General features: G+C 49.2%; 86 protein-coding genes, 9 tRNA genes, 1 rRNA gene, 2 other RNA genes, 1 pseudogene and 1 riboswitch. Of the genes and pseudogenes, 79 read left to right on the plus strand and 20 right to left on the minus strand.

Annotation, left to right across the window (positions count from 1 at the left end; genetic code table 11):
- The 17 genes from ACX1DY_RS25905 to ACX1DY_RS25985 form a co-directional block, all read left to right on the plus strand.
- Positions 1-117, plus strand: a 23S ribosomal RNA gene (locus ACX1DY_RS25905); the annotation flags it as partial.
- 80 nt (positions 118-197) lie between these two features.
- A tRNA-Ser gene (locus ACX1DY_RS25910) sits at positions 198-289 on the plus strand.
- A 31-nt stretch (positions 290-320) separates the two neighbouring features.
- A tRNA-Met gene (locus tag ACX1DY_RS25915) sits at positions 321-397 on the plus strand.
- Positions 398-404: 7 nt separating this feature from the next.
- Positions 405-480 (plus strand) — tRNA-Val (locus ACX1DY_RS25920).
- A gap of 33 nt (positions 481-513) precedes the next feature.
- A tRNA-Thr gene (locus ACX1DY_RS25925) sits at positions 514-589 on the plus strand.
- 14 nt (positions 590-603) lie between these two features.
- Positions 604-681, plus strand: a tRNA-Asp gene (locus ACX1DY_RS25930).
- A 20-nt stretch (positions 682-701) separates the two neighbouring features.
- A tRNA-Phe gene (locus ACX1DY_RS25935) sits at positions 702-777 on the plus strand.
- Positions 778-782: 5 nt separating this feature from the next.
- Positions 783-868: transfer RNA gene (locus ACX1DY_RS25940), tRNA-Tyr, on the plus strand.
- Positions 869-875: 7 nt separating this feature from the next.
- Positions 876-948 (plus strand) — tRNA-Lys (locus tag ACX1DY_RS25945).
- A gap of 156 nt (positions 949-1,104) precedes the next feature.
- Complete coding sequence (locus tag ACX1DY_RS25950; RefSeq protein ID WP_458967079.1) at positions 1,105-2,199, plus strand: PucR family transcriptional regulator; 1,095 nt, start codon at positions 1,105-1,107, stop codon at positions 2,197-2,199.
- A 108-nt stretch (positions 2,200-2,307) separates the two neighbouring features.
- Positions 2,308-3,429, plus strand: a complete 1,122-nt coding sequence (locus ACX1DY_RS25955) for an ABC transporter ATP-binding protein (protein WP_458967080.1) — start codon at positions 2,308-2,310, stop codon at positions 3,427-3,429.
- 227 nt (positions 3,430-3,656) lie between these two features.
- Positions 3,657-4,595, plus strand: coding sequence for an HPr(Ser) kinase/phosphatase (gene hprK / locus ACX1DY_RS25960; protein WP_028531056.1), 939 nt, complete (start codon positions 3,657-3,659; stop codon positions 4,593-4,595).
- A 12-nt stretch (positions 4,596-4,607) separates the two neighbouring features.
- Positions 4,608-5,651: a prolipoprotein diacylglyceryl transferase gene (gene lgt / locus ACX1DY_RS25965; protein ID WP_458967081.1), complete on the plus strand. Its 1,044-nt coding sequence runs from the start codon at positions 4,608-4,610 to the stop codon at positions 5,649-5,651.
- A gap of 8 nt (positions 5,652-5,659) precedes the next feature.
- On the plus strand, positions 5,660-6,313 hold the full coding sequence (gene ppaX, locus ACX1DY_RS25970; protein ID WP_458967082.1) for a pyrophosphatase PpaX: 654 nt from the start codon (positions 5,660-5,662) through the stop codon (positions 6,311-6,313).
- Positions 6,310-6,822 carry an acyltransferase gene (locus tag ACX1DY_RS25975; protein ID WP_458967083.1) on the plus strand — a complete coding sequence of 171 codons (513 nt, stop codon included), beginning with the start codon at positions 6,310-6,312 and terminating at the stop codon, positions 6,820-6,822. Before ppaX ends, ACX1DY_RS25975 begins: the two co-directional genes overlap by 4 nt.
- A gap of 310 nt (positions 6,823-7,132) precedes the next feature.
- Positions 7,133-8,362 carry an acyltransferase gene (locus ACX1DY_RS25980; RefSeq protein WP_458967084.1) on the plus strand — a complete coding sequence of 410 codons (1,230 nt, stop codon included), beginning with the start codon at positions 7,133-7,135 and terminating at the stop codon, positions 8,360-8,362.
- Between the two features lie 14 nt (positions 8,363-8,376).
- The gene (locus ACX1DY_RS25985; RefSeq protein ID WP_458967085.1) at positions 8,377-9,528 is read left to right on the plus strand and encodes an acyltransferase; all 1,152 of its coding nucleotides are present in this window, start codon (positions 8,377-8,379) and stop codon (positions 9,526-9,528) included.
- A 107-nt stretch (positions 9,529-9,635) separates the two neighbouring features.
- Here ACX1DY_RS25985 and gntK read toward each other — a convergent pair whose 3' ends face one another.
- Entirely contained in the window at positions 9,636-11,165 is a 1,530-nt protein-coding gene (gntK, locus tag ACX1DY_RS25990) for a gluconokinase (protein ID WP_458967156.1), read from the minus strand.
- A gap of 322 nt (positions 11,166-11,487) precedes the next feature.
- Between gntK and ACX1DY_RS25995 the strand changes: the two genes are divergently transcribed.
- The 26 genes and pseudogenes from ACX1DY_RS25995 to ACX1DY_RS26120 all read left to right on the plus strand — a co-directional run bounded on the left by ACX1DY_RS25995 (position 11,488) and on the right by ACX1DY_RS26120 (position 38,609).
- Positions 11,488-12,705 (plus strand): ATP phosphoribosyltransferase regulatory subunit, encoded by a 1,218-nt coding sequence (locus ACX1DY_RS25995; protein WP_458967086.1) that lies wholly within the window; start codon positions 11,488-11,490, stop codon positions 12,703-12,705.
- Positions 12,706-12,795: 90 nt separating this feature from the next.
- The gene (gene hisG, locus ACX1DY_RS26000) at positions 12,796-13,437 is read left to right on the plus strand and encodes an ATP phosphoribosyltransferase (RefSeq protein WP_458967087.1); all 642 of its coding nucleotides are present in this window, start codon (positions 12,796-12,798) and stop codon (positions 13,435-13,437) included.
- A gap of 2 nt (positions 13,438-13,439) precedes the next feature.
- Entirely contained in the window at positions 13,440-14,768 is a 1,329-nt protein-coding gene (hisD, locus tag ACX1DY_RS26005; protein WP_458967088.1) for a histidinol dehydrogenase, read from the plus strand.
- Entirely contained in the window at positions 14,758-15,369 is a 612-nt protein-coding gene (gene hisB / locus ACX1DY_RS26010) for an imidazoleglycerol-phosphate dehydratase HisB (RefSeq protein WP_458967089.1), read from the plus strand. Before hisD ends, hisB begins: the two co-directional genes overlap by 11 nt.
- 1 nt (position 15,370) lies before the next feature.
- The gene (hisH, locus tag ACX1DY_RS26015) at positions 15,371-15,979 is read left to right on the plus strand and encodes an imidazole glycerol phosphate synthase subunit HisH (RefSeq protein WP_458967090.1); all 609 of its coding nucleotides are present in this window, start codon (positions 15,371-15,373) and stop codon (positions 15,977-15,979) included.
- A 93-nt stretch (positions 15,980-16,072) separates the two neighbouring features.
- The gene (gene hisA, locus ACX1DY_RS26020) at positions 16,073-16,810 is read left to right on the plus strand and encodes a 1-(5-phosphoribosyl)-5-[(5-phosphoribosylamino)methylideneamino]imidazole-4-carboxamide isomerase (protein WP_458967091.1); all 738 of its coding nucleotides are present in this window, start codon (positions 16,073-16,075) and stop codon (positions 16,808-16,810) included.
- Between the two features lie 1,122 nt (positions 16,811-17,932).
- On the plus strand, positions 17,933-18,691 hold the full coding sequence (hisF, locus tag ACX1DY_RS26025; RefSeq protein ID WP_458967092.1) for an imidazole glycerol phosphate synthase subunit HisF: 759 nt from the start codon (positions 17,933-17,935) through the stop codon (positions 18,689-18,691).
- Positions 18,688-19,386 (plus strand): bifunctional phosphoribosyl-AMP cyclohydrolase/phosphoribosyl-ATP diphosphatase HisIE, encoded by a 699-nt coding sequence (hisIE, locus tag ACX1DY_RS26030; RefSeq protein ID WP_458967093.1) that lies wholly within the window; start codon positions 18,688-18,690, stop codon positions 19,384-19,386. The genes hisF and hisIE overlap by 4 nt, the downstream gene beginning before the upstream one ends.
- A gap of 14 nt (positions 19,387-19,400) precedes the next feature.
- Complete coding sequence (gene hisJ / locus ACX1DY_RS26035; protein WP_458967094.1) at positions 19,401-20,228, plus strand: histidinol-phosphatase HisJ; 828 nt, start codon at positions 19,401-19,403, stop codon at positions 20,226-20,228.
- Between the two features lie 24 nt (positions 20,229-20,252).
- Complete coding sequence (locus tag ACX1DY_RS26040) at positions 20,253-21,203, plus strand: ribose-phosphate diphosphokinase (RefSeq protein ID WP_458967095.1); 951 nt, start codon at positions 20,253-20,255, stop codon at positions 21,201-21,203.
- Between the two features lie 227 nt (positions 21,204-21,430).
- Positions 21,431-23,164, plus strand: coding sequence for a tetratricopeptide repeat protein (locus ACX1DY_RS26045; RefSeq protein WP_458967096.1), 1,734 nt, complete (start codon positions 21,431-21,433; stop codon positions 23,162-23,164).
- Positions 23,165-23,263: 99 nt separating this feature from the next.
- Positions 23,264-24,217, plus strand: coding sequence for a thioredoxin-disulfide reductase (gene trxB, locus ACX1DY_RS26050; protein WP_458967097.1), 954 nt, complete (start codon positions 23,264-23,266; stop codon positions 24,215-24,217).
- Between the two features lie 64 nt (positions 24,218-24,281).
- Positions 24,282-24,388: riboswitch (TPP riboswitch) on the plus strand.
- 116 nt (positions 24,389-24,504) lie between these two features.
- Positions 24,505-26,184 carry a phosphomethylpyrimidine synthase ThiC gene (gene thiC / locus ACX1DY_RS26055; RefSeq protein ID WP_458967098.1) on the plus strand — a complete coding sequence of 560 codons (1,680 nt, stop codon included), beginning with the start codon at positions 24,505-24,507 and terminating at the stop codon, positions 26,182-26,184.
- Positions 26,185-26,373: 189 nt separating this feature from the next.
- Positions 26,374-26,601, plus strand: a complete 228-nt coding sequence (locus tag ACX1DY_RS26060; RefSeq protein ID WP_458967099.1) for a DUF1858 domain-containing protein — start codon at positions 26,374-26,376, stop codon at positions 26,599-26,601.
- Between the two features lie 39 nt (positions 26,602-26,640).
- A complete protein-coding gene (locus ACX1DY_RS26065; protein ID WP_458967100.1) occupies positions 26,641-27,900 on the plus strand; it encodes a DUF438 domain-containing protein in 1,260 nt (419 codons plus the stop codon).
- Positions 27,901-28,112: 212 nt separating this feature from the next.
- On the plus strand, positions 28,113-29,063 hold the full coding sequence (locus tag ACX1DY_RS26070) for an ROK family glucokinase (RefSeq protein ID WP_458967101.1): 951 nt from the start codon (positions 28,113-28,115) through the stop codon (positions 29,061-29,063).
- Between the two features lie 46 nt (positions 29,064-29,109).
- Positions 29,110-30,009, plus strand: a complete 900-nt coding sequence (gene rapZ, locus ACX1DY_RS26075; protein ID WP_019914361.1) for an RNase adapter RapZ — start codon at positions 29,110-29,112, stop codon at positions 30,007-30,009.
- Between the two features lie 56 nt (positions 30,010-30,065).
- Positions 30,066-31,001 (plus strand): gluconeogenesis factor YvcK family protein, encoded by a 936-nt coding sequence (locus tag ACX1DY_RS26080; RefSeq protein WP_458967157.1) that lies wholly within the window; start codon positions 30,066-30,068, stop codon positions 30,999-31,001.
- 60 nt (positions 31,002-31,061) lie between these two features.
- A complete protein-coding gene (whiA, locus tag ACX1DY_RS26085) occupies positions 31,062-31,991 on the plus strand; it encodes a DNA-binding protein WhiA (protein ID WP_458967102.1) in 930 nt (309 codons plus the stop codon).
- A gap of 97 nt (positions 31,992-32,088) precedes the next feature.
- A complete protein-coding gene (locus ACX1DY_RS26090; RefSeq protein WP_020425593.1) occupies positions 32,089-32,358 on the plus strand; it encodes an HPr family phosphocarrier protein in 270 nt (89 codons plus the stop codon).
- A gap of 193 nt (positions 32,359-32,551) precedes the next feature.
- Positions 32,552-32,929 (plus strand): MerR family transcriptional regulator, encoded by a 378-nt coding sequence (locus ACX1DY_RS26095; RefSeq protein ID WP_458967103.1) that lies wholly within the window; start codon positions 32,552-32,554, stop codon positions 32,927-32,929.
- 57 nt (positions 32,930-32,986) lie between these two features.
- Positions 32,987-33,943, plus strand: a complete 957-nt coding sequence (locus tag ACX1DY_RS26100; RefSeq protein WP_458967104.1) for an aldo/keto reductase — start codon at positions 32,987-32,989, stop codon at positions 33,941-33,943.
- 133 nt (positions 33,944-34,076) lie between these two features.
- Positions 34,077-34,832 carry an SIMPL domain-containing protein gene (locus tag ACX1DY_RS26105; protein WP_458967105.1) on the plus strand — a complete coding sequence of 252 codons (756 nt, stop codon included), beginning with the start codon at positions 34,077-34,079 and terminating at the stop codon, positions 34,830-34,832.
- 309 nt (positions 34,833-35,141) lie between these two features.
- Positions 35,142-36,363: pseudogene (locus tag ACX1DY_RS26110) on the plus strand (IS110 family RNA-guided transposase).
- Between the two features lie 402 nt (positions 36,364-36,765).
- Positions 36,766-37,866 (plus strand): PdaC/SigV domain-containing protein, encoded by a 1,101-nt coding sequence (locus tag ACX1DY_RS26115; RefSeq protein ID WP_458967106.1) that lies wholly within the window; start codon positions 36,766-36,768, stop codon positions 37,864-37,866.
- A 104-nt stretch (positions 37,867-37,970) separates the two neighbouring features.
- Complete coding sequence (locus ACX1DY_RS26120) at positions 37,971-38,609, plus strand: GDSL-type esterase/lipase family protein (RefSeq protein ID WP_458967107.1); 639 nt, start codon at positions 37,971-37,973, stop codon at positions 38,607-38,609.
- 90 nt (positions 38,610-38,699) lie between these two features.
- On the opposite strand, the gene clpP is transcribed toward ACX1DY_RS26120, so the two are convergent.
- Positions 38,700-39,296: an ATP-dependent Clp endopeptidase proteolytic subunit ClpP gene (clpP, locus tag ACX1DY_RS26125; RefSeq protein ID WP_458967108.1), complete on the minus strand. Its 597-nt coding sequence runs from the start codon at positions 39,294-39,296 to the stop codon at positions 38,700-38,702.
- 160 nt (positions 39,297-39,456) lie between these two features.
- Positions 39,457-39,531: transfer RNA gene (locus ACX1DY_RS26130), tRNA-Arg, on the minus strand.
- Positions 39,532-39,800: 269 nt separating this feature from the next.
- On the opposite strand from ACX1DY_RS26130, the gene ACX1DY_RS26135 reads away from it, so the two are divergent.
- From ACX1DY_RS26135 to ACX1DY_RS26190, 12 genes are all read left to right on the plus strand, one after another.
- Entirely contained in the window at positions 39,801-40,853 is a 1,053-nt protein-coding gene (locus tag ACX1DY_RS26135; RefSeq protein WP_458967109.1) for a sugar-binding transcriptional regulator, read from the plus strand.
- Between the two features lie 116 nt (positions 40,854-40,969).
- A complete protein-coding gene (gap, locus tag ACX1DY_RS26140) occupies positions 40,970-41,980 on the plus strand; it encodes a type I glyceraldehyde-3-phosphate dehydrogenase (protein WP_458967110.1) in 1,011 nt (336 codons plus the stop codon).
- 112 nt (positions 41,981-42,092) lie between these two features.
- Complete coding sequence (locus tag ACX1DY_RS26145; RefSeq protein ID WP_458967111.1) at positions 42,093-43,274, plus strand: phosphoglycerate kinase; 1,182 nt, start codon at positions 42,093-42,095, stop codon at positions 43,272-43,274.
- A 33-nt stretch (positions 43,275-43,307) separates the two neighbouring features.
- Positions 43,308-44,063, plus strand: coding sequence for a triose-phosphate isomerase (gene tpiA / locus ACX1DY_RS26150; RefSeq protein ID WP_458967112.1), 756 nt, complete (start codon positions 43,308-43,310; stop codon positions 44,061-44,063).
- Position 44,064: 1 nt separating this feature from the next.
- Positions 44,065-45,609: a 2,3-bisphosphoglycerate-independent phosphoglycerate mutase gene (gene gpmI / locus ACX1DY_RS26155; protein WP_458967113.1), complete on the plus strand. Its 1,545-nt coding sequence runs from the start codon at positions 44,065-44,067 to the stop codon at positions 45,607-45,609.
- A gap of 58 nt (positions 45,610-45,667) precedes the next feature.
- On the plus strand, positions 45,668-46,954 hold the full coding sequence (eno, locus tag ACX1DY_RS26160; RefSeq protein WP_458967114.1) for a phosphopyruvate hydratase: 1,287 nt from the start codon (positions 45,668-45,670) through the stop codon (positions 46,952-46,954).
- Between the two features lie 207 nt (positions 46,955-47,161).
- Positions 47,162-47,395, plus strand: coding sequence for a preprotein translocase subunit SecG (gene secG, locus ACX1DY_RS26165; RefSeq protein ID WP_019914346.1), 234 nt, complete (start codon positions 47,162-47,164; stop codon positions 47,393-47,395).
- A 230-nt stretch (positions 47,396-47,625) separates the two neighbouring features.
- Positions 47,626-50,436, plus strand: a complete 2,811-nt coding sequence (gene rnr, locus ACX1DY_RS26170; protein ID WP_458967158.1) for a ribonuclease R — start codon at positions 47,626-47,628, stop codon at positions 50,434-50,436.
- Positions 50,437-50,957: 521 nt separating this feature from the next.
- Positions 50,958-51,437, plus strand: coding sequence for an SsrA-binding protein SmpB (smpB, locus tag ACX1DY_RS26175; RefSeq protein WP_458967115.1), 480 nt, complete (start codon positions 50,958-50,960; stop codon positions 51,435-51,437).
- 190 nt (positions 51,438-51,627) lie between these two features.
- Positions 51,628-51,992: a transfer-messenger RNA gene (gene ssrA, locus ACX1DY_RS26180) on the plus strand.
- A gap of 242 nt (positions 51,993-52,234) precedes the next feature.
- Entirely contained in the window at positions 52,235-53,050 is an 816-nt protein-coding gene (locus ACX1DY_RS26185; RefSeq protein WP_458967116.1) for an Rpn family recombination-promoting nuclease/putative transposase, read from the plus strand.
- A 221-nt stretch (positions 53,051-53,271) separates the two neighbouring features.
- Positions 53,272-53,541, plus strand: a complete 270-nt coding sequence (locus ACX1DY_RS26190) for a DUF6809 family protein (protein ID WP_458967117.1) — start codon at positions 53,272-53,274, stop codon at positions 53,539-53,541.
- Between the two features lie 280 nt (positions 53,542-53,821).
- Here ACX1DY_RS26190 and ACX1DY_RS26195 read toward each other — a convergent pair whose 3' ends face one another.
- Positions 53,822-56,266, minus strand: a complete 2,445-nt coding sequence (locus ACX1DY_RS26195) for a TOTE conflict system archaeo-eukaryotic primase domain-containing protein (protein ID WP_458967118.1) — start codon at positions 56,264-56,266, stop codon at positions 53,822-53,824.
- Positions 56,267-56,358: 92 nt separating this feature from the next.
- On the opposite strand from ACX1DY_RS26195, the gene ACX1DY_RS26200 reads away from it, so the two are divergent.
- The 4 genes from ACX1DY_RS26200 (at position 56,359) to ACX1DY_RS26215 (ending at position 58,703) form a co-directional block, all read left to right on the plus strand.
- Positions 56,359-56,901, plus strand: a complete 543-nt coding sequence (locus tag ACX1DY_RS26200; protein WP_458967119.1) for a DUF6155 family protein — start codon at positions 56,359-56,361, stop codon at positions 56,899-56,901.
- 261 nt (positions 56,902-57,162) lie between these two features.
- Positions 57,163-57,525: a hypothetical protein gene (locus ACX1DY_RS26205; protein WP_458967120.1), complete on the plus strand. Its 363-nt coding sequence runs from the start codon at positions 57,163-57,165 to the stop codon at positions 57,523-57,525.
- A gap of 490 nt (positions 57,526-58,015) precedes the next feature.
- On the plus strand, positions 58,016-58,309 hold the full coding sequence (locus tag ACX1DY_RS26210) for an AbrB/MazE/SpoVT family DNA-binding domain-containing protein (RefSeq protein WP_458967121.1): 294 nt from the start codon (positions 58,016-58,018) through the stop codon (positions 58,307-58,309).
- A gap of 1 nt (position 58,310) precedes the next feature.
- Positions 58,311-58,703 carry a type II toxin-antitoxin system death-on-curing family toxin gene (locus ACX1DY_RS26215; RefSeq protein WP_458967122.1) on the plus strand — a complete coding sequence of 131 codons (393 nt, stop codon included), beginning with the start codon at positions 58,311-58,313 and terminating at the stop codon, positions 58,701-58,703.
- A 119-nt stretch (positions 58,704-58,822) separates the two neighbouring features.
- Here the strand turns inward: ACX1DY_RS26215 and ACX1DY_RS26220 are convergent, their stop codons facing one another.
- Both ACX1DY_RS26220 and ACX1DY_RS26225 read right to left on the minus strand, forming a co-directional pair.
- Positions 58,823-61,204: a GH36-type glycosyl hydrolase domain-containing protein gene (locus tag ACX1DY_RS26220; protein WP_458967123.1), complete on the minus strand. Its 2,382-nt coding sequence runs from the start codon at positions 61,202-61,204 to the stop codon at positions 58,823-58,825.
- Positions 61,205-61,870: 666 nt separating this feature from the next.
- Positions 61,871-62,176, minus strand: coding sequence for a hypothetical protein (locus tag ACX1DY_RS26225; RefSeq protein ID WP_458967124.1), 306 nt, complete (start codon positions 62,174-62,176; stop codon positions 61,871-61,873).
- Positions 62,177-62,937: 761 nt separating this feature from the next.
- Between ACX1DY_RS26225 and ACX1DY_RS26230 the strand changes: the two genes are divergently transcribed.
- A complete protein-coding gene (locus ACX1DY_RS26230; protein ID WP_458967125.1) occupies positions 62,938-63,777 on the plus strand; it encodes an Rpn family recombination-promoting nuclease/putative transposase in 840 nt (279 codons plus the stop codon).
- Positions 63,732-64,106, plus strand: a transfer-messenger RNA (tmRNA) gene (gene ssrA / locus ACX1DY_RS26235). The genes ACX1DY_RS26230 and ssrA (ACX1DY_RS26235) overlap by 46 nt, the downstream gene beginning before the upstream one ends.
- 237 nt (positions 64,107-64,343) lie before the next feature.
- Here the strand turns inward: ssrA (ACX1DY_RS26235) and ACX1DY_RS26240 are convergent.
- The 4 genes from ACX1DY_RS26240 to ACX1DY_RS26255 form a co-directional block, all read right to left on the minus strand.
- Entirely contained in the window at positions 64,344-65,009 is a 666-nt protein-coding gene (locus ACX1DY_RS26240) for an MBL fold metallo-hydrolase (protein ID WP_458967126.1), read from the minus strand.
- A 60-nt stretch (positions 65,010-65,069) separates the two neighbouring features.
- Complete coding sequence (locus ACX1DY_RS26245; RefSeq protein ID WP_458967127.1) at positions 65,070-66,905, minus strand: alpha/beta fold hydrolase; 1,836 nt, start codon at positions 66,903-66,905, stop codon at positions 65,070-65,072.
- Positions 66,906-66,966: 61 nt separating this feature from the next.
- Positions 66,967-67,533, minus strand: coding sequence for a TetR/AcrR family transcriptional regulator (locus tag ACX1DY_RS26250; protein WP_458967128.1), 567 nt, complete (start codon positions 67,531-67,533; stop codon positions 66,967-66,969).
- Between the two features lie 231 nt (positions 67,534-67,764).
- Positions 67,765-68,160, minus strand: a complete 396-nt coding sequence (locus tag ACX1DY_RS26255; RefSeq protein WP_458967129.1) for a VOC family protein — start codon at positions 68,158-68,160, stop codon at positions 67,765-67,767.
- A 353-nt stretch (positions 68,161-68,513) separates the two neighbouring features.
- On the opposite strand from ACX1DY_RS26255, the gene ACX1DY_RS26260 reads away from it, so the two are divergent.
- Positions 68,514-69,161 (plus strand): FusB/FusC family EF-G-binding protein, encoded by a 648-nt coding sequence (locus ACX1DY_RS26260; protein WP_458967130.1) that lies wholly within the window; start codon positions 68,514-68,516, stop codon positions 69,159-69,161.
- Between the two features lie 90 nt (positions 69,162-69,251).
- Here ACX1DY_RS26260 and adhE read toward each other — a convergent pair whose 3' ends face one another.
- The gene (gene adhE / locus ACX1DY_RS26265) at positions 69,252-71,879 is read right to left on the minus strand and encodes a bifunctional acetaldehyde-CoA/alcohol dehydrogenase (protein ID WP_458967131.1); all 2,628 of its coding nucleotides are present in this window, start codon (positions 71,877-71,879) and stop codon (positions 69,252-69,254) included.
- 226 nt (positions 71,880-72,105) lie between these two features.
- On the opposite strand from adhE, the gene pflB reads away from it, so the two are divergent.
- Together pflB and pflA are read left to right on the plus strand one after the other, a co-directional pair.
- The gene (gene pflB, locus ACX1DY_RS26270) at positions 72,106-74,334 is read left to right on the plus strand and encodes a formate C-acetyltransferase (protein WP_458967132.1); all 2,229 of its coding nucleotides are present in this window, start codon (positions 72,106-72,108) and stop codon (positions 74,332-74,334) included.
- Positions 74,335-74,348: 14 nt separating this feature from the next.
- On the plus strand, positions 74,349-75,089 hold the full coding sequence (pflA, locus tag ACX1DY_RS26275) for a pyruvate formate-lyase-activating protein (protein WP_458967133.1): 741 nt from the start codon (positions 74,349-74,351) through the stop codon (positions 75,087-75,089).
- Positions 75,090-75,150: 61 nt separating this feature from the next.
- On the opposite strand, the gene ACX1DY_RS26280 is transcribed toward pflA, so the two are convergent.
- The 3 genes from ACX1DY_RS26280 to ACX1DY_RS26290 are packed head-to-tail and all read right to left on the minus strand — an operon-like array spanning position 75,151 to position 77,827.
- Entirely contained in the window at positions 75,151-75,783 is a 633-nt protein-coding gene (locus ACX1DY_RS26280) for an acetyltransferase (RefSeq protein WP_458967134.1), read from the minus strand.
- A complete protein-coding gene (locus ACX1DY_RS26285; RefSeq protein ID WP_458967135.1) occupies positions 75,780-76,919 on the minus strand; it encodes a DegT/DnrJ/EryC1/StrS family aminotransferase in 1,140 nt (379 codons plus the stop codon). The genes ACX1DY_RS26280 and ACX1DY_RS26285 overlap by 4 nt, the downstream gene beginning before the upstream one ends.
- 44 nt (positions 76,920-76,963) lie before the next feature.
- On the minus strand, positions 76,964-77,827 hold the full coding sequence (locus ACX1DY_RS26290; RefSeq protein ID WP_458967136.1) for a glycosyltransferase family 2 protein: 864 nt from the start codon (positions 77,825-77,827) through the stop codon (positions 76,964-76,966).
- Positions 77,828-77,949: 122 nt separating this feature from the next.
- On the opposite strand from ACX1DY_RS26290, the gene ACX1DY_RS26295 reads away from it, so the two are divergent.
- Entirely contained in the window at positions 77,950-79,479 is a 1,530-nt protein-coding gene (locus tag ACX1DY_RS26295) for a glycosyltransferase (protein ID WP_458967137.1), read from the plus strand.
- On the opposite strand, the gene ACX1DY_RS26300 is transcribed toward ACX1DY_RS26295, so the two are convergent.
- The 4 genes from ACX1DY_RS26300 to ACX1DY_RS26315 all read right to left on the minus strand — a co-directional run bounded on the left by ACX1DY_RS26300 (position 79,439) and on the right by ACX1DY_RS26315 (position 83,506).
- Entirely contained in the window at positions 79,439-80,728 is a 1,290-nt protein-coding gene (locus ACX1DY_RS26300; protein ID WP_458967138.1) for a hypothetical protein, read from the minus strand. The genes ACX1DY_RS26295 and ACX1DY_RS26300 overlap by 41 nt on opposite strands.
- A 99-nt stretch (positions 80,729-80,827) precedes the next feature.
- Complete coding sequence (locus ACX1DY_RS26305) at positions 80,828-81,025, minus strand: hypothetical protein (protein ID WP_458967139.1); 198 nt, start codon at positions 81,023-81,025, stop codon at positions 80,828-80,830.
- A gap of 454 nt (positions 81,026-81,479) precedes the next feature.
- Positions 81,480-81,833, minus strand: coding sequence for a hypothetical protein (locus tag ACX1DY_RS26310; RefSeq protein ID WP_458967140.1), 354 nt, complete (start codon positions 81,831-81,833; stop codon positions 81,480-81,482).
- 530 nt (positions 81,834-82,363) lie between these two features.
- Positions 82,364-83,506, minus strand: coding sequence for a Fic family protein (locus ACX1DY_RS26315; protein WP_458967141.1), 1,143 nt, complete (start codon positions 83,504-83,506; stop codon positions 82,364-82,366).
- 356 nt (positions 83,507-83,862) lie between these two features.
- Between ACX1DY_RS26315 and ACX1DY_RS26320 the strand changes: the two genes are divergently transcribed.
- From ACX1DY_RS26320 to ACX1DY_RS26350, 7 genes are all read left to right on the plus strand, one after another.
- A complete protein-coding gene (locus tag ACX1DY_RS26320; protein ID WP_458967142.1) occupies positions 83,863-84,354 on the plus strand; it encodes an RNA polymerase sigma factor in 492 nt (163 codons plus the stop codon).
- Entirely contained in the window at positions 84,354-85,025 is a 672-nt protein-coding gene (locus ACX1DY_RS26325; RefSeq protein ID WP_458967143.1) for a zf-HC2 domain-containing protein, read from the plus strand. The genes ACX1DY_RS26320 and ACX1DY_RS26325 overlap by 1 nt, the downstream gene beginning before the upstream one ends.
- Before the next feature lie 692 nt (positions 85,026-85,717).
- The gene (locus ACX1DY_RS26330; RefSeq protein ID WP_458967144.1) at positions 85,718-88,510 is read left to right on the plus strand and encodes an AAA domain-containing protein; all 2,793 of its coding nucleotides are present in this window, start codon (positions 85,718-85,720) and stop codon (positions 88,508-88,510) included.
- A gap of 160 nt (positions 88,511-88,670) precedes the next feature.
- Complete coding sequence (locus ACX1DY_RS26335) at positions 88,671-92,759, plus strand: S-layer homology domain-containing protein (RefSeq protein WP_458967145.1); 4,089 nt, start codon at positions 88,671-88,673, stop codon at positions 92,757-92,759.
- A gap of 315 nt (positions 92,760-93,074) precedes the next feature.
- Positions 93,075-93,797, plus strand: coding sequence for a GntR family transcriptional regulator (locus ACX1DY_RS26340; protein WP_458967146.1), 723 nt, complete (start codon positions 93,075-93,077; stop codon positions 93,795-93,797).
- 268 nt (positions 93,798-94,065) lie between these two features.
- On the plus strand, positions 94,066-96,450 hold the full coding sequence (locus tag ACX1DY_RS26345) for a phosphoketolase family protein (RefSeq protein ID WP_458967147.1): 2,385 nt from the start codon (positions 94,066-94,068) through the stop codon (positions 96,448-96,450).
- A 364-nt stretch (positions 96,451-96,814) separates the two neighbouring features.
- Complete coding sequence (locus ACX1DY_RS26350; RefSeq protein ID WP_229521449.1) at positions 96,815-96,865, plus strand: hypothetical protein; 51 nt, start codon at positions 96,815-96,817, stop codon at positions 96,863-96,865.
- Positions 96,866-97,149: 284 nt separating this feature from the next.
- On the opposite strand, the gene ACX1DY_RS26355 is transcribed toward ACX1DY_RS26350, so the two are convergent.
- Entirely contained in the window at positions 97,150-97,989 is an 840-nt protein-coding gene (locus ACX1DY_RS26355; RefSeq protein ID WP_458967148.1) for a TIGR03915 family putative DNA repair protein, read from the minus strand.
- A complete protein-coding gene (locus ACX1DY_RS26360; RefSeq protein ID WP_458967159.1) occupies positions 97,989-99,299 on the minus strand; it encodes a putative DNA modification/repair radical SAM protein in 1,311 nt (436 codons plus the stop codon). Before ACX1DY_RS26360 ends, ACX1DY_RS26355 begins: the two co-directional genes overlap by 1 nt.
- Positions 99,300-99,480: 181 nt before the next feature.
- On the opposite strand from ACX1DY_RS26360, the gene ACX1DY_RS26365 reads away from it, so the two are divergent.
- The 7 genes from ACX1DY_RS26365 to ACX1DY_RS26395 all read left to right on the plus strand — a co-directional run bounded on the left by ACX1DY_RS26365 (position 99,481) and on the right by ACX1DY_RS26395 (position 113,376).
- Positions 99,481-99,666: a hypothetical protein gene (locus ACX1DY_RS26365; protein WP_458967149.1), complete on the plus strand. Its 186-nt coding sequence runs from the start codon at positions 99,481-99,483 to the stop codon at positions 99,664-99,666.
- A 289-nt stretch (positions 99,667-99,955) separates the two neighbouring features.
- A complete protein-coding gene (locus ACX1DY_RS26370; RefSeq protein ID WP_458967150.1) occupies positions 99,956-101,014 on the plus strand; it encodes a LacI family DNA-binding transcriptional regulator in 1,059 nt (352 codons plus the stop codon).
- 75 nt (positions 101,015-101,089) lie between these two features.
- Positions 101,090-103,522, plus strand: a complete 2,433-nt coding sequence (locus ACX1DY_RS26375; RefSeq protein WP_458967151.1) for a hypothetical protein — start codon at positions 101,090-101,092, stop codon at positions 103,520-103,522.
- A gap of 141 nt (positions 103,523-103,663) precedes the next feature.
- The gene (locus tag ACX1DY_RS26380) at positions 103,664-105,085 is read left to right on the plus strand and encodes an ABC transporter substrate-binding protein (protein ID WP_458967152.1); all 1,422 of its coding nucleotides are present in this window, start codon (positions 103,664-103,666) and stop codon (positions 105,083-105,085) included.
- 57 nt (positions 105,086-105,142) lie between these two features.
- Positions 105,143-106,123: a carbohydrate ABC transporter permease gene (locus ACX1DY_RS26385; RefSeq protein WP_458967153.1), complete on the plus strand. Its 981-nt coding sequence runs from the start codon at positions 105,143-105,145 to the stop codon at positions 106,121-106,123.
- Positions 106,120-106,998: a carbohydrate ABC transporter permease gene (locus tag ACX1DY_RS26390; protein WP_458967154.1), complete on the plus strand. Its 879-nt coding sequence runs from the start codon at positions 106,120-106,122 to the stop codon at positions 106,996-106,998. The genes ACX1DY_RS26385 and ACX1DY_RS26390 overlap by 4 nt, the downstream gene beginning before the upstream one ends.
- Before the next feature lie 18 nt (positions 106,999-107,016).
- On the plus strand, positions 107,017-113,376 hold the full coding sequence (locus ACX1DY_RS26395) for an S-layer homology domain-containing protein (RefSeq protein WP_458967155.1): 6,360 nt from the start codon (positions 107,017-107,019) through the stop codon (positions 113,374-113,376).
- The last annotated feature ends 444 nt before the right edge of the window (positions 113,377-113,820 follow it).

A 113,820-nucleotide genomic window follows, 5' to 3' on the forward strand; every position in this document is an offset into this window, starting at 1 on the left:
AAGATGAGATTTCCCAGTATGTAAGACCCCTTGAAGACGACGAGGTAGATAGGTTGGAGGTGGAAGCACGGTAACGTGTGGAGCTGACCAATACTAATCGGTCGAGGGCTTATCCAAAATACTATTACGCAGATTTCGTTTCGGATTCAGTTTTCAGGAATTAAGTTCCTGTGTGGATTTACATGGCTAGATCTATTGGAGAGATACCCAAGTGGCTATAAGGGGACCCTCTGCTAAGGGGTTAGACTGCGTAAGCGGTGCGAGGGTTCGAATCCCTCTCTCTCCGCCATTCCAAATCCAATGTATTTCCTTATTAATGTGGCGGCGTAGCTCAGCTGGCTAGAGCGTACGGTTCATACCCGTGAGGTCGGGGGTTCGATCCCCTCTGCCGCTACCATACATACGGAGGCTTAGCTCAGCTGGGAGAGCATCTGCCTTACAAGCAGAGGGTCGGGGGTTCGAACCCCTCAGCCTCCACCATATGTATTTTCTAAGATTGTTTTTTTACACTGTGCCGGTGTAGCTCAATTGGTAGAGCAACTGACTTGTAATCAGTAGGTTGGGGGTTCAAGTCCTCTCGCCGGCACCATTTTTACAAAATGCGGAACCGTGGTGTAGTTGGCCTAACATGCCTGCCTGTCACGCAGGAGATCGCGGGTTCGAATCCCGTCGGTTCCGCCATTTTTAATGTTTGTTTTTATGGCTCGGTAGCTCAGTCGGTAGAGCAAAGGACTGAAAATCCTTGTGTCGGGGGTTCGATTCCCTCCCGCGCCACCATATATGGAGGCTTAGCGAAGTGGCCAAACGCATCAGACTGTAAATCTGCTCACGTACGTGTTCGGTGGTTCGAATCCATCAGCCTCCACCAGTTTTATGAGCCATTAGCTCAGTTGGTAGAGCACCTGACTTTTAATCAGGGTGTCGAAGGTTCGAGTCCTTCATGGCTCATTCCAATCAGAAAGTCATCACCTTTGGGTGGTGGCTTTTTTGCTTTTCTGCATTTGCAGAAGTCCCCGTTAATGGCCCAAGGGAGTGCAAGACGCATATTGCCGAGAAATATGATAGAATAGGCAAAAAGAGCAAAAGTGGTGGAGTATGGTGACAATGGATAGTGAGTTTTTACGTAAAAAATTGGAACAGCTCACCGGAAAGAGAACCGGAATCAAACAGCTTGGGAGGCAGCATTCAGCTTCCCTTTTTGGCATAGGAGTGGAAGAACAGGAACAGCCGGTGTTCCACGAGGGGCATCTGTGGGTGCCTTTGTATGAAAATGATGGACGGATAACGGCAGTTTGGTTAGAGATAGAAGGCTTGTCTTCAATGGAGGTGCAGTTAGTTGATTACGCAGCGCGAAACTTCGCTGTTGCTCTCAAAGCGACAGGACTGAAGGAAGAAGGGGAAATTGAGGCTCGTCAACTTAGCACTTGGCTGAATGCGCAATTGGAGCAGGAGAAGAATGATGCGGAAATCCCAGATGAAATAACTTTGAAGGGCCGTTTGGTTGGGGAAATGATTCCTTTCCTGCTGGTCAGCGAAAATGTCCATAATCCACAGGTAACGTACCGTTCTCTAATGAAGCTGCTGCGCAGTTATTTTGAGAATGAAATTCTGCTAATCCCCCTGCAGGAGAAAGAATGGTTAATTTTGGCCCGCAAGGAGCTGCTCACCGGGGGGGATGATAAGGAAGATGAGGAAGAGAGTGCTGATGATCTGCTGGCGCAGACCTGCATGGGACTGCATGAACTGATTGCCAGCGAGTGGGTGGGCGTATTCCATCTGGCGGTAGCGCCGGCAATCGTTCCTGTGAAGGGCTTAACAGGCTCGGTGGCTCTGCTGCGGGAAACGATTATTCTGGGCCGGGTTTTCCAGGTGGGAGACTACATTCATTTACCCTGGGAACTCCATATGGAGCGTCTGGTTAACAGTATACCGGATGATCGCCGCAGACAACTGCTTGCGCAGATCGGGGACTATACTTCGGTGCTGGCGGATAAAGAGATGCTCATGACGCTGGAGACATTTTTTGAGATGGACTGCAATGTCAGTGAGACGGCCAAGAAGCTGTATATTCACCGAAATACGCTGCTGTACAGGCTGGATAAGATCAAACAGGAGACAGGAGCGGACGTTCGGAGCTTCGGAGATGCCGCAATTGTGAAGTTAGCCATGTTATTGTATAAAGTGACGAAAAGAAAATAGGTTTTTTGTGAACGTTACAAATAGCCAGCATGGCATCTCTGGGGTAAGATAAATGTATAAGAAAGCGATTTATTTTTAATCCAATAATTGACTCGAGGGGGAAATACAATGGCAGGCGTACGTTTAGAGCACATTTTCAAAAAATACCCGGGTTCCGATAAAGCGACAGTAATCGATATCAATCTTGATATTAAAGATAAGGAATTCTTGGTACTGGTTGGACCTTCCGGTTGCGGTAAATCCACAACCCTGCGTATGATCGCTGGTCTGGAAGAAATCTCTGAAGGTAAAATGTACATTGGTGACCGTGTAGTCAACGACGTAGCTCCTAAAGACCGCGATATCGCGATGGTATTCCAATCCTACGCCTTGTATCCGCACATGAGCGTATACCAAAACATGGCGTTCGGTTTGAAACTGCGTAAAGTGAAAAAAGAAGAAATCGACAAAAAAGTTCGTGAAGCTGCAAAGATTCTCGACATCGAGCACTTGCTTGATCGCAAACCTAAAGCATTGTCCGGTGGTCAACGCCAACGTGTCGCTCTGGGCCGCGCTATCGTCCGTGATCCGCAAGTCTTCCTGATGGATGAACCGCTGTCCAACTTGGATGCTAAACTTCGTGGTCAAATGCGCGCTGAAATCACTAAACTGGTTAAACGCCTTGAAACCACTTGTATCTATGTAACACATGACCAGACAGAAGCTATGACGATGGGTGACCGTATCGTAGTTATGTATGATGGTATCATTCAACAAGCTGCTTCTCCTGAAGAGCTGTACAATGAGCCAACTAACCTGTTCGTAGCCGGATTTATCGGTTCCCCTACAATGAACTTTATCAATGGTACTCTGACTGAAGTTGGCGGCGCCGTGCGCTTCCGCGCAGATAACCTTGATGTTGAAGTTCCTGGCGGCAAAGCTACACTGCTGCGCAACAAAGGCTACATCGGCAAAGAAGTAGTATTGGGTCTTCGTCCAGAAGATATTCACGAAGAGCCAGTATTCCTGGAAGCTTCGCCGAACACAATCTTCACTTCAATGGTTGATGTTACTGAAAACCTGGGTCATGAAATGCTCCTCTACTTGAGCGGCGTTGGCAACAGCACTGTAATTGCCCGTGTAGATGGACGTTCTACTACTCGTGAAGGCAGCAAGCCAAAATTGGCTATTGATATGAATAAAATTCACATCTTCGATAAAGAATCCGAACTTAACGTTCTGCTCGGATAAGATCGCAAGATTTGATTGAAGAAAGCCGCCTGAGAAGGCGGCTTTTTTAATAAAATAATTTAATTATTTCGGTGTACATACTGGACAAAGAGCGGGTATTAAGATTGCATTCATAGGCGTTATCCATTAAGATAGCAGGAGAATTACCTGCAGCTGGGATGGAAATAGTTGTTAACCAAATGCGGGCAAGCGGATAGACACCGCAGGTTACGAAAGGACGGACACACATGGCTAAGAAGGTAAAGGTATCGGAATTGGTACAGCATTTTCAATTAGAGGTTGTTTCCGGACATGAGGGCTTGAAACGGCCGATTACAGTGGATGACCTGAATCGCCCCGGACTGGAAATGGCCGGTTATTTCGAATATTATCCGGAAGAGCGGGTTCAACTTCTGGGCAAAACCGAGCTGGCTTTTTTCTCCATGCTCCCGGATGGAGAGCGCAAGAGCCGGATTCGCGGGATCTGTAATGACAATACACCATGTATCGTTATTACGAGAGCACTGGAGGTGCCGCAGGAGCTTATTGATATAAGCAACGAAAAAGGGCTGCCTGTGCTGCGCAGCTCGATGGCTACAACGATATTTTCCAGCAGATTGACCAGTTTTCTGGAAGGACGGCTGGCGCCTACAGCAACAATTCACGGTGTTCTCTGTGATGTGTACGGCGTAGGTATGCTGATTACAGGCAGCAGCGGTATCGGCAAAAGTGAAACTGCGCTTGAGCTTGTGAAACGCGGACACCGTTTGATTGCCGATGATGCGGTGGAAATCCGTCAGACCTCGGATAATCAGCTGCATGGTACTGCGCCGGAGCTGATCCGCCACCTGCTGGAAATCCGCGGTGTCGGGATCATTAATGTAATGACGCTGTTTGGTGCAGGGGCTATCCGTAATCATAAGCGGATTACGCTGGTGGTAAGACTGGAAGCCTGGCAGCAGGACAAGCAATATGACCGCCTTGGACTGGACGAGGAAACAACGCGGATTATTGATACGGATGTGCCGCTTGTAACGATTCCTGTACGACCTGGACGTAACCTTGCAGTAATTATTGAGGTTGCGGCGATGAACTACCGCTTGAAGCAGATGGGCTTCAACGCAGCTTTGCAGTTTACCAATAAGCTTACTGCTACCATATCTGAAGACATGGATGATTTAGACTAGGAGTGTGAGAACATGTTTTTTTCATTAGCCATTAATCCGATTGTCTTCTCCATCGGGTCATTGCCGGTGCATTGGTATGGCTTAATTCTCGGTGTTGGCGCACTGGCCGGATTATTTCTGGCGATCCAAGAGGGTAAACGATTCAACATTCCGCAGGAATTCTTCATGGATATGCTGCTGCTTGGCGTACCGTCCGCTATTATTGGCGCGCGGATTTATTTTGTAGCTTTTAAATGGGAAGATTATAAAGATAACTTCATAGATGTATTCAAGATCTGGAACGGTGGGATTGCCATCTATGGTGCTCTGATTGGGGCGATTATTTGCGGGATTATCTATTTCCGTTACAAAGGATATTCGTTCTGGCGGATTGCTGATATTTGCGCACCTGGATTGCTCGCAGGACAGATGATTGGACGCTGGGGGAACTTTGTTAACCAGGAGGCCTACGGCGGCGTTGTCGAGGAATCATTCCTGCGTAACAAGCTGCATCTCCCTGATTTCATTGTGAACCAGATGTATATAGGGGATGCCTTTCATCATCCAACCTTCCTGTATGAATCACTCTGGAGCCTCTTGGGCATTCTGCTGCTCATGGTCCTGCGCCGTCAGAAGTTTGTCCGTTCGGGTGAAATATTCCTATCCTATTTCATCTGGTATTCCATCGGCCGATTCTTCATTGAAGCACTGCGTACAGACAGTCTGGCCTTTAAGGGAAGCAGCGGACTGGCCTCGTTCCTGAACGGATTATGGAGTCCGATGAAATGGCTGGGCTTTGAGCAAGGTTATCTCGATCCGGCTTATGGCAATATTCGCAGCTCGCAGCTGCTTGCGCTGCTGCTGATCTTAGCCGCTATTCTGTTGATCATCATCCGCCGGGTAACTGGTCAATCTAAGGCTCATTATTCCGATCCTATTGTTAGCACTAAAGCTGCGGCTACGGACTCTGTAGTTCCGGAAAGTGCGGCAAATACGCCGCAGGTTGCTCCAAATACTGCCCCTCAGGTTAGACAACCAGAGCCGGAGAAGACCCAGGATGAAGTACCGAAGGAGTAGCAGAGCTAATGATAGAATGTGTGCTGTTTGATCTTGATGGAACAATTGTGAATACCAATGAGCTGATCATCCGATCGTTCATGCATGCACTGAAGGAGAATAATCTGCCCCCGTTAACCCGGGAGCAGATTATTCCCCATATGGGGACAACGCTCCAGCAGCAGATGATTGCGTTCTCCGGTCTTGAGGATACCAGCGTACTTGAGCTGTCCTACCGCTCCTACAATTATGCGCATCATGATGAGCTGATTGCTTCTTTTCCCCATGTGAATGAGACGATGGAGGAACTCTTACGTCGCGGGATCAGACTGGGTATTGTGACGACCAAGATCCGCCCAACAACGGTCAAGGCGCTGGAGATGTTCGATCTGCTGAAATATATGGAGACGATTGTAACAGTAAATGATGTAGTTCAGCCTAAGCCTCACCCGGAGCCGGTTCTAACGGCGATCCGTAATTTGGGCGTTGATCCTGATAAAACGTTGATGGTCGGTGACAGTATCGTTGATATTCAATCGGCCAAAGCAGCCGGTGTGCGTGTGGCAGCAGTTGCATGGTCGCTTAAAGGCGAAGAAACACTCCGTAAATATGAGCCGGACTATATCATCCACGATATGATGGATTTGTATGAGATTGTGGAGCAAGGGACGAATAAGCCGTGAGAAAAGTAACCCGCTATCCGGTGGAAGGGCATAACTCGCTCTGGTACATTTACCGTACGGTCAGCCCGTGGAAGGGTGTACGCAATTTTATTTTTATTCAGATTGCCCGTTATTGTCCGATCCTGCCGCTGAAGAACTGGATTTACCGCCGGGTCCTTGGCATGAAGGTTGGGAAGCATACGGCATTTGGACTGATGGCGATGGTCGATGTGTTTTTTCCGGAGAAGATTACGGTCGGTGAAAATTCTGTGATCGGTTACAACACGACGATTCTCGCCCATGAATACCTGATCAAAGAGTATCGGCTTGGCGAAGTAGTCATCGGTGAAAATGTGCTGATTGGCGCCAATACGACGATTCTCCCCGGTGTGACGATAGGAGACTGGGCTGTTGTAGCAGCCGGCTCTGTAGTGCATAAGGATGTGGCGGCCGGTTCCTTTGTCGGGGGCAACCCGCTCAGGGAGCTGCGTCCGTCTTCAGTGGAAAATGAAGGACATATGGAACAATAATGATCAGCATGTGCTTACCCTGCAGTTACATATTGCGCACATTGGCGCAGGAGCTGCGGGGGTTTTTTTTGAAAACATAGCTTGGGTTCCGGGGCTTCAGGTATTAGGTTAGTTCTCAGTAAGTTTTAAGTATTCAGCAAGGGCAAGGAAGCTATATACTAGATAATAGGCGTGAGCCTGCGTAAGACAATGTCGGCAAATATCAGATTGTATTCCGGCAGTAAGGACAGACTTCCTGATATGTACAGCTTCACCCGATTTCCGCTTAGCGTCTCTATGAACGATCATAGCAGAGAAGAGGAAGCCTACAGTGAACGTTGCCAAACAGGACAGACTGCCCCAGCTTGATATTTACCGCGCCCTGGCGATTCTCGGCGTACTGCATGTACATTCTTCATCGTTTGCGGCTGGAGAGCAGGCACTAGCTTCGCCTTATTATTACTGGCTAAATTGGATCAATATCTTTTTTAAATTCGGTACGCCATCTTTTATTTTTCTCAGCAGCTTCGTACTCTTCTATAATTATTACAGCCGTCCGGTTACCCGCAGCCTAATTGGAAGTTTCTACAGGCGCAGACTGAAGTATATTTTGCTGCCTTATTTGCTGGCTTCGATAGGCTACTATGGGCTGACTTTGTATGCGAACGGCCAGTTGACGCTGCATCCGGGGGAGAATCTGTCTAGCTTCATGGGGGCTTTATTCTCGGGTTCGGCTTATGCGCATTTGTATTTTGTATATATCAGCATTCAGTTCTACCTGCTGTTTCCGCTGCTGCTGAAGCTGCTGCAAAGCTCCCGTGTCTGGGTAAGGTGGGCAATTCCGCTTGGGCTGGCGCTGCAGTGGGGGTTTGTTCTCTGGAATAAATATCAGCTACATTTCATAGAAAAAGGCAGCTTGGCGATTTCCTACTTGGCTTATTATTTGAAGGGCGCCTGGATTGCTATTCATTATGAGCGGATCAAGCCTTGGCTGATAAAGCCTTGGAGTGAGCTGTCGGATAAGCACAGACGGTTTACAGTGTTGCTGATTGCTGTATGGTTAGCGGCAGCCTTTGCGCATGTTCAGCTCTGGTATAAAGACCGCCATTTTGGTATTTGGATAGACTCACTATGGTATGAACTGCTATGGAATGTGCATACGATGTTCTCGGCGCTTGTGCTGCTGTATGCGGCTTTTGTCATCTACCGTAGTGCGCCCCGGAGAATTGTAGTTATTTTAACAAGGCTGGGTGAGCTGTCATTTGCGATTTATCTGATCCATCCCCTGCTGCTGGCGGTATATCGCGAATTTTCGATTATGATCCGGACAGATTCCTTGCTGTATGTGTTTTGGATATACGGAGGGCTGCTGGTCGCGCTGGGCGGGAGCTGGGTGATTACACAGTTTGCGTTCCGCCGTTTTCGTCAGTCATGGATTGTTTTTGGCAGCATTCCACGCTCGCTTAGCTCTCCGGTGAAGGAGAAGACCGGCCATACATCCGGGGGAGGCGGCAGACAGGCTCGCGAGGAAAGGCAGGAGCAAGGGGTTTTGAAAAGGTAACAGGAGGAATTTGAATGGGACAAAAGGAAAGAATTCCGCAGCTTGATATATTTCGGGCGATTGCGATTTTTGCGGTAATTGCTATTCATGCCACTTCACGCACACTCTCAGAAACACTGGACACCTCGATGTTCCATCCGTTTCTGTTCATTAACAAGTTCAGCCAATTTGCTGTGCCTTCCTTTGTATTTTTGAGCGGCTTTGTGTTGTTCTATAACTATATTGACCGTCCGCTGAGCGGAAAAACACTGAGGAAGTTCTATGGCAGAAGGCTGCTCTACATTCTGGTGCCTTATGTTATATTTTCAATACTGTACTTTATCTTGAAAATGACCTCCGGCCATACTTGGGGAATGCCTGCGGATGAGATGGCGCGTAAAATTGCCAAATATCTGCTGACCGGCACGGCGTATACGCACCTCTACTATATCATTATAATTATCCAGTTCTATGTACTGTTCCCTCTTATATTGTGGTGCTTGCAAAAGGTTCGGCGTCTTGCTGCGTGGGCCCCGGTGATCGGGCTTTTGCTGCAATGGGGATTCGTGGTCCTGAATAAATACATGACGAATCATGGCTATTGGCACTTGACCAAGGGAAGTCTGGCTATCACTTATTTCTCTTATTTCCTGCTCGGGGCGGCGATTGCTGTCTATTACAGCTCCTTGAAAAAGTGGCTGATTCCTTCCCGCGAAGGCTGGCGTTCCGGTAAGGGGGCCGGGTGGATTGCGCTGTGGCTGTTATGGGCTGCTGCAGGGATTGTTCATGTTGAGCTGTGGTTTAACAGTTATACAAAAAAAACTGTGATCAACAGTCTATGGTACGAAGGCTTTTCGAATCTTCATGCGCTGCTCTCCTGTCTTGTTCTGCTGCAGATGTCCTTCCTGCTGTACGGTGCCGGACGCAGCCTGCTGACGAGAATGCTGCTCTCCGTTGGCGCCTGTTCATTCGGCATTTATCTGCTGCATCCGGCAGTGCTTTACTTTTATAGAAAGCTGCCCTTCCACGGGGGCTCCCTCGCGTACACGGCTGCAATTGCCGGCGGGTGGCTGGCAGCAACGCTGGGCTCATGGCTCGTAGTTGCTCTGTTCTTCCGCTATATGAAGCCGGCATGGGTGCTGTTCGGCTCTGCACCGCAGAAGCCACCGGTGAAAGCTTCCATGTAGCGTACAGAAGATCATAATATGGAATTATAAAAGCGCCGAACGGCCCGGAAGAAGCGGACGGTCGGCGCTTTGTGCTGTAACTGGCTTCGGATATGCTGGAACGCGGCTTATTCGTCTGCCTGTCCCCGCTGAAACTCGGCGATGGCTTGATACTGGTCCTCCAGACTGCGGTATACGGAAATGTATATCGGCAGCAGTTGTTTGTAGACCTTGGCATGCTCCTTGACCGGATGATGCTGATGGGTAGAGCCGATCATCTGGAACACAATATCCAAGGAGTCCGTCAGTCCGGTTGCATAAAGCCCCAGCACAACCGCGCCGAGGCAGGAGCTTTCGAAGCTCTCCGGGATAACAACCTCCTGTCCGAAAATATCTGCCATCATCTGCCGCCACAGCGCGGAGCGGGCGAAGCCGCCGGTGGCGAGGATTTTGCTCGGCTGTCCGATTTGCTCCTCCATAGCCAGCAGCACAGTGTACATGTTAAAAATGACACCTTCCAGCACGGAACGGATCATATGCTCCTTATGATGGTTCATCGTAAGCCCGAAAAAAGAGCCCCGGGCATCGGGATTCCACAGCGGCGCACGTTCTCCGGTCAGATAGGGATGAAACAGCAGCCCGCCGCTTCCAGGCGGCACCTGCTCGGCAATGCGCGTCAGCACCTCATAGGGATCAATGCCAAGGCGCTTGGCAGTCTCCACCTCGGAAGCGGCGAACTCGTCGCGTACCCAGCGGAAGAGCATCCCCCCGTTGTTCACCGGGCCGCCGATAACCCAGTGCTTCTCTGTCAGGGCATAGCAGAAGATCCGGCCTTTCGGATCGGTAAGCGGCCGGTCAACCACTGTGCGGATGGCTCCGCTGGTTCCGATGGTGGCGGCGACAACACCCGGCTGAATGGCGCCAACGCCAAGATTGGAGAGAACACCGTCGCTGGCTCCGACGATAAAGGGGGTTGATGACAGTACCCTCAGCTTCTCCGCCAGCCCAGGAAGCAGTCCCTGCATAATCTGGGTGGTAGGAACAGGCTTAGAGAGCCGATCCGAAGTAATGCCCGCAATGCGCAGAGCTTCCATATCCCAATCGAGATTCTCCAGATTGAACATGCCTGTGGAAGAGGCAATGGAGTGGTCAATGACATATTCCCCGAACAGCTTGGCAAAAATGTATTCTTTAATGGAAATGAATTTGTGGGTCTGCCGGAAAAGCTCCGGCTGTTCCTCCCTCAGCCACATCAGCTTGGTAATCGGAGACATGGGATGGATTGGCGTTCCTGTCCGCAGGTACAACTCATGCCCGCCCAGCTCATCTTTTAAGCGGGCGGCACAGGCGGCGCTGCGGTTATCGGCCCAGGTAATACATGCGGTAAGAGGGCTGCCGGCACTATCAACGGCGATCACACTGTGCATGGCTGAGCTGAACGAAAGAAAGAGCAGAGCTTCCGGGGGGATTGCACTGTCCTGCATCACTTTTGCAATGGTATGTATCACGGCCTGCAGGATTTGCTCCGGGTCCTGTTCTGCTACGGACGGTGACGGAGTGTGCAGCGGGTACCCCTGGTTCGCTTGAGCAGCGATTTTGCCATTTTTCTCAAAGAGGACGGCCTTCGTGCTTGTGGTTCCAATATCAACGCCGATCATATAGGATGCAGTCAATATCCAGACCTTCTTTCTATTTGGAAAGTTCAAAGGCAATCTTACTCCTATAATCAGGAATTAGTAAAGAGTAAAATGCAAGCGGTTTAGATTTATGCGGGAGCGCTGTACGTTGGCTATGGAGAAAGGTATATTTAATCTTATAGTATATTTTAACCTTGAGATCACTCAAGATAACAATGGTTTGGTTGACGTAAAAGGATAGTCCGTGATACGATATTGCCACTACTTTAATTTGCTACCACTGTACCATAGTAAAGTGTTTATTCATAATATTGATGATATCTGACGAGGTGACTAGGTAAAGATGTCCAAACCGAAGGGATTCGAGAAGCCGGCCGGCGTGCGTGACTATCTTCCGCGTGCAGTAGCCAAACTGCGCAAGATAGAGAATGATGTGCTGCATTGCATGAGCCGATGGGGATACCGGCAGATGATTACACCTACATTGGAATATTACGATACGGTCGGCGTGGCCAGCTCCACATCGGACCAGAAGCTCTATAAATTGCTTAACAACCGCGGTCAGGCGCTGGTGCTGCGCTCGGAGATGACGGCGCCGGTGGCGCGCGTGGTTTCTTCTCTCTTAAAAGATGAGCCATTGCCGCTACGCCTGTCCTATCACGCCAACGTATTCCGGGCGATTGAAGAGGAAGCGGGACGGGAAGCAGAATTCTTCCAGACTGGGGTCGAGCTGGTCGGTGATGATTCACCGGAGGCGGATGCCGAAGTTGTAGCGCTGGCGATTTCTTCGCTGCAGGCCGCAGGTGTGAAGTCTTTCAAAATCGCTATGGGCCATGTCGGCTTCCTCGACGGGCTGTTTCAAGAAGCGGTAGCCGGTCTTCCTGAAGCACAGGAGGAGCTTAAGAGCCATCTGCTAAACCGGGATTATGTGGCTTTCCGCGAGACACTGCGGCGGCTTGAGCTGTCCGAGGCGCAGAAGAATGAGCTGGACGGGCTGCTGCGCCTACGGGGCGGCAAGGAAATCTGCGGTCAGGCGCTGGAGCTCAGCAGCCATCCGCTCGCCCGTGCCTCCATTGAGCATCTGTGCAAGGTGTGGGAGGTGCTGGTGTCGTATGGGGTATCCCGGCATGTGCTGATTGATCTGACGATGATCGGCGACTTCTCCTATTATACGGGCATGACTTTTGAAGGCTATGCTTCGGAGCTTGGGTTCCCGGTATGCAGCGGGGGGCGGTACGATAATCTGCTTCAGCAGTTCGGGCGGGCTGTTCCTTCTACGGGCTTCTCTTTGAAGACAAACCGCATTCTGGACGGTGTATCCGGTGTGCCAGAAGAAGAAGAGCTGCCGATTCTGATCCAATATGATGCTGCGCGGCGCAAGGAAGGCCTTGAAGAGGCCTCGCGGCTGCGGGCCGAAGGCCATGTTGTTGTGACCCGGCTGGCTGCTGAGCCCGGTGATCTTAAGCCTGTGGAGCGGATTGGCGCGGATAAGTGTGAAGCGGATGGCGTTCAGTATGCGGAAGTTTATACGTTGGTATCTTCTGTAAGCGAGCATGGCTGAGAAGAGTGGGAAGAATGATACGGCATGAATTGAACGAGCATCAGGCCGATTGATATAAAGGCAAGGATACCGAAACGGGGGGCAATGATTATGGCGCAGATACTGAAGGTGGCCATGCCGAAAGGGCGGATCTACAATAAGGCGGCGGAGCTGTTCCGTAAGGCTGGCCTGCCGATTCCGCCGGACGGCGAAGAGTCGCGGAAGCTGGTGGTCTCGCTGCCGGAAGCGGGAATGGAATTTATTCTGGCGAAGCCAGTTGACGTGCCTACCTATGTGGAGTATGGCGTAGCGGATATCGGAATCGTCGGCAAGGATGTGCTGCTGGAGGAAAATCGTGATGTCTACGAGCTGCTGGATCTGGGGATTGCCCGCTGCCGGATGTCGATTATCGGCCTGCCGAACTGGCAGCCGGGCATTCAGCAGCGGGTGGCGACGAAATATCCGAATGTGGCCTCGCGGTATTTCCGTGAACAGGGCCAGCAGGTGGAGGTTGTGAAGCTGAACGGCTCCATCGAGCTTGCGCCGCTGATCGGACTTGCTGACCGGATCGTGGATATGGTGGAGACCGGGCAGACGCTCAAGGACAACGGGCTGGTGGAGATGAAGAGCATCTTCGAGATCACAAGCCGCCTTGTGGCGAACCGTGTAAGCTACCGGATGAAGAATGAGGAGATTCAAGAGCTATGCGACCGTCTGCAGGCGGTTATTACGGAACCGGGAATCAAACGCTAAGGATGGATAAGGGGGAAGCAGCGGTGAAGGTGCAATCGAGCAAGGAGTTTAAGCTGCAGCGGGAAGTGGAGTACGGAACGCCGGAGCAGAATAAGGCCGTGAAGGAAATTGTGGCCGATATCAAAAAAGAAGGCGACGCGGCGCTTCTCCGCTATACTGAGCGTTTCGACGGCGCTTCGCTTACGGCAGCGCAGCTGCGGGTGACGGAGGAAGAGCTTCAGGCTGCCTATGGCCGGGTAGAGGAGTCCTTCGTTACGGCGATCCGTGCCGCCGCGGCCAATATCCGGGCCTTCCATGCCCGGCAGAAACGCAATTCCTGGATGGATCTGCAGCCGGACGGCACGATCCTCGGCCAGATCATCCGCCCGCTGAAGCGCGTGGGCGTCTATGTTCCCGGCGGCAAGGCGGCCTATCCGTCCTCGGTGCTGATGAACGTTATTCCTGCTCAGATCGCCGGAGTCCCGGAGATCGTGATGGTCACTCCGCCGTCGACTGGCGGCACGGAGGGCATCGATCCTTACATTCTCGTTGCCGCCGCCGAAGCTGGCGTAAACGAGATTTACCGCGTGGGCGGCGCGCAGGCGGTCGCCGCACTGGCCTTCGGCACGGCGACCATCGCGCCGGTCGATAAGATCTGCGGGCCAGGGAACATCTACGTGGCCCTGGCCAAGCGCGAGGTCTACGGCGCTGTCGATATCGACAGCATCGCCGGACCGAGCGAGATCGTCGTGCTCGCCGACGATACCGCCGAGGCCGCCAGCGTTGCGGCCGACCTGCTCTCGCAGGCCGAGCACGACGAGATGGCCTCGGCGATCCTGGTCACGCCATCGCAGCGCTTGGCGGAGGCTGTTGCTGCCGAAGTAGAACGGCAGCTTAAGGAGCTTCCGCGCGAGGCTATCGCGCGCGCGTCCGTGGACAACTACGGCGCGATCATCGTCGTGGAGTCGCTGGAGGAAGGGGTCTCCGTGGTGAACCGGCTGGCGCCGGAGCACCTGGAGATTGTGACAGCGGACCCGATGGGCCTGCTCGGCAGCATTGAGAATGCCGGGGCGATCTTCCTCGGGCCGTACAGCTCAGAGCCGGTCGGCGATTATTTCGCCGGGCCGAATCATATTATTCCAACCAACGGCACGGCGCGTTTCTCGTCGCCGGTGGACGTGGATGATTTCATCAAGAAATCAAGCCTGATCTACTACAGCAAGGAAGCACTGCTGAAGGATGGACCAACGATTATCGAGCTAGCCCGCCGTGAAGGGCTGGAGGGTCATGCCCGGGCGATAGAGATCAGACTAGAGAACGAAGCGAAGGGTGGAGACAGGAATGGAAAATAACAATGAGGCTCAGGCAGTCCGTCAAGCCGGACTCAGCCGCAAAACCAACGAGACGGACATTAAGCTCTCCCTGTCCGTGGATGGCAGCGGGGTTTCGGAGCTGGAGACAGATGTACCTTTTCTGAATCATATGCTGGATTTATTCACGAAGCACGGCCAGTTCGATCTGTCTGTGCAGGCGCGGGGTGACATCGACATTGACGACCACCATACGGTGGAGGATATCGGGATCTGTCTTGGACAGGCACTGCGTGAAGCGCTCGGCGACAAAAAAGGCATCAAACGCTACGCCAATGTCTTCATTCCGATGGACGAGGCGCTGGCTCAGGTTGTGATCGACATCAGCAACCGTCCGCATTTTGAATACCGGGCTGCGTATCCATCGCAGCAGGTTGGAAGCTTTTCAACGGAGCTGGTGCATGAATTTCTCTGGAAATTTGCACTCGAGGCCCGGATTACGCTGCATGTGATCGTACATTATGGTTCGAATACGCACCATATGATTGAAGCGATATTCAAGGCCCTGGGACGGGCGCTGGACGAAGCAACTCTGATTGACCCGCGCGTGAAGGGTGTGCCTTCCACGAAGGGAGTGCTGTAGGATGACCGTTGCAATCGTCGATTATGGCATGGGCAATCTGCATAGTGTCAGCAAGGCGGTGGAACGACTTGGTTATAAGAGTCTTGTGACGGGTGATGCCGGGGAGATTCTGTCGGCCGATAGCGTCATTTTGCCGGGAGTCGGTGCGTTTGGCGATGCAATGGAGCATCTGCGGAGCAGTGGGCTGGATGCTGTAGTCAAAAAAGCCGCCGCCTCAGGCCAACCGCTGCTGGGCATATGCCTCGGGATGCAACTGCTGTTCAGCAGCAGCGAAGAGTACGGCACCCACGAGGGCTTGAATCTTTTTCCCGGCTCGGTCGTGCGCTTTGAACCCCGCGAGGGCTACAAGGTGCCGCATATGGGCTGGAACAGGCTGGAATTCCTCCAGCCGCAGAGTCCGCTGTTTGCTGGGCTTGAAGAGGGGCATGTCTATTTCGTCCATTCCTACCATGCCACTGTGGCAAAGGAGAGCGATCTGCTGGCTGTCACGGATTATGGGCATCCGGTAACGTCGATTGTTGGCCGGGATCAGGTATTCGGCATGCAGTTTCACCCGGAGAAAAGCGGGGAGCTGGGAATCAAACTGCTGGGCAATTTTTTGAAAATATAAGAAAGTAACGGCGCAGCCGTTTCTACTTGAGCTGACGGGAGAGCGGGCGTAAGCCCGCTATCACTATATTGTAACGAAAGCGGGGAGCGTCACATGTCTTCTTTTATCGTATATCCGGCGATTGATATCCGGGATGGAAAATGCGTCAGACTGCAGCAGGGTGATTACAATCAGGAAACCATCTATAACGATAGCCCGCTGACGGTAGCCAAATCGTGGGAAGAGCAGGGTGGGCAATTTATTCATCTCGTGGACCTGGACGGAGCCAAGGCCGGCCATCCTGTGAATGACGCCATCATAGGCGCTATCGCCAAAAATGCGGGTGTTCCCGTTCAGGTAGGGGGCGGGCTGCGCACACTTGCCGATGTGGAGAAGCTGCTGGGCCTTGGGGTCAGCCGGGTCATTATTGGCACAGCCGCCATTAACGATCATGCCTTCACAGAGGCGGTGCTGGCTAAATACGGCGATAAGGTCGCCATTGGTATTGATGCCCGTAATGGATACGTCGCCACGCACGGCTGGCTGAACACCTCCGAGGTGCGCGCCGAGGATCTGGCGAAGGAGCTTGCGGCAAAAGGTGCGGAAACGTTCATTTACACTGATATTTCCCGCGATGGCATGATGCAGGGGCCGAATATTGAGGGTATCCTGTCGATGGCCGCTACCAGCGGCAAAACCGTCATTGCCTCAGGCGGTGTCACCAGTCTGGATGATTTGCTGCGGCTGAATGCGCATAGCGGCAGCGGTGTTGGCGGTGCGATAGTTGGCAAAGCGCTGTACACTGGCAATATTAATCTTGCAGAAGCGCTGCAGGCGCTGGGCGGGAAGTAGGGAAGACGGGTTACGCCGGTGCATAGCAGCGGGACCCTGACGAGCGCTGTGCTGGCTGGGAGTAGATGAACATTGGTGCATGGCTGATGGAGCCTGCGGAAGGTTGTGGCCATCAACCAACCCGGTATGGGACGTTGAAATTTTGCACGGGACATCTTCAATGAACCGCTCAGTATGCATTGCTGTCATCCTTTTACGAACGTAACGGGTAATGATCTAGGTAGGGAGTATATACGGTCGAAACTATCCAGATGCTTAACTGTACTTCGTACAACTATCTTCAGCCTAAAGCGCAGGATATGCTCTTTAATTGCATTTCATGCAGCTATAAATGGGGATTTCGCCCTTTAGTACGAAAACGCCCAAGTTTAATTGTACGAAATACATTTAAACACCGCTATTGTCAAAAAAACGAGCAAATAACTGCACGTTATGCAATTAGAGCTCAAGGTCATGTTGGTCAACTATAGAGACTTTTTAAGTGATTGCACTTTCTGCAATAGAAATCTAGTTGTTAATCGTTGAATCGTCTTCTGCTGTATTTTGTGCAATTGATTTCTGGAATTCTGGTCAAAAGTATGTTTTTTGCTCGATTCTACTGTAAAGAATGCACTAGATTCGGGTTTCCGGTTGATTTGGAGGTCATCTGTTGTAAAAAGTGCAGTCATGTTGAGGTTGCGACTCAAGCCGCAGATAATGTTAGTGTACTGGCTACATAGGTAGCCCGCGCACGGTTTAACTACTGCCGTACAGGTAGCGCATGCACGGTTTTTCTACTACCATACAGGTAGCCCATACGTTTGTTTATCTACTGCCATCCAGTTAGCCTCTGGGCGGTTTATATTCTTGCAGGCGGTGCGAAGCCGCCACCCCGCCAGGGGCAACCGTGGAACACGAAGGTTAGGTTATATTCCTTGCAGGCGTTCTACCGTACAAGCGGCCCCGCAGGGGTTAGCGCTCCTAGCACACAATAGCCCGGGAGCATACATCCCCCCCCCCCCACGCCAGCCATCCGGGTGTCCAGAGGGCCGGGGCCCTTGGGGTCCCCCTTGGCTAAGGGGGATTTAGGGGGATCGAAATAGGTAGGTTTTCACTCGAAAACTCATGGAAAGGGGTAGTTTCATGTTAGCCAAACGCATCATTCCCTGTCTGGATGTAAAAGACGGAAGGGTAGTTAAAGGCGTCAACTTTGTGAATCTGCGCGATGCCGGCGATCCGGTGGAACTGGCGGCGCTATATGACCGGGAAGGTGCGGATGAGCTTGTGTTCCTGGACATTTCCGCCTCCGTGGAAGGCCGGGCTACAATGGTTGAGGTGGTGCGGCAGACCGCAGGCGAAATCGCCATCCCCTTCACAGTGGGCGGCGGCATCTCCACGCCAGAGGATATGAAGCGCATCCTGCGCGCCGGTGCGGATAAAATCGGCATCAATACAGCAGCGGTCAACAATCCGCAGCTTATTCTGGAAGGGGCGCGCCGTTTCGGCGCCCAGTGCATTGTGGTTGCGATGGATGCCAAATATAATGAGGCATGGGGCGAGTGGGAGGTATACACGCATGGCGGGCGCAAGCCCACCGGTATCCGTGCGCTGGCCTGGGCCAAAGAGGCCGAAAGGCTGGGAGCGGGCGAGATTCTGCTGACCAGTATGGATGCCGACGGCACCAAGGACGGCTTTGATTTGAAGCTGACCGCTGCGGTCAGCGACCTGCTCACCATTCCTGTGATTGCTTCCGGGGGAGCGGGGAAGACGGAGCATTTTTACGATGTGTTCACCGAAGGGAAGGCCGATGCGGGACTGGCGGCGACGATTTTTCACTATAAAGAGATTGCGATTCATGATTTGAAAGCAGATTTGAAGCAAAAAGGGGTGGAGATCCGATGAGTGAAAATGAGCAAAATAAAGCCTTGAGCCAGCAAGAAGTGCTGGAGGGCATCCGTTGGAATGAAGCCGGACTGCTGCCTGCCGTGGTGCAGGATGCGGACAGTCTGGAAGTGTTGATGCTTGCTTATATGAACAAGGAGTCGCTGAAGCTCTCGCTGGAGAGCGGACAGACTTGGTTCTGGAGCCGTTCGCGCGGCGAACTATGGCATAAAGGCGGAACCTCGGGCAACACCCAGGCGATTACCTCGATTCACTATGATTGTGACAGCGATACGTTGCTGGTGAAGGTTGTGCCGGAAGGACCGGCTTGCCATACGGGAGAAACCTCCTGCTTCTTCCGCGAGCTTCCGCTGAGCGCCCCGCCAGCAGTGAGCAGAACCAAAGCCGCAGACAGTGAACGTTTTGCCGTATTAGGTGAGCTGGAGCGGGTTATTGCCGAGCGTGAAACCGAGCGTCCGGAAGGCGCATATACGACCTATCTGTTCGACAAAGGTGTTGATAAGATTCTCAAAAAGGTGGGCGAAGAAGCCTCCGAAACGATCATCGCCGCCAAAAATAAAGATAATGCCGAGCTGCGCCTTGAGGTCAGCGATCTGATCTACCATTTGCTGGTGCTGCTGCAGGAGCGCAAGCTCCCGCTGGATGAAATTATGGATGAGCTTAGCGCCCGCCATGAACGGCCACGCCGCGATTAGGAGGGAGCCTCAGCATGCGTATTGATTACCATACCCATCATGAACGCTGCGGCCATGCAGTAGGCAAGCTTGAAGAGTATGTGCAGCGCGGGATTGAGCTTGGCCTGCAGCAGCTTGGCCTGTCGGACCACCTGCCGCTGATTCATGTGGACCCGGAGAGCTACTACCCCGAGATGGCCATGCCGCTCTCCGAGCTTCCCCGCTATGTGGAGGAATGCTTGACGCTGAAGGAGCGCTATCGCGGAAGAATTGAGCTGCGGGTAGGGCTGGAAGCCGATTATATCGAAGGCTATGAGGAGCAGATCCGCGAGCTTTTGTCACCGTATCCCTGGGACTATCTGATCGGCTCCGTGCATTTTCTGGGGGAATGGGACATTACGGACTACCGGCAGACTCATGGCTGGGAAGGCCAGGATGTGATGGAGGTCTATCGTCGTTATTATGATGCAGTACGAAAGTCGGCGTTATCGGGATTGTATGATATTATAGGACATATGGATGTTATCAAACGGTTTGGCTACGGTCCGAAGACCCCGGAAGACAGAGCCGAGGTAAGAAAGCTGGAGCTGGATGCGCTGAAGGCAATAGCAAGCAGCGGGATTGCCATGGAGCTTAATGCTTCCGGGCTGACGAAGCCCTGCGCCGAGATGTTTCCGGCGGAGCATGTGCTGCAGCAGGCGCTGGCGCTGAATATTCCGCTCACCTTGGGGTCTGACGCCCATGATCCAATGAAGCTGGGAGACGGCCTCGGGGAAGCGCGGAGCCTGCTATGGCGCACAGGCTTCCGTGAATTGGCGGTGTTTGAGGGCCGTCTTCGTACAACTGTTCCGTTTGAACTATAAATTTTGATCCTCAGGAGGGTAATAATGCATCATCATCAATTGCGTATTTTTTCCGGTTCGTCGAATCCGAAGCTGGCCGCAGATATTGCGGAGCGTCTGGGTGCCCCGCTGGGCCAGATTAAGCTGACCCGCTTCAAGAGCGGCGAGATTTATGTGCATTATGAAGAAAGCATCCGGAACTGTGACGTATTTTTGGTGCAATCCCTCGCGCATCCCATTAATGAGTTGTTCGTTGAGCTGCTGGTTATGATTGATGCCGCCAAACGCGCATCAGCAAGGACTGTAAATATTATTGTTCCTTATTACGGCTATGCCCGGCAGGAACGTAAATCTGCGCCGCGTGAGCCGATATCGGCCAAGATGGTTGCCGATGTGCTTACCACTGCAGGAGCTTCCCGCGTGATTACGATTGATCTGCACGCGGCGGCCATTCAAGGCTTTTTTAACATTCCGGTGGATCATCTGACGGCGCTGGATCTGATCAGCGGATATCTGAAGGTGAAAGGGCTGACGGATCTGGTTGTCGTTTCTCCAGATGCCGGCCGCGCCTCTATGGCCGAGAAGCTGGCCAGCCGCCTCGATTCCCCGTTCGCGATTATGATCAAGAAACGTCCGGCGCATAACGAATCGGTCATCACCCATGTGATCGGTGATGTAGAGGGGCGGACCCCCATCATCATTGAGGATCTGATTGATACGGGAACAACGATTGTAAATGTGGTCGAAGGCTTGAAGGAGCGGGGGGCTAAGAACAGCATTGTTTGCGCCACGCACGGATTATTTTCCGGGGACGCTATTGTCCGTATGGATCATCCCAATATAGATGAAGTGATTGTTACCGATTCTATCGCGCTGCCGGATGATCATTCCAGCCGCTTCACCGTATTGTCCGTAGCCCCTATGCTGGCAGAGGCCACACGCATTATCATCGAAGGCGGTTCTATAGATAAGCTGTTCAGAGACGCGGAAATTTAATTTCTGCGTCTTTTCTGTCGGAAGCCGGCTCTTTCAAGCTTTTTCCTCCCGAAGAGTTCCTTTGACCTTGAGAATCCCCATGGAACATGTGGTATACTGTGTGAAGACAGTCGGGACCAGAAATGGAAACGAAGGGGCGTAAATAGGAGCCTGGGCAGGCCGTTTGCCGCTGCTCTCCTATTTTTCGTGAGAATTAGGAAGCTTATAAAGGGAGGTGCCTTGCTTCCATGATAGAGAGAACTTCAGAGAATGATGCGGGGAACGGAAATGTTATTCCCGTCACTCTGGATGCCAATTTTTTCTTTGAGAGAGCTGTACGGTCATTGGACCGCTTTCAATATGATAAGGCATTAAAGAATTTCCGCAAAGCTGTTGAATATGAGCCGGAGAACCCGGTGAATCATTGCAATATGGCGGGTATATTATCTGAGATGGGGAATTATGAGGCGTCCAACGACATTTTGACCCATGTGCTGGAAAAGATTGATCCTGCAATGACAGAATGCCATTTCTATATGGCTAATAACTTTGCTAATATGGAAAGCTTTGAAGAGGCGGAACGCAGTCTTATGACGTATCTGGAGGAGGATGCCCGCGGGGAGTTTCTGGCTGAGTCCGAAGAGCTGATGGAGCTGCTGCAGTATGAGCTGAACCGTCCTGCGCCGCTTGTCCGTATCCGCAGCCGGGAAGGCTTGGTGGAGCACGACCGGGCCCGGAGCCTCCTGGAAGAAGGAAAGTTTCCGCAAGCGGTTAAGCTGCTTGAAGAAATTGTCGAGAACACCCCGGATTTTCTGGCGGCGCGTAACAATCTGGCTCTTGCCTATTTTTATATGGGCAGATTTATGAAAGCCAAGGAATGCCTAGCCGAGGTGCTGGAGCAGGATCCGGGCAATCTGCATGCACTCTGCAATATGGCAATTTTTCTGCAGTATGCAGGTGACAAGGACCAGCTCGCCGCTCTGCTGCGCATGCTTGAAGCCACAGTGCCTTTTCATCAGGAGCATGTGTTTAAAATGGCTACGACGATGGGGATTCTGGGTAAGCATAGAACGGCCTACGGTCATTTCCGCCGCCTGCTGAAGGACGAGGAGGTCGGTGGAGATGCCGGCCTGTATCATTACTGTGCGGCGGCGGCCAGTAACAGCGGCCTGTACAGTGAAGCTGTACGCTGCTGGCGTCAGGCAACCAAGCTGGACCCGGAATCGGCTGTGCCGAAATTTTTCCTGTCACAGCTGCAGCTGGCACAGGCTGAAGGCCGGCCTATGGCTCCCGTCAGCTACAATTATCAGTTGCCTTTTCAGGAGCAGCTTAAGCAGTGGAAGGACAACACGGACAAATTCACCGAGGAAGTACGGAATAATCCGCTGCTGCGGGCTTCGTTCTTCTGGGCGCTGCGCTACGGCGACGCGAACACGAAGCTTCAAGTAACGGAGGCGCTCCGCTGGATCGAGGACGAAGAAATCTCCGGGGCTCTGCAGGGCGGGCCCCAGCAAGAGCCGCTGCAGGAGGACGCTCTCATAAACCTGCAGCGGCTGATTGGCGGCAGCCCGGACGAGAACCCGGCATCCAAGGGGGTACAGCACACTGCTGCACCAAGCCATAAAGGACCCCCAGAGTGGAAAGAGGACTGGCAGCAGATTATTGATCATACAGTAGCCATGATGGACCGGAGATATGATGCCGTTCAGAAGAAGGCTGCCGAGCTCCTTTGGCGCCAGTTCATTGGCAGCTTGTACCCGGATGTACCTTTATTCCGGCATGACGGAGGCTGGTGCGCGGCATTGGAGTATCTGATTGCGAAGCTGCACGGCCGTCCTGTCACCTACCGTGAAGCCGCCCAGCGTTACGGGGTTTCCGTCTCTATGGTAAGCCGCTATGCGCGGCGGATCCAAAGCGAATGCGGCATCGGGGATGATGGACCGGAGGCGGGTATTTTACCCCCTTTTACCGAAAATATTTGAGAATAGCTCCAGTTGCCCGCAGAGGGTCCACCCACTTTTGGTGGAGCCAGTAAGACCGTTGTTACTTAAATTAAATCCGCTTGTGAGGAGGCCATACTTATGTACAAATCAATTGTAATCGGAACAGGTCCTGCCGGTCTGACTGCCGCGATTTATCTGGCGCGTGCGAATCTTAACCCGCTGGTAATTGAGGGTTTGCAGCCGGGAGGACAGCTGACAACGACGACAGAGGTGGAGAACTTTCCGGGCTTTCCCGAAGGGATTATGGGTCCGGATCTGATGGACAATATGCGCAAGCAGGCGGAGCGCTTCGGTGCTGAATTTAAGAACGGCTGGGTGGAATCCGTCGATTTCTCGCAGCGCCCCTTCAAAATCACCGTGGATGGCCTGGGCGTACTGGAGGCAGAAACGGTTATTATTTCGACTGGTGCGTCGGCCAGATATCTAGGCATACCGGGGGAACAGGAGAACGTCGGACGCGGTGTCAGCACTTGTGCAACCTGTGACGGCTTCTTCTTCCGCGGCAAAAAGATTATCGTAGTCGGCGGCGGCGACTCTGCGATGGAGGAAGCCAGCTTCCTGACACGGTTCGCTTCCAGCGTAACGCTGGTCCACCGCCGTTCGGAGCTGCGCGCTTCGAAGATTATGCAGGACCGGGCGCGCGGGAACAGCAAGGTTGCCTGGGCGCTGAACCGGACTCCGCTTGAAGTGACCCTCGGCGATTCCGGTGTTAAGGGACTGACGGTCCGCAACAACGAGACAGGTCTTGAGGAGCTTGTGGAAGCGGACGGCGTATTCGTCGCTATCGGACATACGCCGAATACGGCTTTCCTGGGCGGTCAGATTACTACGGACGAGAATGGATATATCGTGGTGAATCCGGGGACAACGGAAACCAATATCCCGGGCGTGTTCGCTTGCGGCGACGTGCAGGATACCCGTTACCGCCAGGCGATCTCGGCAGCGGGAACCGGCTGTATGGCTGCGATGGATGCGGAGAAGTACCTGGAAGGCACGATGGTGCATGACTGGAGCGAAACACTGGATAAATAATAGCCGGGCAACGCCGAGGTTGACAAAAAACACCATGGCAAGTAGATTGAATGTAATCAGATAAGATACCCACTAGGGGAGCCTGAATGGGCTGAGACGGGAAAATTGAATTCCCGGACCCTTGAACCTGATCTGGATCATACCAGCGTAGGAAAGTGGAGCCGGACCTTTTATTGAGCGCAGTCTTTTTTGGCTGTTCATAGATAAAGCCGCTCCAGGTGGAGCGGCTTTTTTGCTGCATTTTCTTGTCTGCAACTTGGCTCCCAGAGCCTGGAGGAGGAGAAGAGATGTCAGAAACAGTGAAGAAGGAAGAAGTAACTCTTTTGGGGTTCCCTGCAAGCCGTAAAGTCTATGTGGAGGGCTCGCGCCCGGATATTCAAGTCCCGATGCGTGAGATCAGCCTGAGCCGAACCGAGGGTGTGGCCGGTGATGAGGATAACGCACCGCTGCGTGTCTATGACACGAGTGGGATCTATACCGATGCTGCTGTAGAAACCGATGTCCGCAGAGGACTGCCGCCGCACCGTCTATGCTGGATTGCAGAGCGCGGGGATTCGGAGGAATACGCAGGGCGAATGAAGCAGGCCGGTAATGACGGAAATACGGAAGACTTTTTGGAGGTTGAAGGTTTTTCCGGTTTGTTGCGGCGCCCCTTAAGAGCGCGTAAAGGCAGAAATGTAACCCAACTGCATTATGCGCGGAACGGCATCATTACACCGGAAATGGAGTTCATTGCAATCCGCGAGAATACAACGCCGGAATATGTAAGGGATGAGGTGGCTGCCGGAAGGGCGATCATTCCTTCGAACATTAACCACCCGGAGAGTGAACCGATGATCATTGGCCGTAATTTTCTGGTGAAGATTAACGCGAACATCGGGAATTCCGCCGTTTCTTCTTCTATTGAGGAAGAGGTAGAGAAAATGAGATGGGCCACCCGCTGGGGGGCGGACACCATTATGGATCTCTCCACTGGTAAGCAGATTCATGCTACCCGTGAATGGATCATCCGCAACTCTCCTGTACCCATTGGCACTGTGCCGATTTATCAGGCGTTAGAGAAGGTGGGCGGCATAGCCGAGGCTTTGACGTGGGAGCTGTACCGGGACACGCTTATCGAACAGGCGGAGCAGGGTGTGGATTATTTCACTATTCATGCCGGAGTGCTGCTGCGTTATATTCCGCTAACTGCCGGGCGAATGACAGGGATTGTTTCGCGCGGGGGCTCGATTATGGCGGCATGGTGTCTTGCTCATCAACAGGAGAATTTCCTGTATACGCATTTTGAAGAGATATGCGAGATTATGAAGACATACGACGTGGCCTTTTCCCTGGGGGACGGTCTGCGCCCCGGTTCCATTGCCGATGCCAATGACGAAGCCCAGTTCGCTGAACTGGAGACGCTTGGTGAACTGACAGCCTTGGCCTGGAAGCATGATGTTCAGGTAATGGTGGAGGGTCCGGGCCATGTACCGATGCATAAGATCAAGGAGAACATGGACAAGCAACTGGAGCTTTGCCGGGAAGCCCCTTTTTACACACTCGGTCCGTTAACCACAGACATTGCCCCTGGCTATGATCATATTACCTCTGCAATCGGTGCCGCGATGATCGGCTGGTTCGGAACAGCCATGCTCTGCTACGTTACGCCCAAGGAGCACTTGGGACTGCCGAACAAGAATGATGTGCGCGAGGGTGTCATTACCTACAAAATCGCAGCACATGCAGCCGACCTGGCCAAAGGGCATCCAGGGGCGCAAGAACGGGACAACGCGCTGTCCAAGGCGCGGTTCGAGTTCCGCTGGCGTGACCAGTTCCATCTGTCGCTGGACCCTGAGCGGGCACTGGAATATCACGACGAGACCCTGCCTGCAGAAGGAGCCAAACTTGCGCATTTTTGCTCCATGTGCGGTCCTAAATTCTGCAGCATGCGGATTTCGCACGGTATTCGAAATTCCATGAAATAAAGTGAAATTTATAAGATTACAGAGGCTGTCTCCCATGCTGTAAAAGGCGGAAGGATGCAGCTTTTTTTGTGGTGCAGCTCTTTTTTTAACTTAGTGATTACAATCACAATCTGCCTATATGCCCTGTGCTAAGCTGTTGTTGAGAAAGGTTATCAATTAGTGAGATGCAAAGCTGGAGGAGGAGGGCACATGAGCAAAAAGCTGAGCCTGGAGGAGTCCATATTCGAGTTGGTGAACCGGCATCCGGAGGTCGTAGACATTATGGTGGAGCTGGGTTTCCACGATATTACGAGGCCCGGAATGCTGCAGACGGCCGGCAGGTTCATGACCTTATCCAAAGGAGTCAAATTAAAGAGAATGGATCTTGAAACCGTCCGGTTGGCTTTTGAGCGCTACGGCTTTGAGTTCCTTGAATAGAGTGCAGTTATAAATCCAAAGTTAAAAGGAGAGAGAACAATGAGCGAACTGATTAACAATCGTGAAGCGAATATTCCTGAGCAGACACGCCGCCAGACCATGCTTAAGGAGATCATTAAGGAGCTGCACGCCGGGAAAAGTGTGGAGGAGGTCAAAGCGCGCTTCGCAGAGGCTGTTGGCGACGTTACAGTAGCGGAAATTTCCGCGATGGAGCATTCGCTGATGACGGAGGAGGGAATCCCCGTATCGGAGGTGCAGCGCCTGTGCTCTGTGCACACGGCTATTTTCAAGGGCTCCATCGAGGAGATTCATCGCTCTAACAAACCTGAAGAGCAGCCGGGCCATCCGGTGCATACCTTCAAGCTGGAGAACCGCGAGATCGAACGGCTGGTCAACTTCCGTCTGGAACTGCATGCCGGCAAATTTCAGAAGAACGCCAGTGAAGAGATCATCTTCAAGCTGCTGGAGGATTTGAGCCTGCTGCTTGATCTTGACAAGCACTATAGCCGCAAGGAGAATCTGCTGTTTCCTTATCTTGAGAAATACGGTATTTACGGTCCGACGAAGGTTATGTGGGGCGTGGATGACGGCATCCGGAACATGATCAAAGAAGCCAAGGTGGCGCTCAGCCCGTACAACGGTCAACCTGAGGAGATCAGCGCAATGCTGGCGAATATTATTCAGGAAGTCAATGAAATGATCTTTAAGGAAGAAAATATTCTGCTGCCGATGGCCCTTGAGAAGCTGACAGAAGACGAATGGGTTAAAATCGCCCGTGAGAGCGATGAAATCGGCTTTTGCCTGGCTGCGCCGGAGCAGGAATGGATTCCCGAGCGTGCGGCCGAGCCGGAAGGAGCTGCAGAACAGAAGGAAGAGGCGGGAGCTTCCCCGCAGGGCTTTATCCGCTTCGAGACAGGTATTTTGTCGCTGCAACAGCTGGAAACGGTGCTGAACCATCTGCCGGTAGACCTGACGTTTATTGATGAAAATGATGTAGTCCGCTACTTCTCACACGGGAAAGAACGGATCTTCGCCCGCACCAAAGCCGTAATTGGACGCACAGTGCAGAACTGCCATCCGCCGCAGAGCGTACATGTGGTAGAAAAGCTGTTGGAGGATTTCAAGGCAGGCCGCAAGGATGCCGAGGATTTCTGGATTAATATAAAGGATAAATTTATCTACATTCGTTATTTTGCAGTCCGCGATGAGGAAGGGCGCTATATGGGGACACTCGAATTCACTCAGAATATTGCACCGATCCGCGCGCTGGAGGGGCAAAAACGGATTTTATCAGAGTGACAGCAAGAATCATAAGCTCTGCCGCACCCGGCCTCCTTGCCTGAAACGCGAGGGGGCTTTTTTGGTGAATCCAAGAAGTTCCTGCTATTGTTAAAAATGCTCCGGTATTCATATAGCCGGGTGTATCGCCTTTCCTTGACCGCAGAGAAGCCTTCTATTATAGTGGGTACGTAGGAATAACTATTTTAGCATAGAAAAAGGTGGCTTGTTACATGTCTGAAAGTATCTACGTTGGCGTGGATTTAGGTGGAACCACGATTAAGGTTGGAATCTGCAATGCCGAGGGGAACCTGCTTCATACCTATGAGGGACCTACGGGAACTGCGGATGGCGTCGATGCCGTCATCGATAATATCGAAAAGTATGTGCGTCAGATTGTGGAAGACTCCCCGTATTCTTGGGATCAGCTTGCCGGTGTAGGAGCGGGCCTGGCCGGGTTTACGAATATCCGTGAAGGAATCATCGTCCTTGCGCCTAACATTGGTTTCAGAGATGTGCCGATCCGTTCCATTCTGGAGGATCGCTTGAACAAGCCAGTCAAAATAGACAATGATGCTAATGTGGCTGCGCTGGGCGAGGCTTGGAGCGGTGCGGGACGCGGTGTAGAGAATTGTGTGTGCTACACACTGGGCACCGGTGTCGGCGGCGGTATTATTATTAACGGCAAGGTGTACCAAGGGTTTGCCGGTCTGGCCGGTGAGCTGGGACACATTTCTGTAGTGCCTGATCTGGAAGCCATCCAGTGCGGCTGCGGCAACATGGGCTGCTTGGAAACCGTTTCCTCCGCTACAGGCATCATTCGTATGGCCAATGACGCTGTAGCACGCGGCGACCGCACATCACTCTCCCTGGTTGAGAAAATTGCCGCCAAAGAGGTTTTTGATGCCGCTAAAGCCGGCGACGAAGTGGCCTTGCGTATCGTGAACCGTGCTGCGTTCTATCTGGGCAAATCCATGGCAGCAGTGGCAGCAGTGCTTAACCCTGAGGTGTTTATCGTTGGCGGTGGGGTCTCCAAAGCCGGTGACATTCTATTTGACGAGGTTCGCCGTGTATTCGCCAAGCTGACTCCTGCCCCGCTGCAGACCGGTGTGACTATTGTGCCTGCCGAGCTTGGAAATGATGCGGGTATTATTGGTGCGGCAGGTCTTTTGCTGCGTTCTTAAGAAGCGGGAATTATTCATATACTATTGATAGGGAGGGGGCGCTTCGATGACCGAACTGGAACAATTACCGACCGGTGGTGCCACCCTGATTATTATTACGGGCATGTCGGGTGCAGGCAAGACGATTGCAGTGCAGAGCCTGGAGGATCTTGGATTTTTCTGTGTGGATAATTTGCCGCCGGTGCTGATTCCCAAATTCGCCGAGCTGATCGAGCAGTCGAAAGGGAAAATCGCCAAAGTGGCGCTCGTTATTGATTTGCGCGGCCGGGAGTTTTTCACAGCCTTGTCGGAATCGCTGGCCTATATCAAAGACGAGTCTACGATCGGGTTCGAGATTCTGTTCCTGGATGCGACGGATTCCGTGCTTGTACAGCGCTACAAGGAGAGCCGGCGGCATCATCCGCTGGCGCCGCAAGGCATGCCGCTGGACGGCATCCGCCTGGAGCGCCAGATGCTGGAGGAGCTGAAGAATTCGGCTACCTTGTGTCTGGACACCAGCAGCATGAAGCCGGCACAACTGAAGGAGAAGATTGTATCGCGCTTTTCCCACTTAGGTAAAAGCACACTCTCCGTCAATATTACTTCGTTTGGCTTCAAATATGGCATTCCGATAGATGCTGACCTCGTGTTTGATGTCCGCTTCTTGCCGAATCCCCACTATGTGGATCATTTGCGGCCAAAGACGGGTCAGGACAATGAAGTCTATGATTATGTAATGAAGTGGCCCGAGACGCAGACATTTCTGACCAAGCTGCTGGATATGCTTCATTTCCTGATTCCGCAATACCGGAAGGAAGGCAAATCGCAGATCATTATCGGCATTGGCTGTACGGGCGGCAAACACCGCTCAGTGGCAATCGCTGAGTATCTGGGCAAAATGCTGGGGGTTAGCGAGACGGAATCGGTAGCGGTCAGCCATCGGGATTCCGAGCGTGATCGGCATTAAGAGAGAAGGGATCAATAGTGGCTGAAGAACAAGGACAGCGCCCGCGTATCGTCGTTATGGGCGGGGGTACGGGGTTGTCTGTTATGCTTCGCGGTTTGAAGGAAAAGCCGCTTGATATTACAGCAATAGTCACTGTGGCCGATGACGGGGGCAGCTCCGGGATTCTGCGCAGTGAGCTGCAAATGCCGCCCCCCGGCGATATCCGCAATGTACTGACTGCGATGGCTGATGTAGAACCGCTCATGGCCCAGATCATGAGATACCGCTTCAGCAGCGGTGAAGGCTTGGCCGGGCATAGCCTCGGCAATCTGATTCTGGCGGCGCTTACGGATATCTCCGGTGATTTTGTCACTGCGGTCCGGGAGCTGAGCCGGTTATTCGCCGTGCGCGGCCGTGTGCTGCCTGCGGCCGGTGAGGCTGTGGTGCTGCATGCTGAGATGTCGGACGGCACCATTATTACTGGTGAGTCCAAAATTCCGGAAGCCGGCGGTGTTATCAAACGCGTCTTCCTGGAGCCGGCGGATGTGGAACCGCTGCCGGAGGCTCTGGAAGCTATCCGTAATGCCGACGCCATCCTGTGCGGTCCGGGCAGCCTGTACACCAGTATTCTGCCGAACCTGCTGGTGCCGAAGCTTGCTGAGGCGGTTGTAGCTTCGGATGCAATCAAAATTTTTGTCTGCAATGTGATGACCCAGCCCGGTGAAACAGACAACTATACGGTCAGTGACCACCTTCAGGCGGTATATGATCACATCGGATTGCATTTGTTCGATTACGTGATCGTGAATGACGGTGAGATTCCCGAGCAGGTCCAGGTGAAGTATGCAGAGAAGGGTGCCCGCCCCGTGCAGCTTGACCGCGATGCTGTGGACGGCAACGGCTACAAGGTTATTGCCGACAAGCTGGTATTATTCAAGACCTATCTGAGGCATGATACAGATAAGCTCAGTCACCACATTTACCAGCTTGTACAGAATTGGATTTCCAGATAAGGTTATTCTAAGAACGGCTAAGCCGTTTCTGCTTGTAAGAACATGAAAGAGGTGAGCTCCTTGTCTTTTGCGGCCCTTACCAAAAAAGAGCTGACGATGGTGGAGAGCCAGCCTTGCTGCGAGAAAGCAGAGATGTCCGCGCTGATTCGGATGAACGGCTCGGTGCAGCTTTCCAGCAAAAAGGTAGTTCTCGACATTTCGACAGAGAACGCCGCGATTGCAAGGCGGGTATATTCTTTGCTTAAGAAATATTACCAGGTCCATATCGAGCTGCTCGTGCGTAAAAAAATGCGTTTGAAGAAGAATAACGTCTATATCGTACGTATCCCGAGCCACGTTCAGGAAATTCTGAAGGATCTGCGGATTGTCTCCGAGGGCTTCATCTTCACGGATGGGATTGATCCCGAAATTGTCAGCAAGAACTGCTGCAAACGCGCGTACCTGCGGGGGGCATTCATGGCCGGTGGATCAGTTAACAATCCCGAAGGATCTTCGTACCATCTGGAGATCGCTTCGATGTATGAGGAGCATTGCAAAGCGCTGGTGGATCTGGCTGGTGAATTTCACCTGAATGCCCGCTGCATCGAGCGTAAGAAGGGCTTTATCCTCTACATCAAGGAAGGCGAGAAAATTATCGAGTTCCTGAGTCTGATCGGTGCGCATCAAGCGTTGTTCAAGTTCGAGGATGTGCGGATTATGCGCGATATGCGCAATTCCGTGAACCGGATCGTCAATTGCGAGACGGCCAACCTCAACAAGACCATAAGCGCGGCGGTGCGGCAGATCGAGAACATCAAGCTGCTGCAGCGTGAGGTGGGCCTTGAAAGCTTGCCGGATAAGCTGCGCGAGGTTGCCGAGATCAGATTGGCACACCCGGATATCAACCTTAAGGAAGTCGGCGAGATGCTGAAGGGTACGGTCAGTAAATCAGGGGTTAATCACCGTCTGCGCAAAATTGATGAGCTGGCGGACAAGGTTCGGGGCGGCTGATTATTTTTTTTCTAGTGCGGTTGAGTTTATAATGATATAATATTATAAAATTAATGTGAAATATTTGGGCAGATCTTAAATAGGGGGTAAGCGTTTCATGACAAAGCACCCGGTAGTTGTACGGTTGAAGACGGGGCTTCACGCTCGGCCGGCAGCATTGTTCGTGCAAGAAGCTAACAAATTTTCGTCGGAGATTTTCGTGGAAAAAGACGATAAAAAAGTGAACGCTAAAAGCATCATGGGTATTATGAGCCTGGCGATCAGTTCCGGCACGGAGATTTTTATCAGCGCGGACGGAGCCGATGCGGATCAAGCTGTAACCGCTTTGACTAGTCTTGTCAGCAAGGAAGAGCTTGAGAACCAGTAATTGTTGCAGGACCTTATTTACATTTGTGTATGACAAAAAGCCCCTCGCGGGCTTTTTTTGTTTTCAATGTGCGTAACAGTCACAGCATGCCCTTATAACATAAGACTCATGTAGCAGCAATCCTTTAGGTCAGGGTTGACTTTGAGCGCGCTCTAGCTAGTAAACTGAACGAGATCAGTGAGGAGGCCTCTTCATGATTGACATGGAATTAACGATTCAGCAGGTAGCTGTAAAAACGGAGCTTAGTGTACACACCCTGAGATATTACGAAAGAATCGGTCTGATGGAACCGATAAGCCGGGCGACAAACGGTCATCGCTCTTACCGTCTGAAAGACCTGGAATGGATTGTGTTGCTTAAGCGGCTGCGTACTACGGGAATGCCGATCGCGCAAATGCAGCGGTTCGCGAACATGATGCGTTTGGGGGATGCAGGGATTTCCCAACGAAGAGCTCTGCTGGAGGAGCATGAGACGGACCTGCTCGGGCAGGTGAAAGAGCTCCAGGAAACGCTTGCTCTGCTGAAAGACAAGATTGCCTATTACAAGGCGTGGGAAGCGGGGCAGGGGTAAGGTAGGAGGGTGCTCCCGGATGAAGCTAGGAATTTATTATCGAGGAGGAACATTTCAATGCGTCAAATACCGCTAAGCAGCACGGGAATGCAAGTAAGTGTCATGGCTTTGGGATGCTTGAATTTTGGCTCCAGAGATGACCGGGAGACGTCCTATGGTTTGCTCGATGCATATGAGGGGGCGGGAGGGACGTTTCTGGACACATCCAACAACTATGCCTTCTGGAACGAGGGTTGCGTCGGCGGGGAGAGTGAATTGCTGCTGGGACAGTGGATGAAGGAACGCGGCAACCGGAGCCGGATGGTTGTGGCAACCAAGGTAGGGGCTAAGCCGACCTTCCCGGGCGGGGGCTTCGAGAACATGGAGGGACTGAGCCGCAAAGCCATTGAACAGGCCCTGGATGAGAGTCTGCTGCGGCTCGGAACGGATTATGTCGATTTGTATTATGCTCACATTGATGACACAAAGATACCGTTGGAAGAGACGCTGGAGACGCTAGACGGGCTGGTTCGTGCGGGGAAGGTCAGAGCCATCGGCTGCAGCAATTATCGCATGCCGAGAGTAATTGAGGCACAAACTATTTGTGAGGCCCGCGGGTGGACCGGATACGCCTGCATCCAACAGCGGCACACGTTTCTCCATCCGCAGCCGGGAGCGGATTTCGGGATTCAGGTGAGTGCGGATGATGAACTGCTGAGCTATTGCCGGAGCCGGGATGACTTTGCGCTTCTGGCTTACTCGCCGCTGCTCAATGGCGCCTACACGAGACAGGACGGTTCCTTGCCGGATCAATACGAAGGGCCTGCTGCGCGAGTGAGGCTCAGTGTATTAAGGGAAGTTGCAGCTGAGATCGGAAGGACGCCGAATCAAGTCGTGCTGGCGTGGCTTATGCAAAGCACACCTGCGGTGATACCTCTGATTGCTGTCAGCAGTAAGGCGCAATTGCAGGAGAACCTGGGCTCGCTGCACATTAGGCTGACGCCGGACCAACTGGACCGTTTAACTAAAGCTTAAGCTTGTGGCGGTTCCCGATCGAAACCTGATGTTAAAAAAATTCTTAAATCTCCCCGAGGTTATGCAACTTTTGCCAAGCTATTCCGTCTAGTGGATACCAACACTTAATGAACAATGAAAGGGGATGGCAAACGTGAAGGCATGGGGTAAAACACTTGGAACAGTGCTGCTGGCGGGAAGCTTGATGATTGGGGGTTCTGCACTCAGTGGAGCGTTTCAAGCTCCTGATAAGGCCTACGCCGAGGATGTGCAGAGAAATATCGTAAGTGTAACAGGCAAAGGAGAACTCGCGATTAAGCCGGACGTTGTTTATCTGTCCATCGGGGTCACTACCTCGGCTGCTACAGCAGAAGAGGCGCAGAAAACGAACGGAGCCAAGATCGCAAAGATTACCGCGCTGCTGAAAGGCACCTGGAGCATTGCCGACAAGGATATTCAGAGCACCCAGTTCAGCGTACAGCCGAACTACAGCTACAGTGAAAAAGACGGCCAGCAGGTTAAAGGGTACAATGCCCATCACACGCTGCAGGTAACTTACCGCGACCTGACTAAGGTTGGCGCATTGCTGGATGCCGCGTCCCTAGCGGGAGCGAACAACATTGGCAATGCTCAATTTGCCATTGAAGATCCTTCGGCATTTGAAACACAGGTCATCGAGAAAGCGATGGCCAATGCCGATGTAAAGGCAGCAGCTATTGCCAAAGCAGCCAAGCGCAGCCTGGGCCAGGTAGTCACGGTTACGCAGAATGATGACGGCAATAACCCGGTGGTTTACATGGAGAATGCAGCCATGTCCAAAGTCGCGGCAGATGCTGCTGGCAGCACCTCTGTTGAACCGGGAGAAGTAAAGGTATCGACACAGCTCAGCGTAGTGTATGAACTGAAATAGACAACAGAGCTTGAGAGGCGCTTCTTCTGCTGTACGGCAGAGGGAGGGCCTTTCTTTTTTTCAAATATAAGACTCCCATGCCGCTGCGCGGCACCACTGAGGAATGAAAATATGGGCGATACTGGGTAGTGGGCTGGCGAAGGTAGGTCGGAAATCCTTGGTGATACGAACCCGCATATAAGACGGACCCCATCGACCCGGTGCATCACAGATTGTTGCTCCCACCAGGGAAGCACGCAGGGCAGAATAACCTTAGCATTGGTCTTTGCACCAGCCTTAATAAGCGCCAGCAGGCAGGAGACGCAAACCATGGAAATTCTTATTGAACGTTGCTGTGGACTCGATGTGCACAAGAAAAGTATCACAGCCTGTATCATCACGCCGAAAGGAAAGGAGATTCGCAGTTTTGAAACCCTGACGAGGCGACTCGTCGATCTGGTGGATTGGATCAAAAGCGAGCGGTGCAGCCATGTCGCGATGGAAAGCACCGGAGATTACTGGAAACCGATTTATAATCTGCTTGAACTGGAAGACGTCAAGCCGGTTGTCGTGAATGCGCAGCATATTAAAGCCGTGCCCGGACGTAAAACGGATGTAAAAGATGCGGAATGGATTGCAAAATTACTCCGGCATGGACTCGTGCAAGGCAGCTACATTCCGAATCGGGAGCAACGAGAACTTCGGGAAATCATCCGCTATCGCCGAAGTATCATTGAAGAACGTACGCGTGAAGTGAATCGGCTGCAAAAGGTACTGGAAGGCGGCAATATCAAGCTTTCGTCGGTAGCTTCGAATGTACTTGGCGTGTCCGGACGAAATATGCTGGAGGCGATGATTCAAGGAGAAAGCGATCCGTCCATATTGGCTGACTTTGCGCAAAAAAAGCTGAAGGCCAAAAAAGAGCAATTGAAACTAGCACTTGAAGGAAGCCTTGGCCCGCACCAATTGCTCATGCTGGAAAAACAGTTGTCACATATCGACCAACTGAATGAGCTAATCACCGAATTGGATGAGGAAGTGGAGCGCCGAATGTCCCCTTTCGCGGAGGACCTGAAGTTATTGGATACCATTCCCGGTGTCGGTAAGCGAACCGCCGAACAAATTCTGGCGGAGATCGGAACAGACATGACACGGTTTCCGACGGCAGGGCATTTATGCTCATGGGCCGGAATGACTCCAGGTCACAATGAAAGCGCGGGGGAAGAGACGATCGGCGAAGACGCGAAAAGGGAACAAAAAACTGCGAAGTGCACTGGTCGAATCGGCGCGAGCGGCAGGACGAAAAAAGAATACCTACCTGTCGGCGCAGTATCACCGGATTGCAGGTAGGCCAGGAAAAAACAGAGCGGCCGTAGCCGTGGGGCACAGCATTTTAGCGATAGTGTATGTCTTGTTAACGCGAAAACAAGAATATAAGGAACTCGGATTTGATTACTTTGACCAACGAAACCGCGAGATGGTGATGAACCGATCGATTAAACGCTTAGAATCGTTAGGGCATCAAGTAAACCTGAGTGAACAATCGGCCTGACAGCCGATTTCAAAAAAATAAAAACATGGGGTTTGTTTTGGTATGCGCACTTTTGATGTTCTAGAGCAACTTTATTTTCAGGGCAGGATTTATATGTTTCACACCATAAATCATCCTTCTATTTCCCGCTGAAACGGATACCTGAAAGCGATACAGAGTATCGCTGCTTCGGAAGCATTGGCTTCTTTTAAGGACGGCGTAGCCGTTTCTGCTTGGCGGAGCTGAATTGAAATCTCTCATTTTGTTTAAAGAAATGTAATAAGGAGCCTGGGAATCATCCGAAAAGCTTAAGAAACTGTAAAGTGCATTGTAACGACCGCAGTTCCTGATTTCTCTATAATAGTAAGAGTGATTGGGGGACAGCAGTTGTCCCGCTACAGAACCAATGGAAGGGGAATAATTATGAATTACATATCGAAGCAACAGGCCCGTAAATGGGGGGCAGGTATTTTGGCGGCAGGCATTCTGCTAAGCGGAGGGCTTTTACCGGCAGAGACAAGTCAGGCCGCAACATCCACCGCTCAGTCCAAGGCTGTAAATTCTCAGGTTGTATTGAAGGTGAACGGGAAGATCGCCCAGCAGATCGGCATTGTCCGCGAAGGCAAAGTGTGGGTTCCGGTGACTTTTATGCGCGATGCTCTGGGCATGCCGCTGACTTATGATAAGGCGGAGAAGACCTATACGATTGGCAAAGGAACAACGCAGGTTAAGCTTTCGGTATACGATTATGAAATCTCTATCTCGGTCAATGATTTCTATATCAGCCAGTATGAAGCGAAGAGCATCAATAACCGGATTTTTGTACCGTTTGATCTGATCAGTGATTTCCTGGGATATAAGGGAGACTGGAGTGCGGCCACTGGCCGGCTGAATGTCGTGAGTAAACCTCAGAATGCCATTACCGTCAAGACGGAGAGCATTATCAAGGACCGGAAGGACGCTCCGATCAAGCTGAGTTACCCGCAGTTCAGCGGGCTGGCGAATGCCGAGGCGCAGCAGAAGATCAATAACACGGTCAAACAAATCTTTACCCAGTTCGCAGCAGATGCTGAGAAAGAAATTGCGAATAAATCCTCGGACGACCGGCCGTATGAGTTCGACGGAGGATATGTGATCACCTATAATCAAGACGGCATCCTCAGTCTGATCACGAACCAGTACAGCTATCTTGGCGGCGCTCACGGGTCGACTTACCGCACTGCTCTTACCTTCTCTCTGAAGGACGGCAAACGTCTCCTGATCGGTGATCTGCTGAAGGCGAACCCTAATTATAAAAAAGAACTCAACGCCAAGCTGTCCAAGCTGATTAAGGCAGAAGGCGGCTACCTTGGCGGATTCACCGGACTTAACACCGAGAAGAACTTTTATGTGAAGGATGGAAAACTGGTAGTCTTCTTCCAGCTCTACGAATATACTGCCTACGTTTCCGGGTTCCCAACTTATGAATTTACCTTCAAAGAACTGCTGCCGGATGGAAGCAGCCCGTTTGCGGCGTTGAAATAGGCGCTCTCCGCGAGTGCCCTGTATGGACACCTCTCCGTTGCCTGACCGCTCCGTCATTCATAAGCTAAAGGAGAAACTGAGCTTATATGCGGGGAGGGAGAGTTATGAGCTATCAGTACACAGCAATTGGCGATTCCTTGACTACCGGGTTCGGAGCGCTTCCGGGCAATGGATTCGTGCCAGTCTACCGCAGATTGGCGGAGGGGCGGCTGCGTGTGCCAATCAGTGCGGCGAATTTAGGTATAAATGGTCTGACAACGGAGGGAATGGAGGGGCGGCTGCGGAGTGATTCGATATTCCGTCAGAATGTTCGAAATGCTGATATTATCACGTTATCCATCGGTGGCAATGATTTGATTAAAGCGGCCAAATCGACAGCGCTTCGTCCGGGCGATCTGTCTCACGTGTTGCAGAAGTCCCTTCGCGAATGTAAAAGAAATTTCAGCGATATTATGGGTTTGCTTTGGCAGTTGAAAGCAAGAAGTCCTAATCCCTATATCATTCGGGTCGTTGGATTATACAACCCCTATCCTCAGCTAATGGAGGCTACGGACTGGGTGCGGCAGTTCAACCGCTATGCTGCGGGATACAGCAGCAGTGTATGCGGCTTTGCTTCTATTTATTATGAGTTTGCCGGCAACGAGCGGAGCCTGCTGTCACTAGATCATCTGCATCCTAACGGAAGAGGCTACCGCGTTATCGCCGGGAAGCTGGATGCTCTGGGCTATGGAAGGCTTAGGTAATCAAATCTGTTGCTGTTATGCCAAAAAGAGGAGGCTTCGAACCCGTCAGGGTCTGAAGCCTCCTCTTTTTTATTGTGTGTCTGATCCGGATTACACGCCTGCAGGAAGCGTCTTCTCGATAACTTTATCAACAAGACCGTATTCAGCCGCTTCGGTGGCGCTCATGAAGTAGTCGCGGTCTGTATCCTTCTCGATCTTCTCCAGCGGTTGACCGGTACGGTCAGCCAGAATGCGGTTCAGCTTGTCGCGCATCTTAAGGATGCGGCGGGCACGGATTTCGATGTCCGTCGCCTGACCTTGAGCGCCGCCCAGCGGCTGGTGAATCATAATTTCGCTGTTTGGCAGCGCAAAGCGTTTGCCTTTGGCACCGGCGTTCAGCAGGAACGCTCCCATGGAAGCGGCCATGCCCACACAGATGGTGGAAACATCCGGCTTGATGTATTGCATTGTATCAAATATAGCCATTCCGGCTGTAATAGAACCGCCAGGGCTGTTCACATACAGGTGAATATCCTTTTCCGGGTCTTCGGCAGCCAGGAACAGCATTTGTGCGATGATGGAGTTGGCTACCACGTCATTAACCTCCGTTCCGAGGAAAATGATGCGGTCCTTCAGCAGGCGGGAATAGATGTCATAAGCGCGCTCACCGCGGTTGCTCTGTTCTACTACCATAGGAATATAACTCACGTGGAAAACCTCCTTGAATTGGTTCTTCGAATGTGTTCATTTTTTACTGTTACCGTATTAACCACATGATAAACAAATTCAAACAAAAAGTCAAAGAAAGTCAAACTTAGTTTATAAAAAAAGAGCCAGCAAGCGGCTCTTTGGTTAATTACTATATGGATGGCGCGCCCGCCAAGAATCGAACTTGGATCTCAGGCTTCGGAGGCCTACGTCATATCCATTGGACCACGGGCGCAACAGAAATTATTATAATATATTTATTCTATAAATGCAACGGAAAATCACAGCGCGTCAAAACTTCTTCATCAGGCCCGGGTTGCCAATGACCTTCCATAGGGTGTGAGATGTATAAGATGAAAAGAGGTTGAGAATTATACTCTGCGAAGACTTGCACTCCGCGTGAGTTTTGGGTAGAATATGGGTGGGACTTAAAAAGTTAACCCGGGACGTTTTGAGACCATGAACAAGGGAATAAGAGGAAGACGAAGTTGCAGGAGTGAAGGCATGCGTAATTTATTAGAAATCCAAAAGCAGCTTTTGCCTGATCTCATGGATACCCTTAAGAGACGTTACACGATTCTACATCAGATCATGCTGTCCGATATTATTGGGCGTAGAACACTTGCGGCTTCGCTTGATATGACCGAGCGGGTGCTCCGCGCCGAGACGGATCTTCTGAAATCGCAAGGGCTCATTGAGATCGAGAGCGTAGGTATGCGCATAAGCGATGCCGGACGCAGACTGCTTGACTTGCTGGAGCCGATCGCCAAGAGCCTGTTTGGCCTGGATGATCTGGAAGAGAAAATTCGTACAACGTATGGTCTGAACAAAGTGATTGTTGTACCTGGCGATTGCGAAACGTCACCGTTCACGAAGCGTGAGCTGGGGCGCGCAGGAGCCAAGGCATTGCTCGGTGTGCTGCGTTCCGATGATACCATTGCCGTCACCGGCGGTTCAACGCTGGCCGAGATGGCGGATCAGCTGCCACCCCCATTATCCCTTTCCTATAAGAACGCTTGGTTTGTGCCGGCGCGCGGAGGCTTGGGAGAGAGCATGGAGATTCAGGCTAACACCATCGCCTCAACGATGGCCAAGCGGATTGGCGCCAATTACCGCCTGCTGCATGTGCCCGATCTGCTTAGTGAAGATGCATATCAGTCACTGGCGCTTGACGCAAATATTGGAGAGATCGTGCAAATCATCCGCAGATCGCGTATTATTGTGCATGGGATTGGCGATGCCATTGAAATGACCCGCCGCCGCAAGCTGGATGAGGCTACCGTCTCGGAGATCCAGGGCGAAGGAGCGGTTGCCGAATCGTTCGGCTATTATTTCAATGAAGCGGGCCAGGTTGTCCACACCATGCTGACGATGGGATTACGTCTGGAGGATATCATCCGTACAGAAGTTGTAGTAGGTATTGCCGGCGGCAAACGCAAGGCTAAGGCAATACATGCGATGCTGCGGTTCGGGCAAGAGGATATTCTCGTTACAGATGAGGCTGCTGCTATCGAAATCGGCAAAGAAATCGACAAACAAATGCAGCCGGTGGGGTAATTCCCGAAATATGGGAGGCATGCGAAGTTATTTTGCATTATACTTAACATTGTTGTCTTGACAAGCTTAACGGCCTGTCTTGAATAAATAAAATGAAATCTAGGAGGAACTATTCAATGAGTGTAAAAGTTGGTATTAACGGTTTTGGACGTATTGGACGCCTTGCATTCCGCCGTATTCAAAATGTAGAAGGTATCGAAGTGGTAGCAATCAACGACTTGACTGACGCTAAGATGCTTGCTCATTTGCTTAAATATGATACAACTCAAGGTAAATTCCAAGGAGACGTAGAAGTACATGACGGCTTCTTCAAAGTGAACGGCAAAGACGTTAAGGTTCTGGCTAACCGCAACCCTGAAGAACTTCCTTGGGGCGAGCTCGGCGTTGACATCGTTCTGGAATGCACAGGCTTCTTCACAACTAAAGAAGCTGCTGAGAAGCACCTTAAAGGCGGAGCTAAAAAAGTAGTAATCTCCGCTCCAGCTACAGGCGACATGAAGACTGTTGTATACAACGTTAACCATGACATCCTGGATGGTACTGAAACAGTAATCTCCGGCGCATCTTGCACAACTAACTGCCTGGCTCCAATGGCAAAAGTTCTGAACGACAAGTTCGGAGTTGTTGAAGGCCTGATGACTACTATCCACGCTTACACTGGCGACCAGAACACACTTGATGCTCCACACGCTAAAGGCGACTTCAGACGCGCCCGCGCTGCTGCTGAGAACATCGTTCCTAACACTACCGGTGCTGCTAAGGCTATCGGTCTGGTAATTCCAGAACTGAAAGGCAAACTTGACGGCGCAGCACAACGTGTGCCTGTAGCTACTGGTTCCCTGACTGAGCTGGTTACTGTTCTTGAAAAGAAAGTTACTGTTGAAGAACTGAACGCAGCTATGAAAGCAGCTTCCGACCCAGAAACTTACGGCTACACTGAAGATGAACTCGTATCTTCCGACATCAAGGGTATGACTTTCGGTTCCCTGTTCGATGCTACTCAGACTAAAGTTATGACTGTTGGCGACAAACAACTGGTTAAAACAGTTGCTTGGTACGACAACGAAATGTCCTACACTGCACAGCTCGTTCGTACTTTGGAACACTTCGCTAAGCTTGCTAAGTAAGACCCGATTAATATAAGCAGCATCTATAGAGCGGAAACAGAAGTTCCTTGTTTCCGCTCTTTCTAAATGGATTCGTGATGGAACCAATTTTGGGTGTGGAGGAAAAATAATCATGAACAAAAAAAGTGTCCGTGATGTAGAAGTAACAGGCAAACGCGTATTTGTACGCGTAGATTTCAATGTGCCAGTGGAAGACGGCAAGATCACTGATGATACCCGTATCCGCGAAACCCTTCCAACGATTAAATACCTGATTGAGAACGGTGCAAAGGTCATTCTGGCCAGCCACATGGGCCGTCCTAAAGGTCAATTCGTTGATTCCATGCGTCTTACCGTTGCTGCTGTCCGTCTGTCCGAGCTGCTCGGCAAACCGGTAGCCAAGGCTGATGAAGCTGTCGGCGATGCAGTCAAAGCGAAAATTGCTGAACTGAACAATGGTGATGTGCTTGTGCTTGAGAATGTCCGTTTCTATCCGGGCGAAGAAAAGAACGATCCTGAACTGGCTAAGCAGTTCGCAGAACTGGCTGACCTGTTCGTCAACGATGCATTCGGCGCGGCTCACCGTGCACATGCTTCGACAGAAGGTATCGCTCATTTCCTGCCTGCGGTATCTGGTCTTCTGATGGAGAAAGAATTGTCTGTACTGGGCAAAGCTCTCTCGAACCCAGAGCGTCCTTTCACTGCCATCATCGGCGGTTCCAAAGTTAAAGATAAAATTGACGTTATCGACAACCTGCTGACTCTGGCTGACAACGTTCTGATCGGCGGCGGCCTTTCCTACACGTTCACCAAAGCTCAAGGCTTCGAAATCGGAAATTCCCTGGTAGACAACGACAAGATTGATGCAGCTCTCGGATTCATGGAGAAAGCCAAAGCACTGGGCAAAAACTTCGTGCTGCCAGTTGACGTAGTTGTAGCCGACAAATTCGGTGCAGATGCCAACACCCGAGTTGTGGATGTTACTGAGATCCCGGCTGGCTGGGAAGGTCTGGACATCGGTCCAAAGACACGTGAAATTTATGCCGACATCATCAAGAACTCCAAGCTGGTTGTCTGGAACGGGCCTATGGGCGTGTTCGAAATCGACATCTTCGCTGAAGGTACAAAGGCTGTAGCACAGGCTTGTGCAACAACTGAAGGCTACACTGTAATCGGCGGCGGTGATTCCGCGGCTGCAGCAGAAAAATTCCACCTGGCTGACCAAATGGACCACATCTCCACTGGCGGCGGCGCATCACTCGAGTTCATGGAAGGCAAGGCGCTTCCTGGCGTAGAAGCACTGAACGACAAGTAAGACGTAGAAGGTAGAAGGAGGCAATTCATTACTATGAGCAGAACACCTATTATCGCCGGTAACTGGAAGATGTTCAAAACCGTTCCGGAAGCTGAAAGCTTCATCGCTGAAGTTAAAGGCAAAGCAGAGGTGGAAGGCGTAGAAACTGTTATCTGCGCTCCATTCACGAACCTGCCTGCCCTGGTTGCAGCGGTTAAAGGCACCAGCATCAAGATCGGTGCACAGAACCTGCACTTTGAAGATAACGGTGCTTTCACAGGTGAAATCAGCGGCGTAATGCTGAAGGATCTTGGCGTAGACTATGTTATCATCGGACACTCCGAGCGCCGTGCTTATTTTGGCGAAACGGACGAAATCGTGAACAAAAAGATGCATGCGGCATTCCGTCACGGCATCACTCCAATTGTCTGCGTTGGCGAAAAGCTCGAAGAGCGTGAAGCTGACCAGACAAAAGCTGTGTGCAAGGTTCAAACTGAAGGCGCATTTGCCGGCCTTAGCGCTGAGCAGGCAGCAAGTGTAGTCATTGCTTATGAACCTATCTGGGCTATCGGTACAGGCAAATCCTCCACTTCCCAGGATGCCAACGAAGTCATCGCCTACATCCGTACTCTTGTAAAAGATCTGTACGATGGAGCGACTGCTGAAGCTGTACGTATCCAATACGGCGGCAGTGTGAAGCCTGAGAATGTAACGGAGTACATGAGTCAAAGCGACATCGACGGCGCTCTTGTCGGCGGTGCCAGCCTGCAGCCTGCTTCCTTCGTTTCATTGGTTGAGGGGGCGAAGTAAGATGTCAGCTCCAAAACCTGTAGCACTAATCATCATGGACGGTTTCGGCCTGCGCAATACGACTGAAGGCAACGCTGTTGCCCAAGCCAACAAGCCGAACTATGACCGCTACCTGAAACAGTATCCGAACACTACGCTTACCGCTTGCGGTGAAGCTGTGGGTCTGCCGGAAGGCCAGATGGGGAACTCCGAAGTGGGTCACCTTAACATCGGCGCCGGCCGGATTGTATATCAGGACCTGACCCGTATCGACAAGTCGATTCGTGACGGGGAATTCTTCGAGAACGAAACGCTGGTTGCTGCTGTAAGAAGCGCCAAATCAACCGGCAAGAAGCTTCACCTGTATGCGCTGGTATCCGACGGAGGGGTACACAGCCATATCAATCACCTGTTCGCTATGCTTGATCTGGCCAAGAAAGAAGATCTGCACGAAGTGTATATCCACGCTTTCATGGATGGGCGCGATGTACCTCCCGACAGCGGACAAAAGTTCGTTCGGGATCTGATCGCCAAGATTGAGGAAGTAGGCGTGGGCAAGATTGCTACGGTATCCGGGCGTTATTTCGCTATGGACCGTGACAAACGCTGGGAACGTGTAGAGAAAGCTTACCGCGCAATGGTCTACGGTGAAGGCCCGAAATATACCGATGCGCTGCAAGCGATCACTGAATCCTACAAGAATTCTGTGTATGATGAATTTGTTGAGCCAAGCGTTATTGTGGACAGCGAAGGCAAACCGACAGCGACAGTAGAGAGCGGCGATTCTGTCGTGTTCCTCAACTTCCGTCCTGACCGTGCCATCCAGTTGTCGCAAGTATTCACCAACTCGGATTTCCGCGGCTTCGACCGTGGTCCTTTGTTCCCGCAAGGCCTGCATTTCGTATGTCTAACCACCTTCAGCGAAACGGTTCAAGGTTATGTAGCTTATTCACCGAAAAACCTGGACAATACGCTGGGTGAAGTGCTTGTACAACAGAACAAGAAGCAATTGCGTATCGCGGAAACCGAAAAGTATCCGCACGTAACCTTCTTCTTCAGCGGCGGACGCGATGAAGAGCTTCCAGGCGAAACCCGCATCCTGATCAACTCGCCAAAAGTGGCAACCTATGACCTTAAGCCTGAGATGAGCGCATACGAAGTGGCGGCGGCCTGCGTAGCGGAAATCGAAGCAGACAGACAGGATGCCATTATCCTTAACTTTGCGAACCCTGACATGGTAGGACATTCCGGTATGCTGGAGCCAACCATCAAGGCTGTAGAAGTTACGGATGAATGTGTGGGCAAGGTTGTGGATGCAGTAGTTGCCAAGGGCGGCGTTGCAATCATCATTGCCGACCACGGCAATGCGGATATGGTATTTGACGAGCAGGGACGTCCTTTCACGGCTCATACCACCAACCCGGTTCCTTTCATCGTGACTAGTGAGCATGTCGTACTGCGCGAATCCGGTATTCTCGCCGATGTGGCTCCGACAATCCTTGATCTGATGGGACTACCGCAGCCTGCGGAAATGACCGGACAATCCATGATTGCCAGCCGTAAATAAGATGAGCCCAGCTTCACCATTAACAACCAAAACCAATGTTAAAAGGAGATTAACTTACATGACTATTATTTCTGATGTGTACGCTCGCGAAGTCCTCGACTCCCGCGGTAACCCTACTGTAGAGGTTGATGTTTATCTGGAATCCGGCGCTAAAGGCCGCGCTATCGTTCCTTCCGGCGCATCCACTGGCGCTCATGAAGCTGTAGAGCTTCGTGACGAAGACAAAAACCGTTACCTGGGCAAAGGCGTTCTGAAAGCTGTTGAGAACGTGAACGAAATCATCGCTCCAGAAGTTATCGGTATGGACGCTCTTGACCAACTGGGCATCGACAAAGCGATGATCGCTCTGGACGGAACTCACAACAAAGGCAAACTCGGTGCTAACGCTATCCTGGCTGTATCCATGGCCGTAGCCCGCGCTGCAGCCGCAGCTCTGGATATTCCTTTGTATGTATACCTGGGCGGATTCAACGCGAAACAGCTTCCAGTTCCAATGATGAACATCGTAAACGGCGGCGCTCATGCCGACAACAACGTTGACGTGCAAGAGTTCATGGTTCTGCCAGTTGGCGCACCTAGCTTCAAAGAAGCTCTGCGTACAGGCGCGGAAATCTTCCACGCTCTGAAATCCGTACTTAAAGGCAAAGGCCTGAACACTGCAGTTGGCGACGAAGGCGGATTCGCTCCTAACTTCACTTCCAATGAAGATGCACTGTCCTCCATCATGGAAGCTATTGTAAAAGCCGGTTACAAACCAGGCGTTGACGTATTCCTGGGTATGGACGTTGCTTCCACCGAGTTCTTCAAAGACGGTAAATACCACCTGGAAGGCGAAGGCAAATCCTTCACTCCAGCTGAATTCGTTGACCTGCTGTCTTCCTGGGTTGATAAATACCCAATCATCACTATCGAAGACGGCTGCTCCGAAGATGACTGGGAAGGCTGGAAATTGCTCACTGAAAAATTGGGCAACAAAATCCAACTCGTTGGTGATGACCTGTTCGTAACCAACACTGAGCGTCTGAGCAAAGGCATCGAAGAAGGCATTGGTAACTCCATCCTGATCAAAGTTAACCAAATCGGTACTTTGACTGAAACCTTCGACGCTATCGAAATGGCAAAACGCGCAGGCTACACTGCGGTTGTATCCCACCGTTCCGGTGAATCCGAAGACAGCACCATCGCTGATATCGCTGTGGCAACCAATGCCGGCCAGATCAAAACAGGTGCTCCTTCCCGTACAGACCGTATCGCCAAGTACAACCAATTGCTTCGTATCGAAGACGAACTGGGTGAATTGGCTCAATACAACGGCCTGAAATCCTTCTACAACCTCAAAAGATAATTGCTTTTGAGATAAGCTGCATGAGGCCTGCCGAATCCGGCAGGCTTTTTTTTGCATAGTGCCTCAAGAAAGCCTTATTCTACTAAGGAATACCAGCCGGAAGGTTGTATTCGTTTCAACGCTATGATAAAATAAAAATGCTGTTTATGAAACGTGAAACCTAATTTAGCATAGATAGTGATGCTTGGACGTAGGAGGTGGAAGTGAATGGATATCTTTTTGAAAATAGTGCTCCTGATTTTTTCCGTCGGTCTGATTGCGGTCGTTCTTCTGCAAAAAGGGAAAAGCGCAGGTCTCTCCGGTGCCATCTCCGGCGGTGCTGAGCATCTCTTTGGTAAAACGAAAGCACGCGGTATGGAACTCGTACTGCAGCGTGTAACGGTTGGATTAGCGGCAGGATTCTTTATTATGTCGATTCTTGTAGCTGTTCTGGTTGACTAAATTGCTTACAGTAAGCCTTTGCTCTATTCTGAATGGAATGGGGCAGGGGCTTTTTTGTTATAGCCTAGGGTCCTTTATCATAACAGGGATGCTTAAGATTGATTTCGTGTATACTAGGGTATGAGGTATATAGAGGTAGAATTTACTTGAATGAGTACAGGCAGTATAGGACAAGACATACATATATGCCAGCGGCATGAAAAATGCTGCGGAGGGCCGAGGTGACGAAGTTGATAACACAAGAGCAATTACTGGAGTTCATGCGGGAGACCGCTTATAAACCGCTCACATACGATGAACTGGTGAGCCATTTCGCGATAGAGGATAGTGAATCGTTCAAAGCCTTTGAGGAACTGCTGCTAGGTCTGGAGCAGGACGGCAGGATGATACTGACGCGCAATGGCCGCTACGGTGTGCCGGAGCGGATGGACATGCTGCGCGGGCGCGTGCAGGCACATGCGAAGGGTTTTGCTTTTCTGATTCCTGATGACCGCGATCATCCCGATATCTACATTAATGCCAATGATCTGAAGGGTGCAATGAACGGCGATATTGTGCTGGTGCGCATAACGTCGCGAAGCTCGTCTGGCGGGCGTATGGAAGGCGAAGTCGTACGGATTGTCAAAAGAGGGGTGCTTCAGACGGTCGGCGTGTTCCAAAGCCTGGAGACTTACGGCTTCGTGCTGCCGGATGATAAGCGGATTAACCGTGATATTTTTATCCCTAAGCAGTCCTTCAAAGGCGCAGTTGACGGCGAGAAGGTCGTCGTACGGATTGTGAGCTACCCGGAAGGCCGGGCAGCGGCAGAAGGGGAAATCATCGAGATCCTCGGACATAAGGATGATCCCGGGGTGGATATTCTGTCGGTGATCCGCAAGCATCAGTTGCCGGAGGCTTTTCCGGCTGAAGTTATGCGTGAAGCGGAGCAGGCGCCGGATTCGATCACGGAGGAAGAAATCATCCAGCAGGGGCGCCGCGATCTGCGCGGACTGAACATCGTTACGATTGACGGTGCGGATGCCAAGGACCTGGATGATGCGGTAAATGTGGAGCGTCTGGAGAATGGGCACTATAAGCTGGGTGTTCATATTGCAGACGTCGGTTATTACGTGCGTGAAGGCTCTGAGCTGGACAAGGAGGCTTATGACCGCGGCTGCAGCGTATATTTGGTGGACCGGGTTATCCCGATGCTGCCGCATCGCCTGTCGAACGGCATTTGCAGCTTAAATCCTAAGGTGGACCGGCTGACGATGTCCTGTGAGATGGAATTCGACGAGCATATGAAGGTCGTGAAGCATGATGTTTTTACGAGTGTCATTCGTACCAAAGAAAGAATGACGTACTCCGATGTCCGCAAAATCGTTGAAGACGAAGATCCCGAGCTGCTGGAGCGCTACAGCCCGCTGATTGAGGACTTCCGCCTGATGAAAGAACTGGCGATGAAGCTGCGGGATGCGCGGATGCGGCGCGGTGCGGTTGATTTCGACTTCGAGGAGAGCAAAATCATCGTCGACGAGACCGGTAAAGCAGTTGATATCGTGAAGCGTGAGCGCTCCGTGGCGGAGCAGATCATCGAGGAATTCATGCTGGCGGCTAATGAGACGGTGGCGGAGCACTTCCACTGGCTGAAGGTGCCTTTCCTGTACCGGATTCACGAAGATCCGGACCCTGAGAAGTTGCAGAACTTCATGGCCTTCGCCGCTAACTTTGGCTACCATGTCAAAGGCCGGGGCAACTCGGTGCATCCGCGCGCCCTGCAGGACCTGCTGGAGCAGATTCAAGGCACGAAGGAACAGACGGTAATCAGCACCATGATGCTGCGCTCCATGAAGCAGGCGAAATATGATGCAGAGAGCACAGGCCACTTCGGTCTGGCAGCGGAATTCTACTCGCATTTCACCTCGCCGATCCGCCGTTACCCCGACCTTGTTATTCACCGGGTGATGCGCGAGGTTTTTGAGAATGGGGGCGCTCTGACCGAGAAGCGTCATGAATATCTCGCCACCCGGATGCCTGATATTGCCCAGCAGTCCTCTGAACGTGAGCGTGTGGCTGTAGATGCGGAGCGTGATACGGAGCAATTGAAGAAGGCAGAGTTCATGCAGGACAAGGTAGGCGAAGAATTCGACGCCATGGTCAGCAGTGTAACGAGCTTCGGCATGTTCATCGAGCTGGACAATACCGTGGAAGGACTGATCCGTCTCAGCGCGTTGACCGATGATTATTACCACTTCGACGAAGCCCACATGGCGCTCATTGGCGAGCGCACCTCCAAGGTGTTCCGCATCGGCGACGAGGTGAAGATCCGCGTCGCCAAGGTCAACATGGACGACCATACGATTGACTTCGAGTTGGTCGACATGAAGCCGCGCGCGGCGGGCGAGCACCGCAGCTACGGCGGCCGCCCGGGCAAGGGCGGCCGTGGGAATGGCGGCGGCGGCTTCGGCAAGCCGTTCGGCAAAGCCGGCGGCAAGGGCCGCGCCGGCGGTAAGGGCAAGCCCGGCAGCGCAGCAGCGGGCAAAGGCAAGTCCGGCGCAGGGGCACGCGCCTGGGAAGAGCCGCGCGCAGCGGCAGAGGCCAGCGGCGGTGCACCGGCTGGCGGGCGCGGCAAGCGCGGGGGTGGCGGCCCGGCAGAGGCAGCGCGCCGGGCCTTCGCGGCTGTGGAGCGCGGCGGCGGCAGCGCGCGAGACCGGGACCGCAGCGGCGGGCGAAGCCGCGGCGGTGAGGCCGGAGGCGGTGCCGGGGGACGCGGCATCAGCTTCGGCTTTGGCTCCGGCAAGGGCGGCTATGGCGCACCCACCGGCGGAGCAGAGGGCAGCGAGCTGCGCGGCGTAGACGCCAGCACGCGGTTCCGCAGCCGCGAGGATCTCGGCAGCGGGGCAGCGGCCGGCGGCGAAGGCAAGAGCCGCCGCAAAAAGAAAAAGAAGGGCGGCGTCTTCATCAGCCCTTCCGTGACTCCGGGCAACATCGAGCGGAGCGACAAGAGTGGCAACCCTGAGGGCAGCGGCCGCCGCAAGAAGAAGAAAAAATCGAAAGAATAAGCTGGATGCGATAAGAGCGCTGTTTCCTTTGTGAGGGAGCAGCGCTTTTTTTGAAAATGAGAAGTAAGGCTTGTGCCATCATAGCCTCCCTTGTATGATCGCTTAAATTGCTCAGCGCAGGGGAGGATCACAGGGCAATCGCTTACGAAATGAACCGCGAGATTGGATGAAGTGGAAAAAGGAAACCTAATCTGCGAATTTCACCGATTTTTTGGTGATTAGATGGAAAAAGTAGACTTAATTATCTCCATTTCCATCCATTCAGTGATTTTAGAAGGAAATAAGTGAAGTTTTTCCCGCTAACCCTCCGGGGGAGGAGGCCACTCGGTGGAATGAAGTGGAGAAATTCCACCTTAGTTATTTATTCCTGAAATTTTGAAGGCAAGGGTTTAAAGAAATCCGTAAGCGATTGCCCTAGGGAGGATCATCCTTCCTTGCGTTCCCGCGCTGGCTTTTGATACAATATAGATCTGACGTTTGACTCTGTTCAAACGGGAAATTCGATTCAAGGAGTGACTCTCATGGGTAAAAAAGCAGACGGGAAAGTGCTCGCCCAGAACAAAAAAGCTTCCCATGATTATTTTATCGAGGACACGTATGAAGCTGGCTTGGTGCTAACCGGTACGGAAATCAAGTCGCTGCGTAATGGCCGCGCTAACATTGGCGATGCTTTTGCCACCATCCGGAACGGCGAGATTCATGTGCACAACATGCATATCAGCCCTTTTGAACAGGGGAACCGCAACAATCCTTCGGACCCGACACGCACACGCAAGCTGCTGATGCATAAGGTGCAGATCCACAAGCTGCTCGGACAGTCCAAGCAGGAAGGCTACTCGATTGTGCCGCTGAAGGTGTATGTGCGCAACGGGTATGCGAAGCTGTTGATCGGCCTAGGTAAAGGGAAGAAGCAGTACGACAAGCGCGATACCGCCGCCAAAAAAGACGCTCAACGCGACATCCAACGTGCGCTGCGCGAGAAACAAAAGATCGCCAGATAAGCCGTATCCCGGCTCTTCCTGCCGTTCCAGATCTACCCTTCAATTCCTTTAACCCACGTGTTAAAGTGTTGATAAATGTGCTATACTGTGTAAGTAAGATTTTTGCTTCGTGACAGTCATCTAAGACAGAGGCTGCCTGGATCTCTCTTGCTGGAAGATCCGCTTGATCCGAAGCGCCCTTTTCTAATGAGGGGCCGTTCTTGGATTCGACGGGGGTAGTTCGAGCATGAGCAGCGAGTAGTGGGGACGCGTCCGCTTCATCAACGCTAAAGCCTATTAAACGGCAAACAACAAAACAACTACGCTTTCGCAGCTTAATAACCTGTGTGCGTGCTTCTACCCTGCATCGCCCATGTGACAGGGATAGGGGCTAACAAGTAGTGGGATACGCTGTCTGGTCTCCGCCTGGGGTCAGCAGAAGAAGATAATCAGGCTGACCCAACGTATAGCCGGTTACGGGGCGATACTCGGGTGACATCAAAACTGTAACTACACTCGTAGAAACTTATGTGCCGTTATCTTCGGACAGGGGTTCGACTCCCCTCGGCTCCATATGGAGTAAAGTAGAAGACACCTTAATTGGTGTCTTTTTCGTTTTAGCGGCTGTTTTGGACTATTCATGGCGGTAAATAAGCTTGCTATGACGCGGTTTCTGGGGCTTACTGTTAATGGATACAGTGAGTTTCACTGCAGTATTTCAAACGACAACCAGATTCAATCTGAGCGGTTTTATGTATCTTTGCAAGGTTCAGAACCCTTGAAAAATGATATAATAATAACGAATGGAGCTGATGCCAATGGATTTGCTGGACCCGCGTGTGGATTTTGTATTCAAACGAATATTTGGCAGCGAGAACAACAAGGATGTGCTGTTGGCATTTCTTAACCGCATTTTTACGGAAGCGGGCGAGCCGCCGCTGACTGAGATTATTCTGATGAATCCTTATACGGATAAAGATGATCCACTCGACAAACAATCCATTTTTGATGTTTATGCCAAGACATCTGAAGGCAAGCTGATTGATATAGAGATGCAGCTTTTCAATAAGTATGATATCGAGAAACGAACGCTGTTTTATTGGTCCAAACGGTATGCGAGTCAACTCAGCGAAGGGGATAAGTATCCGGAGTTGAAGAAATGCGTGACGATTAACATTTTGAACTATGCGTTCTTGAAGAATGATCAATATCATAACGTATTTCATCTGCGGGAAGACCGGACAGGGATATCCTTGATTGATGACATTGAGGTCCATTTCTTGGAGTTGCCGAAGCTGGATGAGTACAGCGTCCCGTCTGAAGGCGGACTGATCAATTGGCTGTTGTTTCTGAAAGGTGCCGATACATCACACTGGGAGGTGCTGAAGATGAATGAGCCGGGTTTGGAGAAGGCAATGGATACCTTGCAATATTTGAGTCAGGATTCAGAAGCCAGACGGTTGTATGAGGCTAGACAGAAGTATTTGCATGATGAGGCTTCTATGCTGGGAAGTGCGGAAATGGCAGGTATAAAAAAAGTGGCTAAGAATATGCTTGAATTGAATCTGGACATAACGACCATTGTAAAAGCTACTGGATTAACAGAGCAGGAGATCAACAATCTGAGAAAATAATAGAGTTGAGCATCTGTAACTACACTCGTGGAAACTTATGTGCCGTTATCTTCGGACAGGGGTTCGACTCCCCTCGGCTCCATATGGAGAATTAAAGACACCTTATAAGGTGTCTTTTTTAAGTCAACCATTACGCCTAAGCGTACCACATATATTTTGCAAATATGCTACGCTGGCTTATATCATTTATAATTATGTAGCTTATAAAGGAGGCCCCCCCCATGCCAAGCATTCTTGAATCCCTCTACCACGGGAACTTGTTCCCTAACGAGGACATTATCTCCAAAGACCCTAATTACCGCCCGATCAGCAGGCAAATCACTGAGTCCCTAGAAACTTGGAAGCAGAAACTGTCCGTTGGGGAGTTTGAGGAAATGGAGTCATTATTGGAGCTGTATTCTCAGGCTCAGGGAATGGAGATGACGGCTGCGTTTGTATATGGGTTCAAGGCCGGGGCGGCGATGATGATTGAAATTCTAGTCGATGATTAGCATTAGCGGAATCCTCGATCTTTAGGAGTTCCGAAATAACATAAGTGTATAAGCATTCTCCATTAAGACACCAATCAAGGTGTCTTTTTCGCCTATCCATCCGACCAACTCCACTCCCAATGCAACTGCTGGATGCTATTGTGGGGTCAAGCTGATGCTTGACCCCTATTGTGACTCTACAAGTCCATGCCTTAGTTTCTTAAATCTCTTTCCCAGCAATATTTAAAACCCTTTTAGGGAAAGGGGTTCAACACATCCATAGCAATTTACATACGCTTTACTACAACTCCGCCCCCTTATACCCCATCTTCCGATAACCCTTCACTCTTTTCTTGTACATCGCCATCAACATAGGGACCTGAAGGTCGATATAATCATATATTTTCACTTCTTCTTTATTTGCATGGCTTCGATGCAATCTACCCGCGTATTGCTGCAAAGTGCCTGACCAGGAGATGGGATGAACAAGGAACAAGGTGTCCAGTCTGGCATCATCAAAGCCTTCTCCAATCAGTTTACCGGTCGCGATAACTACTCTTTCTTGATCATCAGGGATCGATGATATTTGTGCGCGGATAGCCTCTCTCTGTTTTTTCCCCATTCTGCCACTAAGCACAATTACGTTTTTGGCAAAAGACTGCAATCTCTCTGCAAAATACTCAGCATGAGCGGTCCGTTCAACCAGCAGCAGCGGAGAGCGGCCTTCATCCAGGCAGGTAAGCAAATCGTCAAAAATAAGTGTGTTGCGTTCCTCGTTGTCTACAAGCTGCTGGTAGATGTCCTGGATACCTGAAGCTGCTTGACCTGACTTGATCTGAAATGTTGTATACCTCGGAACAACTCTTAATGAAAATCCTCTGGAGCTGTTTAAGGTTTTAGCGTCTATCTTCATAAGCACTGGTCCAAGCTGAAATCGTACAATTGCTTCTTGTCCGTCCTGTCGTTTGGGCGTGGCAGTTAAGCCAAATACATACTTAGCTTTGACTTCACGAAGAACCTGTTCAAAACTGTAGGCTGATACGTGATGGCATTCATCCACAATGACTTGGCCGTATTCACTTACAAATGGTTTAACATTCCCTTTATAGTTGAGGCTCTGGATGACAGCAATATCAATGATACCGGTTCTTTTGTTTTTTCCGCCGCCGATCATACCGATCGAATGTTTAGGAACCTCAAGAAAAGTTTGCAAGCGTTCCTGCCATTGTTCCATAAGCTCCCGGCGATGCACCAGAATAAGGGTGTTTGTCTTTCTTGAAGCGATGATGCTGGCGGCTACAACAGTTTTACCGAATGCGGTTGCCGCCGAGAGAACGCCTATATCCCGGTTCAGAACTGCTCCGGCTGCTGTATCCTGAAGAGTGGTCAGTGTACCGGTGAATTCTGCCTCAATTGAAGCTCCGGACGAACGCTGGTCGTCAAGGGATACTTTCACACGATTATGCTCGAAAAAGGATAATAATTCCTGCAGGCATCCCCTTGGAAGAACTACGAAACTTTCCAGATCTTCTGCGCATGAGATAACCCGGGGTTTTCCGTAAGTGGAGAGCCGCATAGCTTGTGCTTTATAAAAATCGGGATTGGAGAACGACGCCAATTTAATCAGAGCATAAACTGCACTTGAAGGAAGTTCAGACTTAGGAATATAAAGACGACTTAAATGTAGGATCTGTATTTCAGCAGGTAAAGGTTCCATCAATAATGGCTCCTCCTGAATGTATTTCTCCTGTGACTCTGCTAATCCGACCTCCTCATCGCCAGATGCTGCTATCAGTGCATCATTATTGAACAGTCTATGTTCCCCGTGCTTGTATATGAATTGCTGTACCTCGTCTTTAGTCATCTTGCCAAGCCCTGATAATATACTCCATTGGTCAGAATAGGGCTCGAAGTGTTCATCAATAAAGAGGCTGTTTCCCTGTTTACGTGGCCCGCCTTGAAGCGGTAGAGCAATGAGGTTGCCGAATCCGCCTTTGGGTAGCGTGTCCTGATTGGGAAACAGACGGTCATAGGATTCCATGCCGATCTGATATCTCTTGTTCATGGTCAAACTCAGCAAAGTCATTCCAAATCTTCTGGCTGTAGCCGCCTCGATATTTTGACTGAAGCAAATCCAGATGTGCCCGCCATTGCCGGAGCGTGAGCGCTCTAACAGTGCGGGTATTTCATGGCTTTTGCATAGCTGCATTACGGCAGCAACGTCCTGCTTCCAATCATGTTTGTCAAAATCCATTGCCAGAAACCAGCAGGTTTCATCTGGCAGCATCGGGTATATGCCAATGGTCCTGTCTTGCCGAGCATCCAAATGTGCTGAGAGCACTTCATTTGTGAGAGGCATGAAGCTCTGATGTTTGCAAACCGAGCATTTCACTTTGGGTTTCTCGCAGACGGAAGTCCACTCATTGTCGCAAGCGGGTGAGTATCCGGATTTGCCTTGCTTATTGCTCCAACGTATCGGGTATACATCTTCTCTGCCGCGAAAATAACTTTTATACAGGGCGAGCTTGTCCTCTACAGTTGAGTACTGATGAATATTGGGCCCTCCAATGGCTGTCTCTTTGCTGACTCTTACCAACGGGCTGGAATAAGACGTAATCTGATCATTCGTACTTGTTATATTCTCGTCATCAAAAAGTCCCAGAAGACTTCTCAATCGGGTGATTTCCTGCTTGAGTTCTTCAATATGCGCCAGAGCCTCGTTATATTTGTCCTCCATATTGTCCATTGATTGGTCCTCGCGTTTTATTTTATATTATACCTTGTAAGCTACAGAGTAATAATGTTGGGAATTATAACCCAAATAAGGAGTTTAATATAATGCTGAAACTAAGAAACTCAACCATTAAAAACCATTTGGTCAATCTTACGAAGGAAGAACTTGAGGCTGAAATCTTGAATTTGGCCAAGAAATACCCGATCATTCAAGAACATTATTTTTCAGTGTTATTTCCTGATCAAGGTGAGGTCTTAGGCAAGTACAAGAAAATTATTGAGAAGGAATTTGGCCACCACAGGGGAGAGATTTTGCGATACCCGATTATGAAGAAAGCTATAAAGGACTTTAGTAATGTTTCAAACAACAAGGAGCAAATTGCAGAAATAATGGTTTTTACAGTGGAATGTGGAGTGGACTTCACGCTTTCATATGGAGACATTGATCAAAAATTCTACCATACTATAGCGAGCATATATGAACAAGCTTTAAAGCATATTGTAGACAATCAATTAGAAGAGAAATTTGTAGACCGATGCAACGAGTTGATGCAGAGCAGTCAGGATATTGGCTGGGGCTTTGGATTTGATATGATGGATTTGTATAATGACTATTTAGGACATATGGATGAAGAAGACCTTGAGTAGCGTATACGGACGAATTATTTAACCGTAAGGATTGTACTAATGCTTCCCCAAAGGGAAGAATTGCAACGGTTAGACGGCAAGCGGATACGTGAAGATGCTACTGGGCAAAAATTCGAGATTATTTATGATCCAGCCGGAAATCGCACTGAGCTCATATTGTAAACATGGTATTATCTAACAAATGAATATATTTTTTCTACGGAAGAACCGTGCCTAACTTTTTATTAAGCATGGTTTTTTTTGTTGTGGAGGGGGAGAATATTGAAACATTCAATGGAAAGTATCTCGGAACAAATAAGGAATAGGGTTGATGCAAAGTATCCAGTATTATTGGCTAATTTAGCAGAAGAGTTGGCATATGACTTCATGTTTGCACCTAAATATAAGATCACTCACAGCTACGATCCTCCATGGGATTGTTCGGGCATGCTGATTCGGACAAATGAATCATTTTCAATTGATGATTATTATAGTGTTGAAGACTTTTTTGATGAGTGTACAGGTCAATCTACAGCTAGCTATACAAGCGGTATCGGTTTTTTACATAATAGTTTTGAGGAAAAGTACGAAGATATGATCAGAGAATTTGTTTTGAATGTTATATTGAGGTTCTTTCTGAAATAGATGACGACCTGCTTTTTCAGCAGTTGCCATAAAAAAATATAACCAACAACTGGCAAGGCGGATGGAAGAAGAGGCAAAAATAAGTTTTGAACAGAAAGGTGCACAAAATCTTTGGAATAAACTCCAGAAACTATTCAGATTGCAAAAAGGATATCCACTCCCCAAAATTGAAATGAAGGATTATACAATGTTTCTGGAATTTTTGGATCATAACCGAATATCGAGCGAAGAAAGGATCATCTTAGCTAAATATATGGGAGATAAATTTTCCAACAAAGTATGCATGTGTTTAATGAATTGGGAAGGGGCCCAACTCTAGTGTGCGGAAGAAGAGAATCAGACTGGTTTACCGATTAGCGGATGGGTTGGCTTTTTGGTCTTGTACTACCTTTAAGTTTGTAGAGAAAGTTGATAAAATATACATACGTTATAATTGTTATTACGTTATAACTTTTTGTGTAAAGATCATACTATAGGAGGAAGAGATCAAATGAATGGTGTGGTCAAAGTGACGAATGATAAATCGAATGTGAACCGTTATTTCCGTAAAATAGGACGAATGGGCAATAGCTTGGGAGTAAGCTTGCCTAAAAACTTGGCTGCTAAGCTGAATGTTTCGCAAGGGGATGAAATCGAATTTGTTGAGAATGATCGCGGTGAAGTGGTGATAAAAAAAGCCCGGCAAGTCCAACTTCCCGATCATGTAAGACCAGAAGTACTTGAAGTGTTCTTTGATGTATTTGAAGAAGATTCGGGTATTCTTGAGGACTTAAGGGATCGATGATATGATCAACTTTCTTACCAAAGAAGAGGTAGTTTCAGCACACTACTTCATGATGAAAAGAATGAACGACGCAGATCAAGCGGGTGTTAAAGATCACGGCCTGCTGGAATCTGCGGTACATAGGCCACAGCAAAGTGTTTTTGGAGAGGATGCTTATCCAACTTTATTTGACAAGGCCTCAGCACTACTAGAATCTTTGGTAGAGAACCATTGCTTTCATAATGGCAATAAGCGCACAGCCTTTCTGGTTACAAAGTCATTCTTAATGTTGAGCGGGTACCATCTACGAATGGAACGTGAATATGCAGTGGAATTTATAGTGGATATTGCAAAAGGTTTGCATTCGTTAGAGATGATAGCTCATATTTTGAAAAAACATTCTGAGGAAAGATAACATGTAGGTCTCTGAGGGTGACATCCGAACTGTAACTACACTCGTAGAAAAGAGCACCCTAGGAACAGGAGGGGTGCTCTTTTCTGTGGTGGTTTATCAAGAAGATTGAATTAATATACTTACCCCATTATAACCCGCACATCATTCTCTTCTCCCATTATGCCAACGGGGATCAGATTGCCTTGAATTTCTTCGCCGTTAATGATGATATGGGAGACTCCTTTTTCTACGCCGTGCTTATTGTCCACCTGGATATTCAGCTTTTTGCCGCGGAATTCGCGCACCATGGAGAACTCCTTCCAGTCAGAAGGAACGCACGGGTTGATACGAAGTCCATCAATTTGCGGCTGAACACCCATGATGCCTTCCACTAAGGAGACCATCACTGTTGAGGCGGTGCCGGTGAGCCAGTGGACATGCGCACGGCCTTGATACGGGCTGTCCTTGGACTCGACGAACTGGCCATGGACATAAGGCTCAAGCTTACGGATTTCTGCCTTATCGTTCATGCTGGCCGGGCTGCAATTCAGGAAGTATTCGAACGCGCGGTTACCGTTGCCTATTGTGGCCTCCGCCAGGATGAGCCATCCCTGCGGCTGGCTGAAGATGCCGGCGTTCTCTTTGGTAGAGGCATTGAACAAGGCCATTAGTGCTACAGGTAAACCATACTTCCGGAACGGTGGATAAAATAACATGGTGCCGTAATCCGTCCGCAGATTCTCGTGTACTTTGTCCATAGCGAGCTTCGCCTGATCCGGGCGGGCGGCACCGCTTAGTACGGACCAGCTTTGCGGATTCAGCCAGATTTTTGCCTCATCGTTCTCCCAGGAGCCGATAGTATGGTTATCCTCTGTAAAGCCGCGGACAAATTGATCATTCTCCCAAGCATACTTCTGAATGTTTCCGTCCAACTCATCAAGAAGACCTTGCGCCCACTCTGCATCGCCAGGCTTGTTCTTGTTCTGTGCGATTTCAATGAATACTTTAAAGGCCATGTATAGCTGGAAGGCGACGAATAGCGACTCTCCCTTAGCTCCAAGACGCAGACAATCGTTCCAGTCAGCATGAAGACCTACAGGCATACCGTGGGCACCCATATGGTCCAGGCTGAATTGAAGGGCTTGGCGCAGATGCTCGTAAACCGTGGCTTCGCCTTGATCTGAATAGGGAATCACTTCATCCGTGAAGTCCCAGTTACCGCTTTCATTCAAATACTTGATGACGGTCGGGAATAGCCATAAGGCATCGTCGGCACGATAATGAGGATGACCGGTCTCACGCACGTATTCCGGATCGTCGGGCGTGCCCTCATGTCCAGGGTTATGGTTGAATTTTACGAGCGGCAGACCGCCGCCGTTGGAGACCTGGGCTGAGATCATCAGCCGCAGACGCTCGAGTGCCATCTCATGATCAAGATGAATGATGCCCTGAATATCCTGCACGGTATCCCGGTAGCCTAGTCCATTGCGCAGGCCGCAGTATTGGAAGGAAGCGGCACGGGACCAGATGAAGGTGATGAAGCATTGGTATGCGTTCCAGGTGTTGATCATGTTGTTGAGATTGTCGCTTGGCGTCTGGACTTGAAAACGGTTAAGCTTGCTGTGCCAGAATGTCTTCAGCTCTTCGAGCTCCTTGTCCACAACGGACAAATCTTTATAATGGCTAAGAATTTCGGACGCGCCTTTCTCGTCATACTGTCCGAGGAGATATACAATTTCCTTCTCTTCTCCCGGCTGCAAATCTACGTTGATCTGCAGAGCACCGCAAGAATTAGTGTTATAGTTCAGCGAATTGGTACATTGGCCCTTTTCCACGGAGGACGGGTTGCCGTAACTGCGGTAATCGCCGAGAAATGTATCCCGGTCGCCATCGTAGGCGGTTACTTCCGCACCTGCAGCTCCGAAGAATCTCCAGCTTTGTCCCTCAGGTGTGTTTTCGTTGATCACTTGCAGTATCTTATTATTGTTATAATAGGTCCGTGAAATGAACAAAGTGTATTGAAGGTTAACGGTATCCTGTTCGTAATTGTTATCGTTGGTGAATTCGACAAATCCGAAGAGTGCCAGCTTCCGGGCCTTGGAGCCATCATTGCGGACCTTCAGGCGCCATACCTCATAGGTTTTGTTCAGCGGTACATAATACAAGGTTTCCGTCCGAATACTGTCATAATCCGCAACGATATTCGTGTATCCGGTTCCATGATGGCATACGGATTTGTATTGATCCAAGTCCTTGCCTACCGGCTGCCAGGAGCCTGACCAATAATCCCCGTTCTCCAAGTCCCGCACATAAATATAGCGCCCCGGCTCATCTTTGGAATTGAAATGATAGCGGATATGCCGTCCGTTCGCGCCGGACTTTACAAAGCTGTACCCTCCTGCGTTGCCCGAGATGATGGCGCCGTACTCCGGCGAGCCGAGGTAGTTGGCCCAAGGGGCAGGCGTGTTCGGCTTCGTAATGAGATACTCCTTGTTCTTCTCGTCAAAGTAGCCGTATTGCATGACCATTCCTCCTAGAAAGTGGATGAGGGCAGGACAATAGACGCGCGTTCACAAAAAGATGAAGTATCCCACCCCAATTTAATAATAATATAGTTTTTACTAATCTGGAACCTAATATTTGTAAAGGGTGGATATTGAGCTTGTGATGATATATTGGTGAACACGTGTTAAAAATACGATATAGCTAAAACACGGATCATGAGAGGATGCCGCTTATGCTGGATAAGATCAGCTTGGCTGGAAGTTGGAAGCTTGACAAAGCCTTCAACCCGCTTTTCTTTTTTTAGAAAACAACAGCCCAGCACCGGTAAGGCGCTGGGCTGCTATTTTTTTCTAAAAACATGTAAATGACACGATGCTTCTTAAATCGACTCCAGTAAACACCCACATTCGGCCGGTCCATCTAAAACCTGCAACGGATGTACGCCCTACAAAGGTTGGGAAGAACCAGAATGCGTTCCCATTTCTCAGCCACACATATGTGTTGCGGAATAAACAACCGGCAATAGCTCCAGGGTCGATGGCGAACGTTGTAGCAGCGGGTTGCGGTGGTGTGAATTGTGGAGGAGGGGAGGATGGTGACTGCTGTATTCCTTGTGGTCCTTGAGGCGGTGTAAATGCCATAAGATTTCACTCCTTAATTAGAGAATTAGGCTCGGGTCAGGCCTATATTAATGAAATGGCGAGTAAATTGAACAGCACCAGGGGTAGAACTACATCATTCTGGAAACCAGGAAAAAAGCCTCGACTAGTCACATTGCTTGATAGTCTTAAGTATACAATTCCCCTTTCGCATTGGATAAGTATCCCTTCAAAAACATCGCCATCTGCTGTCTCCACCCGAACAAGTGTATTAACATGGCTTTTACATATATTTGTTACATGGTCTTGAATGGAATTTAAGTTATGCCTAGTAGTCGGATCCATTCGAAACAGTGTTTGTTCTTGTTGCCCCTGCATTTGCAAGCTCATCGTCGTGACCTCCATTTTAGATTCATTCATTTTCTCCATCATATGCAGAAGCCTATAGGGGAGTGACGATTTGTGCAATTGAACGCTTACACAGTAATTCTTTAACCGGAGGTGTCCAAGATGCGATGGGATGAAGTTCAGGAGCGTTTTCCAAGGCTTATTCTAAGGAAGGCCATCGTTTTATTGAAGAGATGTCCGTGATCGATTCTTACGAGGATTCTACCAAGCGTTGAAGCGGTACAGTGAACTGCACAAGGAAGATCCACATCGCGAGTATTGTTTTTTGACACTTCCCGTCCTGAGGTTGTGGCACGAGAACGTTATGTGGGTATCAGAGGACCAAGATGAACATAACAGAAATTTATGGACTTCCCTTCGTAAGCATGAGGGTTGTGTTCAGAGGGAGAGTATTACAGCCAAATAACAGCAACCCCCGCCGAATTGTGGCTCTGCATGTCCACCTCTCGGCTCCATATGGAGTATCAGTGAAGACACTATTATGGGTGTCTTTTTTCATTTCAGCGGTTGTTTTAGACTATACGTGGTGGTTAAAAAGCTTGCCACTAGGCGGTATCTGAGACTTGCGATACAGTGAGTTTCACTGAGGCTATACAGAGACAGGCGGTTTTTGCCTACTCTGCACATCTGTACCTAAAATATTTCAAACGACAACCTGATTCAATCTGAGCGGTTTTACGCATCTTTGCAAGGTTCAGAAGCTTTGAAAAATGATATAATAATAATGAATGGAGCTGATGCCGATGGATTTACTGGACCCACGGGTAGATTTTGTATTCAAACGGATATTTGGCAGCGAGAACAATAAGGATGTGCTGCTGGCGTTTCTTAACCGCATTTTCACGGAAGCTGGCGAGCCGCCGTTGACCGAGATTATCCTGATGAACCCTTATACGGACAAAGACGATCCGCTCGATAAACAATCCATTTTTGATGTTTACGCCAAGACCTCTGAAGGCAAACTGATTGATATAGAGATGCAACTATTTAATAAGTACGACATAGAGAAGAGAACGCTTTTTTATTGGAGCAAACGATATGCAAGTCAACTCAGCGAGGGAGACAAATATCCCGAGTTGAAGAAATGCGTGACGATTAACATTTTAAACTATAGGTTCTTAAAGAATGAGCAATATCATAACGTATTCCATCTGCGGGAAGACCGGACAGGGATACCTTTGATTGACGATATTGAAGTGCATTTCTTGGAATTGCCGAAACTGGATGATCGAAGTGTTCCGTCTGAGGGCGGGCTGATTAATTGGCTATTGTTCTTAAAGGGTGCCGATACATCACAATGGGAGGTGCTGAAGATGAATGAGCCGGGTTTGGAAAAGGCGATGGATACTTTGCAATATTTGAGTCAGGATTCGGATGCCAGACGATTGTATGAGGCCAGACAGAAATATTTGCATGATGAAGCATCTATGGTTGAAGGGGCGAAGTCTGCGGGTATTGCTGAAGGCGTAAACAAAGGGAAGAGAGAAGTAGCTCGCAATTTACTGGCAATGGGAATGGATTATGTAGCTGTAGCTAAGGCGACAGGGCTTAGTGAAAGTGAAATAAAGTCGTTAAATCCTTAACATGTGGTGCTGTTGACCATACAAGATTCATCAACACTAAAGCCTATTAAACGGCAAACAACAAAACAACTACGCTTTCGCAGCTTAATAACCTGTGTGCGTGCTTCTATCCTGCATCGCCCATGTGACAGGGATAGGGGCTAACTAACAAGTAGTGGGATACGCTGTCTGGTCTTCGCCTGGGGTCAACAGAAGAAGATAATCAGGCTGACCCAACGTATAGCCGGTTACGGGGCGATACTCGGGTGACATCAAAACTGTGACTGCACTCGTAGAAACTTATGTGCCGTTATCTTCGGACAGGGGTTCGACTCCCCTCGCCGCCACCATGTAAATCCACAACCGCGAGAGGTTGTGGATCTTGCTTTTCTTCCGTCTTAATCTTTAGTATTACATCTACATGATCCTTACCCTTATACATATCGCTGACCTTCTCACCTCACGGCGTATATGCTCAAAAAGGAAAGGAGATTCAAAAAGAAACGACCTCGCCGTCTTCAGGAACCCAAACGGAACCCTCCAGGTGTTGTTCCTTCAGAAACTTGGTAAGCTGGTTTCGGCTCAATTTACAGTGGTTGATGGTACTCAGATGTACGGCCAGAAGCTTGGTCCTCCGGTGACAATCGGGCTATGCGAGCGATATCTTCACGTGCCATGGTGATAACGGTTCCCCATATCATCTCCGCCTCCCCTGTATTCAAAATAGCAATATCCGGACTGTACTTACGAAAGGCCGCTTCAATAGCAGGCGTATAAATACAGTCACCAACGATATAAATAGAACCTTCTTCCATTGTATTCAAGATAAAACCGGAAACCGGCCCGAGTAACCTGCCAGAAAGCCCCGGAGCATGCTGCCCCGCAATTCTTTTCATCTGAATACCTTCCCACTCAAAAGAATTATTGACCGGTATTACTCTCAAGAACCCAGCAGATTGCACGGAAGCTTGGTCTCTGGGCTGACAAAATACAGGTGTATTTTTATTGAGAACGGAAATGGCCTTTTTATCCCAATGATCAAAGTGGCGATGTGTTAACAGAATGGCATCCACATCCTCAAAAACGTGGAGTGGAACAGGCAATGGGGTTAATGGGTTTCTACGATAATTTCGAGTTAAAGGCACAGGCGAAAGTTCGCCGACATCACTCAACATCGGATCAATCAGTATACGTTTACCGTGTATGGTTAGAATTGATGTAGCATGCCGAATATGTTGAACTGAAATGAGCATACTAGACAACTCCTCTAATTTAAATGCCGACCGGTCCATTTTGAAAATATCATATTAATTTCATAGTATATAGGAAGCCGTTTCCCTTGGATGGTTAAGAGGAAAATGATGACCATATGGAACAACATCAACCTTACCAAGATGTAATGGAGCAGAATAGCGTCTATCTTGATCTCCCCAAATAATATGAAGATTATACCTTGGTACTTTGGTGAAATCACCCGGAAAGTCTTTCGATAGAAAACGGTTGAGCTGAAGAGTTGTATTTAAAATTCTAGGCGAAGTAAAGCTGCTGAGTACTTTTGCAATATAATGTTTCGGAATGCTCTCCGTATTTTCAAACAGACCATTACCAATTAAATAACGTTCTAATGAATTAGCAGTTGCTAACTTCAATGCCCATTTGTTCATAAATTGAGGAGCATTAAACGATTTAGAATTTTTTTTCGCAACAGGTGGCTGAAGTAAAGTAATAGTATTCTTCGTATCTATATACTCTCGCACTAACGCTTCCAGCAGAATGACCGCTCCGAAGGAATGACCAATCCAATGTGCGCCATTAGTAGCTTTTCCTAATAACCCATTCACTACATTCAAATAGAGATCCAGAAGATTTTTCTCTCGTTTAAAAGGGGAACGTCCTAAACCTGGAAGGTCTGGAATCCATACAGGTTGCCCAGTTTTTTCATGAAGCTCTAGTCCTAAAGGAAATAAATCCTCTCCATCACTCAACAAACCGTGTAATAAAATAAATGGCTTACCCTCTCCTTGTATTTGATAAATCACAGTGTTTCCGATTAATGTTCGTTCAAATGCATGATTATGCCGGTCATTTTGATACATCAAGCGATAATCCAAATCCGCTACTACGGCCGGGAAAAAATTCATAACACTCGTCTTGGTAAACCAATCTTCTCCCATGATTTTTTTCGATGAATCATTTGGAAACTTTCTATTTGTAATAAAGTTCAGTCCATCAGATGGAATTTGTGTTATTTTACTTATCCCACTTTTCATAAGTGCCTTCACGAAGCGAATGGGCACAGAGATTTTAGGTGCTGCCATATTCATACTTTCTGACATAACTTCTAATAATTCAGATATATCCGGATCAAGCTGGTTGTCTTGAACAAGTGTATATGTTTGAATAGACGATTGCTCCAGCTTAAAAACCTGAACAATAAACTTCGCTAGCTCATCGTTTGAAATAAGCGGTAATTTATACCCCTTGCCTCCAGGAATAAATGGCATCAGCCCTCTTCGCATACTCGCCACAAGCAAGCCTAAGCCTGCTGTTTGCTCCGTACTCCCTGTTTTACTGCTGCCGACTACAGTTGGTGGATTAATCACAGAAAGCGGATAGCCTATTGCGGATGCCTGCTGGCGAATATAAAGATCTGCTAAAAATTTTGTTTTTTCATAAGGATTTTTTATTTTTAAATAGTCGTGCCCTTCTTTAAACACATCAATCGCAACCTTGCTATTATTATCATCAAAGGGGGACATATATCCTACTACATGAATAAATTGCTGCAAGCCCTTCAATTGATGGATACTTTTAGCGAATTCACTGATATGCTTGGCGCCGTTTAAAAATACAGATGTTGCCTCTTGCTTTGTCGCTTGAATATCCATTTGTCCACCTGCGTGAATAATAACATCCGTGTTCGATACCCTATCCTTATCTTCATCACTTAAACCTAAATCTGTTTTTGTCAAATCACCTTCAATAAAGTGCAGGGCCGCTTCGTTTAAAATACCTTTTTCTTGAAAAGCACGTGTTGCTTTACTTTTTGACCTCACTAAAAGAAAAATCATAACATCCTCTTTAAGAAGCTCCTCCACTAATTGCCTCCCAATAAAACCTGTTCCACCTGTTAAAAATATTGTCCTCATATCATTCGCTCTCCTTTTTAGTACTTCGTAGTACTAATTTAGTGTAAAAAAAATGCTTCTCTTATCGAAGCAAGTTGAAAAATTGGTTGGCTGTTTTCATGATAACAGTTGCATCCTTCAATGTTTCTGAAAGAAACAGCGCTCCTTCAAGATTCGTTATAAAAAGTGCCGCTACCTCGTCAATATGAATCGTATTTCTAAACTCGCCTTTTTCTACTCCTTGTTTTAGTAATAGAGAGACTTTCATTTGTAATCCTGTAAAAAAGAGACCTATTTTTTCTTTTATGTGCGTAGCTTGTGCAGGACTTTGAATATAAAGAGTAATAAATGGACAGCTGCCCTTATACTCTCTTGACTGAACTCCCTGCGATAACTGCTTTAAAAACATCTGGACACGATCTTCAACTGATAATTGGTTCTGAGAAAGTATTTGATCAATTGCACGCTGATACGTTTCAATCCAATAATCAACGACCCCTGCTAACAATTCCTCCTTATCAGAGAAGTGATAATACACATTAGATTTTGATACTTTGCTTACACGCACTAATTCATCCATGCTTGTATAAGCAAATCCTTTTTCTAAAAATAATGTTGCCGCTACTTCAATCACACGTTTTTGATTCATTAATTTTACCTTTGTCATGACTAGAACTATACAGTACTAATTCGAACTTTGCAAGTAAGAAGATAAATTCGATCATTTACGATCCACTCTTGATTATTACTCGGGTGACATCAAAACTGTAAATACAGGATTTGAAGCCGTGACCTCTCGGAAGGACTGTTTCAAATATTAATCAATACACCACAAAGCCCAGCTCGTGAGCTGGGCTTTGGTCTATGCGATTACATCACTCTATTTGGCGTGCTCATCCGGTTGATGAATGCCGAAAATATTTCCTTCTGTGTCCATGTAATAGCCCTGCCATGCCATTCCAGGCAGCGCATACTTTGGCATTGCAAGCTTGCCCCCAAGTTCGAGTATTTTGGTTTCAGTAGAATCGTAGTCGCCCACTCCCATAGTACAAGCATAACCATTCACAGCCTGTCCGGGCTCCGGAGAAGCACCTTGACGTTGCATCAAAGCTCCATTGATACCGAGTTCATTTGCATCCCCTGTAGTAGCTCCGAAATAAGGCATTCCTGCATATTCGCTCCAATCCTCAAAGGTCCATCCAAATACTTCACCATAAAACTTCTTAGCACGTTCCATGTCATCCACATGAATTTCGAAATGAACTAATCGGCCCATAATATCCTCCTATGTGTTTTGACTTCATGCATTTCTCTATTATTATACTTTCCTTATTTGCAGAATATATAAAATTTTAATTCAAAAATTTTTATAGATGGGCTTTTTAATTTTTGGGGTGTTTGCCCGCCTGCATGATTTTCTGATATACTGTTTGGAAATATGGGGGTGATGCAGATGGCAATTCGCAATTGTTCATTAGCTAGGGGGTCCTCATGCAAAGCCTAACCTGGGGCGATACTTTGCGTGAGGTGCGATAGGATGGATATGTGATCGCCCGAACTGAATTTATCGTTTCTAATAATGGGCTTTGCACCTTATGATCTTTTATGATAAATAAGGAGCTGAAAAGCATGAGTACACCATTTATTAGAAACCATCAGTATAACTTTATTAAGAAGCAAACGAAATTCGTTCTGCATACACTGCGGACCGTTGCGGATCGTAGAGTCTTGGAGACCGTCAGATATCGTGCTGCACGGAACATTATTGAAGCCTTCCCTTCTCTTACAGAGAATCAGCAGCAGATGCTGGAGCAAGTATCGGTCTTCGAGAAGGCAGATGAATTCGAAAAATATATTAGCGAATTGGAGCCATATCTGGATTCCTTTCCGCCCATTACAATCAAGCAGATTCAGAAACTCTTCCCTAAGAATAAGAAGTTGAAAATACCTGATCTATCATCCATCGACTTTAGATCTATAACATATCTGAGCTGGGTAGATATCACCACGAACAGATTATTCATTGTATATCCATTCGAAGGACGGTTCATCGGTATCGAAGGAAGACTGACGCCGACACACAAGAAGGGGTATTGCTTATTCTGCAACCGCCAGCAAGAACTGGCATACTTCGTGGTCAAGAGCAAGCCTGCACACTCTTCGCCGGGTGATTATCATTCTACCGGTCAATACGTATGTATGCAGAGCCATGACTGCAATCAGAGCATTACCGATACAGCATCGCTGGAGAAATTCCTTCTCTCGGTTCAAAAATAACGTTAGATCTAGCAAAGGCTGCCCTTAAAGGCAGCCTTTTTTCTCGGGAATTTGCGGTTTTGTCAGAAGGACAGAAACACAAAGCACTCGTTAAAATCTCCCATAAAACGCATTCCGGTAAATATCCGCAAGTTCTGTGACTAGGGGCATCCGGGGATTGGCTGTTGTGCATTGGTCCTCGAAGGCGCGGTCAGCCAGATAGTCGACCTTGGATTCAAAATCGGCTGGATCAAAGCCGAGCTCCTGAAATTTCTCCGGAATGCCGAGCGATTGGTTTAGCTTGCGGACAGCCGTAATCAAGCTGTTAACCCCTTCTTCCGTGGTACTGGCTGCGAGTCCGAGCATTCTGGCGATTTCGGCATAACGCTCATCGGCGATGAAATAACGGTATTTCGGGAACGATGCGAATTTTGACGGCTTCTGGGCATTATACCGAATGACATGCGGCATCAGAATCGCGTTCGTTCGGCCGTGTGCCGTATGGTATTCTCCGCCCCATTTGTGCGCCAAGCTGTGGTTAATCCCAAGGAAGGCATTTGCGAAAGCCATTCCGGCGATCGTTGACGCATTATGCATTTTCTCACGGGCAATCGGGTCAGCCGTATGAAATGATTGCTCCAGATACTGAAAAACAAGCTTGATGGCATGAAGCGCCAAACCATCGGTATAGTCACTGGCCATGACGGAAACATAAGCCTCAATGGCATGCGTCAACACGTCCATCCCGGTATCCGCAACCGCTGTCTTCGGCAAAGTATAGACAAGCTCCGGATCAATAATCGCTACGTCCGGGGTCAGTTCGTAATCCGCAAGCGGATACTTGGTATGTCCTTCTTTTTTATCCGTGATTACCGCAAACGAAGTCACCTCTGAGCCTGTCCCTGACGTCGTCGGGATAGCGACGAATTGGGCTTTTACGCCTAATCGCGGATATTTGTAGACCCGTTTGCGGATATCCAGGAACTTCTGTTTCAGCGAATGGAAGCTCGTATCCGGGTATTCATAAAACAGCCACATCGCCTTCGCCGCATCCATTGGTGAGCCGCCCCCCAGGGCAATGATGCAGTCCGGCTTGAAGCTGTTCATCATTTGAGTCCCGCGTTCAACTGTCTCTACAGACGGGTCTGGTTCGACATCGGCAAAAATTTCAATAGAAACAGGCTCCGCACGTTTTCTCAAGTAATATTCGATTTTTTCCACGTAGCCAAGCTTCACCATCATTTCGTCGGTAACAATTAGCACCTTGGAGATGGCAGGCATTTTCTCGAGATACTGCGTGGCCCCTTTTTCAAAGTAGATCTTAGGCGGAATTTTGAACCACTGCATATTCACTCTCCGGTATGCGACACGTTTGATGTTGATTAGGTTGACCGCGGTTACATTGGAGGTGGTCGAGTTTTTGCCGTAGGATCCACAGCCTAAGGTAAGTGATGGTAAGTTGGTGTTGTAAATATCGCCGATAGCCCCCTGTGTCGAAGGAGAATTGACAATCACACGTCCGGTCCGTAACCTTTCCGCGAAGGCCTCGATCACCGTATTGTCCTTTGAGTGAATGACGGAGGAGTGGCCCAAACCGCCGAAGGCGACGATTTCGGCTGCACGATCAATCCCCTGTTCAGCCGATGTTACCTTATAACATGCCAGAACGGGGCTTAGCTTCTCGGCGGACAGCGGGAAGTCCGTTCCCACACCTCCTAATTCAGCTACAAGAATTTTCGTATCCTTAGGAACCTGAAGACCGGCCATCTCGGCAATTTTGTAAGCGGGCTGTCCGACAATTGCCCCATTGACGGCACATCTCTCCCCGGTAATTACCAAATTCGATACTGCTTCAGTTTCCGTCTTATCTAGAAAATAGCAACCGTTGTCCGTCATCATTTGGCGAACCTGTTCATAAACCGGTTCCTCGATGATAACGGCCTGCTCGGAAGCACAGATCATGCCATTATCGAAGGTTTTGGAAAGAATAAGATCGGTAACCGCCTGTCGCAGATCAGCCGTTTTCTCGATAAAGCACGGTACATTTCCTGGTCCGACGCCAAGCGCAGGCTTACCTGTACTATAGGCGGCCTTTACCATAGCTGAGCCGCCCGTGGCGAGGACTAGGGCTACATCCGGATGATTCATGAGCAGTTGCGTCGCCTCTAGTGACGGATTCTCAATCCACTGGACGCAATGTGCCGGCGCTCCTGCAGCTACTGCCGAATCAAGCAGCGTTTTTGCCGATTCCGAACTGCATTTCTGCGCGGACGGATGAAAAGCAAAAATGATGGGATTACGCGTCTTCGTGGCAATCAGCGTTTTAAATATCGTTGTGGAGGTCGGATTGGTTACAGGCGTAACACCGGCAATAATACCAACCGGTTCGGCTACCCGCTGGAAATTCTCATAAAGATTTTCTTCAATAATTCCGACGGTTTTATTATTTTTGATGCTGTTATAAATGTATTCTGATGCAAAAAGGTTCTTCGTGATTTTATCTTCGTACACGCCGCGCCCGGTTTCTTCAACCGCCATCTTGGCAAGATGCATATGCTTGTCCAGTCCGGCGAGCGCCATCGCTTGCACAATCCGGTCAATCTGTTCTTGATTCATGGAAAGGAACGCTTCTTGCGCAGCCCTTGCACGGGTAACCAGCTCATTGACCTCATCCTGTGCGGTATGCTGCTTCTCTGTTTTGCTTTCGTTGCCTTCTGTTTGGCTTTGTGTGACAGCCATCGTTTTTTCCCTCCCCGGCAGCCTACTCGTGGTGGCTTAAATTAGGTTGTGAAATCAAATAAAGTCCCTAATTAACAAGTACAGTTTTACCTGCTTTCGTTGAATTATCCCCGTTCCCAATCACTGCCGTTTCCGACCCCCTTTACCTCCTTTATATTTGCCAAGACTGATCATACTAAGCACATCCCATCACCATGACGAAGGTGTTAAAGGAGGAAACGAAGCGATGCAGGCATGGGAAGGTTTTAAATCAGGGAGCTGGCAGGAAGAGGTCGATGTCCGCCAGTTTATCCAGCTCAACTACGAACCGTATGAAGGAGATCCGTCTTTTCTGGAGGGTCCCACGGAAGCAACGCAGCAGCTCTGGAAGCAGTTCATGGAGCTCGCAAAGAAGGAACGCGACCAAGGCGGAGTCCTAGATATGGATACCAAGGTGGTTTCCAGCATTACTTCACACGAACCAGGCTATTTAAATAAGGAGCTTGAGCGAATCGTCGGTTTACAAACCGATGAACCCTTCAAACGCGCTCTTCAGCCCTACGGCGGAATCCGAATGGCCAAAAATGCTTGTGAATCTTACGGTTACGAGCTGGATCCGGAAATCGAGCATATTTTCTCCACTTACCGTAAAACTCACAATCAGGGGGTATTTGACGCCTATTCGCCTGCCATGAGTCTCGCTCGAAAAGCCGGCATCATCACCGGGCTTCCGGATGCGTATGGCCGGGGACGTATTATCGGCGATTACAGACGTGTTGCATTATATGGCACGGATTTTCTGGTCAAAAGCAAAAAAAATGAGCTCTCCCTCTTCGACGACCGCACCATGACCGATGATGTGATTCAGACTCGTGAGGAAATCACAGAACAGCTCCGCGCCCTTTCAGAGCTGCAGCAGATGGCGGCCAGCTATGGATTCGATATTTCCAAGCCGGCGACGACCGCGCAGGAAGCCTTCCAATGGCTGTACTTCGGGTATTTGGCCGTAATCAAGGAACAGAATGGAGCGGCTATGAGTCTTGGTCGAACCTCCACTTTTCTGGACATTTATGTAACGCGTGACCTGAAGGAGGAAAGGCTAACGGAGCAAGAGGCTCAGGAGCTCGTCGATCATTTTGTCATGAAGCTCCGTATGGTGAAATTCGCGAGGACACCGGAATATAATTCGCTGTTCAGCGGCGATCCCACTTGGGTGACCGAATCGCTTGCAGGTATCGGTCTGGACGGTCGTCCGTTAGTCACAAAGACCACCTTTCGAATCCTGCATACGCTTGAAACGCTCGGTCCATCGCCTGAACCGAACTTGACCGTACTTTGGTCCACCCGGCTTCCGCAGAAGTTCAAGGAATATTGTGCACGTATGACCATTCAGACAAGCTCTCTTCAGTATGAGAATGATGATTTGATGCGGACTTATTTTGGTGATGATTACGGAATTGCCTGCTGTGTCTCGGCCATGCGGATTGGAAAGCAAATGCAGTATTTTGGGGCCCGGGCGAATATGGCCAAAGCGTTGCTGTATGCGATTAACGGCGGAGTGGATGAAAAGATGAAGGTGCAAGTAACCCCGCCAATGCGGCCGATTCTGTCGGACAAGCTGGATTTTGACGAAGTGATGGATGCTTTCGACTATGTGATGGAATGGCTTGCCGAGCTCTATATAAACACCTTGAATGTAATCCACTTCATGCACGATAAATACTGTTATGAACGTATTGAGATGGCACTTCACGATCAGGAAACGATGAGGACGATGGCAACAGGGATTGCCGGATTGTCGGTCGTAACCGATTCACTCAGCGCCATTAAATATGCTAACGTTCGGCCCGTTCGGGACGAGAGCGGCATTGCCGTTGACTATATCGTTGAAGGGGAATATCCCGCTTACGGAAATAACGATGACCGCGCGGATGATATCGCTGTTGACCTCATCAAACGGTTTTTTCGCAAGCTGAAGAAACATTCGACCTACAGGGAGGCCAGAACCACGATGTCTGTGCTGACCATTACCTCCAATGTGGTATACGGTAAGCTGACCGGGAACACCCCGGATGGCAGGAAGCAGGGTGAGCCATTCGCTCCAGGTGCGAACCCGATGCACGGGAGAGATAAGAAGGGGGCTATTGCTTCATTGGCCTCCGTGGCGAAGCTGCCCTATGAATACGCTTTGGATGGCATATCGAATACGTTCTCGATTGTTCCAGGTGCCCTTGGGAAAAACGAAGAAGATCGAGTCCATAATCTGACCGCGATTCTTGACGGGTATACAGCGAAGGATGGCCATCATCTCAATATTAATGTGTTCGACAAAGAAACCTTGCTTGATGCAATGGAGCATCCGGAACAGTATCCGCAGCTTACAATACGAGTGTCGGGGTATGCGGTTAATTTCATCAAACTGACCAGAGAGCAGCAGCTCGATGTCATTAACAGAACCTTTCACGAAATTATCTAACGGGGGAAGCGCTGATGGAGCAGCATCAAGGCCGCATTCATTCCATTGAAACATCCGGTATGGTAGATGGACCCGGTATCCGGTTCGTTGTTTTTATGCAGGGATGCTTACTGCGCTGCCAGTATTGCCACAACCCGGATACCTGGACGATTGGGAAAGGCCGGATCGTAACCGTTCAGGAATTGGTTGAAGAAATTCGCGGGTATCTCCCTTTCCTGCAGTATTCCAGGGGCGGAGTGACGGTGAGCGGCGGGGAGCCTTTATTGCAGGCCGATTTTTTGCTGACTCTGTTCCAGGAATTGAAGCAGGGACTCGGTGTTCATACCGCCATCGATTCTTCAGGCGGTTGCTTCACCCGGCACGGCCATTTCTTCGAGACGCTGCAGCAGTTGATGCAGTATACCGACCTCGTGCTGCTTGATTTAAAGCACATCGATCCGCAAAAGCATCTCAGCTTAACGGGCAAGCCCAACGATCATATTCTCGAATTTGCCCGTTTTCTCTCGGAGGCTAATATTCCGGTCTGGATCCGGCATGTCCTTGTTCCCGGCTTGTCCGATGATGAAGCTGATCTTCGGAAGCTGGCTGACTTTATCAAGACCTTGCATAATGTAGAGCGCGTTGAAATCCTGCCCTATCACGAAATGGGAAAGTACAAGTACGAACAGCTTGGTATTGAATACCCTCTTCTCCATACCAAGCCACCGGATGAAGAGACCATTCGAATGGCAAAAGAGATTTTAGGCGCACATTAACACAGCTAGTAAAAGACACCCAAAGAGGTGTCTTTTTTTCAGTGTAAATGTTCAGAGAACATTAAAAGCGTTTTTTTACGACTGCAGGTACACCGGCAGCCAGGGTAAAGTCGGGGATATCATCTTTGACAAAAGCTCCCCCACCGACTATAGACCAACAACCGATGTGACGTTTCTCCCGCACCGAAGCGCCGATGCCAATATAGGCTCCGTCACTAATAGTTACATTGCCTGCCAGATTCACACCAGGGGCTATGGTCACATAATTACCAATAACCGCATCATGACTGATGCTGACACTCCGATTGATGATTACATGATCTCCGATCTTAATATTGCCAGACAGGATGGCCCCTTCAAAGACCATGCTTCCCACTCCGATGATATTTCTTTGCGAGAAACGAACATGGGGGTGTATTAGAGGGGAGGCGATATGAAATCCTGACTGGATGGTATTATAAGTGAATCGCTTCTTTAATGCCGGGTCGCCTACCCCTGCGCATATGAGCTCAACCTCATTTTTTAACGCTACAATATCAGTCAAAATTCCCAGTACGGGAACACCATCTACAACCTGACCTTTCATCTCCGGCCGTTCGTCTAAAAAACCTGCCACTTGAACTCCCAGCTCTTCACATAACCAGTTAATCTCTCTGGCGTGTCCGCCCGATCCCCAAATAACGATTTTTCTCATTTGGTTTTTTCTCTTCCCAAGCTCCCTAGAACTTTCACAATCCGCTCAACGGTAAGCTCATCGAGCTCCTCCCACAAGGGTAAGCTGACAATATGCTCTGCAATATATTCGGTAACATGAAGAGTAGCATGGGGATAACGCTGAAACTGCTTCTGCTGATGGCATGCCGGGGAAAAGTAGGTTCTGGCTTCAATGGAATTAGAGGCTAATAACTCAATAACTTCCCGATTGCTGTGAGAATCTGAACTGAGGATAGATATAAATTGATGAACAACCGATCCTTGCAGTTTTTGTATCGACCATCCTTGTTCTAATAAACCTGCTTGGAGCAGCTCTGTAAGATAATATTCGTAGATAGTCTTTCTGTTCTCCTGTACAGCCTTGAATTGATCGAGAGAGGCTAAAGCGATAGCGGCGGTATATTCGGGGATCTTACTGTTCAGACCTTGCAGGACAGACTCCCTGCTGCTTGAGAAACCAAAATTCCCTGCCTGACGAATTCGCTTGATGAGCTCCTGATCCGCACTATAGACCAGTCCGCCCTCTCCAATACCAAAAGATTTGGTGGCATGAAAGCTGAACACTACGGCTCCTCCAAAGCCTTTGCCAAAATGTGTGGCTGCTTCCGCAGTTATCGTTCCAAAACTGGCAGCGGCGTCGATGACTACCGGAATTCCTTGCTGCAGCAGCGAATTGTATATGGATAAATCAATTGCGGTGCCGAAGGTGGCATAAGGAACGATTACCGCAATATCATCCCCCAGCAGCTTTACTGTATGTTCCAATTGCTCACGATTCATTTGCCAGGTCTCCGGTTCAATGTCAAGGAAGTACGGCTCCAGTCCGCACCACTCAGCAGCAAGCGGGGTGGCTGCAAAAGTAAAGCTTGGCATAACCGCATATTTGCCTTTGGGACGCTTGCTTTGAGAAATCGCCAGCATGAGACCGACGGTAGCGTTATGAACGGTTACTGCTGAGCCGGTTCCATCAAATATTTGGTTAACGACGCGCTCTTCGAACAGGTTATTTAGGGGACCATAATTGGAGTAAATCCGGGTCGCTTCTATTTTCTCGAAATAGGAGATAAAGTGTTCTTTTCTCACCAAATGAGGTCGCAAGAAGGGAATGTCAAACACGATCTAGCCTCCTTCTCCACATGTGATTAATAAGGCTCGGATGTTCAGTCTAACGTTCTTAGCATCATTTCAATTCGCTTGATATCTGCAGCAAAATACTCATGTCCCTTTATGCGTTCGTGATAGGAATGGAGTGCGGTTTTAAACAAATCATCGGATTCAAGAAATCCGTCATCTCTTGAGTCAATCATAATATCTAACCATTGAGTGAAAGCATTTTGCCCAAGTGTTTGATTATTTTGATTAGGATGGATTCGGAAATAGCTTAGTGCTTCAGGAATATAAACGGCTTTTCCTTTGGATAGCAAAGTCAGCCAGGCAGCTAAATCATTAAGAAGAGAGTATTGCTTCCCTTTATATATTCCAAACCGATCCGTAAGATCTGTTTTTTTAAACAACACTGTCGTTGGTTCACCAATCACATTTAAACACCGGGTTAACGCAATGTTTGCGAGCGCTTTTCCGTCCATGATTCTTATTTCTTCGTACAGCTTTTTCGTTGCATAGAACGGTGGGATGAAGGTCCCTGCTTCATTTATGGTTTGGCGATAAGAGGTAACAAGTGTGATATTCTCGAAATTTTGAAAAAAGTAGATCATCTTTTCTATTTTTTCTTTGTGAAATATGTCATCATCCATCAAGTAATTGATAAATTCCCCTGAGGCTAAGTCGAAACATTTGTGCCAATTTTCAAGAAAAAGATTCTTCTCATTTTTATGATATTGGATGTGGGGAAACGAATGTAAATAAGGATCAATCATTTCCTGTACTTCATTAGTTGTGCTGTCATCACAGATGATAATTTCAATATTCGGGTACGTTTGTTCCAATGCGCTGTCGATGGCGATTTTTAGTGTATGAGGGCGGTTATATGCAGGGATAACTATGCTTACTAATGGGTAATCCAAGTTACTCCACCTTTCTAATCACGCGAATACATACAACACATACATATATATACTACTGGGAAATAAAATGTTGATAAGAAAATGGAGAAAATTTATTACGGAACAAGTAAAGGAGAATGCTCATGTCGCCAAATTTCATTCCACTACTGACCACTCATCTATTTGTATCGGGCAATATTTTAAAGGAAGATTTAAAAGAATTGATAGACCGGTTGGAAGAAAGCCACATCACAGTGAAGCTGTATGAACCGGGTAATCTAATACCAGACAATAGCTGCCCGGAGCCTCGGGTTTATGTTTCTTTGGGAGAGGAGTGGGGAGAATTTCCAACCCTTATATCGCTGCCTGCTCACGAAAAAAAACGCTGGGTACACTTCCAATCACCAAATGAAATCCAGCCTGTTAATTTATTGTTCTGCTGGCTCAAAGCAACGGACCCGCTTCCGGAGAATAGGCCTGTTCCTCGAGCTCAGTTTTCTTCAAACACTCCTTTAATATCGGTGTTCACTGCCAGTTACAGATCAGCAGAAAAAATACAGCGGCCTTATCAATCCTTATTGAAGCAGACCTACAAGAATTGGGAATGGGTAATTGTTGATGATTCTGGTGATGAAGATGAGACATACAAGCAATATTTACTCCCGCTGGATGACCACCGTGTACGGAGATATCGCCAGGATTCCCGCAATGGTTATATAGGGGCAATCAAAAGGTACGCAGCAGGGCTATGTACTGGGGAAATTCTAGTAGAGGTCGATCACGATGATGAGTTAACTCCTGACTGCCTGGAGAAAATCGTCAAGGCGTTTCAACAAAACCCGGACTGCGGCTTTGTTTATGGGGACTGTACTGAGGTGTACGTAGGGAGCAATAATGCTCACTGGTATGGTTGGGATTGTGGTTTTGGTTACAGCATTCATTACCGGGTATGGCTGCATTCAATGAACAGATGGCAAAATGCACAAAGACATACAACCATTAATGAGAAAACCATTCGTCACCTGGTAGGATTGCCCAATCATCCGCGTGCGTGGACGAGGGACTGTTATCATCTGATAGGCGGGCATCGTGATGAACTGCTGGTAGCAGATGATTATGATATGCTGGTTCGGACATTTCTTTGTACTAAAATTGCAGCTATTCCCGATTTGCTATATATCCAATACCGTAATGAAAATGGAAACAACACCACATTCCTAAGAAACAAGCAGATTCAGATTCTTGTGAGAGAGCTAAACAGATGCTATCATCAAAGAATTTATTTGAGATTGAAGGAGCTTGGTTTACCGGAGCAATTGCCTTATAGCCGTATATGGGAGACTCCTGCAAATGATCCTGCCCGGAAATCTGCTCATGTTATTCAAGAAGATGCTTCCAGAGTGTCGATATTGTTCCCTATTTCCTACTCCTGTCCTGAACAAGAGAATACCCAATTATTAAAGAGTCTGCAAAAGGGAATTGAAAATAACTTTAGTGACATGGAAATTGTGGTCGTAGGCCGTATTCCCGCAGTAATTGAAGCTTACGCCTCCGTGGCTCCTATGGGCGCAATACGATGGTGGCCAATGGAGCCCAATGATTCGTTAGAAACCTGTATAGAATATGCAAAATTTATTGCATCCTGTAAAGAAAAGGTGGTTGTAATGCCGTAAATCGGATTTTTAAGTACCTGTGTGGGAGCTCCGGGGTTATTTCTAAGGGGCTTCGACACAGGTTTTTTATTTTCAGAGCGTTCATGCGACAAAAAAAGACCCAAAGGTTATAAGTAACCTTTGAGTCATCTGAAGATACATATGCCTTAATCTTAAGGTTATAAAATGCCTTAAGGTCCTTGGTTACCTTGAGGTCCTTGGACGCCTTGAGGTCCTTGGTTACCTTGAGGTCCTTGGTCACCCTGAGGTCCTTGGTCACCCTGAGGTCCTTGGACGCCTTGAGGTCCTTGGACGCCTTGAGGTCCTTGAACGCCCAGAGGTCCTTGGTCACCCTGAGGTCCTTGAACGCCCAGAGGTCCTTGGACGCCTTGAGGTCCTTGAACACCTTGAGGTCCTTGGTCACCCTGAGGTCCTTGAACGCCCTGAGGTCCTTGGTCACCCTGAGGTCCTTGAACACCTTGAGGTCCTTGGTCGCCTTGAGGTCCTTGAACGCCTTGAGGTCCTTGGTCGCCCTGAGGTCCTTGGTCGCCTTGAGGTCCTTGAACACCCTGAGGTCCTTGGTCACCCTGAGGTCCTTGAATGCCCTGAGGTCCTTGGTCACCCTGAGGTCCTTGGTCACCCTGAGGTCCTTGGTCACCTTGAGGTCCTTGAACACCCTGAGGTCCTTGAACGCCCTGAGGTCCTTGGTCACCCTGAGGCCCTTGAACGCCTTGAGGTCCTTGGTCGCCCTGAGGTCCTTGAACACCTTGAGGTCCTTGAACGCCTTGAGGTCCTTGAACACCTTGAGGTCCTTGGTCGCCTTGAGGTCCTTGAACGCCCAGAGATCCTTGAACGCCTTGAGGTCCTTGGTCACCCTGAGGTCCTTGGTCACCCTGAGGTCCTTGGTCACCTTGAGGTCCTTGAACACCCTGAGGTCCTTGAACGCCCTGAGGTCCTTGGTCACCCTGAGGCCCTTGAACGCCTTGAGGTCCTTGGTCGCCCTGAGGTCCTTGAACACCTTGAGGTCCTTGAACGCCTTGAGGTCCTTGAACGCCTTGAGGTCCTTGGTCACCCTGAGGTCCTTGAACACCTTGAGGTCCTTGAACACCCTGAGGTCCTTGGTCACCCTGAGGTCCTTGGTCGCCCTGAGGTCCTTGAACGCCTTGAGGTCCTTGGTCGCCCTGAGGTCCTTGAACGCCTTGAGATCCTTGGTCGCCCTGAGGTCCTTGAACACCCTGAGGTCCTTGAACACTTTGAGGTCCTTGGCCACCCTGAGGTCCTTGAACGCCCTGAGGTCCTTGAACGCCTTGAGATCCTTGGACGCCTTGAGACCCTAGAACGCCTTGCGGCCCTTGGTCGCCTTGAGATCCTAGAACGCCTTGAGGTCCCTGAACGCCCTGAGGTCCTTGAACGCCCAGAGGTCCTTGAACCCCCTGAGGTCCTTGAACGCCTTGAGGTCCTTGACCCTGAGGTCCTTGAACGCCCTGAGGCCCTTGAACGCCTTGAGGTCCTTGAACGCCCTGAGGTCCTTGACCCTGAGGTCCTTGAGGTCCTTGAATGCCTCCATAATATGCTCCTAAAAGTTCTTCAGATACTAATCGATGAGCAGGCACCAATTGCCCCAATGCATCTTTACCCCAAACAGAAATTTGAGTTTGATCCTCTGCTGGTCCGCTTGTGGTGAACACAAATTCAAATGCATTTAAATTTGCAAAATAGTTCCTGGTCAAAACCGCATTTGCTCCAACCATTACTAATTCTTGCACATATAAAGCTCTGTTGCTGGTTAAATTGTAACCCTCGATCAAAACAGTAGAAGAATTTACAGAATCGCGGTTATCAATTTTAATGGTGACCGTTTGGGTGGGTCTGACTCCACTAACAGGATCATTTGCAATTGGTCCGGTTGATAATACTGCCATTAAGATATTCCCTCCTTTTTCGCAAAATTCAGTCCCCTTTAGTCTATGTCTCAACCATGTGAGAAGATTATGGATTTGTCTCTGCACATACGTTGATTTTTAAGACTCTAGTTGCTCATCCGCAACAATACGCTGGACGCTAAGAATTGCCCCGCTCCCGTTTTTTCCCCAAACCGAAATATCAGTATTTTCTTCAGCAGGACCGCTTGTGGTAAAAACAAATTCATATGCATTGAAATCTGCCCCATAATTTTTTGTAATAACTGCATTAGGGGCTACAGTAAATTCCTCCAATACATACAAGTTTCTTGAAGCGTTTAAAAAGTAGCCTTGAATTAAAATAATTGAAGAATTGACTGGATCTCGATTAATGACTTTAACGGTAACCTGCTGGATCAATCTGATCCCGCCAACAGGGCTATTCTCAATAGGTCCGGTTGATAATACTGCCATTAAGTTGATCCCTCCTTTACTGAAGTCATAGAATACTAGAACTAAAATAGGGACGGGGTTGTTGGAACCTCCATGTATCATATTAATAATTTGTTTATTTGATTGTTTGTTAGTCCATTAAAGATAAAAATACGGATAAGCCTAGAGAGGAATTACACAACATAAAGCGGTGGTTTGCTTCGATCCATGAGCGTGAGGAGGCCGATGGAGATAATCTGGAGCAAAAACTTATCGACAAGACCGAGGCTACCGAAAGCTGGGTAAGGGTTTTCCGTAACTGGAATATTGATTGTTGGCATATGCCAATATCGTGCGGAGGAAGTGACGAGGGAACCGGATAGTCTGGTGGATTGGCGTTCCATTCGACGGGATAGATAAAGGCCGATCAACGTGTAGTCACAGAGGCTAAAAAGGCTGCCGCCTCCATTTATTATTTAATAGTCGGGAAGCGGATTAAGGTACAAATGCTTTTTAGAGCACTGTTCTCCCCAGAGAAACAGTGCTCTAAATGTTGATGTATGCACATTGACTCAATCCGCGATACAGACGATATATTCTCCTCGGCTATGATTTGGTTTTATAACACCCAAATCTTTAAGTTTTGAAATGTTTTTTGCAATACTTGAGGGTGAGGCTTCTAGGATATCGTCAAACAATTGTCTATGAAATATCTCGCCGTCTTCCATCCTGCTAATCAACTCGAACATTGTCTTAGCATGCCCTCTTCCCAAAAACTCACGAATATGTTTTATTCTATCGTAACGTTGGAGTTCTTTGAGAACTTTGGTAAGAGATGCATTAACACATTCAAGATAAAATATAATGAAAGGTTGTAGGTCACCTTGGGTTGCAGTCATAAGCGTGTCGTAATAATCCTCGATTCTTTTATCGAAGAATTCTTCAACACTAAATGCATCCTTGATTGTAGCGAGGTCGGAATGAATTAAGCCAACCAAAGTTGAGAATGCCCGAGCTGTTCTTCCATTACCGTCAGGAAACGGGTGGATATAGCCTATTAAATGATGGGTGACCCCAGAAATAATTAGGGGATGCACTTTCTTGTCGAAATTTATTTTCTCCGTTTCATAGGGGGTTATAAATCCAGTAACACTAGTGTATAGCCAGGAAAAGTAGGCTTGCATAAGTCGTGGGACTTCATTAAATGCAGGAGGTTGATAACTAACATGCCCATCACCATCTTGAAGTGCTACAGGTATATTTCTATAACCTTCTGGATAACCGGTTAAGTCTTTCATTAAAGTGTGTTGAATTTTTTTTAATACAGATTCGTCCATGTCCGAAAAATCGTTGTTTGGATCTAAACTGTAGATATACTCATAGGTTTCAAAGACGTTCTTAACTTCTAATTGTGCCTTTTGTTTTATAGTAAGTGGGTTTCTCTTATAGCTTTGATAGAGTTGCTCTACTTCTTTGTATTCCAGTTTATTCTGTTCAATTTTAGTTGTGAAATGAGCTGTTCTAACTAAAGAGTTACGCAGGATTGTGGGTTTTAATGGATGGCTTTTTAATCCAAGTCTAGCTAATGCCCCTATATTTCGCTCTGCCTCTAGGATAAGTTGGTTTATTTCATAATCAAAAAGATTGAGATTGGGTTTATAGACTAGACGTTCTTCTGTAGTATCGAAGTGCTCATAAGCAAATACATAAGTCATTTATTACACCACCTTTTTACACTGAAAAATACGATTACATCAGTACTTTTCGCTTATTTTAATTATATTCAATTACACTTATTATATACATCTTTTTTGCTATTAAACTAGCCCGAATTAATTAATTGCCCAGAAAAGGATATCAATTTAATGTTCGAATGGAGATGACGGCTGCGTTTATTTGTGGCTTCAAAACCGGGGCGGCGATGATGATAGAAATTTTAGTCGATGATTAAGAGTAGCGTTTGAAGAGAGTGCCATAAAAGGCGCTTTTTTTACTGTATAGGAATTTATTAATATGAATAATGTAACGTTTCTTTATTTAGCCAGTCTTATAGATGTAAGGTGGTGAATCTTTGGGGGGACTAGACGAGTTAAAGGAAGTTTACGATCACTATTTCCGTGATGTTTATGTATTTGTGCTGTCGTTAAGCCAGAATGAGCAGATTGCTGAGGAAATTACGCAGGAAACCTTCTTTAAGGCGCTGCAGCAAATTGAACAATTCAGGGGAGACAGTAAAATCAGCGTCTGGCTATGTCAGATTGCGAAGAATACCTACTTCACCTATATTAACAAGCGGCAGCGGTTCGTTTCGATCCATGAGCGTGAGGAGGCCGATGGAGATAATCTGGAGCAAAAACTTATCGACAAGACCGAGGCTCTGAATGTTCATAAGGTTCTGCACGCATTGGACGAGCCATATAAGGAAGTATTTATGCTCAGGGTATTTGGGGAGCTGTCATTTGATCATATCAGCCAGATTTTTGGCCGAACCGAAAGCTGGGCAAGGGTGACCTATCACCGGGCCAGGCTGAAACTACAGAATCTTTTACTGGAGGATGAATAATGACCCGAATTTCATGCGACGTCATTCAAGACTTGCTGCCGCTGTACTACGACGGTATATGCAGCACGGCCACTAAGGAACTGGTGGAGGAGCATCTCATGGAGTGTGAACACTGCCAATCTTCTCTGGACCAGATCAAATCAAACCTCAGCTTGCCCATTCAAGCTATGGAGCAGAATAAACTGGAGGGAAGCGGGCTGAAAAGGATTAAAAGGATATGGAATCGTGCCCAAGCGGCAGCGTTTGTGAAAGGGTTAATTGTGGCTGTTTCTGTATCCGGGATATTGGTGCTTGGTTATTTGGGCCTTTTCCGCTGGGACATAATCCCTGTTCCTACTGATCATTTAAAAGTCTCTAATATAAGAATTAGAGCAAATGGCGAAATCGCCTTTCGTTTTCAAATTAACGATGGTTACACCGTCAAACAGGTGAACTGGAATGCTCATGATGATGGAAGCTATTATATTACCCCCGTCCGTCCCCTCATCAAATCGAAGAAAATTGCAGTAGAAGATTGGGGGTTCCTCAACGGTGAGTTTTATATCAATCCTGAGGGCTTAAGGAAGACGAAACACGGAAAGGACGTGAGGATTACAGCCATTTATTACGGTCCTCTGGATAATCCGATTTTAATTTGGAAAAAAGGCACTGAACTGCCTGTGGGAAAGTAATGGTCAATCCGGAGTTAACCTCTCGACCCTATTCCAGTGGAGCATTAGATAAAAATTCTGAAGAAATAAAAAAATTAGGGGCCCCCGTTATCATATGCTCCCCATAAAGTAGACAGGTGAAATAATAAAAACCTGTTTCACTTGAAGGGAGTTCAGACTTAAGATGGGGTGTCTTTTTTCATATGAGGGGTTGTTCTTGGTTGCTATGCTTACAGCACCAAAGAAGATAGGTTCAAGGCTTGTGTCTATGTAATTACATGGATACAGGTCTTTTTCTGTTGATCTCTTAACTTAGAAGAAGTGGAGGGGACGTTGAAAGAGTGTCTTAAGGATGATTTTTTTTATTTTTTTGTTAGAAAATAGTATTGCTTTAAATATCAAACGTTCCTAAGCCTCAATCTTTTTCAGTATCAACCAAATCAATTATCTCCCGTATATCCTGGATATTTAAGGCTTCTGCAATTTTAACGATATGATTGAAGTTCTAGTCGATGATTAAGAGTAGTGGAAACCTAGATCTTTAAGGTTTCCGAAATAGCTTTCTTACATATGCATTCCCCTCAAGACACCAACCACGGTGTCTTTTTCGCTTATCTATTCGACCAACTCCACTCCTAATGCAGGAATATCCTTACAATCTACCGAATTCCCTACATATTAATTCCAAATACTCAAACGCAGAAGGAATAGCCATGGACGAAGAGAGATATCTGATTGTTGTTAAAAACAAAGACCGCACCTCGGAAATCACATCATATGAACAGTTGGGCGCAAATATACAGGTGACTTATCGCAGTTCTTCTAATCCCTACCATTACTATGCAAGTGATGTAATGATCCTCAACAACCCTGTTATTACAGTAATTACTAAAGAACAAGCGGTCTTCCATCGGGATAACCCTCTGAGCAATGTTAAGCGAGTGCTGGATTTTGGGCCTCGAATTCGTGTGTTTTTTAAGGATGGAACCAATCGGGTGTATGAAGCGGAGCATGTCCGAATCGAGAGCAGCGGAGTGAAGACCTCTGATGCGCTGAAGGTCATAGAGTATTGGCGTGCCATTTCCGGGCATATTGAGAGCGGAGAAGAGCAGCCGGAGATGGAGGCTTTTCTGAAGCGGGAGTTCGCCAAGCTCAGCTTTGTACACCCGGAGAGTGTACTGAGCCACTATGTGAATGGTTCCCCGGTAAATGCAGATATTTCTGTCGAATCCAAACCTATCTTTCCGTTCAAGTACAACCTGAGCCAGAAGACGGCCCTGGATCAAGCCTTGCGCAGTAAGATCAGTATCATTGAAGGGCCGCCGGGTACAGGTAAAACCCAAACCATTCTCAATATATTGGCTAATCTGGTTGTGATGCAGCAGAAGAAGGTGGCTGTGGTCTCAGGCAACAATGCGGCGGTGCAGAATGTACGCGACAAGCTGGAGGCGGAGGGTTATCCTTTTCTGGTCGCGGCGCTTGGGAATAAAGAGAATAAGGAAAGCTTCTTTGCGAACCTGCCTGTTGCCGAGGTCTCCGGCTGGGAAAGTGAGCTGTCTGAAACGGAGCTACTGTCTAAGGTACAGGAACTGGATGGACGTATTACCCGGCTGATGGAGCTGGACGTGGAGAAGGCACGCTTGAAGCAACAGCTATCGGCGTATGTGCTGGAGCAAAAGCATTTTGAAAACTATTATGCGAAACAGGATGTTGAGCCTTTGGAGAAGTTGTCTTACTATCGTGAGACGCCGGAGCGGATGCTGGAGTTCATGAAGGATAGCCACCTTGCGGTAAGGAAAGGCAAAGAAAATGGCCTCGTGTATAAGTTCAAGCTTTTTGTCAAACATGGGTTCACCGAGCTTAAGTACTTGAAGGAACAGGGGGCAGATGTGATTCTGAATGTTCAGCGGAAGTTCTATATTCTGCGGATTGCAGAGCTATCAGGCCGTATTGACGAGATTGAACAAGAGTTGCAGTCTGCGTCGTATCAGCCTCTACTGGAAGAGCACCAGCAGTGTTCGGCGCAGCTTTTTCGTCATAAGTTGTATGAGAAGTATCGTGATCTCCCCCGGGTGCAATGTAATGCAAAAGATTATAGGCAGAGCAAAAACTTCAATTCCTTCATCGATTATTATCCGATTGTACTGAGCACGACTCATTCTTTGCGCAACTGTGTCCCGGCCAATGTTCTGTTTGACTATGTCATTATTGACGAGTCTTCACAAGTGGATCTGGTGACAGGCGCACTTGCGCTATCCTGCTGTAAGCGGGCGATCATTGTTGGTGATACCAAGCAGCTGCCGCAAATTGTGAGTATGGAGATTGAGCAGGTGGTTGGAAATGCTGCATCAATTGGTATTGACGAAGCATATAGTTATTTTCAGCATAATCTGCTGTCGTCCATGCTTGCCCTATACGGTGATGATATTCCCAAGGTGATGCTTAAAGAGCATTACCGCTGTCATCCCAAAATCATTCAGTTCTGCAATCAGAAATATTATGACGGTGATCTAATCACTTTTACAGCTGAAGAAGACACGGATGTTCCACTGCTGATTTACAGGACTGCTCCGGGCAATCACCTGCGGGAAGTTACTCGGGGAGAAAAGAAAGGCAAGTTCAATCAGCGGGAGCTGGATGTCATTGAAGGGGAGATTCTTGCGGGCTGGGAGGAAGTGGCGGCTGGGCAATCAGATATTGGCTTCGTCACTCCTTACCGCAAGCAGGTGGAGAAGGCAGCAGGACAGTTCACCGACGATATCGAGAGCGACACGATACATAAATATCAAGGCCGGGAGAAGTCCATTATGATTATGTCTACAGTGCTGGATCAGACCCGCTCCGGCAAAATAGGCATGAAATTTGTGAATGATCCCTGCAAGGTTAATGTGGCAGTCTCCCGTGCTCAGAAGAAGTTCATTCTGGTAACGGATCATGCCTTATTTCGGAAATATGATAATGAAATTGGTGACCTCACGCGTTACATGGAGTACAGCACACTGGATAACAATGTGGTGGAGAGTGAAATTGTGTCCGTATTTGATTTGTTGTACAAGGAATATTCGGATAAGCTTCGTGTATTTAGAGAGAGGGTTAGGGGATTCAACATATCTAAATACAAATCGGAGAATATCATGCTGGCTTTACTTACGGAACTTTTGCAGAAACCGGCTTATAGCGGATTTACGCTGGGCAATCAGGTTCTTCTTAAGAACCTGTTTAAGAATTTAGATAGATTGGAAGACCAGGAACGGCGGTATATCAAGAATAATGCTTCTGTTGATTTTGTCATTTATCATAAGCTGGATCGGACAGCGGCGCTTGCCATTGAGGTGGACGGGTTTAAGTTTCATGAGGATAAACCGGAACAAATTAAGCGTGATCTGATGAAAAATGCTATTTTCACAAAATACGGATTAGTACTGAAAAGATTCAAAACCAACGAAAGCGCGGAGGAGCAGAAGATCAGGGAGCTGCTGGATGCTGTTATTATGCAATCAGGCTGATGCTTGATGTTTCTTATTCCAACAAATTCGATTCATTAATGAAGCTCATTTGAATAATAAGTCAAGAGGTCAATCATCCCAAATAAGTCGTAGAAAATATTGGAATCGTATAGTATTATTTGATTGGTAGAAATACGAGAAAATATAAGGGGAGCAGTTCATGAAAAAAGGGAAGATTATTCTAATGCTAGTGGTATCATTGCTATTATTATTTAATTCATTAGGGGGTGTAGTCCCGGCCGCCAATGCAGATTCATCAACGACGTCTCTAGAACTCTCTCTCCCGACTAATTTAACAGACTGGGTGTTGGATGAAGATGCGGGTTATATCTATGCAATCTCCAGTATGGATAGTAATCTTTATTTCATCCGGCTTAGTGATCTTAAAATCGAAAAAACGTTGAATGTAGGTTATAACCCGTCTTATCTGGCGCGAGATGGGCAGTCTCTGCAAATTGCACTTTCCGGAGCGTCAATGATCAAAACGGTTAACCTCTCAACCCAACAGATTTCGGATACAATTATTACAAATGGGGTACCTGACTCGGTAGCTGCTGCTTCCAATCATCTATTCTATGGGACTAGCGACGGGGTTTATACATATGACAAAGTTACTCAAACGAGCAGCTTATTATTCAGAAATTTTTTATATGATGGGGCTTTGGCGATTGATGAGCCATCCAATATACTTTACGCCGGTGGATTGTCTTCTAGTGCTGGAATAGCGGCTATAGATGCTGAAACCGGAGCAATACTCAGTCAGGATCCCTATGATAATATGGAAATTGGAGGGGCTTCAGTATCACTCAAACATATACTTATTGATGAAAAATCCGTATATTTTGGGGGGCATCAGTTTAATAAGCAGAATTTAACGGAAACCACAGGCACTTACTCAAGAAGTAGTAACGATTATTCCTATCTTGAATCGGTAATATTGGATATATCAGATGATTATGTTTTAACTACGGCAGGGGTATACGATAAAAATACTTATATGCAACTGGTTGAATTCCCTACTAAAAAACGGTTCGCCTTGCTCGATTCAAAAGGACATGCGTATGTTGCAGGTATTGAGAATTGGTTTGATGACGCCAAAAAAATCACTCGAATCGACCTTTCTGTACCTCAAAGGACAACTTCTGTCTTTACGACGGATTCTTATTCGGTCCGAAGCGATAAGACGATTACAGACTGGGCCACTACGGACAATTCTCATTATATCTATGCAATTGTGGCAGACACAAATGAGCTTGTTGTTATCCATAAGGACGATATGAGTGTAGTAAAGAAAATGTTCATTGGATCTAGCCCAAGTAGAATCAAAATCTTCAATAATAAGGCTTATATCATTTTTAAGGGTGAAAACCGCATCAATATTCTGGATTTGCAAGACGGTATTCCATCAGAAGCGGGATCTACCAGAATTACCACGAAGAACTATCCGCTTGATGTCTTTCCTGATAATAATAATCGGATTTTGTATAATGGCGGGTTATATGGTGCAGGTATCAGTGTGACATCAGCTGTCTACACCACTGTTGCAGACGCAGTTTACAATGAAAAAGAATCGGGAATCAGTCATTCTAACAGCTACGTGTTAGATCCGGATCAAGAGATTCTCTATGGCGGAGATAGCTTCTCCCTCTATAGATATAACAGCCAAAACTTCAATCTAATTGAAAAAAATGATATAGAAATTGGCTATTATGATCCAAAAATCGTTCTTGATAACAACAATCTGTACTATGGGAGCCGCAGGTACGAAGCGAATCAAATATCCAATCTATACGGGACTTATCCGCAAAATATTATTTACTCACGTGGCAATCTCGTGTTCGGTAATGGTGCCGTATATGACAGAGAGAGTTTTACAAAAAGCTATGATTTGTTAATGTATACCCAACATGCATATGTAGATCCAGATAATTCTATTTTTATATCATCTGATAATCGGTTATATAAATTTCATAGCTTTGAAGAGATGCAGAGCATTATGAATGAGGCGCGCCAACCTTCTAATGCCGTTTTCGTGGATGAAGATATGACCTCCGGCACAATCGACGGGTATTTGTCCTTTGAACCACCAGCCGATCAGGAGGGGATTAAGGGTTATGCTGCTTATTTTCTTGATCAGAATGGAAATAAACTTAAGCGAGCGGGGATCTTCCAGAGACTAGATCTATCAACGGGTTCACTCTTCGTTTATGAAATATCACAATCGCTTCTACCTGAAGGGACAGTAAGCATTGGGGTGTATCCCGTTGTTCGTAATGATATTTATAGTAGTGAGAGACCGCTTGATGTTCATACCACGGCTCCAATTTATGATGCGCCGAATTATCTTCCTGTTGACTTATCGGTGACAGATATGAATCCAGATGTCAGCACATTTTCGGGTACAGTGACATGGAAAGCTGGAATAGCTGAACTGCCAGGTACCCGCTATACATTGTATTTTATTGATGAAAAAGGTTCGTTTGGAGATGCGATCGCTGTTATGAATGGTGGTCAAAAGAGTTATACCCTTACTATTTCCGATAAGGTTGTGCCTAAGGAAGCTCTGGGATTGGGTATATTCATGGAAAATGATGATTTCAAATCTCCACTCTATAGCAGAGCAGTATTTGAAGATAAAGTAACTCCAGATATCCCGGCATCGTCCATTATTATACACAAATACCAACTGGATGCGGATAACGTTGTCGTGAATGATCTGGTGGCCGGAGACATTATTCGTGTTTACAATGAGCGGCTAACGCGTTTAATGGGTTACGGGATCGTTGAGCCGAATAAGGCTACAATTACGATTACTATTAATAACATTGGAAATCCGGGGGATAAACTCCGTATAACCCGGCAAACAGCCAATAGAATTGAAAGTATGGGGACTTTAGTCGTTGTACCTTCTGTTACCGATGGTAGTAACGGAGGAACTGGTGGCGGAGCAGGAACCGGTGGCGGCGGAGGAACTGGTAGTGGCGGAGGAACCAGTGGCGGTGGAGGAACCGTCGGTGCTGTCTCTACTGATAATGCTAATATAGTGACCACGATCAAAGAAAACACAGATGGAACCCATTCGTCTTTGACAGATGTAGGAACTGAATTTATTTCAAAGACAATAAACAATCCTGAATTCAAGAAAAATCCAGTAATTATAATCAAGGCTGATGAAAAAACAGCAACTCAAAGTAGTTTATTCCAAATAGACTTAAATTCTATAACAAGTATTAATAATAATTCGAAAGACGCAGTACTTATTCTGGAATCAACATCAGGTAAGCTTCAGCTTCCTGTGAATTCCTTGTTCTTGGCTGTTTCCGGGTACAGCGGTTCGGAGCAGAAAATCATCATTACGATTGCCCAAGCAGCAAACGACTACACGGCTAAACTAACTACTCAATTGAGTAGCTCTACCAGTGTCCCATTGGGAGGTCCTGTGGAGTATGAGGTTAAGCTGACTGGAAGCGGCCAGGATCACATTCTTACCAATTTCACTGATTATGTCGGTCATGTGCTGAATTTCAATGTAACTCAAGATGCAAACACCGTCTATACTGGCTTAACCTATGATCCGGTCACAAAGACCTACGTCCCGGTTCCGACCACATGGGAATGGAAGGATGGAATTCTGCAGGTGACCATGAAGCGTAAGGGGAATTCTGTATATACCGTTGTTCAGAGTCATGTCCAGTTTAATGATTTGAACAACAGCAATCCGTATAGAGAGAGTATCTTGGCCTTAGCGAACCGAAGTGTAATTAATGGCTATGCTGACGGAAGCTTCAAGGCGGAATCAGTTGTAACACGTGCTGAGTTTGCCGCCATGCTCAATCGTGCTTTAGGTATTTTACCGAAACTGCAGGCTTCTAAAAACTTTAAGGATGTTAAGATTGGAGCGTGGTATGCACAGCAGGTAAATGCAGCGGTTGACGTTGGTCTGATTAACGGCTTTTCGGATGGTACTTTCCGTCCGGATCAAGAAATTACGCATCAAGAGATGGTTGTTATGCTGGTTAACGCTCTAAAATATGCCGAAACGGACACGGCTGTAAATAAAACCTCTTCGACAGTGTTCCCCGATAAATTGCCGGATTGGGCAAAACCTTATTATGTTATTGCTTTGGAGAATGAAATCTTACCGTCGAACAGTCCATTCCTATTCCAGACGGGTAAGAAAACGCAACGTCAAGAAAGTGCATTGCTATTGTACCAATTGATGAAGGTATTGAAGCTTACAAATGTTTAGCAAGATGACGGCGAATTGTGGCCTGCCCATTCACACCCGGCTCCATATATAGTAGCTGCGAAGACACCTTTCGGGGTGTCTTTTTGATGAATACAGGTCCACGAAAACAATAAAATAGAAATTTTAATTCTCTGTAGACTTAAACCACGATTTAAGTCGTATGCTAATCCTGTAAATAATTTCCTACACGGAAGGCTCAGGTCATTCAGCTTAATATTTATTAAGCGGCAGTGGAGAATCTTTGTGTTATCCCTCCCACGAATATGATATATTTAAAGTTGAAACTCAATGGCCGACCTGATAAAGGAGTACCCCATGACACAGTTTGTCTATAAGCAAATTATTGATGACCTCAAAATGAAGATTTTTGCGGGGCAGTTCGCGGATATGAGATTGCCGGATGAGCGCAGTCTTAGTGAAACTTATGAAGTTAGCCGCAGCACGATCAAGCGGGCGCTGACCAAGATGGAGAACTACGGAATTATCTTCAAGAAACGCGGTTCGGGAACCTTCATTAACCCGTTATACATAAAGAATGAATCCATCTTCAACTACGAGGGCTCCAATCTGGGGGTTACCGACAATTTCCAGATGGATGGCAAAAAGCCCAAGGTCAAAGTGCTGAATTTCGAGGTCATCCGGCCTACGGAAGAGCTGCAGCGGGATTTGTTCTTGCAGCCCCATGACTTTGTATACAAAATCGTGCGCCTGCGCTTGTTCGATGATGAGCCCTTTATGATTGAGACCGGCTATATTCCGATTAAAATCGTGCAAAATCTGGACCAGACGATTATCGAAGGTTCGATCTTTCATTATTTGGAGGAGTCGCGTAATCTGGCGGTCACCAAGTCCTTTTTATCTATTTTTGCCGAGCCTTCGGGGGCCAATGATCAGGAGCTGCTCCATCTGCAGGAGAATGAGCCTGTTGGCATAATGGAAGGGATTTTCTTTTTGGATAATGGTACGCCTTTCGAATTCTCGCATATGCGGTTCCACTACAAGTATCTCAAATTTAATACATTTGTTTCTGTGCATTGATGATCTAACGATAAGGCCGGGGATTTTTCCCCGGTCTTTTTTTGTTTTTGCTAACCCTGAAATTTCATAGCATATATTTACATTTTTCCAAAAAAGAAAGCTTTTTTACAGAGGATATGCAACGATTTTCATACTATGTTCAAAATTTCACAAAATTGGACCGTATCAATTGTTAAAAAGATTGAATTTCGCGAATGCAGAGGTATGATGTACTTGTAGAATTAGTTAGGTTCAGAAATCGAAGAAAATGATCAGGGAGTGGATTGAAATGGGATTGTCAACTGCACCGGTGGATTACTCATCCAAAACGTATTTAGAAAAGCTGGACGCATACTGGCGCGCAACGAACTACATCTCCGTGGGACAGCTCTACTTGAAGGATAACCCGTTGTTACGCGAACCTTTGAAGGATGCAGATGTAAAAGTAAAACCGATTGGACACTGGGGTACAATTCCCGGCCAGAACTTTATTTATGCGCATCTGAATCGCGTAATTACCAAATATGATTTGAATATGTTCTATATTGAAGGTCCAGGCCACGGCGGTCAGGTTATGGTATCGAACTCGTATCTTGACGGAAGCTACACTGAGATTTACCCGGAAATTACTCAGGATATCCCTGGTCTGAAAAAATTGTTCAAGCAATTCTCCTTCCCCGGCGGCGTAGCGTCCCATGCTGCTCCTGAAACTCCAGGATCTATCCATGAAGGTGGAGAACTTGGTTACTCCCTGTCACACAGCGTTGGCGCGATTCTGGATAATCCGGATCTGATCTCGGCAGTTGTGGTGGGTGATGGTGAAGCTGAAACCGGACCGCTGGCTGCTTCCTGGTTCTCTAACCGGTTCATCAATCCAATTACGGATGGTGCGGTATTGCCGATTCTGCATTTGAACGGCTTCAAGATCAGCAACCCAACAATCCTGTCCCGTAAGTCAAGAGAAGAGTTAACCGCGTATTTTACAGGTATGGGCTGGGAACCGTTCTTTGTTGAAGGCGAAGACCCTGATTTCATGCACCCGGAAATGGCGAAGGCTCTGGATGTTATCATCGAGAAGATTACAGCAATTCAAAAGAATGCGCGTGAGAACAATGATGCTACCCGTCCATTATGGCCAATGCTTGTTTTCCGTTCTCCTAAAGGCTGGACCGGTCCTAAAGAATGGGATAAAGTGCCGAACGAAGGCTCCTTCCGTGCTCACCAGGTTCCGATTCCAGTAGATCAGAAAAATATGAAGAACGCACCAGCATTGCTTGAATGGCTGAACAGCTACAAACCTGAGGAATTGTTCGATGCGAACGGCCGTTTGAACGCTGATCTGGCTGAAATCCTGCCTTCAGGCGACAGACGTATGGGCATGAATCCTGTGACCAACGCCGGCAACCTGATTAAAGACCTGCACAAACCGAATTTCCGCAACTATGTGCTGGATAACTCTGTTCCTGGTCAAGTGATTGCACAAGATATGGCTGTACTGGGCAAATACCTGAAAGAGGTTGTAACGCTCAATGAAGACAACCGGAACTTCAGAATTTTTGGACCGGATGAAACAATGTCGAACCGCCTGGGTCCTGTGTTTGAAGTGACCAAACGCCAATGGATGGATGAAATCAAGGAACCACACGATGAATTCCTCGCTCCTTATGGCCGGGTTATTGATTCGCAGTTATCCGAGCATCAAGCGGAAGGCTTCCTGGAAGGTTACGTATTAACAGGCCGTCATGGTTTCTTTGCAAGCTATGAAGCATTCCTGCGTGTGGTAGACTCGATGATCACTCAGCACTTCAAATGGCTGCGCAAAGCGACAGATCAAAGCTGGCGTGCAGATATCCCGTCCTTGAACGTTATTGCAACATCAACAGTGTTCCAGCAGGACCATAATGGCTACACTCACCAAGATCCAGGCTTGCTCGGTCACTTGGCTGATAAGAAGCCGGAATTTATCCGTGAATACCTGCCGGCTGATGCTAACTCCCTGCTTGCTGTTTTTGATAAAATCCTGAATGACCGTCAAAAGATCAACCTGATTGTGTCGTCCAAACATCCGCGTCCGCAATGGTTCTCGGCTGATGAAGCGCAAGAGCTGGTGGATAAAGGTCTGAAGATTATTGACTGGGCAAGCACCGATAAGGGTGGAGAGCCTGATGTAGTTATTGCTTCGTCCGGTACGGAGCCTACTATGGAGAGCTTGGCTGCCATCTCTATTCTTCATGAAAAATTGCCTAACCTGAAGATCCGTTACATCAACGTGGTTGATCTCTTGAAGCTGAGAAGCCAGAAGCTGGACCCTCGCGGATTGTCTGACGAAGAGTTTGATCAATTTTTCACAAAAGATAAACCAGTTATTTTCGCATTCCATGGCTATGAGGGTCTGATCAAAGACCTGTTCTTTGACCGCCATAATCACAATCTGCATGTGCATGGCTACCGTGAGAACGGCGATATCACCACACCATTTGATATGCGTGTACTGAATCAGATGGACCGTTTCGACCTGACGAAGGAAGTCGTACTGAGCCTGCCGGATGCCGACAAGCATAAGGCAATCGCGGATGAAATGGATGCTATGGTGAAGAAACACAATCACTACATCCGTGAAGAAGGTATTGATTTGCCAGAGGTTGAGAACTGGGTATGGAAGGCTTTGAAATAGAGCGTAAGCTACTACTGATCTCTTAATTAAATATTTTCCTCCCTAGGGGGTGTCCTGAACGTCATGAAAAATGGCTGCTGGGGCACTCCCTTTTTTTGTGCAATAAATAGGATAGCATCATCATATATTCGGGATTTCTTTGATGGATGATTGGGAGGTTCATGTTATGGGGCTAACGAGGCTGGAAGAATAGGCAGTTTCTGTTTTTTTATGGATCAAGAAGACAACTTTTCGTAATCTATCCAAGAGCGAGCTATCATGATATAATCGCAGAAGCAATAGAAGGCTTAAAAGGGCGGTCGGCTAATCTCCCGGAAGGGAGGTGAGGCCAATGGAGGTTTATCAAGCGTTGTCTTTAATGTTCATGTTCGGCATGTTCATTATTGCTCTGCTGAATTACCTCAAAAAGAAATAGACCGCCCTGGTGAAAGGAGACGGTCTATTTCTGCCTAAACCTATTACCATGCCGCCGCCCTTAAAAGCGGCTGTTGCAAACGGAGAGTCGTGTTGGTCGCACGGCTCTCTTTGCATTGTACGTTTATTCTGCCTTTACTATACCACAACCAAATATTAATTACATGCAATTATTATGTCGAATGGAGTTGTACTCATTATTCTGAAAAAGGTACCTCTTTTTAGGACCGCTGGAAATGCCGGAAACTTCAATGATTACATGTCCATGAGGGGGCATATCACTTTTCAGTTTAGATTTGCTTTGGATTTTACCCTATTTTCTAGTTGGAATGCGCTATTTTCAAGCTTAACATTTCTGCCCGCAACGCTTGCACCTCCGCCGTTCATTTCCGGCAGGTGCTTCCAGTATCGTTTGGGCATCAGCGATGAGCGCAGACGGTCGTTGCGGCGCTCCTTAATCCCTATGGCGTCGTAGAATCCGTTCCACAGGTGGCGATAATGCTCTTCTGCAGCATCAGGCTCCGGGGGCACCCATTCATCAAGGGGGATGATAGCTTGTTGTCCGGGCTGGTGGATCAGCGCCATCCGGTGGGTTTTGTCGTAAATCATGAAGCTTTCGCCCTGGAACCGGTCACAGAAATGCTCCTGAATGACGGGAAGCACGAAGCTGCGGGGCTCGATGACCGCCGCCATGACCGGACCGTAAACGGAGAACCGGACAAACCCCAGATATAGGTGGGCCTCCCGCTGAAGCTGCTGAACCGCCTTGAGCAAGGCGTCAACCGTATCATTGGCAAGCATGTTCATTACCTCGCGGCCGTGCGTGAAGCCGAGATACAAGAAGTTCAACAGCAGCAGCTCCTTGTCCGGCACACATGTCCAGAATCCCAGGCGGACCAGCTCCTCTGCTTCGGGAGAGATACGCAGCGGTATGGAACGCAGTACCCGGTCTGCCTTGCTGATGTCGGTATCAATCCATTTTGATTCCAGAAGCAGCGCTTGCCCTTCCCCATCAGAATGAATGGCAAGCGGGGCTTCCTTCCATGTATAACTCTCGAACACGCAGCACAGCAATCCTTCGAAGCTGCCGTCATAGGTATATGCCAGTGGGGATGTTGCAAACATCAGGCCTGCCCTCCGTTCATCAAGGAGGCTGCTTCTGCTGCCGGCAGAGCTGCCAGATAAGCATCATCGAACAGGGAGAGCTGTTCGTACTGCGGCTGCTGAAATTGTGCAAGCTCCTGCCCGGACATGAGTGACCGAAGCAGGGTATGCTCGCCTACTTTGAGGCCTTCGAGTGTCTTTCCCTTGCAGGTGATAAAGAACTGGGCGCGTTTGAGCACGACGCCGAGCTTCTTCAATGCGTGAAAGTCCAGCGCTCCGGCACGGCGCGCCTTCACAATCCGCTGGGCGCTTCTTACGCCGATGCCCGGCACACGCAGCAGCATTTCATACGGCGCACGGTTGATCTCAACCGGGAACTGCTCCCGGTGGTTAATGGCCCAGCTGCATTTCGGATCGAGCAGCGGGTTGAAGTTGGGAGCTGCTTCATCCAGCAATTCGCTGGCCCGAAAGCCGTAGAAGCGCAGCAGCCAGTCAGCCTGATACAGCCGGTGCTCCCGCAGCAGCGGCGGTTTGGTATCTAGGGAAGGCAGCAGCGAATGCTCTACCACGGGGGTATAGGCTGAGAAGAAAATGCGCTTCAAGCCGTACTTTCGGTATAAGCCTTCCGTGAGGTTCATAATCTGGTAATCGGTGTCGGGCGTTGCGCCCACGATCATCTGCGTGCTCTGTCCGGCAGGGGCGAAACGGGGAGCGTGGTTGTATTTGACCAGATCGGAGGAATTCTCGGTGATCTTGTTCTTGATCAGGGCCATCGGCTTCAGGATGGAATCCTTGCTCTTATCAGGAGCAAGCAGGCCAAGACTTTCTCTTGAGGGCAGCTCGATGTTGACGCTCATCCGGTCCGCGAGCAGTCCGAGCCTGGACAGCAGTACATCGTCTGCTCCGGGAATGGCTTTTACATGGATATAACCTCCGAAGTGATAGACATTCCGCAGCAGTTCCAAAGCGGCAATCAACTGCTCGGTTGTATAATCGGGGTTGCGCATAATACCGGAGCTGAGAAACAGGCCTTCTATGTAATTACGACGGTAGAATTGCATGGTCAGGTCCGCGATCTCCTCCGGTGTAAATGCGGCCCGGCGTGTGGGGTTCGATTTGCGGTTGATGCAGTAAGCGCAGTCATAGATGCAGCCGTTGGTCATAAGCACCTTCAGCAGCGAGATGCAGCGGCCGTCCGCCGCGAAGCTGTGGCAGATGCCCATACTGACCGCATTGCCCATGCCTCCGGGCTGGCTCTTGCGGCTGGAACCGCTTGAGGTGCAAGCTACATCATATTTGGCCGAAGCGGTCAAAATTTCAAGTTTCTCCATAACATCCACGGTCAACTCCTCCTCATAGGGAAAAGTATATACCGAACGTGTGTTCTTGTCAAAATGGGATGGGGCAGCTAAAATATATGCGCATTCCTACTTGTGCTATAATAGCAACTGATAGCTGGTTAATTGTGAGAGCTTTGGTTTTATTGATAAATAGGCCGGGAGTGTTGCAGAGATGAGATATAATATTTGGCGTCCATTAATGTTGATTTTGGTCGCGCTGGTTACAAGAACATTAGTGAACAGTGTATGCCTCATGTTTGGCATGTCGCCTGATTCAGCAAGCAGCGTCGCCATGATTGGGATGATTATTGCCGCGCTTGTGATGTATAACCGGATGATGAAGCCGCGCCGTAAATAAACGTAAGAGTGGACCGGACAGAGAGAACTGCCAAGCACAGGGAGGAATTCCAATTAATCCTGAGAATCATCCTTTTCAGCGGGATTGGCGGGCGTTTTTCCCTGTACTCTTAAAGGCTGATCTACACTGTCCGTGGATTGGCGGCATTTTTTTCTGAGAAAATAGCAATATAGCGATGTAAGAGCTTGCAGAATGATATTTTATGTGGTAAGTTTTAGGTGTCACTTATTAATCTAAACGTTTAAACGACTAATGGACTATGGTTCGGATGCTTAGACAGGAGAAGCCCATGAGGAAAACCAGCATTAAAGACATAGCTCTCAAGGCCAATGTTTCAATTGCTACCGTCTCCTATGTGCTTAACGGCACCCGTAATGTCCGTCCCGAAACGCACAAGCGGGTGACAGAAGCCATAGAAGAACTGAACTACAAACCGAATGATATTGCCAAGAGTCTCAAGCGCAACCGCACGAATACGATCGGCGTAATCGCAGAAGATGTGACCGTGTTCAATGCACCTGAAATTATCGACGGCATCAATGACTTCGGGGACCGGAACGACCAGCATATATTGCTTGTCAACCTTCGCCTGGATAAGCGGATTGGCCGCAACTTCAGCGATACGGATGCCTACCGCAAATATGCCGCCAATGCCGTGTCCGAGCTGCTCAGCAAACAAGTGGATGGAATCATTTATATCGGTGTACATACCCGTGATTTGACAGGCCTTATTGATGTCGAAGGCAAACCCATTGTATATACCTACGGTTATACACAGGACGATATATCTATCCAATATAATGATGAGCAGGCTTCCTATGAAGCAATGTCGTACCTGGTCCGTAAAGGGCACAGCCGAATCGGGATTATCAGCGGTCTGATGGATTCCATTCCATCCAGACAACGGCTGAAGGGCTACTACAGAGCGGTTACCGATTTTGAGCTGCCCTTTGATCCTATGCTGATCAAGATGGGGGATTGGGAGCGGGAATCCGGATATCGCCTGACAGGCGAGCTGCTTGCGCTGCCGGAGCCTCCAACGGCTATTCTGTCGATGAACGATGTAATGGTTGTCGGTGTATTGCAGGCGGCGGATGAGCGCGGTGTCAGCATCCCGGATGATCTGTCGGTAATCGGGTTTGATAACCGGGAATTCAGCGATTATCTGCGCCCGCGCATCACAACGATGGGATTGCCGCTGCACGAGATGGGATATCAGGCCATTGAAACGCTCTACCATTTAATTAACGGGAACAAGGTGCAGACGCTCGTTATGCCGGAATGCCGCTTGATTGAGCGCGATTCGGTAAGAGCATTGCACAGCGATGTGGAACAGAAACAGGAGTGATGTTCCACATCATTTATTTTCCTATCAATTTAAACGTTTAAATTTAGTGACAGGATGTGAAAGAGGTGATGGCTGATGACTATACTGAGCAATGAGAGATACAGAATTGAACTAAGCGGACGGGGAGCGATGGAGGCTCTCGTCATGCGGGACGATCCCTATGAGATGAACTGGGTGATAGATCCGGGTTATTTGCAGCAGGCCGGATATACAGATGATGAAGATAAGCTGTTCGGGGAATGGACGATGCGGCTGAACGGGGACACCTTGCGCAGTGTTGACCTCACGCCGAAAATTATACAAGAGGGCCCCTGCCACGTAACTGTAGAATTTAATGTCTCCCCGGTTGTGCTCACGGTAGTGTATACTTTGAAAGGTGAGCAACTGCGGTGGGCGGTCAAATTGTTGAATAATTCGGATAAGCCTGCCCGCATCAACGGGCTGCATATCTGGTTTTCACTGGCTTATGTAATGTACCGTGACGAGAATGTGCTGCGCAATATGCGCGAATCCTGCGCGGTGTTCACGCATCTTGGCGGAGATTTCGCCAAATTCGCCGCCGTCCGGCGCAGTAATGAAGGGCCGCATCTGGGCGTATACGGTATGGAAGGTGAAACGGTAACGACAGGCTCCTATTGCCGTTATAGCAACCGCTTTCTTGAGCAGGTTTCGCCTTCGCTGGACGGCCTGCTCTACCATCGGCTGTCGCTTGTCGAGGACGGGGCTTCAATGAGCGAATCAGCCGCCGCCGATTGGATTTATGGTAGCGCTTACCAGACATTGAAGCTTGCGCCAGAACAGACGAAAGTGTGGGAATATGTCTTTCTTCCGTTCCGGGATATGGACGATTTCTACCACCGGGGCGAAGCACTCGGGCATCCGCGCTGGAGCTATACGCCCGTGCTGCCTAAGGGCGGGGTCTTCCAGGCTTCACTCAACCTGCCGGATGGCCAGGCACTGCGCGAGCTGCGCTTGTATACTGCGCCGGGAGGCTCGGACACGATCCGCGAGGAGGATGTTACGGCGCAGGCGCTGCCGCTGAGCGGGGCCGGGCAGAATGGCGGAGGCAGCGGGTACACGCTGTCCCTTCACCGGAGCGAGCCGGGCGAGCACAAGCTGGAGCTGGTGCTTGCGGATGGACGCCGCGATGTGCTGGTCTGGAACGTGCTGGAGCCGGTCGGCACCCTGCTCAAGAAGCGGGCGGAGTGGCTGGCCGCGAACAGCTATGAGGGTGCAGGGGCAGCGGAACGGCCCCACGCGTTCCGGCCGTTGTCCAACCAGGGGGAATCGCTAGGGAAGCTGGCGTTTCTGCTGATGAACAACAGCATGACCACCCCTGTGCCGGAGCAGGTGGCCAAGGCTGAGGCGGCCGCGGTGCTGGATATGAAGCTCCATTGGTTCGCAGACGGTGATTTTTCCCGGCCGCGCCCGTTATACGGAGACTTCTACCGCATCTACGACTTCGATTACATCGGCCATGTCTTCTACCTGCTGTCGCGGATGGATGGTGGGCTGCTGAAGCTGAATCCGCCCCGGGTATACCTGCAGTGGGCTGCCGAAGTCATGTGCATGCGGCTGGACCCGGATTGCCATCCCGGCCAGCGCGAGAAGGACGAGTCAAGCCTGAACGGCGTATTTATTCTCTACATTCAGGAGCTGCTGAAGGATCTGGAGACTGCGGGATTGTCCAAATGGCACGGGCGGCTGTTGAAGCTGTGGGAGCGGTTTGGCCGCAGTATGGAGATTGGCGTGCAGCAATACAGCGGGGCGATTACGGAGCATTTCTACGATAACGCCGGCTTCGGCCCGACCTGTGAAACCCTGTGCCATCTTGGCATTACCGGCGAAGCTTCGCGTTACGGCCAGCTTATTCTGGCCAACATCGGATTCAGCAATGATTACCGGCTGCAAAATCCGGACCGCTGGTGGGAAGCGTTGTCTCCCATGATCCATTCCTTATGGGGCGGACTTGTGGCCGCGTCGGCGCTGGTTGCTTATGAGCATTTGGGCGACCCTGAATATCTGGAAGCGGCTTACCGCTCCACGATGGCGGTGTTCAACTGCTATGACTGGAACGTGCGCTCCACGCCGCGCCGCCTTGCGCCGGGAGAAGCGGCTTCGACCTACAGCGTAGCCGCACCGAATCTGAATATGCCGGAGCTGTCGCGGAACCGGTTCGGACAATCGGTGTTCGTAGGCGCAAGCGATCCGCTGTTCACCTCGCTGTTCTCCGGTGTATCCGGGGATGATTGGGATATGGGCGAGGAATTGGTCGCCTATCTGCTTGGCTTCGGGACAACGGCTTACCTGTACCGGGACAGCAGCGGTCAATTGCGTTGTGTCAACGGGTTCATTACCGAAGAGGAGAACGGCTGGGTTGTGACGAGCTATGCGGCATATCCGTCAAGAGTTCTGCTGCTTGAAGACAAGCTGGAATTCCGCGCTCCCCAAGGAACACTGCAGCCCAGGGTCCGGCTTCGGGACGGACGGTTCAGCGCCTGCCCGTAAATGGATTTTCGCTGCTTGAATCCCGCTGCTGCTATGCACCGGGGGAACATCCGGTTATGCAAATTTATGTTGCTTTTAAGTTAAACGATTAAACTCGTTTGACTTGAAATAAATAGCTTTGACATAAGGGAGGAAACAAACATGAAGTTAGGCAAACGTAATCTGGTTCTGTCTCTTGCACTAACGATGGCGCTCTCCGCGCTGGCGGGCTGTTCGGGCAATTCGAACAACTCGGGCAATGCCAAAAATGCGGCAACAGAAGCGCCGAAGGCATCGGAAGCGGCGGCGGACAACAAGGATGCGTCCGGGAAGGATATTACCCTGGAACTGCTGTATTGGGGGGATGATGTGCAGAAGAAGCTGGTCGAAGCAGCCGCAGAGAAATATACGGCCGATACCGGAGTCAAAATCAATGCGCAGGTGCTGCCGGCGGACGGTACCTTCGACACCTTTATCCAGACCCGGCTGCAATCCGGTGAGCTGCCGGACATCAGCTACATGGGTGAAGGCGACATTCAAAAGTACAATGAAATGGGGATTCTCGCGGATATCTCCGATCTGCTGAAAGACGGAAGCATACCCGAGAAGCTCCCGGCGATTACCATCCATTCTCCCGAACAAAAGGTAATCGGTGTGGGTCTCTCCAACCAAATGGAGCTGCTGTTCTACAGCAAAGCGAAATTTGACGAAGCCGGTATCCCTTATCCTCCCTCAAAAGTCGAAGACGCCTGGGATTGGGATACTTTTGTAGCCAACGCCAAGAAACTGACTAAGGATTCGAAGGGCAAGACGGCTGCCGATGCCGGGTTCGATGCTTCGCTGACCGAGAATTATGGCCTTGGCTTCACTGCCGGCCGTGAATTCCATCATTTCTGGGCAGCCAATGCGAACGGCGGCGGTATTGTATCACCGGACGGCAAGGAGTTCCAATGGGATTCACCTAAGAGCGCAGAGGGTATTCAAAAGCTGGCCGATCTGGTCAACAAGGATAAGGTAGCTTCCCCATTCACCTACACCTGGAGCACAGGAATCGGCTCCGCTGTGGATGCACTCAGCGGCGGATATGCAATGGCGATCAGCGGCTCCTGGGATTTGGCTAACATCAAAGGCAATGAGGACATCGGGGTTGGTGTGCTGCCGAAAATGGAGAAAGCAGTAACAATGAACGCTGGCGCTCCGCTGGTAGTGTACAACACCTCCAAACATATCGAAGAGGCCAAGAAATTCTACGCCTACATGGTTAACCCTGAGAACAGCCTGGAGCTGCTGAAGAGCGGTGCATGGCTGCCGAATCAGGCAGACTGGTATACCGACCCCGCTCTGGTAGACAAGTGGACCGCCGATCTGCCGGAAAGCGCCAAAGAAACGATTCTCAGCTACTCCACTACCAAGGATGCTATCGTGCAATGGCCTGCGTATTATGTTCCGGCTTACCTGAAGATGAATACGGAGTATGAGAAATCCATCGACCAGGCGTTGTCCGGCAAGAAGAGCGTCAAGGAAATTTACGATTCGATCATGCCTACGATCAAGAAGCTGTGGGAAAGCGGCAAGGTGTCCTAGAACTGATATCACTATTACAAAAGTATAAAGCTTTTATTTGAAAAGAGGGCTGTGCTTATGAACCCAGAGAGCAAAACCGGTGTGGCACCCGTCTATGTCAAGAAACACGCCAAAGGCGCCACCAAGGAGGCGGTTGCCGGATATTTGTTTGCAGCGCCTGCCATTATCGGATTTTTGGTGCTGACGCTGTACCCGATGCTGGCCAGCTTATTTTACAGTTTTCATAAAATTACGATTTTGAGCGGAAGTCAGGTAATGGACTGGATCGGGCTGGACAACTATAGATATATCTTCAGCAATCCCAGCTCCGAGTTCAAAAAATCGATAACGGTAACCTTGATCTACGCTTTTGTCAATGTGGTGCTTGTTATCGTCTTTTGCCTGATCGTTGCACTGTTGTTGAACCGCAAGTTTATCGGCAGAAATATGCTGCGGGCCATCTTCTTTCTGCCGTCCGTGGTGCCGATGCTGGCGACTACGATTGTGTGGCAAATGCTGCTGCAAAATCAGGCCAAAGGCGGACTTGTCAACTGGCTTTTGCTGCAGATGGGAATAGCGCCCGTAGAGTTTCTGACGGACCCGATCCGGATTTTCGAGACCCTGTTCATCATGAGTTTGTGGACCTGCGGCGGGACGATTGTTGTCTTCATCGCCACACTGCAGGATGTTCCCGGCGAACTGCTGGAAGCCATAGAGATGGACGGCGGCAATGCGTGGCATAAATTCCTGAAGGTGACTTACCCGACGATCAAGCCGGTGCTTTTCTTCCAGTTGATCATGTGCATGATGACTTCCATCCAGATTTATACCCAGAGCGTGGTGCTGTCGAGAAACGGCGCGCCTGACCGGATGACCTATTTCATCAACGTTATGATCTATGACCATTCCTTTGTCCAAGTGGGCATGCGCGGGCTGGCGTCCGCCGAGGCCTGGATTGTCTTCCTGATTACGCTAGCTATTACAGTCATATTGTTCTACTTCCAGGGTGCGCTTAAGCGCGACGATTCAATGGGCAAAAGAAAGAAGGTGAGATCATGACAGCAACAGCAACTATGAAATATTCCAGCATCAAGCGGGCAAAAAGCAGAAGCAAGGCTATTCACGCGGCGCTCATTACGCTCTCCTGCCTGCTTGCGGTCGTCTTCGCTTTCCCGTTGTATTGGCTGCTGCGCGGCGCTTTTGTCAGCCATTCGGAGATCCTGGCGCGTCCGCCCGTGTTCTTCCCGGAGCAACTGAGTGCCGATAACTTCAAGCTGGGGCTGGAGCGCATACAGTTCTGGCGGCAGCTCTGGAACTCGGTATCCATTGTCGTACCTTACGTGATCGGCACCGTGCTTACGACAAGCTTTGCCGGTTATGCCTTTGCCAAGCTGAAGTTCCCGCTGCGCGGGATGTGGTTCGTGCTTGTCATCAGCAGTATGATGCTGCCGAGCGCTGTAACCCTGCTGCCGCAATTCTCGCTGTACACTTCGCTTGGACTGGCCGGCAAGCCGGCGCTGATCATTCCCGCCTTTTTCTGCGCGGGCGGTAATGCGTATTTCGTCTTTCTGCTGCGGCAATTTTTCATGACCATTCCCGGGGAATTAAGCGAGGCGGCCAAAATTGATGGCGCGGGCCATTTCCGCATCTATTCCAGCATTATGCTGCCGCTGATTCGCCCGGCGATGATTGTTGTTGCACTGTTCAGCTTCATTAACTGCTGGAATGAATTTTTCTACACGATGATTTATTTGAAGACGGAAGCCGACTACACCCTGCCGATGGGTCTCTACATCGTCAACGGGATGCGGATTCCGAACTATGAACAGGTCATGGCGCTTGCACTGGTTGTTACGGCTCCCTGCCTGGTGTTTTTCCTGATCGGCAACAAATATTTTGTGGAAGGTATTACGTTGACGGGGATTAAAGGTTAGAGAGGAGACAAAGCAAAGATGGCAACGAAGAAATGGACTCGAAAGATTTGGGTAGCGGCCTTGTGTACGGCTGTTACCCTGAATGCCGGCATTGTGCCGGCATCGGCGAACTATACGACGGATTTTGTGCATAAGGGTGTAGGTACGGATTACGGTCCGGCGAAGTGGAAGGACGGCAATAAGATCGCCAAGCAGCCGATTGATTTCAGCCAGGACACCATCGGCCAGATGATGCAGAAAATTCAGGATTTTGATTTTGCCAAGTTCGCCAAAGACAATGCCGACCTGCCGTGGCTCGATTCACTGCTGGTCAACAATGGCGTCATTCCCGATGATAATACCGGTGACGACAGCAGCGCCAATATGCTGTTCAGCCGCGGCAGCGCCCTGTACATGAAGACACAGGACAATTCACAGCTTGGTTTTGTCGGTACAGTGCATTATGCGGATACGCTCAACAAGGATACGATGTACAACATCTCCCTGTCTACTGGCGGGATGGATGAGGACAAGGACAAACGCAAAAATTATCCCAGCCATGAGGATCAGACCTATAACAGCGGCGGGCTGGAAATCAACCAGCGCAAATTCATTTCCGCCTACAACAGCGCCGTTACCCTGCTGAAGCTTACCAATAAGGGCAGTCAGCCGATTACGGTAACGATGACGGTCAAATCGCCATTTGTCTCCAAGGCGGAAGGCGATGAACTCATTGGCAATCGGGTTGCCGCTCCAATTATGGTCGGACGGGCCGGTGAAAAATATGTGGAAGCGATGTCCTATGTCGATGTTCATTTAAGCGGGGACGGCATGAGTCCTGCGGGCAACGATCTCGTCAAAGAGATTACCGTTCCGGCCGGCGGATCGGTGGACCAGAAGGTCGTTATGGGCTGGCTGGCCGAGGAAATTCCGGCCTCGAAGACACAGTATGCCGACTTCAAGGCAGCCAATAATGAAAAGGCTTTCTCGGATCAGGTCAAGCAGTACAACGAGTGGTGGGCGCAAAACATTCCGTACATCGACGTTCCTGACGAGAATGTGAAGAAGGTGCTCTACTACCGCTGGTGGAGTAACCGCTACAATCTGCTGGAGGCCAACATTCCCGGCAATGACTGGCAGTTCCCGATGAATATGGAGGGTGTGCTCGGCTATAACAACGGCATCACAGTCAGCGTGCCGTGGGCGCTGCAGGATTTGAAATGGCTGCGCGACCCATCCTATGCTTACGGCACATGGCTGGCCCAAGGCGAATATTCCGAGAACGCCAACTATAAAAACAACCCTGGCCGGCCCAACATCTGGACCTGGGATATGATGCAGAACTCGTCGCAGGTAGGCTGGGAAGCCTACAAAATCTACGGCGGCGGGGATAAGGTGCTGAAGAAATTCGCTGATTTCTCGGCGAACGATGTAACCGGCACACTGGCTCATTTCAAGGGCACAGACCCGGATCTGGTCTACTATAACCACGGGCCGATTACCGGCAATGACGGCGATACTGTCTCGATGCACTGGAAAGGCGGCGGCAACTATGCCCGTCTGGACGGATCGTCCACGGAGTATGCCAATGCAGTAGCGGCGCAGCAAATGTATGAGCAGCTTGGCGATACGGCAAAGGCCGCGCAGATGAAGGAGATTGCCGGCAAGATCCAGCAGGCCATTTTGACGAATATGTGGTATGACAATAAGGACTTTGACGGCGACGGTAAAGCGGATACCAAGGGAGACGGCAGCTTTTTGCATAAAAAAGTGGAAGGCAGCAAGGATGTATTCGATCCGTGGCGCGACAACAACATGTTCGTGTTCAATTTCGGCGTGGTGCCAAAGGCAGGGGAAGCTGGATATCAATCCAAGTACCTGACCCAACTGTACGATTACGCTGATCCGAATTACTATCCGATCTTCCCGTTCTTCACTGCCGATCAGAACAGCATTATGAAGCGGGTTGAGGCGTTCAAGAACGGTGAGACTGATGCCTTCGGCACCGACCAGTTCGCTTGGTGCAACTTCGGCAATTATATCAATACCATTCGCGCTTCACTGCGCTATTACCCGGTGAATAACATCAACAGCGACACTTATAAAACGTTGTTCGACTGGGGCGCATGGCTGCACACAGTGAATCCGGGCAATACGGATTATCTGGATTCCAATGAGTTCTTCTGGCTGGAGGATTATTTCTTCGGCACACCTTGGACCAAGGACAACCCGCCGAACCCAAGCGGCAAAATGGTGCGGGCATGGATTCACCACGATACGCTGGGCATGATGAATTACACGGTTATGGAGGATATGGCCGGACTGCAGCCGAGAACGGATGACAAAATCGAGCTGTGGCCGATCAATGTCAAATATGACCATTTCGCAGTGGACAATGTGCGTTATCATGATGCCAACCTGTCGATTGTCTGGCAGGACCCGGCAAAGTATACCGACAGCAATGCTTATTACAAAGGCATTCCGGCTGGTTATTCGCTCTTCATTAATGGCGAGCGTGTAATGACCACTAACGAAATGTCGCATATCATTTTTGATACAGCTACAGGCAAGGTGGAAAAACCTGCGGGTGATGTTCAGGGCGCTGTAGGCGACAACTCGAAGACGCAGGTATTATTCCAAAAAGGCAGCGCCGTCAAACTGGCTGCAGCCGATGACACTTCGCTGGCCGGCAATGCCAAAGCGGTTGATATGTTCAACAAAGCTGGCGTTGACGTTGTGCATAGCGGCGAGAATCTGGCGCTTGCGGCTGGAACGACTATTGAATCCAGCTATATCAAGAGCGGCTCGGATGTGAAGAATCTGGCGGATGGGTCAACGATTGCTTCCATCAATCATACGTCCAATACGGCTTTGTTCGGCGGCTCGCCGAATCCGTCCGATACGGTGACCTTCAAGTTCGACAGCACTCAGACGGTGGATAATGTGAAGGTCTACTTCTACAATGACCGGCGTCCTAACGGCTATGACGCTCCGCAGACCTTCGGCGTGGAGTATCTCGATGCTGACGGTACGACCTGGAAACCGGTGGAGGGGCAATTCCGTTATCCGGATTATGTAACCTCCAACTACAACAATGTGGAGTTCAAGGCGGTGGATACGGCAGCGATCCGCGTTAATTTCACCCATGCTTCAGGTTTTGGAACCGGTATTAAGGAAATTCAGATTTACAACAACAATCTGCAGGTTACGCCTGCGGCCAACCGTGCGCCGAAGGTGATGCTGGATACGCCGGTGAAGGTGGAGCAGGATGCTCCGCTGACCCTTGTGCCTACAATCCAGGATGACGGCCTGCCAAGCGGCAAGCTGACCTATCAGTGGAAGCTTGTCTCCGGTGAAGGTCAGGTCGAAGCGCCTGTGCTGGATCAAGCCGTCCTGAAAGCGACATTCAAGACGGTAGGCGAATACAAATTCGAGCTGAGCGTCAGCGACGGAGATCAGGTTACCAAAGTCGATGTTCCGGTTACGGTATTCGTAGCGACCGCCGAACTGTCCGATATGATCGCGAAGTTCGCAGATCGGAATTCAGCGATGGGACCACTTGTGCGGAATCAGGCCGACTTTACGCCTGAATCGTGGCAGGGGCTCCAAACTGCGCTGACTGCGGCCAAGGCGCTGCTCGCCAAAGACAAATATACTCTGGAGGAAGTGCAGACCACAACGGATGGGCTGCGGTCGGCCATAGACAATCTGCGCTACAAAAATGCGGCTCTGCTGGCAACGCCAAGCGCTTCGTATACTTCGGCTTGGGAGAACGTGTACGCGGTGAATGACGGCTATGTCCCGCTTATTTCAAATAGTATTGGCGACAAGGAAGTTGAAACCCAATACGGAAACTGGGGCGGTCCCGGTAGCAGCCACTGGGTGCAATATTCGTGGAAACGTCCGGTGACTCTCTCCGGAAGCTCGCTGTATTTCTTCGATGACGGCGGCGGAGTAGTCGTTCCTTCCGACTACAGCTTCGAATATTGGGACAGTGCTGCGGGTAAATTCGTACCTGTCAGCGGTCTGAGCGAGAAGAAGATGGCGAAGGATACCTTCAACGAAGTCACCTTTGATGAGATTACGACCGACAAGCTGCGGCTGACGATGGTGAAGCAAGGCGGCTCCTATACCGGACTTAAGGAATGGCGCGCCATTTCGTCCAAAGCCGGCGGGGAAGAGCCGATTCCGGCCGATCACGGAGCAATTACAGCCGTTGAGCCGGTCTCGGTCAATACAACAGTGAACGTGATGCCGGTTCTGCCTGCCAAAGTGACCGTGACCTATGCGGACAAAACAAGAGGCCAGGCAAGCGTGGTGTGGGATGAAGTGCCGGCGAACAAGCTGACCATTGCCACCGACTTTGTTATTCTGGGCAAGGTGGAAGGAAGCGAGCTGAGGGCAAGCTGCCGCATCTACGTCAAGTATGACAAGACGCGTCTGAAAACAGCGATTGATACAGCCGCCGATCCGGCGGTGAACAAAGACAACTACAGCGGAACGTCGGAACAGTGGGAAGCGCTGCATGCTGCTCTGCTGGCTGCGACAGAGGTCTACAAGAATGATTCATCCACCGAAGGCGATATTGATACGGCTTACAAAGCGTTGAAGAACGCTTTCGAAGCACTCAAGCCGGTGGAAGAGCATAATGCTTCCATCAGCGGCATTACAATTCCGGGCGGTTCGGTAGATCAGGTGGCGAAGGAAATTATTGTGCCTGAGACTACGACCCTGAAGCAGTTGAATGAGGGATTAACTGTACGGGCTGGAGTTACTTTTGCCGTCTATGAAACAGATGCTATTACTTTGGCAACGGATTTGAAGACAGGCTACAAAGTGAAGGTAACGGCTGCCGACCAGACTACAACGCGTACCTATACGCTGACGCTTGTAGCTGTGCAACCGCCGGCCAATACCAGTCTGTTGGAGGAAAAGCTTAAAGAAGCGAAAGCTTTGAAGCAGGCGCTGTATACCGAAGCGAGCTGGAAGGCTCTTGCAGAAGCTATAAGCCAAGCTTCGCTGCTGCTGGAGAGCGGGTCCGCTGCGCAGGCGGACATTGATGCGGCGTTAAGCAAGCTGGAGTCGGCAATTGCCGGACTCAAGCTGCTTCCGACAGCAACGCCAACACCATCGCCAACACCATCGCCATCACCGACACCAACAGCAACACCGTACATTCCATCGTCCGGTTCCAGTACTACACCGCAACCAAGCCCTAGTGCGACCGCAACGCCTGCTGCCGTAAGCAAAGGCAGTATCGCCGTGCAGCCGGTGGTGCTGGCGGACGGAACAGTTAAGGCGCAGGTAACCGCCGGTGATATCGAAGCTGCCGCCAAGGACATCAAAGACGGCACGTTGACAGTCACCGTTAAAGCGGCGGCGGGTGTGAAGCAAGTGGCGGTAGAGCTTCCGCTGCAAGCGCTGGCCGCAGCGAAAGCGGTGACCACGCTGAAGCTTGAGGCCGGCTCGGCGAATGTGATTCTGCCGCAGAGCTTCCTGAAATCGTACACGGGTAACAGCAGCCTTGCGCTGCTAGTGAAAGCCGTGGACGGTGCGGGCCTGCCGGCGCAAGCGGGCGCCCTCAAGGGAGCGGGCACGGTCAGCGACATTACGCTGAGCGTTGACGGAGCGGCGCTTGCGGCTTCGGCGCTGCAAGCGAAGGGCATCAAGCTGGCCCTGCCTTATGTGCTGAAGGCCGGCGACAAGGGCCATCAAGTGGTCGCCTACACGTTGAATGATGCCGGAACAGCCAAGATCGTTGCTGGCGGCAAGTACAATGCCGCTACCGGAATGTTCGAATTCAACATGAAGCATAACGGAACCTATGCGGTTCTCTGCCCGAACGTTGCATTTACCGATGTAGCGAACGTGGGCTGGGCAGCGGACAGCATCGAAGCGCTGGCAGCCAGAGGGGCTATCCAGGGTACGGAAGCAGGCGCGTTTAAGCCGGGGGCTAACGTGACCCGCGCGGAATTCATCAAGATTTTGATGAATGCGTTCGATCTGCTGGATGAGACGGCTGTACCTGCATTCAGCGATGTGAAATCGGGAGCCTGGTACACCGGCCCGATTGCCAGCGCACAAAAGCTGGGCATTGTGAAAGGAAAAGCCGACGGCTCCTTCGGGGTCAATGAGCAAATTACCCGCCAGGAAATGGCCGTAATGATCTACCGCCTCGCAGGTATCGTGAATGTTCCATTGAAGAGTGAAGCCGGAGCGGCAACCACTCCGTTCACCGACCTGAAGCAACTGCCGCAGGATGCTGCCGAAGCAGTAGAAGCGGTGCGCAGCGGCGGACTGATCAACGGCATGCCGGATGGACGCTTTGTCCCTGAAGGACAAGCTACCCGGGCGCAAGCGGCTGCTGTTATTTACCGGCTGCTGGGTCAAGCCGAATAAGCGGTTTGCTGGACATTTTTAAGCATAAGCAAGATTGAACTAATGAAACGGCTGTCTCAAGCAGATTTTTCTGCTAGTGAGGCGGCCGTTTTTATTGTTGAAACTATGAAAATGGTTAGAAGTTTTGAGGGCCCTATAACGCCTGTACCCCAGGATAATCACTTACGAAATGAACCAAGAACAGGGAGAACCATGGGGGTTGGCCAGAAATAACGGCAGAAATGCCGTTGTTGGAGCGAGGTAGGGTGGTTTGGGGTAGTGTCAAGAAGTTTGTGTAAGAGTAGAGTATCTCATCGGGTGTATCTTATAGGGTGTAAGAGTGTGTAGTGGCGGGGGAACCCCCCCCCTACACACACCCGAACACCAAAAATGCGGCCAATGTTTCGACCGTGGGGTAGCGTTCTTCAAATAACTTTCTTAACTGCTCTTTCACTGTTGGTGCGC

The organism is Paenibacillus sp. BAC0078, assembly GCF_054483875.1.

Excerpts from the sequence above, each read along its gene's own strand:
- lgt (WP_458967081.1), top strand. The coding sequence starts at position 4,608 with ATGTTTTTTTCATTAGCCATTAATCCGATTGTCTTCTCCATCGGGTCA.
- hprK (WP_028531056.1), top strand. The coding sequence starts at position 3,657 with ATGGCTAAGAAGGTAAAGGTATCGGAATTGGTACAGCATTTTCAATTA.
- pflB (WP_458967132.1), top strand. The coding sequence starts at position 72,106 with ATGCAGGCATGGGAAGGTTTTAAATCAGGGAGCTGGCAGGAAGAGGTC.
- hisD (WP_458967088.1), top strand. The coding sequence starts at position 13,440 with ATGGATAAGGGGGAAGCAGCGGTGAAGGTGCAATCGAGCAAGGAGTTT.
- ACX1DY_RS26145 (WP_458967111.1), top strand. The coding sequence starts at position 42,093 with ATGAACAAAAAAAGTGTCCGTGATGTAGAAGTAACAGGCAAACGCGTA.
- ACX1DY_RS26065 (WP_458967100.1), top strand. The coding sequence starts at position 26,641 with ATGAGCGAACTGATTAACAATCGTGAAGCGAATATTCCTGAGCAGACA.
- trxB (WP_458967097.1), top strand. The coding sequence starts at position 23,264 with ATGTACAAATCAATTGTAATCGGAACAGGTCCTGCCGGTCTGACTGCC.
- ACX1DY_RS26365 (WP_458967149.1), top strand. The coding sequence starts at position 99,481 with ATGAGATATAATATTTGGCGTCCATTAATGTTGATTTTGGTCGCGCTG.
- ACX1DY_RS26315 (WP_458967141.1), bottom strand. The coding sequence starts at position 83,506 with ATGACTTATGTATTTGCTTATGAGCACTTCGATACTACAGAAGAACGT.
- eno (WP_458967114.1), top strand. The coding sequence starts at position 45,668 with ATGACTATTATTTCTGATGTGTACGCTCGCGAAGTCCTCGACTCCCGC.
- hisIE (WP_458967093.1), top strand. The coding sequence starts at position 18,688 with ATGAGTGAAAATGAGCAAAATAAAGCCTTGAGCCAGCAAGAAGTGCTG.
- ACX1DY_RS26195 (WP_458967118.1), bottom strand. The coding sequence starts at position 56,266 with ATGGACAATATGGAGGACAAATATAACGAGGCTCTGGCGCATATTGAA.
- ACX1DY_RS26345 (WP_458967147.1), top strand. The coding sequence starts at position 94,066 with ATGGGATTGTCAACTGCACCGGTGGATTACTCATCCAAAACGTATTTA.
- ACX1DY_RS25985 (WP_458967085.1), top strand. The coding sequence starts at position 8,377 with ATGGGACAAAAGGAAAGAATTCCGCAGCTTGATATATTTCGGGCGATT.
- ACX1DY_RS26385 (WP_458967153.1), top strand. The coding sequence starts at position 105,143 with ATGAACCCAGAGAGCAAAACCGGTGTGGCACCCGTCTATGTCAAGAAA.
- adhE (WP_458967131.1), bottom strand. The coding sequence starts at position 71,879 with ATGGCTGTCACACAAAGCCAAACAGAAGGCAACGAAAGCAAAACAGAG.
- ACX1DY_RS26310 (WP_458967140.1), bottom strand. The coding sequence starts at position 81,833 with ATGGCAGTATTATCAACCGGACCTATTGAGAATAGCCCTGTTGGCGGG.
- ACX1DY_RS26245 (WP_458967127.1), bottom strand. The coding sequence starts at position 66,905 with ATGAGGACAATATTTTTAACAGGTGGAACAGGTTTTATTGGGAGGCAA.
- ACX1DY_RS26095 (WP_458967103.1), top strand. The coding sequence starts at position 32,552 with ATGATTGACATGGAATTAACGATTCAGCAGGTAGCTGTAAAAACGGAG.
- gntK (WP_458967156.1), bottom strand. The coding sequence starts at position 11,165 with ATGATCGGCGTTGATATTGGAACCACAAGCACGAAGGCCGTCCTCTTT.
- ACX1DY_RS26255 (WP_458967129.1), bottom strand. The coding sequence starts at position 68,160 with ATGGGCCGATTAGTTCATTTCGAAATTCATGTGGATGACATGGAACGT.
- ACX1DY_RS26390 (WP_458967154.1), top strand. The coding sequence starts at position 106,120 with ATGACAGCAACAGCAACTATGAAATATTCCAGCATCAAGCGGGCAAAA.
- ACX1DY_RS26240 (WP_458967126.1), bottom strand. The coding sequence starts at position 65,009 with ATGCTCATTTCAGTTCAACATATTCGGCATGCTACATCAATTCTAACC.
- ACX1DY_RS26325 (WP_458967143.1), top strand. The coding sequence starts at position 84,354 with ATGACCCGAATTTCATGCGACGTCATTCAAGACTTGCTGCCGCTGTAC.
- ACX1DY_RS26040 (WP_458967095.1), top strand. The coding sequence starts at position 20,253 with ATGCATCATCATCAATTGCGTATTTTTTCCGGTTCGTCGAATCCGAAG.
- ACX1DY_RS26060 (WP_458967099.1), top strand. The coding sequence starts at position 26,374 with ATGAGCAAAAAGCTGAGCCTGGAGGAGTCCATATTCGAGTTGGTGAAC.
- ACX1DY_RS26340 (WP_458967146.1), top strand. The coding sequence starts at position 93,075 with ATGACACAGTTTGTCTATAAGCAAATTATTGATGACCTCAAAATGAAG.
- secG (WP_019914346.1), top strand. The coding sequence starts at position 47,162 with ATGGATATCTTTTTGAAAATAGTGCTCCTGATTTTTTCCGTCGGTCTG.
- ACX1DY_RS26395 (WP_458967155.1), top strand. The coding sequence starts at position 107,017 with ATGGCAACGAAGAAATGGACTCGAAAGATTTGGGTAGCGGCCTTGTGT.
- ACX1DY_RS26370 (WP_458967150.1), top strand. The coding sequence starts at position 99,956 with ATGAGGAAAACCAGCATTAAAGACATAGCTCTCAAGGCCAATGTTTCA.
- ACX1DY_RS26210 (WP_458967121.1), top strand. The coding sequence starts at position 58,016 with ATGAATGGTGTGGTCAAAGTGACGAATGATAAATCGAATGTGAACCGT.
- tpiA (WP_458967112.1), top strand. The coding sequence starts at position 43,308 with ATGAGCAGAACACCTATTATCGCCGGTAACTGGAAGATGTTCAAAACC.
- ACX1DY_RS26230 (WP_458967125.1), top strand. The coding sequence starts at position 62,938 with ATGGATTTACTGGACCCACGGGTAGATTTTGTATTCAAACGGATATTT.
- ACX1DY_RS26215 (WP_458967122.1), top strand. The coding sequence starts at position 58,311 with ATGATCAACTTTCTTACCAAAGAAGAGGTAGTTTCAGCACACTACTTC.
- ACX1DY_RS26280 (WP_458967134.1), bottom strand. The coding sequence starts at position 75,783 with ATGAGAAAAATCGTTATTTGGGGATCGGGCGGACACGCCAGAGAGATT.
- ACX1DY_RS26070 (WP_458967101.1), top strand. The coding sequence starts at position 28,113 with ATGTCTGAAAGTATCTACGTTGGCGTGGATTTAGGTGGAACCACGATT.
- ACX1DY_RS26380 (WP_458967152.1), top strand. The coding sequence starts at position 103,664 with ATGAAGTTAGGCAAACGTAATCTGGTTCTGTCTCTTGCACTAACGATG.
- ACX1DY_RS26305 (WP_458967139.1), bottom strand. The coding sequence starts at position 81,025 with ATGGAGGCATTCAAGGACCTCAAGGACCTCAGGGTCAAGGACCTCAGG.
- ACX1DY_RS26335 (WP_458967145.1), top strand. The coding sequence starts at position 88,671 with ATGAAAAAAGGGAAGATTATTCTAATGCTAGTGGTATCATTGCTATTA.
- ACX1DY_RS26100 (WP_458967104.1), top strand. The coding sequence starts at position 32,987 with ATGCGTCAAATACCGCTAAGCAGCACGGGAATGCAAGTAAGTGTCATG.
- ACX1DY_RS26080 (WP_458967157.1), top strand. The coding sequence starts at position 30,066 with ATGGGCGGGGGTACGGGGTTGTCTGTTATGCTTCGCGGTTTGAAGGAA.
- hisB (WP_458967089.1), top strand. The coding sequence starts at position 14,758 with ATGGAAAATAACAATGAGGCTCAGGCAGTCCGTCAAGCCGGACTCAGC.
- ACX1DY_RS26120 (WP_458967107.1), top strand. The coding sequence starts at position 37,971 with ATGAGCTATCAGTACACAGCAATTGGCGATTCCTTGACTACCGGGTTC.
- ACX1DY_RS26250 (WP_458967128.1), bottom strand. The coding sequence starts at position 67,533 with ATGAATCAAAAACGTGTGATTGAAGTAGCGGCAACATTATTTTTAGAA.
- ACX1DY_RS26115 (WP_458967106.1), top strand. The coding sequence starts at position 36,766 with ATGAATTACATATCGAAGCAACAGGCCCGTAAATGGGGGGCAGGTATT.
- ACX1DY_RS26185 (WP_458967116.1), top strand. The coding sequence starts at position 52,235 with ATGGATTTGCTGGACCCGCGTGTGGATTTTGTATTCAAACGAATATTT.
- ACX1DY_RS26225 (WP_458967124.1), bottom strand. The coding sequence starts at position 62,176 with ATGAGCTTGCAAATGCAGGGGCAACAAGAACAAACACTGTTTCGAATG.
- hisG (WP_458967087.1), top strand. The coding sequence starts at position 12,796 with ATGGCGCAGATACTGAAGGTGGCCATGCCGAAAGGGCGGATCTACAAT.
- hisA (WP_458967091.1), top strand. The coding sequence starts at position 16,073 with ATGTCTTCTTTTATCGTATATCCGGCGATTGATATCCGGGATGGAAAA.
- pflA (WP_458967133.1), top strand. The coding sequence starts at position 74,349 with ATGGAGCAGCATCAAGGCCGCATTCATTCCATTGAAACATCCGGTATG.
- ACX1DY_RS26190 (WP_458967117.1), top strand. The coding sequence starts at position 53,272 with ATGCCAAGCATTCTTGAATCCCTCTACCACGGGAACTTGTTCCCTAAC.
- smpB (WP_458967115.1), top strand. The coding sequence starts at position 50,958 with ATGGGTAAAAAAGCAGACGGGAAAGTGCTCGCCCAGAACAAAAAAGCT.
- gpmI (WP_458967113.1), top strand. The coding sequence starts at position 44,065 with ATGTCAGCTCCAAAACCTGTAGCACTAATCATCATGGACGGTTTCGGC.
- ACX1DY_RS25950 (WP_458967079.1), top strand. The coding sequence starts at position 1,105 with ATGGATAGTGAGTTTTTACGTAAAAAATTGGAACAGCTCACCGGAAAG.
- hisJ (WP_458967094.1), top strand. The coding sequence starts at position 19,401 with ATGCGTATTGATTACCATACCCATCATGAACGCTGCGGCCATGCAGTA.
- ppaX (WP_458967082.1), top strand. The coding sequence starts at position 5,660 with ATGATAGAATGTGTGCTGTTTGATCTTGATGGAACAATTGTGAATACC.
- gap (WP_458967110.1), top strand. The coding sequence starts at position 40,970 with ATGAGTGTAAAAGTTGGTATTAACGGTTTTGGACGTATTGGACGCCTT.
- ACX1DY_RS25955 (WP_458967080.1), top strand. The coding sequence starts at position 2,308 with ATGGCAGGCGTACGTTTAGAGCACATTTTCAAAAAATACCCGGGTTCC.
- thiC (WP_458967098.1), top strand. The coding sequence starts at position 24,505 with ATGTCAGAAACAGTGAAGAAGGAAGAAGTAACTCTTTTGGGGTTCCCT.
- ACX1DY_RS26355 (WP_458967148.1), bottom strand. The coding sequence starts at position 97,989 with ATGTTTGCAACATCCCCACTGGCATATACCTATGACGGCAGCTTCGAA.
- ACX1DY_RS26090 (WP_020425593.1), top strand. The coding sequence starts at position 32,089 with ATGACAAAGCACCCGGTAGTTGTACGGTTGAAGACGGGGCTTCACGCT.
- ACX1DY_RS26360 (WP_458967159.1), bottom strand. The coding sequence starts at position 99,299 with ATGGAGAAACTTGAAATTTTGACCGCTTCGGCCAAATATGATGTAGCT.
- ACX1DY_RS26375 (WP_458967151.1), top strand. The coding sequence starts at position 101,090 with ATGACTATACTGAGCAATGAGAGATACAGAATTGAACTAAGCGGACGG.
- ACX1DY_RS26330 (WP_458967144.1), top strand. The coding sequence starts at position 85,718 with ATGGACGAAGAGAGATATCTGATTGTTGTTAAAAACAAAGACCGCACC.
- hisH (WP_458967090.1), top strand. The coding sequence starts at position 15,371 with ATGACCGTTGCAATCGTCGATTATGGCATGGGCAATCTGCATAGTGTC.
- ACX1DY_RS26220 (WP_458967123.1), bottom strand. The coding sequence starts at position 61,204 with ATGCAATACGGCTACTTTGACGAGAAGAACAAGGAGTATCTCATTACG.
- ACX1DY_RS25995 (WP_458967086.1), top strand. The coding sequence starts at position 11,488 with ATGTCCAAACCGAAGGGATTCGAGAAGCCGGCCGGCGTGCGTGACTAT.
- rapZ (WP_019914361.1), top strand. The coding sequence starts at position 29,110 with ATGACCGAACTGGAACAATTACCGACCGGTGGTGCCACCCTGATTATT.
- ACX1DY_RS26295 (WP_458967137.1), top strand. The coding sequence starts at position 77,950 with ATGTCGCCAAATTTCATTCCACTACTGACCACTCATCTATTTGTATCG.
- ACX1DY_RS26135 (WP_458967109.1), top strand. The coding sequence starts at position 39,801 with ATGCGTAATTTATTAGAAATCCAAAAGCAGCTTTTGCCTGATCTCATG.
- ACX1DY_RS26260 (WP_458967130.1), top strand. The coding sequence starts at position 68,514 with ATGAGTACACCATTTATTAGAAACCATCAGTATAACTTTATTAAGAAG.
- ACX1DY_RS26045 (WP_458967096.1), top strand. The coding sequence starts at position 21,431 with ATGATAGAGAGAACTTCAGAGAATGATGCGGGGAACGGAAATGTTATT.
- ACX1DY_RS26200 (WP_458967119.1), top strand. The coding sequence starts at position 56,359 with ATGCTGAAACTAAGAAACTCAACCATTAAAAACCATTTGGTCAATCTT.
- hisF (WP_458967092.1), top strand. The coding sequence starts at position 17,933 with ATGTTAGCCAAACGCATCATTCCCTGTCTGGATGTAAAAGACGGAAGG.